Source organism: Williamsia muralis (genome assembly GCF_051487485.1).
GTDB classification, from domain to species: Bacteria; Actinomycetota; Actinomycetes; order Mycobacteriales; family Mycobacteriaceae; genus Williamsia; species Williamsia muralis_B.
Window position 1 is genome coordinate 345,139 of record NZ_JAHVCV010000005.1, and the last position, 115,343, is coordinate 460,481.

The following is a 115,343-nucleotide window of genomic DNA, read 5'->3' on the forward strand; positions in this document are numbered from 1 at the left end:
GTCGAACGAGGCATCGATCCAGGCATGTACTGCGGACTCGAACTGTTCGTTCACGTCGGTCCACGTGGTGCCCACCCCGCCTTCGCGGATCGCCTTTGTGGCGTAGTCGTGGAAGCGGGTACGCAGGGCCCCGGTGATCACGCCGTCGACCGGCCAGATCCCGAACAGGTTCTGCCGCAAGAAGAGTCCGGTGACCCCGGCGGGTGCCGGGTTGCGGGACTCCGAGCGGTCGACGAAGTCGGTCCACTTCTGCGGGATCTGGGACAAGATGCCGATGCGTGCCCTGACGTCCTCACTCCGCTTGGTGTCGTGAGTCGACAGTGAGGTCAAGGCCCGCGGCCAGATCTTCGCCCGGGTCACGTTGGCGGCGTGGAAGTCCTCGATCGATTCACCGAAGGCAGCGGGGTCGCCGCCGACCTCCTGCAGGCTGACCAGCCGTGCGGTCCGGTAGAACAGGCAGTCCTCGACGCTCTTCGCGGTGACGGCGCCGCACACCTGGGCAAGCCGGCTGCGCGATTCGTCCTCGGTGGCCACTGCCGATGCGAGCAGTTCGAAGGCAGTTGCCAGGGCCGGCAACCGTTCTCGCTCACTTGCGATGACCGAATCCAGAGTTCCGGCGAGTATCGGGTAGTCGGCGCGATAGACGCCCAGACCCGCGATCACCGCGCCGATCGCCGAATCGAGGTCGTCGTTCGAGAACACTTCGCCATCACGGGCCGTTGCGGTGATCGCCCGTCGCAGGCGGGCCCGTTCGGCAGGGAAGGTCTCGTCGAGGATCGACAGTTTGAGCTGTCGTTCCGCGGCGTGCAGCCACAGCTCGTCGCCGCGATCACCGGTGTATTTCTGATGCAGCTGTCCGAGAGCCGATTCGCCGGTCGGGTCGATGAGCACCGCGCCCACCGATCGCATCGTTTCGTAGCCGGTGGTGCCGTCGACCGGGAGGCTCGGATCCAGGGGCTCGTCATGGGCAAGGATCTTCTCGATCAACAGGATCCGGTCCGGTCCGATGTCCGCACGCAGCCGCTGCAGGTAGTCCTGGGGGTCAGCCAGACCGTCCGGATGGTCGACGCGAAGACCGTCCACGAGGTCTTCTGCGACGAGCTGACGGATCAGGTCGTGGGTGGCCGCGTAGACGGCAGGGTCCTCTTGTCGCAGTCCCGCCAGACCATTGACGGAGAAGAAGCGGCGGTAACCGATGACGCCGATGTTCCACGGCACCAGCCTGTAGTGCTGCCGGTCATGGACCTCTTGGGCGGACTGGCCGCCGTCGGTGCCGGGGGCGAGTGGGAACCGGTGTTCGTAGAACGAGAGTTCTGGTTCGTCCCCGCTTGTATCCACCTCGAGTGATGCCACGTCGTCGGCGGACCCGAGAACCGGCAAAGCGATCTTGCCGTCGGCCCCGTTGTCCGACGACCAGTCGATGTCGAAGTAGTCGGCGTACTCGGACGTCTTGCCGTTGCGTAATACGTCCCACCACCACGGGTTCTGCCGAGGGTCCTCGACACCGGTGTGATTGGGAACGATGTCGACGATCACGCCGATACCGCGGTCGGCCGCAGCCGATCGCAGTTCCCGCAAACCCTCGATTCCACCGAGCGACTCGGCAACCGCGGGCGGCGGAACCCAGTCGTACCCGTGCGTCGACCCCTGTTGGGCGGTCTGGATCGGCGACAGGTACAGATGGCTGACGCCCAGCCCTTCGATGTGGTCGAGCTGTTCAATTGCGTCGGCGAAGGTGAACTCGCCGTGCAGCTGAAGCCGGTAGGTGGCCGTCAGCGGCAGGATCATGGGTACTCCAGCGGTTGTCGAGCCAGGCCGGTATCGGTGTCCGGCCAAGGCGTTGGCACAAGATCGGAGATCAATTCACTTTGCGGAGTACCAACAACGACCGTTCCCTAACCAATAGGGCGCTGCCGGCTTTCGCGTTGACCGTGCTCGAGCCGGTCGGGTGGGCGGTGTCGAGTTCGCCGGTCCACTCGTTGGCATAGAAATCGGTCGGCACCCGGAAGACGATCGGCTCGTAATGCGCGTTGAAGCACATCAAGAAATCGTCGTCGACAACCAGCCGTCCGCGAACGTCCTTCTCGTTGATGCCGGATCCGTTGAGGAAGACGGCCAGGGATTTACCGAAACCGCTGTCCCAGTCCTCCTCGGTCATCTCCTCACCGCTGGGTGTGAGCCAGGCGATGTCACGCGCCTGGTTGCCGGACCGGATGGGGCGCCCGGCGAAGAATCGGCGCCTGCGGAACACCGGATGCGTCGACCGCAGGGCGATGACCCTGCGGGTGAACTCGAGAAGATCCGAGTTCTTCTCCGCCAGTTCCCAATCCATCCATGCGATTGGGCCGTCCTGGCAGTAGACGTTGTTGTTGCCGTTCTGGGTGCGGCCGATCTCGTCGCCGTGGGCGATCATCGGGGTGCCCTGGCTCAGCATCAGCGTCGCCAAGATGTTGCGTTGCTGACGTGCGCGAAGACGTTCGATGTCGGGGTCGTCGGTCGGACCTTCCACACCGCAGTTCCACGACCGGTTGTGGCTTTCCCCGTCCCGGTTGTCCTCGCCGTTCGCCTCGTTGTGTTTCTCGTTGTACGACACCAGATCTCGCAGGGTGAAGCCGTCGTGCGCCGTCACGAAGTTGATGCTGGCGCTGGGACGGCGCCCGGTTGCCTCGTAGAGATCTGACGAGCCGGTCAGCCGCGATGCGAACTCTCCGAGCGTCGCGGGCTCACCGCGCCAGTAGTCGCGCACGGTGTCGCGGTACTGCCCGTTCCATTCGGTCCACAGTCCTGGGAAGTTACCCACCTGGTAACCGCCCTCGCCCACGTCCCACGGCTCGGCGATCAACTTCACCTGGCTGACCACCGGATCCTGTTGCACCAGATCGAAGAAGGCCGACAACTTGTCCACGTCATGCAGCTCGCGGGCGAGTGTCGAGGCGAGGTCGAAACGGAAACCGTCGACGTGCATCTCGAGCACCCAGTACCGGAGCGAGTCCATGATCAGCTGCAGCGTGTGCGGATGGCGCACGTTCAGACTGTTTCCGGTGCCCGTGTAGTCCATGTAATGCCAGGGCTCGCCGTCGACGAGTCGGTAATACGCGGCGTTGTCGATGCCGCGGAAGGCGATGCTCGGACCGCGATGGTTGCCCTCGGCGGTGTGGTTGTAGACAACATCGAGGATCACCTCGATCCCGGCCTCGTGGAATGCCCGCACCATTGCCTTGAACTCCGGGACCGCTCCGCCGGCCCGCTGGTTGGCGGCGTAGTCGGCGTGGGGTGCCATGAAGCCGAAGCTGTTATAGCCCCAGTAGTTTCGCAGGCCTTGATCGAGAAGGGTCTGGTCCTGGAGGAACTGGTGCACGGGCATCAGTTCGATGGCCGTGACACCCAGTGCCGTGAGGTGGTCGATGATCGCGGGGTGGGCGAGGCCGGCGTAGGTTCCGCGGAGCTGTTCGGGCACTTCGGGATGGGTTGCCGTCATGCCCTTGACGTGGGCTTCGTAGATGATGGTCTCGTAGTAGGGCCGATTCGGAGAGCGATCGTGCTGCCAGTCGAAGAACGGGTTGATCACCACGGACGTCATCGTGTGTCCCAGCGAGTCGAGCCTGGGAGGTTCGCCGAACAGGGGGTCGGGCGTCGGTTCTGATCGCGGTTTGGGCGTGGGCTCCGGGGCGGGTACTGCCGAGTCATCGTCGTTGGCATTGTCAACGGGGGACTCGAGAGTGGTTGCGGTCGCGACGTTTTCGACATCGTCGGACGGGTCTGCGAACTGGTCTGACGCTGCGGCGTCGCCTGTCGAAGCAGCGACATCGAGCGAACCCAGCGTGTCGGTACCGGTGTCGCTGGCGGTCTGAGGGCCCGGGTCGTCGCCGCGGTCCGTGTCGGCCGTGGGCTCGGTCGATGCCTGTTCCTGCGGATGTTCGTCGAGCACGATCGGGTACGAGTACAGCGACGCGTCTCCGTCGAACTCACCGTGGAACGCCTTGCCGTACGGATCGACCAACAGCTTGGAAGGGTCGCAGCGATGGCCCTGACGAGGGTCATAGGGGCCGTGGACCCGATAGCCGTAGAGCTGACCCGGCGATATCGACGGCAGGTAGGCATGCCACACATAGCCATCGACCTCCTCGAGGGGCACGCGTGTCTCAGACCCGTCAGGACCGATCAGGCACAGGTCCACGGCAGTGGCCACTTCCGAGAAGAGCGAGAAGTTGGTACCCGCTCCGTCGAACGTCGCGCCGAGAGGATATGCGGTACCCGGCCACACCATCAGCTCCTCGACCATGCCGCCTGTGGCGTCGGCGGTGGTGCCGTGTACGGCCACCGCGACGTCGTCAGAGCCGGTCGAATCGTCCACGGTTCTGGCAGACGACACGTCGCTTCCGGGGGTTGATGTCATGGGCACCCTCGCATTTTCATGTTGATGACCCTACTGTTCGCGGAGGCCCGCGGCACTGTCAGTGCGGAGCCATCGCACCAGATCACCGGAAGAGTAGAGGGTGGTTCAGGTCCAGGGCAGCGCGGCTTGCATCTGACGTTGCAGTTCCGCTGTGAGACTGCGCACATAGGTCGCGCTCAGGTGATGCCAGTCGTGGTAGACGGTGATGTTCCCGACCACGGCGGGGCAGGTCGTGTCGTTGCACATGCCGTCCGTCAGATCGAGCGGCAAGACGTTCGGGTGGTCCTGCACGATGTCGAGCGTGGGGTTCGTCGGCGCGAACGAGGCGGCACGCGCGGTGTCGCAGTTGTCGCTGTCGCGGGTGTTGGCCAGGCAGTCCGGGGTGTTGATCGGTCCATCGGCGTTGTGTGGCCACGAGCTGTCGCGCATCCCGAGGATGGGGATGTTCGCCTGGGCGAATTGGTCGAAAATCGGCAGGTAGTCGCCGGGTACCCAGTCACCGGGCCCGTCGTCGCGCGGCCGGGTTGTGTTGGTGAACAGTGCATCCGGCTTGTCGGCGATGATCTGCGGCACGACTTTCTGCACCCAGTCATGACACTGCGGATAGGGAACCCCGCGTTGCTTCGGCACCAGCTCGGTGGACAGCGGACAGCCCATCTTCAGATACGTCTTCACCTTGAAGTGATTCTGTTTGCCGATGATGTCGAGCGCCGTGATCCAGTATTCCGCGTGCGAGCCACCTGCCAGAGCAATTGTCTTGGTAGCCAACGGGTCGCCGTACACCCCGACGTGCACCCCGGTGTCGTCGAAGTCGCTGATGTGTCCGTTGAACGAGGTCACCGGCAGGTCGTTGACGACCTGCAGCGCAGAGGGCTGGGGGTCGACGTGGGGGACTGGGGCGTTGTCGAGGAGCGCACGGGCACCGGGATAGACACGGGGATCGAGCTTGGTGGTGTCCACCGTCATGTGGGTGACGTGGTAGTCCCAGGCCTTGAAACCGACCGTCATCACCACCGCGCTCACGATCAGCACGCTGGTCACCACGGTGGTGTAGTCCAGGAGTCTGGCTCGCCACGGGTTCACCGTGGCTGCGTGCGTCGGGTGGTGGTGACGCGTCGGGGTGCCCTTGTGCGGCGGATCCTCCTTGTGGATCGACACCGACCGCGGCGCTCGCAGCGGCTCTTCGATGTACCGCTTGGTCAGCCATGCCATCGCGATGGACACCGCGATGAGAACGGTTCCCTCGACGATCGACGCATGGTTCTTGTCACGCCACGTCAGGTAGAAGATCAGCAGCGGCCAGTGCCACAGGTAGAGGGAATAGGAGATCGATCCCAGCCACACCATCTGCCGGGCGGACAGTGCGTGATTGACGACCGGTTGCCCGGACTTCGGGCCGTGCTGAAGCGCGGTCGCACCCGACCAGATGATGGCGAGCGTCGACAGCACGGGAACCAGCGCCCACGGTCCGGGATACTGCTCGACACCCACGATCCACCAGCCACAGGTGATGATCAGCCCCAGGGCGGCGACGGCGACGATGTTGCGAATGACATTGGGAACCCGCCACTTCGGCATCCAGACGGCGAGCAGACCGCCGGCGAGGGGCTCCCACACGCGGGAGATGGTGTCGTAGTAGTTGAACTGCTGGTTGACGTCCATCCGCATGTGCGCCCAGTAGAACGACACGGCGGCCACGCCGAGGAGCGATGCGCCGATGAGGATGCGGATGACCGTGGGGTCGGCCAGCTTGCGTACTCCGGCACGCACCAGCACCGTGATGATCCCGGCGGCCGCCAGGGCGGTGAGCATCGTCAGCACGAAGAACTGGCCCTGCACCGACATCGACCACAGGTGCTGCAGAGGGCTGTTCGCCGAACTGGCCGCTGTGTAGTCCTGTGAATTGAACGCCAGATGCCAATTCTGGTAGTAGAACAGGCTCGCGATGACCTCTTGGCCCGTCGCCCGCCAGCGGGTCTCGGGGAAGATGAGCAACGTACCGAGGCTGATGACGACCAGGATCGCGACCAGCGCGGGCAGCAGTCGCCTGCCGAGCCGGGTCAGTCGCTTGATCGGGTTGATCGCGGGCCAGAGTCCGGCCTGCTCGTTCTGTGCGCTGACGATGACGTGCCGCAGCAGCGAGCCGACGAAGAAGTACCCCGACAGGGTGAGGAACACGTCGACACCGCCGGACACCCGCCCGAACCAGATGTGAAAGCACGCCACCAGGACGATGGCCAGGCCCCGCAGACCGTCGAGGTCGGTGCGGTAGCTGGGGACCGTGTCGGCGGGTACCGCCGGTGGCCTTTTCTCAACGCTGGGTGCGGCTGTCAACTGCTCTCTAGTCTCACTTGTCCGGTGGCGCTGAAATCGGTGTCGTCACAGCTTCGGGGTGGGCGGTTCCGGCACGTAATCTACCTGTTGCACCTTAGAATCCCCGGCCTGGAACGCCGCGGCGCGCTCATTAGGGTGGGTAGGTGCCCACATTGCCCGAATCTCAGATCAATCGGCCTCCCATGGCGGAAGAACAAATCAACCGGATCGACTCGGAGATGATCTGGCATCCGTACGGGACCATGCCGCATCCGGAGCCCGTTCCCCGCGTTGTCAGGTCGGCGTCGGGTGTCCGCCTGACCTTCGCGGACGGGAGCACGGTCGTCGACGGCATGAGTTCGTGGTGGGCCGCGATCCACGGCTATCGGAACCCGGTGCTCGACGCTGCGGCACGCACCCAGCTCGACTCGATGGCGCATGTGATGTTCGGTGGCCTCACCCACGAACCTGCAGCCAGGCTCGCCGAGCTGCTCGTGGAGATAACCCCCGATCCGTTGCAGACCGTGTTCTTCTGCGACTCCGGCTCGGTGTCGGTGGAGGTCGCGGTCAAGATGGCCGTGCAGTTCTGGCGGGCCCGGGGCGAAGCCGGCCGTACCCGCCTGCTGACGTGGCGCGGCGGCTACCACGGCGACACCTTCACCCCCATGAGCGTCTGTGACCCCGAAGGCGGGATGCACTCGCTGTGGACCGACGTGCTCACCAGTCAGGTGTTCGCGTCGGCGCCGCCGTCCGAGTTCAACGTGGAGTACGTCACAGAGCTCGAAGACCTCGTGTCCGAGCATCGCGATGAACTCGCCGCCGTGATCGTCGAACCGGTGGTCCAGGGTGCCGGCGGGATGCGATTCCACGATCCCCGTTACCTCGGCGAGCTGCGCCGGATCTGCGATGAGCAGGGTGTACTGCTCATCTTCGACGAGATCGCCACGGGGTTCGGCCGGACCGGGGAGTTGTTCGCCGCCGACCACGCCGGCGTGTCCCCGGACATCATGTGCATCGGCAAAGCGCTCACCGGTGGCTATCTGTCCATGGCGGCAGCGTTGTGTACCCGCGACATCGCGGACACGATCTCGCGGTCCGACGTGGGGGTACTGGCACACGGCCCCACATTCATGGCGAACCCGCTCACGTGTGCGGTGGCCGTGGCGTCCACCGAGCTGCTACTCGCGTCCGGGTGGCGCGATCGGGTCGCCCACATCGCCGATCGACTACGGGAAGGGTTGAGCCCACTCGCCGATCTCCCTGGCGTCCGTGATGTCCGGGTGCAGGGCGCCATCGGGGTGGTGCAACTCGACCACCCCGTCGACATGGCTGCGGCGACGGACGCCGCGGTGGCGGCGGGGGTGTGGTTACGGCCGTTCCGCGACAACATCTACACAATGCCTCCGTATGTGTGTACCGACGACGACCTCGACGTTCTGATCGGCGGGGTGTCGGCTGCGGTTCGTGCCTGCACAGCTCAACCCTCGCCCGTCGCAGCCGAAGCGCTGTGAGACTCTGTTCGTCAGTGAAACCACTTGCCCCGACCGACAGAAACACCGATTCGGACAGCGCCCTGGACTGGCTGGCCGAGGCTGCCGACGTCCGTGAGGCCGCCGGGCTGCACCGCACGTTGGTGCCCCGGGTGGCCGACAACGCGCTGATCAATCTGGCGTCCAACGACTATCTCGGTCTGTCCTGCGACCCGCGGGTGCTGGCCGGCGCGCATGCCGCGCTCGACACCTGGGGTGCCGGCTCCACGTCGTCGCGCCTGGTCACCGGCACCACCTCGCTGCACGAGTCGCTCGAGAAGGATCTGGCTGAGTTCCTCGGCTACCCGACCGCTCTGGTCTTCTCGTCCGGATATCTCGGCAATGTCGGGGCGGTGGCTGCTCTGATGGGCCGTGGAGACGTGATCATCAGCGACGGTGGCGCCCACGCATCGCTGATCGATGGCTGCCGGCTCTCACGCGCACGAGTGGTGGTGGTGGACCGTGGCGACCACGAGGCCGTCAGGCGGGAGCTCGCCGAACGCAGTGAACAGCGGGCCATGATCGTCACCGATTCGGTCTACTCGATCGACGGTCAGATCGCGCCGGTTGCCGAGTTGTACGCCGCGGCACGCGAGCACGGAGCAATCCTGCTGGTGGACGAGGCGCACGCGTTGGGCGTTCGTGGTTCCGGCGGGCGCGGCGTGCTGGACGAGGTGGGTCTGGCCGGCGCCCCTGATCTGGTGGCCACCACCGTGCTCTCGAAATCACTTGGCGCACAAGGGGGAGTGGTGCTCGGTACGGAGGCGGTCCGCGACCACCTCATCGACCGGGCCCGTAGCTTCATCTTCGACACCGGGCTGGCGCCGGCCGCGGCGGGAGCGGCCCAGGCCGCCCTCGCCGTGCTCCGCGAAGAACCGGGTCTGGCCGAACGGGTACGGGCGAACGCGGCACTGCTGGCGCACCTGTGCGGCGGCGAACCGCCAGAGGCCGCCGTCGTCTCGATCATCGTGGGCGATCCGGCACAGGCTCTGCTGGCGGCGCGACGTTGTCGCGAACAGGGTGTGCTGGTCGGGTGTTTCCGGCCGCCATCCGTACCGCCTGGAACCTCTCGCCTGCGTCTCACCGTGCGCGCCGACCTCACCGACGACGACATCCGCACGGTTGCCGGCGTGGTGACCTCTGTGCTGAACGGGCTCTGATCCGTGAATCTGGTCATCACCGGTACGTCCACCGAAGTGGGCAAGACCATCACCACTGCGGCCCTGGCTGCGGCGGCGATGGCTCGTGGCCTCGACGTCGCCGTGTGCAAACCCGCCCAGACCGGGGTCGGTCCGGACGATCCCGGCGACATCGATGAAGTGGTGCGTCTCGCCGGGGTCAGGACAACGGCGGAAGGTGCCCGTTTCCGGGATCCGCTGGCCCCCGAGCGTGCGGCCCGCAACGAAGGCGCCCAGCCGGTGCAGCTGTCCGACATCGTCGCGATAGTAGATGGTCTGGCCGGGTCCGATCTTGTTCTCGTCGAGGGCGCCGGCGGTGTGCTGGTCCGGTTGGCTCCCGATCTGACCATGCTCGATGTCGCCGCGGCCATCGGTGCGCGTGTACTCGTGGTCGCTGCACCGGGACTGGGCAGTCTGAACCACACCGAGCTCACCGTCCGCGCGATCACCGGGGCGGGACTCGAGTGTGCCGGGGTGGTGATCGGGTCCTGGCCCACCCAGCCGGATCTTGCCGAGCGGTCGAATCTCGAGGACTTGCCGCAGGTCACCGGCGTGCCCATCGTCGGGAAAGTGTCCGCCGGGGCGGGTACTTTAGACCGGCAGGCCTTCGTGGCGCAGGCAGTTGGATGGTTCGATCGCGATTGGCTGACTGCCATGTGTCCCACCCCAAACTGACCGCCCACGGTGATAGGGCACACTGAGACCGCAATACTCATGACAAGAGGGAGGCCCCACGTGACCCAGGCACCAGTACGCACAGACATTCTGGACGTCGCGCGCGAGCAGGTGTTGGAACGCGGTGAAGGGCTCGACAAAGAGCAGACACTGCAGATCCTGCAGCTGCCCGACGACAAACTGACTGATCTTCTGCAGCTCGCGCACGACGTGCGAATGAAGCACTGCGGGCCGGAGGTCGAGGTCGAGGGCATCATCTCGCTCAAGACCGGCGGTTGCCCCGAGGACTGCCACTTCTGCTCGCAGTCCGGCTTGTTCGCATCACCGGTGCGCAGCGCGTGGATCGACATCCCGGCTCTCGTGGAGGCCGCCAAGCAGACCGCCAAGTCCGGCGCCACCGAGTTCTGCATCGTGGCAGCGGTCCGTGGCCCGGACAAGCGTCTGATGGCTCAGGTCGCGGCGGGTATCGAGGCCATTCGCGCTGAGGTCGACATCCAGATCGCCTGCAGCCTGGGCATGTTGACCCAGGAGCAGGTCGACGAGCTCAAGGCGATGGGTGTACACCGCTACAACCACAACCTCGAGACCGCGCGGTCGCATTTCCCGAATGTGGTCACCACCCACAGCTGGGAAGAGCGGTTCGGAACGCTGAAGATGATTCGCGAGGCCGGTATGGAGGTCTGCTGCGGCGGCATCCTGGGCATGGGCGAGTCGCTCGAGCAGCGCGCCGAGTTCGCAGCGGATCTGGCGGCACTCGATCCCGACGAGGTTCCCTTGAACTTCCTGAACCCGCGTCCTGGCACCCCGTTCGGTGACCTCGACGTCCTGCCGGCCGCAGAGGCGCTCAAAGCTGTGGCCGCCTTCCGCCTGGCGCTGCCGCGCACCATCTTGCGGTTCGCCGGCGGCCGGGAGATCACGCTCGGTGACCTCGGCGCCAAGCAGGGCATCCTCGGCGGGATCAACGCGGTCATCGTCGGTAACTACCTGACCACCCTCGGCCGTCCGGCCGAGACCGATCTGGATCTGCTCGAAGAGCTGCAGATGCCGATCAAGGCCCTCAACGACTCGATCTGACAGTTCGCATCTCAAGGACGCTCCGACGATGACCGACATCCCCGCGCCGCTGGCCGCGCCTCTCACCTTCGGGGTGTATACGGGCGTGCGGTTGGAGCTCGAGCACCCGGACTCGGTGCCCAAGGCCGCGCAGTTGGGCCTGGAGCCGCCGCGATATTGCGGCCAGTGTGGGCGACGGATGGTCGTTCAGGTCCGTCCTGACGGATGGTCGGCGCGCTGTTCACGACACGGCACGGTCGACTCGGTGGAGCTGGCACAGCGTTGACCGGTTCGCGCCGGGCGTTGTCGCCTTCTGCATCGGCGGCCGCGCTGGTCGTGGCGGGGATTGTGTTGGTCGCGATCGCATGGGGCGTGATCTGGGGCCTGCTCACCCCGGGCATCGACGGCCGGGTGATCGAATCGGGCCGGGCGGTGGCCATCGGCGACGCCGGCACCGAGTTCTCCGCCCTGGCGATCTTCTTCTGTGTGGCACTGGCCGCCGGTGTGGTGCTTGCCGTGGTGCTCTGGGTATCTCCGTCACTCCGTGGTCCCTTGGGTGTGGTGGTGCTGACCCTGTCGACGATCACCGCCGGTATCGGGGCGGTATGGGTGGGCGATGCCATTGCGCGACTTCGTTTTTCGGGACGAGATGGAGTGGCGGTAGGGCAGGAGTTCACTCAGGCGCCCAGTCTGCGCATCGTCGGCGCCCAGCTCGACATCTCCGGCGGAGTCGGATTCTCGTGGGCACTACTGGTGATCGCGCCTCTGACCGCGCTGGTCACCATCATCTTGCTGGTCGCCCTCGAACGCGGCGAACCCCGCGAGTCGACGACCGACGAGGATGCACCCGTCGAAGCGAGTACGTCGCACCGAGGGTGACGTGCTGCACAGGCACTTGCGCAGAAACAGTTGTAGTTTCACAATAGTTTCGTGACCAAACCAGTCGAGGATCTCAGCCGCAATCGCAAGGTGGCGATTCTCGCGACCTGCTGTCTCAGCCTGCTGATCGTTTCTATGGACGCGACCATCGTCAACGTCGCGATCCCGTCGATCAGGAGTGACTTCGGAGCCACGCCCACCGAGTTGCAGTGGGTGATCGATGTCTACACGCTGGTGTTGGCCAGTTTGCTGATGCTCGCCGGAACCACTGCGGACCGATTCGGGCGGCGGCGGGTGTTCCAGATCGGCCTGACGTTGTTCGCTCTCGGCTCGCTTCTGTGCAGCCTGGCACCCAATGTCGAGGTCCTCATCGCTGCCAGATTCCTCCAGGCGGTGGGCGGTTCGATGCTCAACCCGGTGGCCATGTCGATCATCACCCAGACGTTCTCCGGCCGGGTCGAACGTGCTCGGGCGGTCGGCGTCTGGGGTGCGGTGGTCGGGGTCTCTATGGCGCTCGGCCCGATCGTGGGCGGCGTGCTCATCGATCTGTTCAGTTGGCAGTCGGTGTTCTTGATCAACCTCCCGATCTGCCTGATCGCGGTGATCGCCACCATCGTTGTTGTGCCCGAATCGAAGTCGCAACGCGTTCGCGGACTCGACCCCATCGGACAAGGCCTGGCGATCACGTTCATGGCCGGTGTTGTCATCGGGTTGATCGAAGGACCGGGCATGGGCTGGACCGATTGGCGGACGATCGGGATCTTTGTGGTGGCGATCGTCGCGTTCGGCGGTTTCTGCGTCTACGAACTGCGCCGGACCGACCCGTTCATCGAACTGCGGTTCTTCCGCAGCATCCCGTTCTCGGCGGCCACCGTCACCGGCATCTGCGCCTTCGCCGCCTATGGCGCGTTCCTGTTCATGATGTCGATCTACCTGCAGGGCATCCGCGGCTACTCCCCGGTGGAGACAGGTCTGATGTTCCTGCCGATCGCGATCGGCACGATCATCTGCTCGCCGTTGTCCGGCCGCCTGGTCGGCCGCTATGGAACGCGCCCATCCCTGGTGTTCGCGGGTGTGATGCTCGCATTGGCATCGAGCCTGCTCACGCAATTGGGACCGAACACTCCCAACTGGCAGATGCTGATCGTCTTCGGCATGTTCGGGGTCGGTTTCGGAACCGTGAACGCGCCGATCACCACGGCTGCCGTCAGCGGGATGCCGCGCGAACGCGCAGGTGCTGCGTCGGCGATCGCATCGACGAGCCGCCAACTCGGGATCAGCGTGGGGGTGGCGCTGTCGGGGACCATCGCCGGATCGATGATCGCGGCCGGGCCGGAGTCACCGGTGTCCGTCTCCGCGATGGCTCCGCTGTGGTGGGTGACGGCGGCACTCGCCCTCACCATCGCAGGACTGGGGATCTTCTCCACCACTGAGGCGTCGGCCCGCACCACGTCGCGGGTTGCCGACCTGTTCGCCGAGTCGGACGAGAAGCCGATTGTCCAGCCGACGCATCACACCCACGCCGGTGGAAGGAGCCGGTGATGGGGGATCAGCGTGACGAGGTGTGGCGCACGATGACGTCGTTGGTGCACAGCAACCGCGAGACGTGGCGCCGCGCGGTGATCGACCAAACGGGGTTGCCGTTCAGTCGATTCCGGATGCTGAGCCGGCTCGACGGGGGTCCGCTCACCATGAAACAGCTGGCGTCGGCGGCCACGGTGGATGCACCTGCCGCCACGGTGGCCGTGACAGAGCTGGAGCAGCGGGGACTGGTGGACCGTCGAACGGACCCGGCCAACCGGCGCAGCAAGGTGGTGTCGCTGACCGAGGCGGGGCGGGAGATGCTCGATGCGGCACGAGCGGTCGAGGATCCGGCGCCCTTGCCTTTCGACGCGCTCAGCGACGACGAGGTCGCTTCCCTCGCGGTTCTCCTGGCCAAACTGGCCGAACACACGCGCACCGGGTGAACGCCGCCGCGTCGGGTCAGGGCGGCGGGCGGAGCGTCGCGAACTCGTCGGTGATGCGCAGTTGCTTGTCGGCAAAACGGTAGAGCGCCGGTGGGCGCCCGCCTGATGGGCCGGTCCGCCCGACTGTTCCGGTTGCGGTGATCACGCCGCGGCGGGACAAGATGCGCAGCAGATTGGTGGAGTCCACCGGGTAGCCGAGGGCGGCGCAGTAGATGTCGCTCAGTGCCGACATCGAGAACTCGGCGGGCGCGAGTGCAAACGCGATGTTGGTGTACGACAACTTCGCAGCCAGTCTCGACCGTGCCCGTTCGACGATCTGGCTGTGGTCGAAACTGAGCGCCGGTAGTTGCGAGACCGGGTGCCACCGGGTGTCCGGTGGCAGATTCGGCTGTGAGTCGGACGGCACCATGCCGAGATATGAGGACGCGATGACGCGCGGTCCGGGCATCCTTGTGGGGTCGGAGAACACCGACAGTTGCTCGAGGTGGGCGACCTCGCGCACGTCGACCTTCTCGGCCAACTGCCGAAGCGCCGAGGTCCTGAGGTCTTCGTCGGCACGAAGGCCGCCGCCGGGCAGCGACCACGACCCGGCCTGCGGGTCGAACGCCCGCTGCCACAGCAGAACCGAGAGCTGGGGGGCGGCGGAGTCACCCGATTCGCGCACCTGGAACACGGCGCAGAGCACTTCATGGAAGACGCTCGGCGCAGGCATGGCTGCGAGTGTAGTGGGTGTCCGGTGCCCTGTTTGACCATGTCGACGGGGTCGCGGACGCGGCCTTTCGGCGGTCCGCGGCGGGCAAGTGCTACGATCGGGTCGAGGTTTTCGATCTACAGTCGAAAACCCCAGCCCAGAATCCCAGGCCGGCCACCGTAGGTCGGCGCCACGAACAGGAGGTGGTTGGACATGACCACCACGGAACTCCCGATCGGCTCTACCGCACCTCTCTACACCGGAGTCGACCCCACGCCCGAATGGTTCGCCGAGATCAAGCGCCTGGCCAAGGCACGCAACGCGACCTTGCTGGCCCACAACTATCAGTTGCCTGCCATCCAGGACGTCGCCGACCACGTGGGCGACTCCCTTGCGCTGTCGCGCATCGCGGCCGAGGCCGAGACCGATGAGATCATCTTCTGCGGCGTGCACTTCATGGCGGAGACGGCCAAGATCCTCAGCCCTGACAAGCGGGTGCTCATCCCGGACGAGCGGGCCGGATGTTCGCTCGCGGACTCCATCACCGCCGAGGACCTGCGGGCCTGGAAGGCCGACTACCCGGATGCGGTGGTCGTCTCGTACGTCAACACGACAGCAGAGGTGAAGGGTCTCACCGACATCTGCTGCACGTCGTCGAACGCCGTCGACGTGGTCAACTCCATCGACCCCGACCGTGAGGTGCTGTTCCTCCCTGACCAGTTCCTGGGAGCCCACGTCAAGCGGGTGACCGGCCGCACGAACATGCAGATCTGGGCCGGCGAGTGCCACGTGCATGCCGGAATCAACGGTGACGAGCTGACGGAAAAGTCCCGGACCCACCCGGACGCCGAGTTGTACGTGCACCCCGAATGTGGTTGCGCCACTTCGGCTCTCTACCTCGCGGGCGAGGGCTTCGTACCGGCGGACAAGGTCAAGATCCTCTCCACCGGTGGGATGCTCGACGCCGCCCGCGCCACCGGCGCAACCCAGGTGCTGGTGGCCACCGAGGTCGGCATGCTGCACCAGCTGCGCAAGGCCGCTCCGGACGTCGACTTCCAGGCAGTCAACGACCGCGCGTCCTGCCCGTACATGAAGATGATCACCCCGGCCGCTCTGCTGCGTTGCCTCACCGAGGGCAAGGACGAGGTGCACGTCGACGCCGCCACGGCCGAGCGCGCCCGGCTGAGCGTGCAGCGGATGATCGAGATCGGCAACCCGGGGTCGGGGGAGTGACGGCGGACAACCCTGCCGGCACCGCCGAGGTCGCCGCGCTGATCGCGACCGCACTGGACGAGGATCTGCGCTACGGACCCGACGTCACCACGGCCGCAACGGTTCCCGAGGGAGCCGTTGCGACCGTGGCACTCGGCAGCCGGCAATCCGGTGTACTCGCCGGCCTCGACGTCGCACTGCAGGTGTTCGATGCGGTGATCGGCAGCGGCGCGTACGAGGTGCTCGACCGCCTCGAGGACGGCGCGGTGGTCGAACCCGGCACAGTCGTCGCGACATTGCGTGGCCCGGTCGGCGGACTGCTTGTCGCCGAACGCACCGCATTGAACCTCCTGTGTCACCTGTCGGGGATCGCCACCGCCACCGCACAGTGGGTCGCCGAGCTCGACGGCACCGGCGCCAAAGTCCGTGATTCTCGAAAGACGTTGCCCGGCATGCGATCGCTCCAGAAATACGCGGTGCGGTGTGGCGGGGGAGAGAACCACCGCATGGGCCTGGGCGACGCTGCGCTGATCAAGGACAACCACGTGGCCGCGGCGGGTTCTGTCACGGCCGCCCTGCAGGCGGTGCGTGCCGCGGCGCCGGACCTGCCGTGTGAGGTCGAGGTGGACTCGCTCGAACAGCTCGACGAGGCCCTGGGACTGGAGGCGGAGCTGGTGCTGCTGGACAACTTCCCGTTGTGGCAGACCCAGATGGCCGTGCAGCGCAGGAACTCGCGGTCGCCGAAGACCAAACTCGAGTCCTCGGGTGGTCTGAGTCTTGATGTCGCCGAGGACTACGCCCGAACCGGTGTCGACTACCTCGCTGTCGGAGCGTTGACCCACTCGGTCATCGCACTCGACCTCGGGTTCGATTGGGTCAGCGACTAGTTCTACGCAGAGGCCGGATTTGTGTCCGTCCGCAGGTTCTGCAACTCCTACACATGAACGCAAGGCCTGCGTTCGCGCGAACTCGGCGAACGGGACCGGGGACATATGCGTCTGTACGATTGAATACGGCGCTCGACTGAATACGGCGCTCGACGCCATTCATTCGCATCACCCACGCCAATCCCCTGGAGGTAGAACACGTGCCGACCGTCAATGCCTACGCCGCGATGTCCGCGACGGAAGAGCTGGTCCCCACCACCATCAACACTCGTGAGGTGGGTCCGCACGATGTTCGCATCGCGGTTGCGTACGCCGGGATCTGCCACTCGGACATCCGCACCGCTCGCAACGAATGGGGTAACACCGCCTACCCCGTCGTGCCCGGCCACGAGATCGCGGGAACCGTCTCGGAGATCGGTTCCGAGGTGACCAAGTACCAGGTCGGCGACCGGGTGGGCGTCGGGTGTTTTGTCGATTCATGCCGTGAGTGCGAGGCCTGTGTCCTCGGCCAGGAGCAGTACTGCAGGCGCGGGATGGTCGGCACCTACAACTCGACCGGTCGCAACGGCGAACCGACCACCGGTGGATACGCCCAAGAAGTGGTGGTCGATGCGAATTACGTGCTCCGCATCCCCGATTCTCTGGGGCTCGATGTGGCAGCTCCGCTGTTGTGCGCCGGGATCACCACCTACTCGCCTTTGCGGCACTGGGGTGCGGGGCCGGGCAAGCGGGTCGCGATCATCGGTCTCGGCGGACTGGGCCACATGGGCGTCAAGATCGCTGCGGCCATGGGCGCCGAGGTGAGTGTGATCTCGCAATCTCTCAAGAAGATGGAAGACGGACTGCGGCTCGGCGCGCAGCACTATTACGCCACCGACGACCCGGCGACGTTCAAGCAACTGCGTGGAAAGTTCGATCTCATCATCAACACGGTGTCGGTCAACTTCGACATCAACAAGTACATGGGCATGCTCGCGCTGAACGGCACGCTGGTGGAACTCGGGCTGCCGGAGAAGCCGATCTCCGTCCGGGCGATGTCCCTGACCGCGAACCGGCGTTCGCTGGCCGGCTCGATGATCGGTGGCATTGCCGAAACCCAGGCGATGCTGGATTTCTGCGCCGAGCACGATCTGGGTTCGGAGATCGAGGTCATCCCCGCACAGCAGATCAACGAGGCCTACGAGCGGGTGATCGCTTCCGACGTCCGCTACCGGTTTGTCATCGACAACTCGACGCTGTGAACCCGGCGGTCGTCATCTGAACGTCTGACGCGCCTGTCTGCGATCTCTCGATCTGCGATCGGGAACAAGCGCGCCGAGCAGGAAGTTGACGATCGAGATGATCACCGACCCCCACACTGCGGTCCAGAACCCGTCGATGCTGAGCCCGAACTCGGTGGAGTCGGTGATCCACGCAGTCAACAGCAACATCAAAGCGTTGATGACCAGCGTGAACAAGCCCAGCGTAAGGATCAGCAGGGGGATCGACAGCAGTTTCACCACCGGCTTGATCGCGGTGTTCACCACGGTGAACACCAGGGCGATGAACAGGACGATCAGGACCTGTGCGGACGTGTCGCGGCCGTCGGTGGCGATGGAGATGCCGGTGACGAGCGCCGCGGCCATCCAGATCGCGATGGCGTTGATCAGCAGGCGGACGACGAAGACCATGTGCTGATCCTAGGGCCGCCGGTGAAAACGGCTGGCCGCACCGCATATCCTTGAACTCAGATCCGTAGCACTATGGATCGCCGACCCACCCGTCAGGAGTATTCGCCGATGCTTGCCCGCACCGACCTACGCGGTGCCCGTGCCACCACTGCTCAACTGCGCCGGGCGATGCCGCGCGGCGCGACCGACGTCGACGCAGTCCTCGGACAGGTCAAGCCGGTGATCGACGCGATCCGCGACCGCGGGGCCGAGGCCGCCCTGGAGTACGGGAAGAAGTTCGACGGCGTCGCACCCGACACCGTGCGGGTCCCGACCGAGCTGATCGACCAGGCCCTGGCCGACATCGACCCGGACGTCCGCGCCGCGCTCACCGAATCCATCGACCGGGCTCGCAAGGTGCACGCCGACCAGCGTCGGACCGATGTGACAACTGAGGTCAGTCCGGGCGGAACGGTGACCGAGCGCTGGATCCCGGTGAGCCGCGTGGGTCTGTACGTGCCCGGCGGCAACGCCGTGTATCCGTCCAGCGTCGTGATGAATGTGGTGCCTGCCCAGGAAGCCGGCGTCGACACCCTGGTGGTCAGTTCCCCGCCCCAGGGACAGTTCGGCGGCAGGCCACACCCGACCATCTTGGCGGCGTGCGCGCTCCTCGGGGTCACCGAGGTGTGGGCGGTGGGCGGCGCGCAGGCGGTGGCATTGCTCACCTACGGCGGCACCGACACCGATGGCACCGACCTGGATCCGGTCGACCTCATCACCGGCCCCGGCAACATCTACGTCACCGCCGCAAAACGGTTGTGCCGCAGCGTTGTCGGTATCGACTCGGAGGCGGGGCCCACCGAGATCGCGATCCTCGCGGACGATTCGGCGAACCCGGTCAATGTGGCCGCCGATCTCATCAGTCAGTCCGAGCACGATGTGATGGCTGCGTCCGTCCTGGTCACCGACAGCACGGCCTTGGCCGATGCCGTGGAGGCCGAACTCGAAGTACAGATCGAGCGCACCACACACAGCGAACGGGTACGCACCGCACTGGGCGGATCGCAGTCAGGTGTGATCCTCGTCGACGACATCGAACAGGGGTTGCGGGTGGTCAATGCCTATGCGGCCGAGCACCTGGAGATCCAGACTCGCGACGCCAAGAGTGTTGCGGCGCAGGTGCACAGCGCCGGCGCCATCTTCGTCGGTGACTTCTCGCCGGTCAGTCTGGGTGACTACTGTGCGGGTTCCAATCACGTGCTGCCCACATCGGGGTCGGCTCGGTACAGTTCGGGTCTGTCGGTACAGACGTTCTTGCGTGGGGTCCACGTCATCGACTACGACGAGGCCGCTCTCAAAGAGGTCTCCGGACATGTCCAGACACTTGCGCGTGCCGAGGATCTGCCCGCCCACGGCGAAGCTGTCCGACTCCGGTTCGCCGGCGCGGTGGACAGTACCGGCGGCGAGCAGTGGTGAGCGCTCCCAGCAGCCGCATCGGGTTGGACGACCTTCCGCTCCGCGAGTCGCTGAGGGGCCAATCACCCTATGGCGCACCGCAACTGGAAGTCCCCTATCGGCTCAACACCAACGAGAACCCGCACCCACCGTCGCAGGCACTGGTCGACGACCTGGCAGAATCGGTGCGTGCTGCGGCAAGTCAGTTGCACCGCTATCCCGATCGCGACGCAGTTGCCCTGCGCGCGGATCTCGCCGCATACCTCACCACCCGGACCGGCGTCCGGCTCGGTGTCGAGAACCTGTGGGCAGCAAACGGATCCAATGAAGTGCTGCAGCAGTTGTTGCAGGCCTTCGGAGGGCCCGGACGTACGGCACTCGGATTCGTACCCTCGTACTCGATGCATCCGATCATCTCCACGGGCATCGACACCACCTGGATCGAAGCCAAGCGCAGCGCCGACTTCTCGTTCGACCTCGACGTGGCACTGGCCGCGATCGAGGAACTGCGGCCCGACGTGGTGTTCCTGACGTCGCCCAACAATCCGACGGGTGGCTCGATACCGCTGGACGAGATGCGGGCAGTCGCGGCGGCCGCGCCCGGCATCGTCATCGTCGACGAGGCCTATACGGAGTTCTCCGCGGCACCGAGCGCTGTGGCGCTGATCGAGGAGTTCCCGGCCACGGTTGTTGTCAGCCGGACCATGAGCAAGGCGTTCGCCTTCGCCGGAGGACGGCTCGGTTACCTGGCCGCCGACCCGGCGATGATCGACGCCCTGCTGCTGGTCCGTCTGCCGTATCACCTCTCGGTGATCACGCAGGCTGCCGCGCGCGCGGCACTGCGGCACGCCGACGACACCCTCGCGGGAGTCGCGGCCATCGTCGCCGAGCGCGAACGGGTCACCGCCGGACTGACCGACCTCGGCTTCCACGTGATCGACTCCGACGCCAACTTCATCCTGTTCGGCGACTTCGCCGACGCCACCGCCAGCTGGCAGCACTATCTCGACGGCGGCGTACTGATCCGGGACATGCACATCGCCGGGCATCTGCGTGCGACCATCGGCCTGCCCGCCGAGAACGACGCGCTGCTGGCACGCAGTGCCGAACTGGCCGGCTCCGACCTCGTAGGAGGACAACAACAATGACAACTCAGGCTCGCGTCGCTCGGATTGAGCGCACCACCCGCGAATCATCCATCACCGTCGAGATCAACCTCGACGGCACCGGCGTCACCGAGATCTCCACCGGAGTGGCCTTCTACGACCACATGCTCACCGCGTTCGGGGCACACGGCAGTTTCGACCTGACCGTCGCGGCGAAGGGCGACGTGGAGATCGAGGCGCATCACACCGTCGAGGACACCGCGATCGTGCTCGGTCAGGCGATTCGGCAGGCGCTGGGTGACAAGTCGGGTATCCGCCGCTTCGGCGACGCATGGATTCCCATGGACGAGACGCTCGCGCAGGCGATCGTCGACGTCTCGGGCCGGCCCTACTGCGTGTTCACCGGAGAACCCGACCACCTCCTCACCAGCACGATCGGTGGCAATCCCGGTGTGCCGTACCACACGGTCATCAACAAGCACGTCTTCGAATCCCTTGCGATGAACGCACAGATCGCATTGCATGTCCGCACGCTGTACGGACGCGACCCCCACCACATCACCGAGGCGCAGTTCAAGGCAGTGGCACGCGCTCTACGGGCTGCGGTGGAACCAGACCCACGGGTGAGCGGGGTTCCCTCGACGAAAGGTGCGCTGTGAGCAACACCGAGAGCGGCACCGAAGGCCGCACAGTCGCAATTCTCGACTACGGATCAGGCAATCTGCGCTCGGCGCAGCGAGCGCTCGAGCGCACCGGTGCCGACGTCACGGTCACCTCGGACGCCCACACGGCACTGGAGGCCGACGGACTCGTCGTGCCCGGCGTCGGAGCTTTCGCCACATGTATGGAAGGGCTGCGCGAGATCAAAGGCGACCGCATCATCGATGATCGGCTCGCCGGCGGTCGCCCGGTATTGGGTATCTGCGTCGGGATGCAGATCCTGTTCGAACGGGGCGTCGAGTTCGGTGTCGAGGCCGACGGGTGTGGACAGTGGCCGGGAACGGTCAGTGCGCTGCAGGCCCCGGTGCTCCCGCACATGGGATGGAACACCGTTGAGACCGAACCGGATTCGGTCCTGTTCGAGGGTATGGCCCCGGAGGAGCGGTTCTATTTTGTGCACTCGTATGCGGCGCAGTCGTGGGAACTGCACTCCGAGGGACATTTCAAACCCGCGAAGCTCACGTGGTCCGAACACGGTGGTCGATTCCTTGCCGCCGTCGAGAACGGGCCACTGAGTGCGACCCAGTTCCACCCGGAGAAGTCCGGTGACGCCGGAGCCCGGCTCCTGCGCAACTGGGTGCGGTCGTTGAAGTGAGCCCGACCTGCCCGACCGCGATCACACGCGGACGGCGATGAGCCCGGCGCGCCAGTTCTCGTTTGCCCGGCTCGCCGTGTTCGCACTCGGCGCCGGCACGGCGGTTCTGGTGCTCTCGGTGCCGGTGGTGATCTGGTTGGCGCAGGTCGCGCCGCTGGCCGCCCTGGTCGTCGCGCTGCTGGCGCTGGTGGTCGCGGTGGCGGCGATGGGTATTGTGGCCAACCGGATGGTCGACCGGGCAGCCCATGCCGACGATGCCGAGATCGACCCGAAGAACACCGAAAGGGATTGACACACAGCATGAGCTCACGACTTGAACTGCTTCCGGCGGTCGACGTGGCCGATGGCCAGGCGGTGCGGCTGGTGCAGGGTGCCGCAGGCAGCGAGACGTCCTACGGTTCTCCGCGGGAGGCCGCACTGACGTGGCAGCGCGACGGTGCCGAGTGGGTGCATCTGGTGGACCTCGACGCGGCGTTCGGCCGGGGCAGCAACCGCGAGTTGCTGGCCGAGGTGATCGGTGAGCTGGACGTGAAGGTCGAACTGTCGGGCGGTATCCGCGACGACGATTCCCTGAAGGCGGCGCTCGCCACCGGTTGTGCGCGGGTGAACCTCGGCACCGCTGCGCTGGAGAACCCAGAGTGGTGCTCGCGCGCGATCGCCGAACACGGCGACCGGATCGCGGTGGGCCTGGACGTCCAGTTCGTCGACGGCTCGTACCGGCTCCGCGGGCGGGGTTGGGTGTCCGACGGCGGCGACCTGTGGGAAGTTCTGACCCGGCTCGAGCGCGACGGCTGTAGCCGCTACGTCGTCACCGACGTGACGAAGGACGGCACCCTCACCGGGCCCAATCTCGAACTGCTGCGCGAGGTCACCTCGAAGACCGATGCCCCCGTCGTCGCCTCAGGTGGGGTGTCGACTCTCGACGACCTCGTCGCGATCGCCGGACTGGTCGACGCTGGCGTCGAAGGCGCCATCGTGGGCAAGGCGCTTTATGCCGGGCGGTTCACTCTGGTGGAGGCGCTTGCGGCGGTGTCGTCATGAACGTCGAACCCGCATGACCGCCACCGACGTCCCCGATTTTCCGGCCGACCTCGATCCGAATCGTCTGCTCGCCACCGCGGCCGACGTGCTCGACTCGGTCACCGGCCGTTTTCGCGATGGCCTGGGTGCACCCAGCGCGATCACCAAGGGGCACACCGACTTTGCCACCGAGTTCGATCTGGAACTGGAACGGATCATCTCGGCCGAACTGCAGGAGCGCACCGGTATCGGTGTGCACGGCGAGGAGTACGGCGGACCCGACCTCACCGAAGGCACCGTCTGGGTGGTCGATCCGATCGACGGCACGTTCAACTACTCGGCCGGGGTGCCGGTGGCCGGGATCCTGCTGGCGCTGCTGCACAACGGACTGCCGGTGCTGGGACTCACATGGCTCCCGCTCTCGGATCTGAAGTACGCCGGGTTCGTGGGTGGCGGACTCACCTGCAACGGCAAGCTGCTCGATCCGCTGCCGACCCTTCGGCTCGACGAGGCGATGCTGGCGTTCGGTGCATTCAACCTCGACAGCCGCGGGCGCTATCCCGGGTCCTTCCGGGTGGAGTTGCTCGGCGAACTCAGCAGACGCACCGCTCGACTGCGTCTGTTCGGCAGCACCGGCTTCGACCTGGCTCTGACCGCCGGCGGCCAGATCAACGGCGCGATCAGCTTCGGCCACCACGCCTGGGACAACGCGGCGGGGGCCGCGCTGGTGCTGGCTGCTGGTGGCCAGATCAGTGACCTCGCGGGCGACCCGTGGACGGTCAACTCGCCGTCCATCCTGGCCGCTGGGCCGGGCGTGCACGGCGAACTGGTCGAGCTCATCTCGCAGCTCGGCGATCCACGTGCGTTCGAGGTTCCGAAGGAGAAGTACCGATGACGGTCGCCGTACGGGTCATCCCGTGTCTGGACGTTGATGCCGGCCGTGTGGTCAAAGGGGTCAATTTCCAGAACCTGCGCGACGCCGGTGACCCTGTGGAACTGGCCGCCGCGTACGACGCGGACGGGGCCGACGAGCTCACGTTCCTCGATGTCACCGCCTCCAGTGGAAACCGCGGCACCATGCTCGATGTGGTCAAGCGCACCGCCGATCAGGTGTTCATCCCGCTCACCGTGGGCGGCGGTGTCCGCACGGTCGCCGACGTGGATCGACTGTTGCGCGCCGGTGCGGACAAGGTGGGTGTGAACACCGCCGCCATCGCCAATCCCGATGTGCTCGGCGAGATGAGCCGGCACTTCGGATCGCAGTGCATCGTGCTCTCCGTCGACGCCCGCACTGTGCCCGACGGTGAGTCACCGACCCCGTCGGGTTGGGAGGTCACCACCCACGGAGGCCGTAAGGGCACCGGCATCGACGCGGTCGAATGGGCCAGGCGCGGCCAGGACCTCGGGGTCGGAGAGATCCTGTTGAACTCGATGGACGCGGACGGCACCAAGAACGGTTTCGATCTCGACATGATCACCGCCGTCCGGGCAGCGGTGCAGGTCCCGGTGATCGCCAGTGGCGGAGCGGGCGCGCTGGAACATTTTGTCCCTGCGGTGCGTTGCGGGGCAGACGCGGTGCTGGCCGCCTCGGTGTTCCATTTCGGTCAGCTCACCATCGGCCAGGTCAAGGATGCGATGCGGGCCGAGTCCATCCCGGTTCGCTAGCGCGCGGCCCGTTTCAACCCCAGGAGTTCCCATGTCGCTCGACCCGGAATTGGCCGGCAAGCTCAAGCGCAATGCCGACGGTCTGATCTGCGCGGTGGTGCAAGAAGCCGGGACCGGCGATGTGCTGATGGTCGCGTGGATGGATGACGACGCCCTCGAACGAACCCTGACCACCCGTGAGGCCACGTACTTCTCCAGATCACGCGGCACCCAGTGGATCAAGGGCGCCACCAGTGGTCACACCCAGAAGGTTCTCGAGGTGCGCCTGGACTGTGACGCCGACACCGTGCTGCTCACGGTCGAGCAGACCGGCGGGGCTTGCCACACCGGCGACCACAGTTGTTTTGACGCGGACGTTCTCTTCGCCTCCATTACGTGAGCCCTCCTTTCAGAACCCACAGCGACCGCAGAATCCAGCGACGCAGAACGAGCGAACAGTGAGGCCGACATGCCGTTGATCCAGATCTCTCAGACCCCGGGACTCAGCGACCGGGTCAAGCGCGAGACCATCGCCGCGGTCACCGAGGCCTACGCCCGCGCGACGGGAAAGAACCCGGATTCCGTGTGGGTCACGATCACCGAGGTACCGCGCACGCAGTGGGGTGTCGGTGGGGAACCGCTCGGTCAATAGCGGCGGCCGACCGGGACGAAGTCGGTTGATGAAATGATGGTCGGGATGCCGAACAAGACCACAGCCGCCGCACCCGCCGGCGGTTTCTCAGACACCACCACGCTGGCCGAGTTCCTCGACCTCGCCGCCGACCATCGGGTGGTCCCGGTGACCCGCAAGGTTCTCGCCGACGCGGAAACACCGCTGTCGACGTACCACAAACTGGCCGGCGACCGGCCCGGTACCTTCTTGCTGGAGTCGGCGGAGAACGGGCGTTCGTGGTCTCGATGGTCGTTCATCGGGGCGGGTTCACCGTCTGCGTTGACCTCCGTCGACGGTGAGGCGACGTGGTGGGGGACCAGGCCGGCCGGGGCGCCTTCGGGCGGCGACCCACTTGCCGCACTCGCCGAGGCGTTGAAGATCCTGGCGACGGACCGGCTGCCCGGCTTGCCTCCGTTGACCGGCGGGTTCGTCGGGTTCCTGGCATACGACGCCGTTCGGCGGCTCGAGCGTCTGCCCGACACCACCGAGAACGATCTGCACCTGCCCGAGATGCTGATGATGCTCGCCACCGACATCGCAGCGGTCGACCACCACGAGGGCACCATCACGCTGATCGCCAACGCGGTCAACTGGGATGGCACCGCCGAACGCGCCGAGCTCGCCTATGCCGATGCGCTCGCCCGGCTCGACACGATGACAGAGGCGCTCGCCGCTCCCGCTCCCTCGACGGTGTCCACCTATCGGCCGGTCGAGCCCGAGTTCACTGCTCAGCGCACCCGCGAGGAGTACGGCACCATCGTCACCAGCCTCGTGTCGGAGATCGAGGCAGGCGAGGCATTCCAGGTTGTACCGTCCATGCGTTTCGAGATGCAGACCGATGCCGATCCGATCGACGTGTACCGGGTGCTGCGCACCACGAACCCCAGCCCGTACATGTACCTCCTGCGCATCCCCGGCATCGGACGCCCGGACTTCACCATCGTCGGATCCAGTCCGGAAGCCCTTGTGACCGTGAAAGATTCGGTGGCAACCACTCATCCGATCGCGGGTACCCGCTGGCGTGGGGACACCGAGGCCGACGACCTGCTGCTCGAGAAGGATCTGCTGGCGGACGAGAAGGAGAACTCCGAGCACCTGATGCTCGTGGATCTGGGACGCAACGATCTCGGCCGCGTCTGCGAACCGGGCACCGTGCAGGTCAGCGACTACCGGCACATCGAGCGGTACAGCCATGTCATGCACCTGGTGTCCACGGTGTCGGGCCATCTGCGTGATGACAGCACCGCTCTCGACGCGGTGAACGCGTGCTTCCCGGCGGGCACCCTGACCGGAGCCCCCAAGGTGCGCGCGATGGAGCTGATCGACGAGCACGAGAAGACGCGACGTGGTCTGTACGGGGGTGTGGTCGGTTACCTCGACTTCGCCGGCGACGCGGACACCGCCATCGCGATCCGTACCGCGGTGATGACCGAGGGGCGGGCCTACGTGCAGGCCGGAGGAGGCGTGGTGGCCGACAGTCAGGCTGACTACGAGTACAACGAGGCGAGCAACAAGGCGCGAGGTGTCCTCAAGGCCATTGCCGCCGCCGAGACGATGTCACGAGTGGGTGGCGACCGATGACCGAATCCGGCGATACGGCAAACCCCGGCGAACCGTCCTCCAGTGAGGCGGTTGCCGGCAGTCGCGGCGGCGGACGTGGCCGGCGACTCGGCGTGATCGCCGTTCTGCTGGGAGTGGCGGCGGTCGCGTTCTGGGCCGCCTCTCGCATGACGTGGGCCGAACTGATCGCCGCAGACGGAATGGCGCCGCCTCGCACGTTCACGGTCAAGGGGTCCGACTGGACGTTGCTGTTGACCCCGCTCGCGATAGTCCTGCTGGCCGGGATCGCTGCGGCCGCCTCGCTGCGTGGCTGGGCGTTGCGAATCGCCGCCGTCATCGTCGCGGCAATCGCCGTCCTCGGGATCCTGCCCGCGATCACCCTACTCACCGGTGATGACCACACGACCTACGCCGCGAAGGTGATCGACATGCCGGCGCGGTATCAGCCGCTCGAGGTCGACACCTCGGTGCTACCAGGCATCGTCGTGCTTCTCGGTGCGCTGGCAGCGGTGCTCGGCGCCGTGGTCATGCTGCAGACAGCCGCCCTGGACGCCCCCATGTCGTCGAAGTACAAATCGCCTGCGGCACGCCGGGCCGAGCTCGAGGAACAGGTGTTCGCCAAGCGGGAGGCCGACAAGAAGTCGGGGCGGATCTCCGGCTCGACCGACCCCCAGCAGAGCGGACGCACCTCGTCGACCGAGGCGGCCGCGGACGGTGCACCGAACAACGAACGCATGCTCTGGGACGCCCTCGACACAGGCGATGATCCGACCGTCGGTCCGTCGGATCGGCAACCGTGACGCGTCTCACGTACCGGCCCGGTACCCCGAATCCGAACGGTATGGCAGCGCAGCTACCCTTTGTGTACGGAAATCACGAGCAGCTGTGGCCGTTAGCGTGTTGCGCGCAACCTCGCCAGTAGCGTGAGAAAGGGGTTGATCATGAGCACGCAAACCGTCCTTGACTCGATACTTGCCGGAGTGAAGGCAGACGTCGCCGCACGTGAGTCCGTGATCGACTTCGCGTCCATCAAGGCCGCCTCGGCCAAAGCGCCGGAACCCAAGGACGCCCAGGCCGCATTGCGGGAACCCGGTATCGGTGTCATCGCCGAGGTGAAGCGGGCCAGCCCGTCCAAAGGCGACCTGGCCGACATCATCGATCCGGCCGCACTGGCCACCGCATACGAGTCCGGCGGAGCCCGGATCATCAGCGTGCTCACCGAGGAACGAAAGTTCCGCGGTTCGCTCGCTGACCTCGACGCGGTTCGCGCCGCGGTACAGGTGCCTGTCCTCCGCAAAGACTTCATCGTGGGGCCCTACCAGATCCACGAGGCGCGGGCCCATGGCGCCGACGTCATCCTGCTCATCGTCGCCGCGCTCGAACAGAACGTCCTGGCGTCGCTGCTCGACCGCACCGAGTCGCTCGGGATGACCGCGCTGGTGGAGGTCCACACCGAAGAAGAAGCCGACCGGGCCCTGCAGGCCGGTGCGTCGGTGGTGGGCGTCAACGCCCGCAATCTCAAGACCCTCGAAGTCGACCGGGACAGCTTTGCGCGTATCGCTCCCGGTTTGCCCACCGAGGTCATCCGGATCGCCGAGTCCGGAGTACGCGGCACCGCCGACCTGCTGGCCTACGCCGGCGCCGGCGCGGATGCCGTGCTGGTCGGGGAGGGGCTGGTCACCTCAGGTGACCCGCGCGCCGCGGTATCCGAACTGGTGACCGCCGGAACCCACCCGTCCTGTCCCAAACCAGTCCGTTAGGCCTTCGCCGCAACATGACGTCTTCGTCCTCATCTGCTTCACCGTCCCAGTCGTTCTCGGATCTGCCCCCGGCCAGTGCCGGGCTGGCCGGCCGGACGTCGTTCGAACCGGATCGCGGCGGGCACTTCGGTGTCTACGGCGGACGGCACGTCCCCGAGGCCTTGATGGCCGTCATCGAAGAAGTGACCGCGGCCTACGAGAAGGTGCGTTCGGACGACGAGTTCCTCGGGGAGCTCGACCGGCTCCAGCGCGACTACACCGGTCGCCCGTCACCGATGTACGAAGCGCGGCGACTATCCGAACTCGCGGGCGGTGCACGTATCTTCCTCAAACGAGAAGATCTGAACCACACGGGTTCTCACAAGATCAACAACGTGCTCGGCCAGGCGTTGCTCGCGAAGAAAATGGGCAAGAACCGCATCATCGCCGAAACCGGGGCCGGCCAACACGGTGTGGCCACCGCGACCGCCTGCGCGATGCTGGGCCAGGAATGCATCATCTACATGGGTCGCGTCGACACCGAACGGCAGGCGCTCAACGTCGCCCGGATGCGACTGCTCGGTGCGTCGGTCGTGGCGGTCGAAACCGGCTCTGCCACTTTGAAAGACGCTATCAACGAGGCGATGCGTGACTGGGTGACCAACGCCCACGACACGTACTACTGCTTCGGTACCGCGGCCGGTCCGCACCCGTTCCCGATGATGGTCCGAGACCTGCAACGAGTGGTCGGGCTCGAGGCGCGCCAGCAGATCCAGCAAGCGGCGGGTCGACTGCCCGACGCGGTCGTCGCCTGCGTCGGCGGCGGTTCGAATGCGATCGGAATCTTCCACCCGTTCCTCGAGGACACCGACGTTCGGCTGATCGGCTACGAGGCTGCCGGCGACGGCGTCGACACCGGCCGGCACGCGGCCACGTTCACCGGCGGTACCCCGGGTGCCTTCCAGGGTGCGTACTCCTACCTCTTGCAAGACAGTGATGGTCAGACCACCGAGTCGCACTCCATCTCGGCCGGACTGGACTACCCGGGCGTCGGACCCGAGCACGCACACCTCAAGGACATCGGGCGAGCCGAATACCGGCCGATCACCGATACCGAGGCGATGGACGCACTGGCGCTTCTGAGTCGCAAGGAGGGCATCATCCCGGCGATCGAATCGGCACACGCCGTCGCCGGTGCCCTCAAACTCGGCCAGGAACTCGGTCCTGACTCGATCATCGTGGTCAACCTGTCCGGACGTGGTGACAAAGACGTCGACACCGCCGCCAAGTGGTTCGGACTCTTCGAAGTGGATGGTCATGTCTGAATCCCCAACGGCCGACTCCCGGCTCGGCCCCCTGTTCGCCCGTTGCCGCGAGGAGAAGCGCAGCGCGCTGATCGGATACCTGCCGGTGGGCTACCCGGATCTTCCGGGCTCGCTGGACGCGATGCGCACCATGGTCGACGCCGGCTGCGACATCATCGAGGTCGGGGTCCCGTACTCCGATCCGGTCATGGACGGACCGACGATCCAGGACGCGGCCGACCAGGCATTGCGGTCGGGTGTGCGGGTCCGGGACGTGTTCACCGCGGTCGAGGCGATCTCCGACGCGGGTGGCAGCGCAGTGGTGATGACCTACTGGAACCCCGTTCTCCAATACGGGGTCGACGCGTTTGCGCGTGACCTCGCCGGCGCCGGCGGCCTGGGCTTGATCACCCCCAACCTGATCCCCGAGGAAGCAGACAACTGGATCGCTGCGTCCCACGAGCACCATCTCGACCGCATCTTCTTGGTGGCACCGTCGTCCACCGAGGAGCGGTTGGCCATGACACTCGAGGCCAGCAGCGGCTTCGTCTACGCGGCCTCCACGATGGGCGTCACCGGCGCCCGCGACAGCGTCTCCACCATGGCTCCGGAACTCTGCGCCCGCATCCGTCTGCACTCGGACATCCCGATCGGGGTCGGACTGGGTGTACGCAGCAAGGCGCAGGCCGCCGAGATCGCCGGGTACGCCGACGGCGTGATCGTCGGATCCGCTCTGGTGAGTGCGGTGGCCGAAGGCGGTGACGCGCTTCGTGCCCTGACTGCCGAACTCGCCGAAGGCGTCCGGGCGACATACGCCGGACAAGACCCGGTGTCCACCGAGGTCCCTTCGTGACCACCGAGCTGCTGGCGTACATCCCCAGCCCCTCGCAGGGTGTCTGGCATCTCGGTCCTTTCCCGCTGAGGGCCTACGCGCTCTGCATCATCGTCGGCATCGTCGTCGCGATCTGGTGGGGCAACCGACGCTGGATCGCCCGGGGCGGCCGTGATGGCGAAGTGCTGGACGTGGCCATCTGGGCGGTTCCGTTCGGTCTGATCGGTGGCCGCATCTACCACGTGATCACCGACTGGAACACGTACTTCGGCGACGGTGCGAAAGAACCGGTCGACGCCTTCAAGATCTGGGACGGCGGACTGGGTATCTGGGGCGCCGTGGCCTTCGGTGCCCTCGGCGCATGGATCGGGGCCCGCCGCGCCGGGATCAAGCTTCCGCCCTTCGGCGATGCCATCGCTCCACCGATTTTGCTCGCCCAGGCCATCGGCCGACTGGGCAACTGGTTCAACCAGGAACTCTATGGAGACCGGACCGATCTGCCCTGGGGCCTGAAGATCTACGAGAGGTCGGATTCCTCGGGCTTCACCAGCCCCAACCTCATCGACGGCAAGTCCACCGGCGAGGTCTACGCGATCGTGCAGCCCACGTTCCTCTACGAGCTGCTGTGGAACCTGCTGATCGTGGCCGCACTGATCATCATCGACCGTCGGTTCCGCATCGGCCACGGGCGGCTGTTCGCGCTCTACGTGGCCGGCTACTGCGTCGGGCGCTTTGTCATCGAAACCCTCCGGACCGACCCGGCCACCATGCTGTGGGACATCAGGATCAACCTGTTCACCTCTGCGCTGGTGTTCGTCTGCGCTGCCCTGTATGTGGTCATCGCGCCCAAGGGCCGGGAGACGCCGCACGACATCTATCACCCAGGTGCGGCCCCCGAGGACGGACCCACCGAGCACCCCGTCGACGGGTACGTCGAAGACGAACGCGAACCGGCGACGGTTGCTGCGGCGGGCACCGCGAAGAACTCCGACGACGGTGCGAGCCAGACACGGCGCGTCGATCTCGACAAGCCGGCCGACTCGACCGGGCCGGCCGCCGAGCTCGAGTCCGAGGCGCCGTCGACGACGACCGCCAAGGCAACACCAGCCGAGGCCACGCCGGGCGAGACCGCACCCGACGCGAATGCACCGGCGGAGACCGGCGCGGCCGAGCCTGCGGACACCGCGGATAGCGAGACGGTGGACAAGCCTGCGTCTGCAGGAGCCACCGCAGTAACGACCGGGACGGCAGGGGAGGACACCTCCGCGACGGACAAGGCCGAGCCTGAGACGGTGGAGTCTGAGACGGCCGAGCCTGAGACAGGAGAGCCCGAGACGCCCGACCCCGAGACGCCCGCGCCTGAGACGTCGGAGCTGCCTCCGCCGCCCCCTGACGATCTGCCCCCGGATCCCGACATCGAGACCCCCGGGGACCCGAAGCTCGACAAGGCCGCGAAGCCGTATCGGAAGCCCAAGCCCGACACCGCAACCGGGGCCGACGAGAGCTCGAACTGACCCGGTCTTCCCTCCACATTTGCTGCTAACATCGGAACTTACGCCACTGTGAAGTTCGCAGCGGCGTGTTCACCCCACGGGCCAGAGACGTCCTGAGGATTGCTGGCTGGTTCCCTCGCGAGGCGGGGGCAAGGCGTGGAGGTCGGATTTGCTGTTCTCTCAGCTCCCCGAAGCCCAGGGTCTGTACGACCCGGACAACGAAGTCGATTCCTGTGGTGTGGCGATGGTTGCCGACATCCACGGACGACGTTCCCATTCGATCGTCGCCGACGGCCTTTTGGCCCTCGAGAACCTCGATCACCGCGGTGCGGCCGGAGCTCAGACCAACAGCGGGGACGGCGCCGGCATCCTGATGCAGGTTCCTCACGCCTTCTTGCGTGAGGTGGTCGAGTTCGACCTGCCTCCAGCAAACCTCAATGGCGAGAACACTTTTGCCGCGGGAATCTGCTTTCTTCCTGCCGACCCGGACGCCCGACGACGTGCGATCACCCGGGTGGAGGACATCGCCGCCGAGGAGAACCTCCGGATCTTGGGCTGGCGTGACCTGCCCGTCGAGGTGGATGAAGCGGACATCGGTGAGACGGCGCGGGGCTGCATGCCGTTCATGAGCCAGTTGTTCGTCAGCGGACCACTCGACGACGACGGCATCGCACCGTCGGGGCTCGATCTCGACCGGCTCGTGTACCCGCTGCGTAAACGCGCGGAGCGGGTGACACCGGACCTCGAGGCCGACGGCAGCGGATTGTATTTCGCCTCGTTGTCCAGTCGCACCATCGTCTACAAGGGCATGCTCACCACCAAACAGTTGCCGCTCTACTACCCGGATCTGCGCGATGAGCGGGCCGAGAGTGCCATAGCGATCGTGCACTCGCGGTTCTCCACCAACACCTTCCCGTCCTGGCCCCTGGCGCACCCGTTCCGGTTCGTCGCCCACAACGGGGAGATCAACACCGTTCGGGGCAACCGAAATCGCATGCGGGCCCGCGAAGCGCTTCTGGACACCGACCTGATCCCCGGCGACCTCAAGCGGCTGTTCCCGATCTGCACCCCCGATGCTTCCGACTCCGCGTCGCTCGATGAGGTGTTGGAGCTGCTGCACCTCGGTGGCCGCAGCGTGCCGCACTGCGTGATGATGATGGTGCCCGAGGCCTGGGAGAACGTGCCCGACATGGATCCTCGGCGCCGCGCGTTCTGTCAGTTCCACGCCTCGATGATGGAGGCCTGGGACGGCCCCGCTTGCGTCACCTTCACCGACGGCACGATGGTCGGTGCAGTGCTCGACCGCAATGGACTGCGGCCCGGGCGCTGGTGGCAGACCCGCGACGGACGAGTGGTCCTCGCCTCCGAAGCGGGCGTACTCGACATCCCCACCGACGACATCGTCGCCAAGGGCCGTCTTGAGCCGGGCAAGATGTTCCTGATCGACACCGCGGAGGGCCGGCGGATCACCGATGAGGAGATCAAGGGTCAGCTGATCGGTGAACAACCGTACGAGGAGTGGCTGCACGCCGGACTGCTCGAACTGGCCAGGCTCCCGGAGCGTCCCCGGTTCCTTCCGACCCACGAAAGTGTGGTCCGCAGGCAGGTGTCGTTCGGGTACACCGAAGAGGACCTGCGCGTACTGATCACCCCGATGGCTGCCTCGGGGTACGAGGCGCTGGGCTCGATGGGCACCGACACCCCGATCGCCGTGCTGTCACAGCGTTCGCGTCTGCTCTACGACTACTTTGTGGAACTGTTCGCGCAGGTCACCAATCCGCCGCTGGACGCGATCCGCGAGGAGATCGTGACCTCCATGGCTCGTGTGATGGGTCCCGAGCAGAATCTGTTGCACCCGAGTGCGGCGTCGTGCCGGCAGATCTTGCTGCCCTGGCCGGTGTTGAACAACGATGAACTGGCCAAGATCGTCCACATCAACGACGACGGCAATCATCGGGGCCTGGCTGCCAAGGTGTTGCGCGCGCACTACCCGGTCGCTGAGGGGGGACCAGGTCTGGAACGCGCGCTCGAAGAACTGCGCAGGCGGGCCAGTGAGGCGATCGCGAACGGCTATTCGACGCTGGTGATCAGTGACCGCGAGGCCGACCGGGACAATGCTCCGATCCCGTCGTTGCTCGCGACGTCTGCCGTGCACCACCATCTGATCCGCACGAAGGAACGCACCCGGGTCGGTCTTGTCGTCGAGACCGGTGATGCGCGAGAGGTGCACCACGTGGCGCTGCTCATCGGCTTCGGGGCTGCGGCGGTGAACCCGTATCTGGCATTCGAGACCATCGAAGACCTCGTCCGCGAAGGCGAACTCACCGGCGTCACCCCGTCGAAGGCGGTCCGCAACTACTTGCAGGGACTGGGCAAGGGTGTGCTCAAGGTGATGAGCAAGATGGGCATCTCGACCGTTGGAAGCTACACGGCTGCACAGTGTTTCGAAGCCGTTGGCCTCTCCGGTGACCTCGTGAGGGAGTACTTCACCCGTACGGTGTCGCGCATCGGCGGGGTCGGACTGGACGAACTGGCCGAGGAGGTCCGGATTCGTCATCACCGGGCCTACCCGCCCAACCCGACCGAGCAGGTCTACCGCCGGCTCGAGGTCGGTGGCGAATACCAGTACCGCCGTGAAGGTGAGCTGCACCTGTTCAGCCCGGAGACGGTGTTCTTGTTGCAGCACGCCAGCAAGTCCGGCCGAACCGACGTCTATCGCAAATACACCGACGAGGTGAACCGGCTCTCGCGTGAGGGCGGAACACTGCGTGGGTTGTTCGAGTTCGACACCGAGGGTCGCGAACCGATCCCACTCGACGAGGTCGAATCGATCGAGTCGATCATGACGCGGTTCAACACCGGCGCGATGAGCTACGGGTCGATCTCGGCCGAGGCGCACGAGACGATCGCCATCGCCATGAACAGCATCGGTGGACGGTCCAACTCGGGCGAGGGCGGCGAGGACACCGATCGGCTCTACGACCCGACTCGCCGTAGCGCGGTGAAGCAGGTGGCCTCGGGGCGCTTCGGTGTCACCAGCGACTACCTCGTCAACGCGACCGACATCCAGATCAAGATGGCGCAGGGTGCCAAGCCGGGTGAGGGTGGGCAGCTGCCCGCCTACAAGGTGTACCCGTGGATCGCCAAGACCAGGCACTCCACGCCGGGTGTTGCGCTCATCTCGCCGCCCCCGCACCACGACATCTATTCGATCGAAGACCTGGCCCAGCTGATCCACGACCTCAAGAACGCCAACCCGCAGGCGCGCATCCACGTCAAGCTGGTCAGCGCGATGGGTGTGGGTACGGTCGCGACCGGTGTGTCCAAGGCCCATGCCGACGTGGTGCTCATCTCCGGCCACGACGGCGGGACGGGTGCGTCTCCGCTGACCTCGCTCAAACACGCGGGTACACCGTGGGAGATCGGCCTTGCCGATGCCCAACAGACGTTGATGCTCAACGGTTTACGCGATCGGATCACCGTCCAGTGTGATGGGGCGCTACGCACCGGCCGAGACGTCATGGTCGCTGCGTTGCTCGGCGCCGAGGAGTTCGGATTCTCCACCGCCCCGCTGATCGTGGCCGGCTGCATCATGATGCGGGTCTGCCATCTCGACACCTGCCCGGTGGGTGTGGCGACGCAGAATCCCAAGTTGCGAGCCCGGTTCACGGGCAAGGCCGAGCACATCGTGAACTTCTTCAAGTTCGTCGCCGAGGATGTGCGTGAACATCTCGCGATGCTCGGATTCAGGACCCTCGATGAAGCGATCGGACGTTCCGATGCGCTTCACACCGCCCCGGGGGTGGCGCACTGGAAGTCGAAGGGGGTCGACCTGTCGCCGATCTTCCACAGGGCCGACACCGACTCGCCGCGGCGACGGACCCGCGAGCAGTACCACGCCCTCGACAAGGCGCTGGACCAGACTTTGATCCAGCTAGCGGAGGGAGCGCTCGAAGATGCGCACCCGGTGACCCTCGACCTCCCCGTTCGTAACGTCAACCGCACGGTCGGGACGCTGCTGGGGTCGGAGGTGACGCGACGGTACGGCGCAGATGGTCTGGCCGCAGACACCATCACCGTGTCGTTGACGGGGTCTGCCGGCCAATCGCTCGGAGCGTTCCTGCCCCCGGGTGTCACGCTGAAACTCACCGGCGACGCCAACGACTACGTCGGAAAGGGGTTGTGCGGCGGGAAGATCATCGTCCGGCCGCATCCCGACGCCCTGTTCATCGCCGAAGACCAGGTCATCGCCGGCAACACCATCCTGTACGGGGCCACCAGCGGCGAGGTCTATCTGCGCGGCCGAGTCGGTGAACGGTTCTCGGTGCGCAACTCCGGCGCCACCGCGGTGGTCGAAGGAGTCGGCGACCACGCCTGTGAGTACATGACGGGCGGGCGGGTGCTGATCCTCGGGCCGACCGGCCGCAACCTCGCGGCGGGGATGTCCGGTGGCATCGCCTACGTCTACCGGCTCGATCCGGGCATGGTGAACCAGGCGATGGTGGCGCTGCAGAATCCGGACCCCGACGACCTGCTGTTCCTGCACGAACACATCAGCAGACACGTCGAGCTCACGGGATCGGCGGTGGGCGCCTCGATGCTCGCCGACTGGCCGCGGCGAAGCCGCAAGTTCACCAAGGTGATGCCCACCGACTACCAGCGGGTGCTCGATGCCGCCCGGATGGCCGAAGCGGAAGGACGCGACGTGGAAGCTGCGATCATGGAGGCGGCTCGTGGCTGATCCGCGCGGATTCCTGGAAGTCGGCAAGACCGAGGCCCCGACCCGGCCGGTGTACGAACGGGTCAACGACTGGCGTGAGGTCTACGTCGACAAAGACCCCGACAAGGAGAATCAGCACGTCTCCGAGCAGGCCCGCAGGTGCATGGACTGCGGAATCCCGTTCTGCCACTCCGGATCTGCGGGCTGTCCGCTGGGCAACCTGATCCCCGAATGGAACGACCTGGTGCGCCGTGGCCGGTGGGATGCGGCCAGTGACCGCCTGCACGCCACCAACAACTTCCCCGAGTTCACCGGCAAGCTCTGCCCGGCGCCCTGCGAGGCGGCCTGCGTGCTGTCGATCTCACACGCCACCACCGGCGGCAGCGTCGCCATCAAGCGCATCGAGAAGACGATCGCCGAAGAGGCCTGGCGAGAGGGCCTCGTCGTCCCGCAGACCTCGGCGACATTGTCGGGCAAATCGGTTGCGGTGGTCGGTTCGGGGCCCGCTGGTCTGGCGGCCGCCCAACAGCTCACCCGAGCGGGTCATGCGGTGACCGTCTACGAGCGCGACGACCGCATCGGCGGTCTGCTCCGCTACGGCATCCCCGAGTACAAGATGCAGAAGTCGGACATCGATCGGCGAATCGCCCAGATGAAGGGGGAGGGCACCGAGTTCGTCACCGAGTGCAACGTCGGAGAAGACCTGACCGTCGCCGAGCTCCGCGACCGTCACGACGCCGTCGTGCTCGCTGTCGGCGCGCTGAAGGCCCGCGACAACCCCGAGGTGCCCGGACGTGAGCTGGGCGGCGTCCACCTCGCCATGGAGCATCTGGTGCCCGCCAATCGCGAGTGTGAGGGCGACGGCGCGTCACCGATCTCCGCACACGGCAAACATGTGGTGATCATCGGCGGCGGCGACACCGGAGCCGACTGCCTGGGTACCGCCCACCGGCAGGGCGCCGCGTCGGTCACCCAGCTCGACTACAACCCCGAGTTGCCACCGGAACGCGATGAGAACCTCTCACCCTGGCCGACGTGGCCGCTGATCCTGCGCGACTCCGCCGCGCACGTCGAGGGTGGCGAGCGCAGATATCAGGTTGCGGTGCAACGCTTCCTCGGTGATGACAACGGCAACGTCACCGCGATGGTGCTGGCCGAGGTCACCGTCGAACGCGACGACAACGGCAGACGAAACGTCGTGCCGGTGGGGGATGAGTTCGAAATGCCTTGCGAGATGGCCCTTTTCGCGATCGGATTCGAGGGCGTCGAACGCACGACGTTGTTGACCGACCTCGAGTTGAAGCCGAATGGCCGCGGCGCACTGTCCTGCGGCAGTGACTGGCAGACCGACACGCCCGGGGTCTTCGTCTGTGGCGATGCCCACCGTGGGGCCTCGCTGGTGGTGTGGGCGATCGCCGAGGGGCGGGCCGCGGCGCGTGGTGTCGATGAGTTCCTGATGGGCGAATCGGATTTGCCCTCACCGGTTCATCCCGCGGCGCTTCCGCTCTCGGTTCGCTGACTATGGAGTGCCGCGAAGCCACCCATGTCGGGACCAAAGGCGGAGTTCGACGTAATTTCACGTGACGTCTTGGGTGCTTACGTGGAGGAGATCGCCGACGCGGACTAGGCTCGGCGGAGTGAATCGACGTACCAAAATCGTGTGCACCCTGGGTCCTGCAACTGCAACCGACGAGCGCGTGCGTGAGTTGGTAGAGAGTGGCATGGATGTGGCCCGGCTGAACTTCAGCCACGGCAAACACGAAGACCACCGAGAAATGTACAACCGCGTGCGCAAGGCCTCCGACACCACCGGACATGCGGTGGGCATTCTCGCCGACCTGCAAGGTCCGAAGATCCGGTTGGGAACGTTCGCCGACGGGCCGGTGCAGTGGCCCGCGGGCAAGCAGGTACGGATCACGGTCGACGACTGCGAAGGCACCGCCGAACGCGTGTCCACCACCTACAAGCAGCTGGCCGTCGATGCCCGCCCAGGCGACCGACTGCTCGTCGACGACGGCAAGGTGGGGCTGACGGTCACCGACATCGACCAGAACGACGTCATCTGCACGGTCACCGAAGGCGGACCCGTCAGCAACAACAAGGGCGTCTCCCTCCCGGGGATGAACGTCTCGGTGCCGGCGATGTCCGACAAGGACGAAGCCGACCTCGAGTTCGCCCTGAAGCTCGGCGTCGACCTGATCGCGCTGTCCTTCGTGCGGTCGCCCGCCGACATCGAACTGGTCCACACCATCATGGACCGCGTGGGCCGCCGGGTCCCCGTCATCGCCAAGCTGGAGAAGCCCGAGGCCATCGACAACCTCGAAGCCGTGATCCTGGCGTTCGACGCAGTGATGGTCGCCCGCGGTGACCTCGGCGTCGAACTGCCCCTCGAAGAAGTCCCCCTGGTGCAGAAACGGGCCATCCAGATGGCCCGCGAGAACGCCAAACCGGTGATCGTCGCGACCCAGATGCTCGAGTCGATGATCGAGAACTCGCGACCCACCCGCGCCGAGGCGTCAGACGTGGCCAACGCGGTGCTCGACGGCGCCGACGCCGTCATGCTCTCCGGTGAGACCTCGGTCGGCAAGTACGTCATGGAAACCGTCCAAACCATGGCCCGCATCGTGAAAGCAGTGGAAAGCGGACCCCGCGACGTCCCACCGCTCTCACACGTCCCGCGCACCAAACGCGGCATCATCTCCTACGCCGCCCGCGACATCGGCGAACGCCTCGACGCCAAAGCCCTCGTCGCTTTCACCCAGTCCGGTGACACGGTCCGCAGGCTCGCTCGACTGCACACCCGACTGCCGCTGCTCGCGTTCACCCCGCTGCCCGAAGTACGCAGCCAACTCGCAATGAGCTGGGGCACAGAGACATTCATCGTCCCGCGCGTCGACTCCACCGACGCCATGATCCGCCAGGTAGACCAAGCCCTCCTCGAAATCGGACGCCTCAAAGTCGGCGACCAGGTGGTCATCGTCGCCGGAGCCCCTCCCGGCACCGTCGGCACCACCAACCTGATCCATGTGCACAGGATCGGTGAAGACGACCACTAGTTTGGGTCGCTCCGCCGGTGTTTGATGGCTCGCTCCGCTCGCTTTGTCGGTGTGGCCGTCATCGCGCGTTCTTCCCTCCTCTTCACATCGCTGGCGCTCGTTCATCGTCAGTCCAGAACGCGCGTGGCCACACCTCCGGGGCTCGCATCGGTCGCTTGCGCTCCCTCGCTCGGCCACACCGCCTGGGTTCGCTTTGGTCGCTGGAAGCTCACTCGCGAGTTCTGAGTGAGCGAGCGAAGCGAGTGATTGTCGCGGGTGGCCCCGCGTGCTCTGGACAGAGGAGCGAGGGAGCGCAGCGACTGAGTCGACGAAGGAAGAGCGCGTGACCCGGGCCACCAGCCCGCGAGCGGAGCGAGCCATTAGACACAGCTCAGCTAGCATTCGTCCTGTGACTGATGCCCCCGGCTCGACGTCCGACCTGAACAAACTGCTGGCGCTCTTTGATCTGGAGGAACGCGAGACCGACGTCTTCATCGGCGTCCACCCCGCGCAGGTGGGGCCGCGCACGTTCGGCGGTCAGCTGCTCGGGCAGGGTGTGGTCGCTGCGGGGCGCAGTGTTCCGCGGCCCACGCCCGTGCATGCGCTGCACGCGCATTTCATCCGCGGCGGTGACGTGACCAAACCGCTGGAATACCACGTCACCCGACTGCGAGACGGGAAACCCTTCGCCAATCGATTGGTCACCGCACTGCAGGGCGGCGAAGAGATCCTGTCCATGCTGGTCGCCTTCCAGGACAACAAGGCCGGCCTGGAGCATTCGGTTCAGATCCCCGAGGTGCCTTATCCCGAGGATCTGCCCACACTCGGTGAGCACTTCAAGGGGTTCGAAGAGCGCATCGCCATGTTCGTGAATGCGTTGCACCCCATTGACATTCGCTTCGCCAACGACCCCACGTGGAAAGTGCGCGAGTCAGGCGACACCCTGGAACACAACCGGGTGTGGATGCGCACCGACGGCCAGATGCCCGACGACCCGCTTCTGCACATCGCTGCGCTCTGCTACGCCTCGGACACCACAGTGCTCGATTCGATCCTGACAACACACGGGTTGTCCTGGGGGATCGACCGGTTGTTCGCCGCCACCGTCAATCATTCGATGTGGTTCCACCGCGAGTTCCGGTTTGATGACTGGTTGCTGTACGCAAGTGAATCGCCGGTCGCGGCCGGCTCGCGAGGGCTGGCTTCGGGACGGTTCTTCACCCGCGAGGGCTTGCTGGCGACAACCGTGGTCCAAGAAGCGCTCATCAAGTACTTCCCGCCACGCGGCTGACCAACCGCGCCGATGAGGCAGACTTGAATCATGTATCCCGCGCAGCAGACGCCGCAGTACTGGCTGGCGCCCGGACCTGATCTGCCGCCCCGCACATGGCAACGACGCACTCGGACACCGATCATCATCGTGAGTGCAGTTGTCGGTGTTGTGCTCGCCGTCATCGCGCTCGGTGCCATGGCCTGGGGTGTGCAGGGCCGCGACTTCACCGCCGAAGGCGACGTTGTCCTCACCGGCGGCCAATATGCAGTGTCATCCGCTGACATCTGCGGTGGCACAGGCGAATTCGAAGACCTCAAGGTCGGTGCGCGAGTCCGCATCCTCGATGAGGAACTCACCATCCTGGAAGAAGGCGCACTCGGCGCACCCGAACTCTCCGACAACCGATGCCGCCTCGGATTCGCCATCTCCGGCGTACCGGAGGGTCGCGGCCGCTACGTCGTCGAGATCGGGACAACCGTCCGCCACGAGGCGAGTGAGGGTGTACTCGAACGCGGCATCACGTTCGAGTTCTGAGCAAAAGACTCAGAGCTCGCGGTCCACGAACTCCGGGGTTGTGCGCTTCATGCCGGCTTTGCGGGCAATGGCGTGGTTCTTGCCGCGCAGCAACCGCAGTTGCAGCACCTGCTCCACCGGGAACGAGAACCGGGGAGAGCGCGACCAGGTCTTCTCGAGCAACGACTTTGTGGACGCCACCGAATCGGGGGACCGGGACGCGATCTTCTCGGTCAAGGCCATTGCCTCGGCCATCGGATCCTCGGCGACACCGGTGACGAGCCCGATTTCCTTGGCGTGGTCGGCAGAGAACATCTCGCCGGTCATCGTCAGTCGCTTGGCGATGTCGATGGTGGTGAGCTGAGCCAACGCGGCCGATGCCGACATGTCGGGGATCAATCCCCACTTGGCTTCCAAGACGGAGAAGTCGGCGTCAGGCGTGGCAAACCGGAAGTCGGCGCCCATCGCAATCTGCAGGCCGCCGCCGTAGCAGTGGCCATGCACCACCGCGATGACGGGGACAGGAACCCGTCGCCACTCCCAGGCCGGGTCCTGAAAACCGTTGGAGCCCTTCAAGAGGTTCGGGACGAAAGTCCGGTAGATGCTCTTCTCTTTGCCCTGGAGGCTGGCGAAATCGAGTCCGGCGCTGAAGGATTTGCCCGCGCCGCTGATGATGACGGCGCGCAGGGTGCGGTCCTTGGCCGCCTGCCGGGCTGCTTTCGTCAGTCCGGCGAGTAACGGCAACGTGAGCCCGTTGTGCTTGTCGGGCCGGTTGAGCTGCACATGCGCGATGGGACCGAAAGGTGTCTTCTCCACCCGGTAGGTCACCGAATCGTCAGCCGCGGGGCGTGTCTCAGGGTCCGCGGCAACTGTCAGAGATGCGGGTCGCGAGGTGGCGTCGGTCGAGGACATTCGGATCTCCTTCGGTGCGTATTCGGTTCGAGGGTACGCCCGGGGCCGTGACCCGATGGACCGGCACCAACCCCTCCGGAGCTGTCGGTGGTGGGCGGGCTCACACTGCCGAGGCGCCGTGACCTGCGTCCGCGTCGGGTCCTGGACGAGCATCGCGCTCGTCGAGAATGAAGAAGACAAGCGTGATGGCAAGAAACCCGGCAGGCAACCAGGCGGCGTGCACACCCATCCACTCCGTCGCGAACGCGCCGACCGCAGCGCCCAGGAAGAACGAGCCGATGACCTTCGTATAGACGGCAAGCGCGCGCTTGGACGTCTCGGATCCGGTGGTCAGGACGCCATACGCCGACTCCACGGTGCGCATCAAGTTCCCGGTGGTCGCGACCACCATGTAGTTGAGATCGCCGATCGAGCGGAACAGCTCGATCTGCATCGCGGCCATGAAAGAGATCGGCACCGTGACGTACATGTGGGGGACCGTCTCGGGAACGAAGCCGATGGCAGCCAACGACAGGGCCTGGATGCCCATCGTCCACCGGATCGGATGGGTCACCACCGAGTCGACGCGTCCGGTCTTGATGTGGGTGGACAGCGTGACACCCAGCAAAAACGCGACGATCGGCCAGATCCGCGCCACAGCGTCGGCGTAGTGCTGTTCGGACAGGTTGATGAAGAAGAAGATGACGTTCCCCGTTTGCACATTGGCGAACACGCCGCCGCGAACAAGGAATGTGTAGGAATCCAGGAAGCCACTGGCGCAAGTAACCAGCAAAGCGAATCGCAGCGTTGTCGTCGTGGTTGTCGGCATGGTTCTCCCGCCCGGAATCATCTGTCCGAGGCGATGTTACGGCCGAGGTGCGCCCTCCGGGTGTCAAGCGGCGCGGGCAGTCTGTCGGGGGTGTCGCGTCGTGGTCGTCACATGGCAAGTGGATATCGGCTGTCCGATTTGTCGGGTCATCGGCGAATCGCCTTCGGGAGCGGCGCGTCAGCGCTAGATTCTGATCACAGCCGTGTTCATGATGCGTCGCGACCAACCGCCGGGAGAACTGATGAGCGAGAACACCACCGACGTCGTCTTTCACCACGCTTCGGGAGTCGCCGTGCACACCACGGCCGAAGCGTTTCAGCAGACCGCCAAGATGCACCCCGATCGTGTCGCGCTGCGCACTCCGGGCGGGATCCAGGAGATCACGTGGCGTGAGTACGCTCGCCGTGTCGAGGCGATCGCACGAGGCCTCGTGCGTCTCGGTGTCAGCCGTGGCGACACCGTCGGCCTGATGTTGACCAATCGCCCCGAATTCCACCTCGTCGACACCGCCATCGTTCACCTGGGAGCGATCCCGTTCTCGGTGTACAACACCAGCGCACCCGAGCAGCTCGAGTACCTGTTCACCGACGCCGCCAACAAGATCGTGATCACCGAGCAGGTGTTCATGCCCGCCATCAAACAATCCGGGGTGGCGCTCGAGCACATCATCACCGTCGACGGTCCGGCTGACGGTGCCATCGAACTCAAAGACGTGGAAGCCCAGGGCGACGAGGAGTTCGATTTCGAAGCCTCTTGGCGCGCAGTGGAATCCGACGACCTGGTCACATTGATCTACACCTCGGGAACCACGGGACCTCCGAAGGGCGTGGAGATCACGCACAGCAACGTGATCTCCGCGGCGGAATCGGTGGCTGACGAACTGCAGTTCGGATTCGACGACCGGATCATCTCCTACCTGCCGGCCGCACACATCGCCGATCGGGTCTCATCTCACGGTGCCAGCCAGATGCGTGGAATCCAGATCACCTCGGTGGCCGATCCGCGAGAGTTCGCTTCAGCGCTGCCCGATGTACGGCCGACCGTCTTCTTCGGGGTCCCCCGGGTGTGGCAGAAGGTGAAGGCCGGCATCGAAGGCAAGCTGGCCGAAGAGACGAGCCCGGTGAAGAAGAAGCTCGCGGGATGGGCGCTCGACGTGGGCCGGCGTGCTGCCAAGGCCGACTTGGCGGGCACGCCGAGGGGCAGGGCCCTCGCTGCTCAGCACCGGGTGGCAGACACCCTCGTGCTGTCGAAAGTCCGTGCGGCGCTGGGACTGGACGAACTGAAGGTGGCCATCTCGGGTGCGGCGTCCATTCCGGCCGAGGTGATCGAGTTCTTCGTCGGAATCGGCATTCCCGTCATCGAGGTGTGGGGTCTGTCCGAGACGACCGGAGCTGCGACGAAGACGACCACCGACAATCTGAAGGTCGGGACGGTCGGCAAACCCGTGGACGGTGTGGAGATCAAACTGGCCGACGACGGCGAAGTGCTGGTGCGAGCTCCGATGGTCATGCGCGGGTACCGCAACAAGCCGGAGAAGACGGCAGAGGCGATTGATGCCGATGGGTGGTTCGCCACCGGTGATGTGGGCAAGATCGACGACGAGGGAAACCTGACGATCGTCGACCGCAAGAAGGAACTCATCATCAATGAGTCCGGCAAGAACATGGCACCGAGCACGATCGAGAACGCGGTGAAGGCGTCCTCGTCGCTGATCAGCCAGGTGGTCGCGATCGGCGACAACAAGCCGTACATCAGTGCCTTGGTGGTACTCGACCCCGACGTCGCGACGTTGCGGGCCAAAGCTTTGGGTGTCCCCGAGGCGCAGATCGCGGATCTTGCCAAGAACCCCGAGATCATCGAAGAGGTCACGCTGGCAGTGAAGGCCGGCAACGCGAAGTTGTCGCGGGTGGAGCAGGTCAAACGGTTCGCGATCGTGCCATCTGCCTGGGATCCGGGCGGCGACGAACTGACTCCGACGATGAAATTGCGGCGCAAACCGATCGCCGGAAAGTATGCCGACACGATCGTCGATCTCTTCTCGAACCCGCCGGGTGCCGGAGTCATCGACCTCGGGTGACCGCGCGCGGTCTCATCGCGCACGCGATGATGGTGCAGTGACTGCAGCGGTGATCTTCGACATGGACGGTGTGCTCATCGATTCCGAGCCCATCTGGGAACAGGTACGCCGAGATGTGGTGGCCGAACACGGTGGTAGGTGGCTCGACGAGGCACAGACCGCACTCATGGGCATGAGCACTCCGGAGTGGGCGAAGTACATGAGTGAGGACCTCGGTGTGGGCAAGCCGCCGAATGAGGTGGCGCAGATCGTGATCGACAAGATGGTCGAGCGGTATGAAGACCATCTGCCGGTGCTACCGGGCGCCGATGACGCCGTGCGACGGTGTGCCGGGCGGTGGCCATTGGGGCTGGCCAGCTCGTCGCCCCGACAGCTCATCGATGCTGTCCTGCGGGCGGCGGGATGGACCGACCTTTTTGCGGTGACCGTGTCGACCGAGGAGCTCAGCCGGGGTAAACCCTCGCCCGACGTCTATCTGTCGGCGGCGCGGGCGTTGGGGTTCGAGCCCGCCGAGTGTGTTGCGGTGGAGGATTCGTCGAACGGTATGCGGTCGGCGACCGCTGCCGGACTGGTGCTCGTCGCTGCGCCCCGGCCCGAGTATCCGCCGGCCCAGGACGCCATCGCGGAGGCAGCGCTTGTGCTCGACCACCTCGACGCGCTCACCGAGGACAGCGTCGCCGCACTCGTTTGAACAGGTCACCGGCGCCTCGATTGCACTGGCCACTCTGTGATGTGGTTGATACGCACGATTGGGTACCCGTCTGAGGTCCGACTTCTCCACTCGACAGTCGAGTCCATACCGAATGGAAGGCAGTATGAGCGATTCACCTCCGAACGAGCAGCCTGGCAGCACCGACGAGCCGGCTAAAACCGTCGACGATCTGGAAGAGAAGATCAGTCAGGAACACGCAGACTCGGGCAAGGCTGGGCCACCCATCACCGAGAGCGACCCCGGCGACAGCGGCGATTCGGATTCAAGTGGCTCGGATCCGAGTGGTGAGACCAGCACCGCGCAGGGGTCGGCAACCGGCGAACCACCCGACTGACAGTCCGGGAAACCCGCCCGATCACACATGATTCGGCTTCGCGTCGACGATCGGACGGGTTTGCTCACGGAGTCACAACAAGGCCGGAGCCAGACGGCGCCACTGCTCCCTCGGGTACACCTTGGGGTCGGTGTCGAGCACCTGCACACAGACGTGGTCGGCACCGGCCGCAAGGTGCTCCTGCACCCGGCCGGCGATGGCGGCTTCGTCGCCCCACGCGATGATCGCGTCGAACAACCGGTCGCTCACCGATGTCAAATCCTCTTCGGTGAAACCCGAGCGCAGCAGGTTGTTCGCGTAGTTCGGCAGCCCGAGGTAGTTGCGCAGCCACTCGGTCCCGATGGAGCGGGCCTGGTCGGCGTCCGTGGTCAGGATGACGGTCTGCTCCGGGAGCAGAAGCGGGCCGGTGCCCAAGGACTCGCGTGCCCGGGCGGTGAAGTCAGGTGTGACCAGGTACGGGTGTGATCCGTTCGCTCGAGTTGCGGACAAGTGCAACATCTTTGGTCCCAACGCGGCGAGGACGCGGGCGTTGACGGGGACAGGCTGTTCGGTCGCGTCCAAAGCTTCGAGGTACGCCTTGGTCGCAGCCAGCGGCTTCTTGTATCGGCCGGGGTCGCCCGCGTCGACGAGCGGAGCGTGACTCACGCCGATTCCGAGCAACAAGCGCTCTCCGTGCGCAGAGACCAGGGACTGGTATTTCGCGGCGACGTCCACCGGTTCGTGCATCCACAAGTTGAGGATGCCCGTTGCGACGACGGCTTTGCTCGTGGCTCCGAGAAGGTTCTCCACCGCGTCGAACAGCGGACCCCCGACGTCAGGGATCCACAGTGCGGTGTATCCCAGGTCCTCCAGTTCGGCGGCAGCTTCTGCGGATTCGGCGGCATCGCCATAGCGCAACTGCGAACTCCAAACGCCTACACCTGCAAGTTGCATGGTCATCTCCTCGGTGACGCACCAGGGCGTCGTCGGCGCTCATGAGCGCGTGATGTGATTCGAGATCTGCTGTCCACGATGCTAGTCGATCCTTTGATCGGCGCGGCCGGCCGCGGTGGGGTATCGTTCGAGCGCCCGCGAGTAGATGGCGTCATGCATCGACGAAATGCTCTGTCGCTCAACATCTCTGGCTACTCTTCTGGCTGCCGGTGTGCTGTCTCGTTCGGCGTGTGTGATTGTCAATGCCTCGGTCAGACTGATGGGATCGAATCGGTCCACACCGAAACCGTATGTTCGACATGGCTTTTGATCGGCGAAGTAGCCGCAGTCCGGAGCGATCACCGCGGTCCCCAGGTCGTAGCACGCTTCCAGCCATCCAGAATGGGTTCCGAATCGATACGAGAGCACACTGACGTCGATCTCGGTCAGGTATCGCCAGAGTTCGTTGTCGTCGAACCGGTCGTGGATCCTGAGGTCCACGCCGTGCCCGGTCGCATATTCGGTGATGATCGCGGCGAGGTCGGCCGTCCGTTGATCGGCACCGGGATCGAAGACGTTGGAGTCCAGGTCCACCCGCACACGCGTGTCGGGGAGGGCCGCCGCCGCTGTCACGATGGTGTCGAGTACAGCGAGAGGATCGAGATTGGCCCGGAGACTCTTTGCGTGGACGCCGACGACGAACTCGCGTCTGCGATCACGATGCCGACCGATCAGCCCGAGAGGTGCAACATGCGGGTGTGGGATGACAGTGGCCTCCACGCCCCAGCGTTCGGCGATTTCGGTGGCCGCGCCGGAGGTCAGGGTGATGACCTCGTCAGCGCTGCGCACCAGGACATTCAGCTGTTCGAGGTGGAACGTGTTATCCCGAAAGTGTGGGTTGTGCAGGTCGTGGGCGGTGAACACCAGCGGTTTGTTGTGCCGGTGAAGAATGTCGACGACCTGGTTGAGCCGGTCGGTGGGGATGGTATCGAATCCAAAATGCAGGTGGAGCACGTCGAAGTCATCGATATGGTCGCCCAGCCAGGCGGGTTCGAGCCACCGCGGCGGCCACCACCGATCGTTGGAGTCGGCGCCTTCGGGTATCGGGTCGGGTATCCGTCTCACCCGAGAATCGCTGGTGGCGAGGTGCGCGACGTAGCGGTGGCCGGTGGGCACCGAGGCGACGGTGATCAAGTCGATGATTCCTTCGTGCGCAATTCGGATACCCGGTGGTGTGGCGACCCCGCCCGGCTGTTCGAGAGGAGATGCGTCCTGACATCAAAGTACTATCGCGGCGCCCAGCCGATGTGCAGGGTCCGGCGACGGTGAGCAGAAGGGCAGATGTGGACGGACGTACCCGGCACTATGGAGAGTTCTACGGTGTTGCCGACACCGCGACGACGGACGATCGGCAAATACTGGTCGTGTGGGGCAACTGTCAGGCCGAGGCACTGCGGATCGTCTTGTCGGGTTCGCGCGATCTTCCTTACCGCACGGTCCGGGTTCCCCCTGTCCACGAATTGGAGGCATCCGACATTCCGCAGGTAGAAGATCTGATCCGTCAGGCCGCTGTCGTCGTGTCGCAGCCGGTGCGTGGGGGATACCGGGGCTTGCCGATCGGCGGTCCTGATCTGGCGGAGATGGCACCCTCGGCGCAGCGGATCGTGTGGCCGGTGATCCGCTACGGAGGGCTGTACCCGTTCCAGGTCATCGTGAGGCACCCGGCAAGCCCGGCTGCGGTGCCGGCGGCCGTTCCCTACCACGATCTCAGGACTGTTTTCGCCGCCCGCGACGGACGAGAGTCCTTCGGCGACTGGGACGTCGAGGTCACGCCGGAACGAATTCGTGAAGCAGCGCAGTGGAGCATCGCTCAGCTGGCGGCACGTGAGAGCCGACATTGCGACGTCTCGATTTCCGATGCCCTGCTCGACCTCGGGGCGGACGCCGCGCACACGATCAATCACCCCGGCAACAAAACGCTGATGGTCCTCGGCGAGCGGATACTCGAAAGACTCGGTGCACCTGCGCCGTCCGCGCCGGATCGCGAGTTGCTCGGAAACACCCGGGCTCCACTGGAACAACGTGTGATCGAGGCCTTGGGTGTAAACGCGGCCGCTCGGTCCTCGTGGTCTGTGGACGGGGCGCCGGTGAGTGAAGAAGATGTGCACAAGCGTCAAATGCGCTGGTACGCCGAACATCCGGAGTACATCGATGCGGCCTTGGATCGGTACACAGAGCTGGTCTCGATATTGGGTCTGTCATGACAAGACCGATCGGTCACCTCGCTGTCGGGCCTCGATCGCATGGTGTTGTCCGCTACGCGCATTCGGTCTTCGATGCTGCGATCGCCGAGGGTGCCGACCACCGGTTTCACCACCTGGATGGCCCACTTGTCGACGACCCGACCACTGATGTCGGAGGCGTGTTGGACGACTGCGCGCTTGTGCATCTGCACGTGACCGACCGTCTGTTCGGACGTACGCCGGCCAAAGCCCGTGGCACCGTCTTGTCGATGATCGAGAACTTGAGTCGGCCCGTGTCGGTGACCCTGCACGACCTTCCTCAGCCATCGGACGGACAGTCCATGCCTGCCCGGGTGGAGTTCTACCGGTCGGTGGCGCGAGCTGCCTCAGGGGTGATCGTGTCGAGCAGCCATGAGGCGAAACTGTTCGCCGACTTTGTCGACCGAGACATTATTGTCGAGGTGGTGCCGCTCATGTTCGACGACGTTCGTATCGAAAAGCCGGTTCCGACTGCACGATTGACCGTCGGAGTCCTGGGTTTTCTCTACCCAGGTAAGGGGCATGGCGAGACCCTGCAAGCGATGTCGGGGCTCGATCCGTCAATTGGCTTCGTCGCCCTCGGTCGTCCTTCACCGGGTCATCAACACATCGCCGATGAACTCGAGGCAATGGCGGCGGAGATGGGTCGGACGTGCGAGATCACCGGCTTCCTGTCCGATGACGAACTTCGCAGACGAGCAGCCGAGATTACCGTGCCGGTGGCCTATCACAGGCACATGTCCGCATCCGGCTCCATCAACTCATGGATTTCGGCGGGCCGCCGGCCGCTGGTACCGCGGACTGCGTACACCCAGGAGATCGCGACACGGTCGCCCGGTGTGGTCGCCTTGCACCCCGACGACAACAACTCGCTGCGCGCCGCGATCCAATGTGCCCTCGCCGATCCTGGGAGCACCTGGATCGATTCGTCGACAAAGCCGATGCCGACTCCCGCAGACGTGGCAACGACGTACGAGCGGCTACTGCGGCGGTGGAGCGCGTGAGCGCGATCCCTCTCGCCGACGGACGCATGATCCTGCCCGACAATCGGTGGGACCTCGTCGAGCACTCGCCGGACACACCGTTGGTGAGCGTTGTGATCCCGTACTACAACCAGCAACGTCAGCTGGACCTCGTGCTGAAAGCGTTGACGGCGCAGACGTATCCAATGGATCGGCTGGAGGTGGTGATCGCCGATGACGGGTCCGCGCAGGCACCCGTTGTCGGCGAGTGGGCCTCGACGCTGTCGGTGACAGTGGTCAGCCAGGAGGACAGAGGGTTCCGTGCGGCGGCGGCTCGTAATCTCGGCGCGTCGACGTCCAAGGGGTCGATCTTGTGTTTTCTTGATGCCGATACCGTTCCCACACCCGACTACATCCGCCGGGCCGTCCGATTGCCCGCGGTGGCGCCGGACACCATCGTCGTCGGAAGGCGTAAGCACGCGGACCTCGCGCAGGTCACCGCGGACTCGGTTGCCAACTGGTTGTCGGACAACGCGCACACAGAACAAACGCACCACGACGAACCGCAATGGTTGGTGGATGGATACGACCGCACCCTCGACCTTCTCAGGCCCGGCTGGGATGGCTACAAATACGTGCTCAGTGCTGTGATGACATGCAGCCGTAGACTTTTCGAAGCCATCGGAGGTTTTGACGAGTCGTTTGTGCAGTACGGGGGAGAGGACTGGGAACTGGCGAACCGGGCCTTCATGATGGGCGCCGTACTCGCGCATGAACCTGCAGCGGTGGCCTGGCACGACGGGCCTGACTGGGCGGAGCGCCCGGTGACGGACCGAGCGGCGGAGAAGAACGCCGAAGCACTGGCTCTGGCGCCGTTGCTCACCGATCCTGCCGCGAGAGCCTCCGGTCTGCAGTACCTGATTCCCGACGTGGCCGTCGTGGTCTCGACTGATGGTCATACTGCGCCGTCGTTGTTGCACACGGTGTCCAGCGTGCTCAGGGGTGTCGACGCTGCGGTCTGGTTGACCGGTCTCGACGCCGGCACCCTGTTGCGCGAATTGGGTATTCATGACTCCCGTGTCCGTCTCGGTGAGCCGGACCCGAAGGTGTTGTCGCGGTGCCGGTTTGTCGTCGAGGTGTCCGGCCGCGTCGTCTTCTCCGCCGGCAGCATCGCTCGCCTCACTGCCGAGGTGGCGCCCGGTGCGGCCGGGCAGGTGGATGTCGAATTCGGGTCGGGGTCCTCGGCGTCGGTGACGACGTGGTCATCGCGTGCGCTACACAGGTCACGACGATGGTCGGAGGAGGCAGGGCTGACGACCGAGGAGGTGATCGAGATGTTGTTCGGCGTCCGACGCGTCGAGTCCGGAAGTGTCGGAATCGTTGTCGCCGAGGAAGACCCGTTGTTGAGTTGGTGATGCTTCGGCGCGCCTGCGGCCACGGGTAGAACTCTCGTGGTTTCTGGTGGACGCAGAACGTGTGTGTGCCCCGGTGGCGAGTTCGACGCTCGCCACCGGGGCGACACGGTCAAATCACCTGTGCTGTCGGCAGAATGGTGACCTCGGTGAGGTTGACGTGCGCCGGTAGGGCCGCGATGAACGACACCGTTTCGGCCACATCTGCCGATTGCAAGACATCGATCTGATTGATCAGGTCGGCCATCAACTTGCTCGCGTCCGGATCGGTCACGTGGTCGGGCAGCTCGGTGTCCACCATCCCTGGCTCGATGGTGGCCACTCGGACGTTCTTTCGTCCGAGTTCGGTGCGCAGCAGCCGCGTGATGTGACTGATGAACGCTTTGGTTCCCGAGTAGACCTGAAACTTCTCGAGCACTCTGGTCGCCGCGATCGACGAGGTGGTGATGAAGTCGGCCGGCCGTCCTGCGGCGGCAGCGGTCTCGAGGGCTCCGACGAATGCCTCGATGGTGTTCATCACGCCCTTGATGTTCAGATCGATCTGAGTGTTCCAATCGTCCACTGCGAGATCGCCGATCTCGGAGATCAGCTGGACCCCGGCGTTGGCGAAGACCAGGTCGACCGGACCCAATTCGATGGCGATACGGTCGGCCGCGGCACGGAGAGCCTCGCGGTCGGTCACATCGGTCGGCACGACGAGCGCCGTTCCGCCGTTCTTCGCAATGCGCTCCGCGAGTTCATCGAGACGGTCTTTGCGGCGGGCAAGCAGCGCGACCTTGGCGCCGAGCTCGGCGAATCGTTCAGCGGTCGCCTCGCCGATGCCGCTGGAGGCTCCCGTGACCACTGCAACCCGGCCGGTGAGCGGAGTGCCTTCGATGAGGGTGTTCATGATTTTCTCCTTTGTGTGTCGAAACCGTGTAGATGGTTCAGATCTGACGGAAGTTCGGATCTACAACCACTATTGGTCGGATCCGTGGCCGGAAACAGGTAGGGATGCACCCACCTTCGTGCCCCGCGCGGCGAGAATTCGGTCTCGGGAAGTGGTGACTTCCTTGCTGAGCGCGGTGGCGTCGACACCGACGAGCGAACGGTCCCACTTCACGGCCTGACCTGCCACGAACACCGCCTCGACGTTGTGTGTGTGTCGGCCCCCAGAACGATGGTGCCGATCGCATCGTTCAACGGCATGTTGTTCACGTCGTTCGCGGCGATGATGAGCAGATCGGCCTGCTTGCCGGGCGTCAGTGAGCCGGTGACGGAATCGAGTCCGTTGCTCCTCGCGCCCTGCAACGTCGCGAAGTCCAGGACGTCGCGGGTGGTGATGCGATTGGGTGTGGCCGTGGTTCCGTACACCGAGTTGACCGCGAGCATCCGCTGGATCGAGAGCAGTGTGCGCATCTGGGTGAACATGTCGCTGGCCAGAGCCACCTCGACGTCGACACTGAGGCCGGGGCGAATGCCTGCACGCAGAGATTCATCCACCGCCGGGATTGCTGACTCCAGGCCGATCTGCGCATCCGAAGACGGTGCCAGCGAGATGGTCACACCCGCCGCGCCCAAGGCGGTCCAGGCGTCTTCGCTGAGGCCAGTGCAGTGAATGAGGGTCATGCGGTCGTCGAGGATGGCAGTGCGTTGCCAGTCCATGATCGCTTGCGACGACGCCGCCCCGAAGACGGCGTCGATGCTGACACCCAAGTTCAACTCGTGTGCGACCCGGGCGAGTTCGGGACCATAGGCAAGGTCGGGTCCGGCGACCTCGTCAGTCGCCAGTGCCGCCATGCGCAGGGTCAACAGTTGATCGTCCGATGAAAAGTACTGCTCGCGCAAGCGTTTGAGGTCGGCCGGCCACTGACGTTCCCAGGGGCCGAAGTGGGGCCTCATGGAAGCGTGCACACCACGGATCCGGGTGGCGGCCAGCGCTTCGATGGCCGCGTCCGAATGCTCGCCGGTGCGAGAGTTGTGCGAGAAGTCGAGCATGCAGGTGACTCCGCTGTCGAGAGCGGTGAGAGCGGCAAGCTTTGTGCCGGTGTAGATGTCGTCGGGTTCGTACAAGGGTGCGATGCCACTGAGTGTGCTCATCACGTACTCGCCGAGATCGTTCACATCGGGCATCATTCGGCGCAGTTGCGTTTCCCAGGCGTGACGGTGGGTGTCGACGAAGCCGGGGCACACCACGGCTGACGAGGTGTCGATGACGATCGCCCCGTCGGCGGCGCCTTGTGCGCGCAGGTCTTTTCCCACGGCGATGATCTTCGAACCCTCGATCAGGACGTCGCCGGTCTCGAGATCCCCGACCTCGGGATCCATGCTGACAACACCTCCTCCGGTGAGGAGGATTCGCCGGAGGTGATCTCCGGCCGTGGCGGCCAGGGTGTCTCCGATTGCTGCGTGGGTGGTCATGATGCGTGTCCTTTCGGCCTCAGAGTGCTTCTTCTCAGGTGGAGTCGTTGAGCGTGAATATCGCTGTCTTTCAGGGAATTCCGCGATGAAGGTGCGTCATGCACCTTGCTCCTGGCGATACAACACCAGATGCTCGTGATAGAGGACACCGTCACGAATGTCGCCGGTTGCGGTGAAGCCGGTGTCGTCGCGGTAGTCCAGGTGCGAGCCGGTGACGGTATAGGTTCCGGTGTAGGCGCTTGCTTTGTCGCCGCGTGCTTCGTCGTAGCGACCGTTCGGGAGCAGTTTCTGACGGATGTATCCGTCTGCGGTCACCCACATCCCGACGACATCGGGAACGGTGGTCGGTGAGTTTTTCATGATTGGTTCCTTGTCATGAGGGCCCCGCCTCGGATCGGCTCTGCTGGGCGGATGATTCGACCGTACGAACAATCGGCCGCGGGAACGTGGGTGTAAGGCACCCACGCTGAGGGCCCGGCACGGCGTGCGGGGGCGCGCAGGCCTCAGTATTCTTGGGGGATGGCTGACGACAATCTCGGCGCCTACCTGCGGGCTCGGCGCAATGCGGCTGCGGCGGAGAGTTATCCCTTCGCCACACACACGGCTCGACGAGTCCCCGGTCTGCGTCGGGAGGAGGTTGCGGAGTTGGCCGGCCTCAGCACCGACTACTACGTGCGGCTCGAGCAGGGCCGCGAGAAGCACCCCTCCGAACAGGTTGTCGCGGCACTGTCTGCTGCCCTGAAGTTGACCAAACATCAGGATGACCATCTGCGGCTACTCGCCGGACTGGCGCCTCAGGCCGTCCCTGCGGCAACGGGTGTCGACCCGGCACTCGCCCACATGCTTGATTCCTGGACGGATGCGGCGGCGTTTGTCCTCGATCCTCTTCTCAACTTCACTCAGATGAATCCGCTTGCCGCAGAGCTGTTCAGTGGCTTTTCCGATCAACGGAACCTCGTTCGCAACGTGTTCCTGGACCCGGAGGGCAAGCGCTTCTTCGTCGACTGGCAACGCGCCGCGGAATCGTCGGTCGGCTCTCTGAGGGCAACAATGCACCTGCACCCCAGTGCTGGGGAGCGCGAGGCGTTGATCGCGGAACTGCGCGCCGACAGAGACTTTGAACGCCTGTGGCAAAAGTTCGACATCAGCCCCAAGACACAGGAACGGAAGTTGCTTCGCCACGCAGGCGTCGGAGACATCACCATCGACTTCCACGCATTCGGTGTGATGAGCGCGCCCGGGCAACAACTTGTTGTCTACCAACCCGATCCGGGAAGCACCAGTGAGGCGAGGTTGTTGTCGCTCCGAACGCAGCGACGTGGCGATTCAGCTGCCGCTGCAGAAACTGTGAACGCTGAGTCGGGAGTCGCCTCCTGACCTGCTGTCCGCCAGGCGCGTGCTAGATGCGGGCTCGCAAGGTGCCGAGTATCCGGAGGGCGTCGTCGCTGGCCGATCCTGGTACGGGGACGTAGACCAGCACCGTCTTTCCCTGTTCCGCGGCGCTGGCCAGGGCCACTTCGTCGACCATGAGTGTGCCCATCTCTGGATGCCTGAACACACGGTGCGCGTGGGTGTGGTCGCCGCCATCCGCCGGGCTGTCGAGTCGGCGTGTCCAGGCGCGGCGGATCCACATGGTTCGGAAACTCTCGCTCGATCGGAGTAGCTCGCTGACGAGTCTGCCCGTGGCCACGTCGTCGGGGGTGCGCTGGTACGCGCGGCGGAGAGTTGTGATCGAATCCCGTGCCTGAGACCGCCATGAGTCCTCATCGTGGTGCGCGGCGGGGTCGAGGAATGCCATCTTGACGATGTTGTCGCGAATGACGAACTCGGAGAACAATTCCCCTGCCAGCGCGTTCTCGGTCAGGATGTTCCCGATGCGATCGACCACGACGGCGGGCGTGTTCGGTAGGTGGTTCACCACATGCTCGACAGGGTGGGTGAGGTCTTCCCGGTTGCCTGTCGAGTCGGGGAGTGGGGACACGTCAGCGTGCATCAATCGACTCGAGGCGGGCGTTGTGCCGCCGTGTGTCGTAGCCGACCAGTGACGTCACGTCGTGTGCGTCCAGTGCGTTGATCAGGGAATCGGTATCCCTTGGCCCGTCGTAGAGCACGTCCTGGATGAAGATTGCCGGGGTGCCGGCCAAACCCATGGCGGCGGCATCGTTTTCGTCGAGTTCAAGTCGGTCCAACTGACCTCGGCCGGCGTAGCTCTCCCGGAACAAGCGTAGGTTCAGTCCCGCCCGCGACGCCGCCTGCATGATCTGGGCCTGGTTGCCGATGGGCTGGTCGGCGAACACCGCGTCGGAGAATTCCCAGAATCGGCCTTGCTGGGCGGCGACCTCGGAGGCAAGCGACAGGTCGCGAGCGAATGCCTTCCCTGCAGGGAAGTGACGGAAGACGACACGAAGCCGATCGCCGAAGTGATTTCGGAGTTCCTCAACTGTCGCGTTGGTGGAGGCACAGAAACCACACGCGAAGCTGCCGTAGACCACCAGTGTCAGTGGAGCATTCACGTTGCCCCGGATATGGTCTCGACTTTGGTCGACCGGCTCGGCTAGGTGTGTGCCGAGGTGGGGTCGTGCACGTTCGAGCCGATCGAGTACGCGGAAGAACACTGTCCCGATCACGGCTGCGATGAGCGACGCTGACAGGATGCCGATCTGGGCTTGACCTAGCGTCGTGCTGTCGGCAAAGGCGAGGTCGGCGACGAACAGAGCGAGCGTGAAGCCGATGCCGGAAAGGGTGGCGATCGCTCCGATGTGGCTCAGGTGCAGGCCAGGGCCGAGCGAGCCGGGACGGAGGCGTCTGGCAACTGCTGCGGTGAGCACGATTGCCGCTGTCTTGCCGACCACCAGACCGATGATGATTCCCCAGGTGAGGCGCGAGGTGAACGCGTCGCGTAGCACCGGACCACTGATGTGGACACCGGCATTGGCAAGTGCGAACAACGGCAAGATGACAAAACTGACGTATGGAAGCAGACGGCGGTGAGCCCGCTCGTTCACAGACACGGCTCGCTGTAATCCGTCTTCTGCCTGGCGGGCAAAATCGGGCGACGGTGATTGTGCGAAGGCGGACATCAGCCGACGTGCTCGGTCGACGTGGTCGGCGCTGGTCGGGAAGATGGGCAGCAGCAACGCAATTGCCACACCGGCGAGCGTGGCATGGATGCCGGACTCATAAAGCGCGACCCATACGACAACAGCGGCGGCCAGGTACACGGCGCCCCGCCAGACCCCGAGCCGCCGAAGCAGTGCGATGAACATCAGTGCGGCGACGGCCACCAGGATGGGAACGACCTCGAGATCGTCGGTGTAGAACAGCGCGATGATGGCCAACGCGCCGATGTCGTCGGCCACCGCGAGGGTGACCAGGAAGACCCGGAGCTGCGGTGGCATCCGTCGGCCGACCAGCGCAAGGATGCCGAGGACAAACGCGGTGTCCGTCGAAACGACGACTCCCCATCCGGAGGCGGCCTCAGTACCCATGTTGACGAGTAGGAACAGCGCCGCGGGAAGGGCCAGGCCTACCGCGGCTGCCGCGACAGGCACGGCTGCACGACGTCTGTCGCGGAGTTCACCCATCTCGATCTCTCGGCGAACCTCGAGGGTGAGGAACGCGAAGAACAACGCCATGAGGGCATCATTGATCCAATGATGTAGGTCCATCCCGAAAGACACTGAGCCGAAGTTCAATTCGAACTGTGTTGTCCACACTTCGTGGTAGTTCGACTCCGGGAGGTTGGCCCACACAAGCGCCACCACGGTGGCAGCCATGAGTACAACGGCAGCCGCGACTTCGTTCGACGGCCCGCGGTTGGTGTTCGCACTGGGCAGGACCGAGCCGAGACGGAAGGTGATTCGACGATGTTCGAGTGGCGACAATGTTCGGGTCATCGGGGGTCACTCCTGCTCGGTCGGGATGACGACCATCTCCGCGATGTTGAGCCCGGCCGGCATGGCCGCGGTGAGCGCTACGATGCGCCCCAGGTCGTCGGGATCCAGCGGATTGATGGTCTCTTCGAGATTGCGCCAATGCTGTAGTGCTGCCTCGTGTCTGAGGTTTCGTCCGAATGTTGTCCTGGTGAAACCCGGTTCGATGTTGTGCACGCGCAACCCCCTGCGTCCGTATTCGGATCGTAGGGTGCGGGACAGTTGCGCGATGGCCGCCGATACCGCATTGAACACCGAGAAGTTCGGGTACTGGATGTGTGAACCGATGGAGCCGATCAGGATGAGGTCACTCGGGCCACCGGCACTGGCAGCGTCGATCAGATCGCTCGAAAACGTCTGTGCTGCATACAGAAGTCCGTGGAGGTTCACATCGATCAACGACACCCAGTCTGCCGGGATCGCCTCCTCGAACGGGGATCCGACCATGATGCCGGTGCTGATCACCACGAGATCGATGGATCCGAAACGGTCGAGGATGGCGTCCCTGGCCTGGGCCAGTTGATAGGTGTCGGTGACATCCGCGCCGACGCTGAATGTGCGCTGAGGTGCATCGAGGGATTGTTCGAGTTGCCTGAGTGAACCCATGTCGCGTGCGACGAGGGCCACCGACGCTCCTCCTGCGAGGAGCGCTCGGCAGACACCGGAACCGATACCCCCGGTTGCTCCCACAACGACGGCGTGCCGGGCGTTGAGGTGAAACGGAAAGGTTGTGGTCATGCCTCAATGGTGATGCGAGAGCGCCCTATCAACGTGGCTGTGTGGCACCCACCCAGCCCAGCGCTCCAACTGAGGCGGCGGTCAGGGCAGCAAGATCACCTTCCCTGCGGCGTGACCGTCTTGCAGGTACCGGTGGGCGTCCGCTGCGTGGTCGAGCGGGTACGTTCGGTCGATCTCGACCCGCAGGCTGCCGTCGCCGGCCAACCGCGCGAGGTCGGCGCGTGCGGCATCACGAATGGCGGTGCCGGGGTCGGCCCCTGGCCCATTGCCGAGAAGTCTGATCCCGGTCCCGTCGGTCTTGCCGAAGCCGGCGATGGTTGCGATCCGGCTTTGATCCGACACCAACTCGAGGGATACCGAAATTGCTTCGTCGGTGCCCACGGTGTCGATGGCAGCGTCGACGCCCTCCGGCGCGAGGGAACGGACGCGGTCGGCCAGGCCTGAACCGTAAAGGACAGGCACAGCACCCAATTCGGTCAGAACACCGTGCCTGCGATGGCTCGCGGTGGCGATCACCCTGGACCCACGCAGCACTGCCAGTTGCACGGCGCTGAGCCCAACCCCACCTGCACCACCGTGGATCAACAACGTCTCGCCGGCCACAGGGTGGACCGTCTCGAGCAGATGAACTGCGGTCGCGCCCACGAGCATCAGACCCGCCGCTTGTTCGAAAGAGATCGTGTCGGGCTTGGTCACCACGTTGGACGCCGACGTCAGCACCTGCTCTGCATAGCCACCTTTGACCCGGAAGGCGATCACCTCGTCGCCGACGGACAGCGGACCTGAGATGCCCGCGGCATCGGGTCCGATGGCCGCGACCACACCCGACACCTCTATGCCCAGATGCAAAGGGAGCTTGCTCGGGTCAGTACCGAAGGCGCCGCTGTAGAGCTTGAGGTCAACGGGGTTGACGCCCGCCGCTTTGACGTCGATCAGCACTTCTCCCGGCCCCGGGGACCCGAGGTCGAGATCTTTGATCTGGAGGACTTCCGGACCGCCATACGAGCTCGCGACTACTGCCTTTGTCATGAGCGCAATCGTAGATCCAGGATCGACTTCCGCAAGCGGCGGCAACCGTCGCGCCACCGAAAGAGCTCGGCCACGGAGCCGGCGTTTCAACGCCCGTCGGGCTCAGGGGCGTCGGGTACGGCCACTAACCCTCGGTGGTGGCGATATGTTCAGCGACACGAGCCAGCGTGGAACGAAGGCAGTCCGCGGCGGCGGTTGCGGCGAGCGCAGTGCGTTGTGACGGGTGGGGTGTCGACACCAGGCGATAGAGACCTGGCAACTCACCCGCCCACAACGCGCGGGTTAGTCCGTGCAATGCGGGCCTACCTACGGCCACAACGACCTCAAGCGCGGGGAGCTGGTCTAGCACAGCGATCAACTTGGGTCGTGCGGCATCGATGTCGGCGAAAGTAGGTGCCCGAGTGGGCAATACCGATGGAACGACGTTCCATTTCACACATGCAGATCGGGCCAAGCCGACCTCAGCCATCATCGAACGCATCGTGCGGTTCGAGCAATCGGCATTGTCCAAAGAGCAAAATGCTGCCGCGCCCATTTCAGCAGTGGAAGGGGCAGGTGATTCCATCAAGATCAGGACTCTCGCTGCTGCTCCCGCGTCATCGGGATCGAACCACGGGATCACTGGACTACCGGGGCCTTCTCGCCATTGCTTCACCAATGCGTTCAACGTCGCAACATGTGGTTGGTCGAGCCGGGCGCTCTTCGACTCGAACTGGGGCGAAGAGTGTGTAGCAGCCATGCCACCATCATGGCCTGCGGTAAATCGGACTGGCCGTGCCGGAGACTTGGCCCATCCGAGCTGTTTGCCCGGATGGGACATCCTGCGCTAAATCCAATTAGCGCAGATAGTGGTCAAACTGCCTGCATGAACGGCGGAGGCTGGCGCAGTGAGGCGCAAGAGCAGCCCCGCGAGGGTGGTGACAGTGGCGTTGGCTGAAGCCGGGAGCGTGGATATGCGTGACCGAAAGGGTGTGGGCCTGGCCGTCCTTAGTAGCCTCGGCGCGTTCGTTGCCGAGTGAAACTGTCGCTCCAGCCTCTCGAGGGACGCACAACAGGCGGAGCTCGTTCGTGCGATCTGGAATAATCGGCCCATGACGACGATGACGCCTGGCCATCCGCATTGCTGGGCGAGCGAATTTACGGGCGTGGTGGTTGTTACGTCGGCTTCCGGCGTGGAACCAATAGCTAAGCACCTATGCGTGCCATCCCCAGTAGGAGACCGTAGAGCCGTGCGACGGAGACCGCCCGTTCGTCGATCGCCTTCCATTCGGCGCGCACCCTAAGTGGCGACGGCATCGGCAGGACATGCGAAACGAAAAGGGCCCGAGCCTCTTACGTCCCAGCCAGGTTACACGTGGAGGTACCTATACGAGCGGTTGGGCGAGAAGCGTTTCCAGCAACTATGTGGTGCGCTGCTACTTCAGCAAGATCCGACAGTCCGCCTTTATCCCGTAGGGATGGGCGACGGCGGCCGCGATGTCACAGCCAAAGGCTTGGACGACACGCCCGGTGCCACGATCTACCAGGTCAAATGGTCTAAGGATCGTGTCAAGAGTCCTGTTGCGTGGTTGCGAGCAGCGGTAGAGGGCGAAGCGCAGAACATCGAGCGGCTCGTGGCCAAGGGAGCAACCCGTTACGTGCTGATGACGTGTGTGGCGGGCACCGCGACGCGCGACACGGGGACTATAGACAAACTGGACGAGGAGTTCGCCGCTCTCTCCTCTCGGTTCGGCATCACAATGGAACCCCTGTGGCAGGCCGATGTCGACGGGTTGGTGGACGGGGCCCCCGACGCCATCAAGTGGTCGTACCAGGAGATGTTGGCCGGGCCGGACCTGATCCGATTTTTGATACACGGATCAGCTGTCGAAGGTCGCGCCGCTGAGATGCGCACCACGCTACTACGCGCGATGAAAAACCAAGGGGCGGAGGATGCCAAGGTCAAGTTCAGTCAGGCTGAGCTTGATCAGACTCCGTTAGCCGCGGTGTACGTCGATGTAAAGGCCGAACTTGTGTCGGGCCCGATAGCAGCGCCGGATTTGGTGGGGCTTTCGACCTATCAGGACCGGACGATGGGCGCCCTTCGATACCTTCTGTGTACCGCGATGCCATACACCGTCGTGCGCGGAGAACCGGGACAAGGTAAATCGACTCTTGGGCAATACCTTTGCCAGGTTCACCGCGCCCACGTTCTGCCCGAGGATGAGATCAGCGAGATCAGCGCAGGGGAGTACGAGGCAACAGAGCCTCGCTTACCGTTCAGGGTGGATCTTCGCCACTACGCCTCGTGGTTGGAGGGCACCGACCCTTACGATGACAATCCGCATGCAGTACCTGGCAAACGTCGTCGCGGAGCTGAGCGCAGCGTGGAGCACTTCCTCGTTGATTACTGTAGCTACTACAGCGGCGGACGGGTCGTCAGCATCGAACAAGTCCAAGACCTCCTCGACCGCTACCCAACGCTCATCGTCCTCGACGGCATCGATGAGGTGGGCGATCAACGCTTGCGGTCCCAGGTCGTCGACGAAATCGACCGGCTGATTCAGAGGCTCGGCGCCGTGCAAAGACGCAGAACGCAAATAGTGGTGACCACGAGACCGAACTCCTCGTCGCAACCTGAGCCAAACAAGGATTTGTTCGAATATGTCCGCTTGCGGGCAATGAGCCCCGATATGCAGAAGGAATACTTGCGAAAGTGGGCAGCGGTCAATGGACTCCCGGGCCCGCGACGCCGCAAACTCATACGCGTCTTCCTTGGCCGGACGGCCGAGGAGCACATCGCGCAACTCAGTGCCAACCCAATGCATCTCACGATCTTGCTGTACCTCATCAACAAGCGCGGGGACGCCGTGCCCTCGGCCAGGACTGCAATCTACAGCGCATACATGGACGCGCTGATGGACCGGGAGATCGAACGCGATCAGATCGACAAAGATGATGTAGACCGCGTTCACGAGACAACATCGTGGCTGGGCTGGCGAATGCACTCGGGGGTGGAAACCGATCCCTCCCTAGGAAAGCTGCCGCTCAAGCGCATCCGCAAGGAGCTCTTCAGCTACCTGCAAGAGGTCGAAGGCCCAGAAGAACTGCTAGACAAATTGTTTCAAGCGTCCGCCGACAGATTCTGGGCCTTGACTAGCAAGGAGGGCGAAACATACGAGTTTGCCGTCCAGCCAGTAAGGGAGTACTTCGCGGCGCGCTACCTCGCCAAGTATGCAGGCATGCTCTCGGCCCCAGTGCTGAAGGGAACTCTGCTAGCCCACCTCGTCCAACGCCCATACTGGCTAAACACCACACTGTTTTACGCCGGGTTCGCCGATCCAAACGAAATCGGCGGCCTTGTCATGGGTCTAGAAGACACACTCGAACAAGGCCGGCACCCACTGCAGGTCCGCGTAGGTCTCTGGGCGCTCCTCCGCGACGGTGTATTCGCGCCCGTCAGCACGGTCCAGCGCAAGGCCGCCCGACTCCTGACCGACGACCTGAGCTTATGTCTACTCAGTCCCGAACGCACACCCGAGCAATTCCCGGCTCTGCCCGCCGGACTTGCCAACACCGAGCTGGTGACGGCCCTGCACAAATTGTTGGCCGACAGCGCCGCGTCATCGCCCCTGCGAGCTGAAGCGACCGCACGACTACTCGGGGAAATGGCCCCTAACGACACCGCACTCCGTGACTGGCTCGACGACGGCCTCAGCAAGGCCATGGACGAGGAAGAACAGGCGCTGCTCACTATCGGCGCAGCCCATCGCCATGTCCGGCTGCCAGCCAGCAGAACCGACAGTCTGGTCTTGTCGTCGGCGAAGTCCCGCAGTGCGGCCCTTGTCCTGGGTGTTTTGCCGCAATCTGGTTCGCCTCAGGACGAGGCGCTGTTGAAAGCGGTCCTCGACGGCGAGGCCAGCGACACCGCCACGACGAGCGCCTCGCACGGCGGGGCGCTCTTGCGCGCTGTCAGGCCACACCGTTTCATCGACCTCGCCAAGGCCGACGGCGGACCACGCTTCGCAGTGTCAACTGCCCACCATCACGACGAAGAGGGCGATAAGAAGGCGCGACAGCCCGCGTTCGCGCGGCTTATAGCGATGGACAGTCGGTACAAAAAAGTGCAACGCTCCAGCCTATTCAGACGAGGACAGCAGGACTCTACTGCTCCGTGGCAGGACACTGCACGCGAAATCAGTTTCATACATGGGCCATGTTGGCTCGCAACCGAAATCGCCCTTATTGGCGTGGTCAACAGATTAGTGAGGACAGGAGGCACTTTCGATCCGAAGCGGCCGGCGTTGGGCCAAAACATGGACTACGGCGTATTCGTTCAGACGCTGCGTCAAGGCCAAGATGAGCAATGGTGGCGTGAAGCAAGCGATGTCTGCTCCGACCCTCATGACAAAATGGCCTGGATCGGTGGAGTCCTGCTGACGACCGGTCCTTCAACGATCGAGTCGCTCCTTCCAAAGATGGAAGCCTTCATCGAATCGCTCAGCGATGACGAGTACCTAAACTTCCTGCACGGGCTTAGCCGGATCAGCGCCAGCGGATTGACCAGGCCGCAACCCGCATACAGTCGGACCACTTCCGGGCCGCCGAACAACCTGTCAATCACGACTCAGAGCATTCGTGTTCAAGCCGCTCTCATTTTGTTCACAGTGGATCTGGATTCCGGCACGCAGAATCAACTCGAAGAACTCAGTACACAGGCGTTGGTCGACCTAGCCCCATTCGGAGCCGCATCATGGCCAGCGCATCGAATCCTCAGCGCAAGGCTCCTTGCGGGGCACACACGTGACTGTCTTGACGCCATCAAAGCGTGCGGTCCTCGCGCAGTGGTCGATGTACCAGACGAGAAACCAGACGGCTTCCCACCTGAACACATTGACGCCATTCTTCAGGAACCGCTCGCCTACCCGAACGCCTGGGTCGTTGCAGCCGAGCGTTGGCACTCGCGCGCGAACGCAGAAAAGCCGCTTGGAGAAGTTGGAGTCGCCGACGGCTGGCTCCCCGATCCATAGGTGGGTCGTGAGGTGCAAACGCCCGCTCGGTAGAGCCGATAGAGGCGCGAGGCCAGACGGCGCAGACTCGTGAGACCGCCAACTGCCAGTATTGGACGGGTGACAACCGAAGATAACGACGAACAAGAGAAGCTCGGCGATAGCGACCCAGCAGCTGACCACTCGACGGGCGATGTTGAAACAGGGCCTGGCGAGGATGCGTCTGCTGACGGCGCATCCGTTGAAAGCGAGATCTCGACCCCGTATCGATTCGAACCAGGAGACGTTGAACTGGTTGCTTCGATCCTCGATCGCGCGTTAGGCGATCACCTCCTGCATGGATGGGAGGGCTGGACGGCGACCGAAGACGCGATCGAGGCCGAGGCGGCTGCTCCGAGCGAATCCCTGAAACGGGCAATGATATCAATCACCTGCTGACCCATCGAACTCGACCGCGATGGGTCTGCCGACTTCGTGCGTGACGGTTACAACCTCCCTGACCTAGCTGACACACCTAGTGATGAGCTGCGCTTATGGCACGAAGTCGTCAACAAGGTCACCGAGCCGGCCGCCGAGGCGCGGCTAGGGGAGTTGCTGATCGCTACTGAGCGAAGCAGTATCGGCACGCACCTCCCCAGGACAGTCAGTGCGTACTTGTCAGCTGTCGTCGGCAAAACAGATTCCGGGACCACAACGTACCTGGTTCGCGCACATACACTCTGCCGCACATTAACGCGATCGAGCTCAGGGATCGGGTGCTCGACGAAATCGAAGGCAGGATCGACAAGGCCACCGTAAAGCAGATCCTAAAGCTACCTGGTGTCTATTTTCCACTACTAGCAATTCTCGCCGAACCAGCGGCCCGTAAGGGCCGTACGCCCACGGTTGATGTCGCCGCGGTGCTGGAAAAGCTGGCGGTGGCAGTAGCGGTGGACCATCTCGCATCGTCGATCGCCACAATGCGACGCAATGTGTCCGACATGACGTTACCCGAGGTCGTAAGAGCGATCGCCGAGCAGGAAGTCAGTGGACACCTGAGAAACGCCGACGCGGCCGTCCACCCCGCAACCGAGCTACTCCATCTTGAAAGCGCAGCGAAACTCGCCGCGCAACGAGGATTGCCACACCTAGGTACCGAAATAGCCGCACGCATGCAAGCCCTCGCCAGCCATGACCTGGGTATGGAATTAACCCAGACAACTAGCACAATGCCCGCTCATGCCCCTGAACGCTATCTACGCCAGTTCACCCAATCTCGCACCTGGCGGGGTGGCCTTCGCCTTTTCATGACGCAGCCTGACGCGCCCTCCGGACAGGTGAAACGGCACCAGGAGTTCGCCGAATCCCAGCGGGGTTCGCTAGCACGTCTTCTGCCGCCAAAGATCCTCGGCCGCGACAACCTCCCACGCGTGACCCTGTCTGCGAGCGATGCCGACCTCGCTCGACATGACATGGCACTGTCAGGACGCTTCAGCGCTGAGACCTTCGGGCGGTTTGGTGTGGAGGCCCTCGACCGCATGCGCAAGGCTTACGGAATACCACAGCTCGACGATCTGACCATCGCCATCTGCGAGATTGGCGCAAGGGACATCGAACTCGCCCGATCCTTAGCTCGGGGGTTTATCCACTTCTGGGAAGGCGACTTCGAGTCCTCTCTTGCCGTAGTCACCCCACGCATCGAAGCTGCTGCACGAGCTCTGCTGCACGAGCTCTGCTGCGCGAACTCGACGAAGGCATCTACCAAGTCCAGAAAGCAAAGAGCCAGGGCGGGTACGTGGGGCTGCACTCTCTGCTCGAGCGACTCGAGGACCTCGCGTTAGACCCTGACTGGGCATGGTTCCTTCGCTGGCTTCTACTCGGCGACGTCGGAGCAAATGTCCGCAATGACCAAGCGCACGGCTTCTTTGGCAGCGTTCCCCCCGAGTACGCCGTCCTTGCCCTTCGTGCCGCCTCCATCCTGATTACGGCGGCACCCAGACTGGAAGGAACGACTAAACGCCTGGCGCTCAAAACGGAGCTCGCGGGGGTTTCCGCTCGGTGGAAGCCAATCGACCGGCTACTGAGTCAAGCACAGATGGCTGCGATGACGGCCTACGTCCATGTCGGCAAACTTCGAAGACTGTTGCGCGACAGTGATTAGAACTCGAGTCGTCTAGTCACTGCCCCGCTACGACGTTCGACATCAACCAGGAGCGCTCAATCCTCGCACCGGTGGACCTGACATAAGGGCGGCTTATCGGGTGTTCGGTGCTGTATTTTCGCGGAGCGCGTGCAAGCACCCCTACGGTCTCGGCGCAGTGGTTTACGCTGTGGCGCATGACAATTGCAGCGTGGACGATACCCGAGGTGCTCGATGGACAGCACAGCGATCAGGCGGTCGCCCTGCTGCGCCGCTACTTCGACATCGGCACCGCGGGGCAGCCGAACTTCACTGGTTCGATGTTCGAACGATTTGACGGTGGGGGAGACGCACCGCATGTCGTCGACCGCTTCACCGCCGCCGACATGGTCGCCGTCAGCATGCTCAGCGTCGACGTCCCCGCCCCGGCCGCATTGCGCATCCTCGATCCCGGCCAGCACCACCTCAACGACGTACTAGCTGCTCTGCCACACGACCTGGACCTGGTCAACGCCGACGACGAGCACCTCCGGCACGGTGAACAACTGTGGAAAATGACCCGGACCGCCGGCGTGGGGCCAGTAACCACCAGCAAGCTCCTCGCCCGTAAACGTCCCCGATTACTGCCGGTCATAGACACCGTGGTCAAAGGCGTCCTCACCCATCCTCGCCGCGGTGACTTCTACCGGACCCTGCGCCATCACCTCGCCGCCGACGGCCACGCTTTGCACCGCCACCTCGAGGCCGTTCGTGAGCGTGCGGACATCGGATCGGATATCAGCGTCATCCGTTGTTTCGACGTTATCGTCTGGCTGGCCGGCCGAGACAATCGTGTCGCGATGACCGGTCGCGGACGGTTTTGAGGTAGTTCCCCCACGGGCAGGTAGGCGGTGACTATTTCGGCCCAAAGGGGGGTGGACAACCCGATGCGATGAGCAACTACTGCTAAACCAGTTAGCGCGGATCGATCCACAGGTGGCGTTCGGTGGACCGGATCCTTTTGCGCGGAGTAACGCACCGTCGTGGATGGGTGCTGATGGGGGCCTCCAGATCAAGGGCCAGGTTCGAATCCCCTCGACCGCAACATAATACGGTCTAAACCGCAATGATGTGCGGGCTGGTCCGTACATCATTGCGGTCATCATCCCTGACTCAACTCAGCACTCTGCCTCCAAGTCGCCATCGAGTGTGAACGGCTGCCTTTAAATGTGTGGTCTGCGGCGGGCACCTGGTGAGCTCGAAGCCGGTCTCCGAGGCGCCCGGGCTAGCAGGCCTTCAGGCTAGGGCGAGGAAAAGCTTCTCCAGTTCGGCTTCGGTTAAGGGCGCCTGGTCGCCGTCGGCGCCGTTGATGCATTGGCGCATTCCTGACGCAACGATTTTGAAGCCGGCACGATCGAGAGCGCGGGACACTGCGGCGAGTTGGGTGACGACGTCTTTGCAGTCGCGGCCTGCTTCGATCATCGCTATCACCCCGGAGAGTTGTCCCTGCGCCCGGCGGAGTCGGTTCAGCACGGCCGCCATTGATTCTTCGTCACCGGTCACGAGTCATGCCTCTCTGTTTGTCTGACGAGTGCCAGGGTACCCCAGGGGGTATTGGTACGCGGTCTAATCGGGGTTGACCCGATGATACCCCCGGGGGTACCTTCGGATTGACGTACATACCCCAGGGGGTATCTAGTCGATTTCTGGAGAGAAGGTTCGTTGCCATGCCTGACATCTCGACCACCGATCAGCCGTCCAGTTCGCCACCGAGGTCAGCGCCTGGGGTGCTGGGCCGGTGGGGTGCGGCGATGGCAGGTCGATCGCGCTGGGTCTTCGGCGTCTGGTTGCTGGTCCTAGCTGGTTTGGGAGCGGCCGCGCCGTCGGTGTTTTCCTCCTTGGCCGGTGCCGGATGGCAGGCCAACGGGTCTGAGTCGGTGCAGGTGCGTGAGCTGGCGCAGCAGCATTTCGGCGGGAACTCGTCGGCTGCGGTGCAGGTCGTCATCCACTCGGACCGTGACACCGTCGACAATCCGGTGATGCAAGAAACGATCGCGAATGCCACCGCGGTGTTTGCTGGTGACTCCCGATTCGGCGAGGTGGTGCCCCCACAACCGGGGATGACGATCAGCCCGGATCAGCACACCGGCATCCTGATCGCCGGCGCAAACGCAAACACCGACGACATGGTTCGGGCCGTAGACGAGGTCAAGGGGCAGCTCACAGGACTGTCCGGCGATGGTGTCGAGGTGTATCCCACGGGGGCCTCGGCCCTGTGGAGCGATTTCAACAAGGCCAACCACGACGCGATGATCAAGGCCGAATTGTTCTCGTGGCCGGTGACCCTGGCCATCATGGTCCTTGCCTTCGGTTCGCTTGTGGCCGCTGGACTGCCGTTGCTGCTCACCATCGCGGGCCTGGTCGCGTCGGCCGGCGGCCTGGTTCTGCTCAATCAGGTCACGCCAATCTCGGTGTGGGCCATGAACTTTGCGATGATGTTCGCGCTCGCCCTGGGGATCGATTACGCACTGTTCATCGTCTCCCGATTCCGAGATGCCTTGAGAAACGACACCGACAAGGCCCACGCGGTCGCCGAAACGATGGATACCGCAGGCAAAGCAGTGGTGCTGTCGGGCTTGACCGTGTTGGTGAGTTTGTCGGCGGTGTTGTTGGTGCCGGCTCCGGCGGTGCGGACGATGGCTGTGGGCATCATGCTCGCGGTGACGTTTGTTCTCGCCGCTACGTTGACGTTGCTCCCGGCCACGCTAGGCGCACTGGGTCCGAAGGTGAACGCTGCTTCGCTCCCGTACGCCAAACGCCAACACCATCGTTCGCCGTTGTTTGAACGGTGGGGCAAGATCCTGCACAACCACCCGTGGCCGTTCGCGCTCGGCTCGCTGGCCGTGTTGATCGCGCTGGCCATCCCGGTCATCGGTCTCAAAGTGGCTATGCCGTCGATCTCGGTGGTCCCCGAGGATGCGCCCGTGCGTCAGGGTTATGAGCTGGTTCAGCAGCAGATGGGCGAGGGCGCCCCCGGCATGCTCCAGATCGTTGCACCCTCGGCCCAGGCGCAGCAGGCTGCCACGGCGGCGGCACAGACACCCGGCATCAGCATGGTCACCCCTCCGCTACCGGCGCTCGACGGCACCGACTACGTGTTGTTGCAAGCACTGCCTGCGGTTGATCCTTCCGATGCCCAACTCGGCACCATCGTCGATGACCTTCGCCACGGACTCCCCGCTGATGCGCTGGTCGGCGGCGCCCCGGCCGAGAACCTCGATCTGCAACAGGCCCTCAACGACTACTTCCCGCTGATCGTCGGCATCATCTTGGTCCTCGGGTTCGTCCTACTGTTGGTCTCGCTACAAGCCCCGCTGATCGCATTGATCGGCACAGTCGTCAGCCTCCTGTCGACGGCGGCTGCGTTCGGTGTCGCGAAGCTGATCTTTCAGGACGGCCACCTGTCCGGTCTGCTGGGATTCACCCCGCAAGGGTTCCTCGACGGCTGGGGGCCGGTGTTCTTCTTCGCGATGATCTTCGCCATCGCCATGGACTACACCGTCTTCCTGCTCGCGACCGCCAAGGAACACTATGAACGCACCGGTGACGCTGACGTCGCGCAGATTGACGGCATGGCGCACTCGGGACGGATCATCTTCGCCGCGGCAGCGGTGATGGTCGCAGTGTTCTTCACCTTCGCACTGGCGGACCCGTTGCCGCCCAAAGAGATGGGCATCATCCTCGGTGTTGCCGTTCTGCTCGACGCAGTCCTGATCAGGCTGATGCTCCTACCGGCTCTGCTACGCCTGACCGGGCGGGCAGCATGGTGGTCACCGACCTGGCTCCGAAAAGTCCTGCCCGCGATCTCGTTTTCCCACTAAGCACCCACCAGAAAGGCCTCTACCCGATGAACACTCGAACAACTTCCGCTAGGTGGACGGTCGACCGAGCAGTGCCACTTCTGGCAGGATTCATGATTCTCGTGAGCCTGGCCCTGGCTACTGGATTGTCGACCTGGTGGCTGCTGCTGACCGCCTTCGTAGCGGTGAACCTGCTGCTCTTCGCCGCCGTAGGCTGGTGCCCGGCCAGCCTGCTGATGCACCGCCTGGGACTGCCACGCTGCACCGAACTCCGCTGAATCCGATCAAGTACACCCCGCCCGGAAGGAAAACTATTATGGCACTGTCCATCTCCACCGTTCTCAGCCTCCCGTTCGACGAGACAGTCGCACGAACCCGCGCCGCACTGGCCGACCAGGGCTTTGGGATCCTCACCGAGATCAACGTCAAAGACACCCTGAAAACAAAGCTCGATGTGGACATGGAAAACTACCTGATCCTCGGTGCCTGTAATCCACCTTTGGCCCATCGCGCACTGGGAGTCAATCGCCAGATCGGTCTGCTGTTGCCCTGCAACGTCGTGGTCCGCACCGACCCCACCAATCCATCGAACTCGATCGTCGAAGCGATGAATCCCGACCTGATGGTCGAGGTCTCCGGGGAAGCCGAACTTGCGTCGGTGGCCACCGACGCGTCCGCCAAACTCTCGGCCGCCATCGCCGCATTGGAAGCCATAGCCTCCAACTGAGCCAACACGTCCAACAGCCCGCGACCGCAAGGAGTACCTATGAGCGCAGTAACGTTCTACTTTGACCCGGCATGCCCGTTCGCCTGGGCCGCCTCCCGGTGGCTGCTCAACACCGCGCAGCGCCGCGACCTCCAGATTGATTGGCGGCAAATGAGTTTGGCAGTGCTCAACGAGGGCGCAGATGTTCCCGAGCAGCAACGGCACCACATGGAGGTCTCTCGCAGGCTGGGTCGTGTCCTGGCCGCTGCGCATGACAGGGCCGGCGACAGCGCACTCGGACCGCTCTACACCGCCCTGGGCCAGCGTGTGCACCACCAAGGCGCCGACGTCACCACAGCAATGGTGGCCGACGCACTCTCCGAGAGCGGTCTCGATCCCCAGCTTGCTGACAGTCTCGACGACTCCACCTACGACGGTGCAGCGCGCGTGGCACACCAACAGAGCCAAGACAGTCTCGGTGACTCTGGTGGTAGCCCCATCATGTGCATCAACGGACAGTGCTTCTTCGGGCCTGTGCTCACAGCCATCCCCGATGACCGCGAGGGTGTCGAGCTGTTCGACGCCCTACAGACACTGGCGGCAACGAGTGCCTTCGCGCAATTGCAACGACCACACAGCGGACCGCCGACGTTTCGTTCCTGAAAGAGGAGCTTGCCGAGCCTCGCGTCAGCGCCCCAAAGATGAACTGCCTGCCTGGACGCAGAATCAGCCAGTCGTTGCGGTGAGGGCGCGAGGGGGAACTCCGACGGCAGGAATGCCCAGTTGCGGAGGCGTAGTGGAGTTTAGACGCTCAAGGTCGGCGCGCTTCTTGGCCAGGAATGACAAGGGTAAGGGTAGAGAGTGCTTCATCCGGTGCAAAGGCCATCTCCGTCGGAGACGCCCGTTGATTACTCAACTACTCAAGCGTGTCACTGCGGGCGAAGTGTCATCCTGTCGCGATCAGAAGCAGGCCCACGATACCGAAAACCACTTGTAGGGGGTTGAACTCGCGGATCACGGCGATCTGGACGGCGATCCAGGCGACAAGCATGACTCCCGCGATCAGGGTGGTCACTGCGGCTTGGGGCATCAACCGCCAGAGGGTGAAGGCGGCCAGGGTGGTGGGCACACCGACCACAAGTGCCAGGGCGATGCCGGCCAGCACGGGGCTTTCCCATGGCAGGCGTTGCTCGACGTCTTTGCCGAAGTCGGCTCCGCCGCCGGCGACTCCGATGGCCCCGGCGAACGCCAGTAACCCGGTCAGAGCGGCGGCGATGGTAGCGACGGTCTTCAACCTCCGATTTGTTGCGGTGCCGGTGGCAATGGCCTGGGTGCGCGCAGTGAGCATTTCGACTTCTCCTCGTCATCTGGCGGGCGTCAACGATTGATGCTCATTGAACGCGGTCGAGGCGGATCTCGAGAGGGTCGTTCGACGTCAGTTCGGGTGACCAATTGCCATGTGCGGCTAGCCCATGCCAGCGGACACTTGACACGTGACCGCGAAATACTCGGCGTTGGTTGTGGGTGTGGAAGAAGTAGGAGCTCGTCGATGGTGGGTCGCCCTGTTGGCGACGTTGGCGTCGCAGTCCGGAAATGCCTACATGCGTTTTGTCGGTGTCGTCGATGGCGAGCCGACTTACCTCAGTGCGACGTTTCCGGTGCCCCGGATCTGGGGCACGGTTCCCCCGCGAGAGGCGTGGGCTCCCGGAATGAACCAGGCTTTGAAGGATCTCCAGAAGCAGATCGAGGGAGATGGTTGGCACCTACGGGAAACCGGTGATGACCCGTGGAGACTTGTTTACACCCGAGCTTGACCACTCGCGATGTGCCAACCGGTTGCCATCACGAACAAGCCGACCAGGCCGAATAGGATCTGCAGCGGGTGGAAGGCACCCGCCACAATCTGCACGGCAATCCACGTGATGAGCAAGCCTCCCGCGATCACTGCGGTCACGGCCGCGAAAGGTGTTGCCCGCCAAAGAGTGTATGCGCTGAGCATCATCGGTACGCCCACGACGAGCGCCAGTGCAAGCGCGGCCACGAGCGGCCTGTCCCAGGGCACATGCGCGGCAGCCTGTCTCCCGAAGTCATCCTCTCCATCCGCTATTGCGATGGCAACGGCGAAAGCAAGGCATCCGGTGACTGCGCACGTGGGTGCGGCGATGGCCGACCAACGTCGGTCAGTGAACGCACGCATCGTCGGTATCCGCTTGCTGCGCATGTTAGCCCACCCTTCTCAGCCGATGTCGCGATGTTTGAGCACATAGGATCCGGTCAGCGCAAGGGCAGCGGCGAGGGCGATCATCCCTATTGCGGGTGTGAGTGTTTGGGAGCCGGTGACGGTGGGGGTGTGGCTGAAGGGGGAGAGTTCGGCGAGGTTCACGTCCACGTCGATCAAAGGCCCGAAGACACTCGTGACCATGACTGCGACGAGCAGCGCCCACGCCCACGGGCCTGCATGGCGGGTGATCCCGACCAGCACGGTCGCCACCGCACAGATCGCCCAGATGGCGGGAACCTGCCCCATGGCAGCTGCGAATATTCTCCCAGCGTGTGCGTTGTCCCCAGTAGCGATGACCTCCCCGACAGCGAGGATGCCCCCGGAGATGCCCATCAGCGTGGCGGTTCCAACGAAAGCGACGACCAGGTGTGCTCCGAGCCAACGTGACCGAGACGGAGCCGCGGTCAGGAGAAGGTCTGCGCGACCGGCCGCTTCATCTCGGACGAGATCGACCATGGCATGGATGCCGAATGCTGTAGCCAACAACCCGATGTAGGTGAGCTCGGCCGAGTACAGGGTGTCGATGGCCGCGCCGGAGTCGTCGAGGCGCTCGAGATAGTCGTTCATACCGCTATCGGAGAGCATCGTGTCTGCGTTGGCGGCGACGTTGCCGACCACCAGACTGAGTGCGGTAATGCCCGCGGCCCATATGTACCAGCCTGACCGCAGTGACCTCCACGCCAATCCGAGGTGGCTGTGCAGGTCGGTGGCACTGGAGACGGATGAACGTGACCACGGGGCTTCGCCGACGTCTCGGGATTCGTCGATTCTCCACGCCCACAGTGTGATCAGACCGGCACATGCCAGATGAAGCAGCATCGGCCACCATCTCTCACCTGCATAGGGTTGGGTCTGTTGGGACCAACCCAGGGGCGAGAGCCACCGAACCCAGCTCAGGGAGCTGATGCTGTCGGCCACGGCTCGAATGAGAAAGCACAGTCCGATCAGCGTGTACGAAGCGCTGCGCGCCGTGCGACCGGTGCCGAAAGCCTGTGCACAACAGGCACCTACGACACCGAACAGTATTCCGAGGGTGGCCAAGTTGGCACCGACCATCATCGATCCGTGCGTCGGGAGCCCGAGGCCTAGCAGCACGGCGGCAACGCCCAGGCCGGCGATCACGCTGAACACCGCTGCACTGAGGCAGCCGGCGATCAGCGGTGACTTCCGTCCGGCACCCGTAGCGATGAGAAGATCTGTCCGGCCGGTCTCTTCATCGGCGCGGGTATGACGGATGGCGACGGATGCCGCGACAGCGCACACAGCGATCGCGCCGAGCATGAACGGTTTGAGGATCGCCAGTTCCCCGAGTGATCCCACGGAGGTGACCCGGCCATACAAGGCGGTCACCGCAGGTGTGGAGTTGATGGCGGATGCGGCGCCGGCCAGCGATTGCGGCGTCGAGTACAGGTCTTTGGTCGCGTCCACCGAAACCCAGGTTGTCACGGCAAGAACTGCCAGCCATGACGCGCTCAGTGTGCGATCTGATTTCGCGTCGACGCGCAGCAGCGTGCGGAACCCCTGTGTCGTCGTCATGTCGGCGCCGGATGTTGGGAGGTGTCCGGGTAGTCGCGCAAGAACAGGTCTTCCAGGGCGAGTGGGGTGACGCTGAGATCTCCCACCCCGATGTCGGCGAGCCTGCCCAGAAGGTTGGTCAGGCGGTCGCGGTCGACGGTACAGCTGAAGGTACTGCCGGCGATCTCGATGTCGTGGACGCCGGAAACCCTTCGCAGTGCTGCCCCGGATCCGATCAGCTCGGCGCGCACGACCAGGCGCGTCAGTCGGCGAAACTGTTGAAGGGTGCCCGATTCGACGGTCCGTCCGGCACGAATGATCGTCACACTGTCGCATAGGGCCTCCACCTCGGCGAGCATGTGGCTCGAGAGCAGGACCGTTGTCCCCGCGTCGCGCCGCTCTTCGATGCACTGGCGAAAGACCGCTTCCATCACCGGGTCGAGCCCGGTGGTCGGTTCATCGAGAATCAGCAATTCGGCGTCGAAGGACAGTGCAGAAATCAGGGCAACCTTTTGTCTATTGCCTTTGGAGTAGGACCTCGTCTTCTTGGTGGGGTCGAGATCGAACCGATCCACCAGTTGAGCACGGCGAGTGAGGTTTACGTTCCCGTGCACTTCGCCCAGCAGATTGAGTACCTCTCCTCCTGTGAGCGAAGGCCACAGGCTTACGTCGCCGGGTACATACGCCAGCCTCGTGTTCACGAGGCCGGCATGACGCCACGGGTGGTAACCGAAGACGCGCACGGAGCCGGCGTCTTCGCGCGCCAGGCCGAGAAGGATCCGCAATGTGGTGGATTTGCCCGACCCGTTTGGTCCCAAAAATCCGTGGACCGATCCTGCCGCGACAGCCATCGTCAGACCATCCAGGGCGCGTGTGGTGCCGTACCTCTTCTCGAGGTCGATGATAGTGATGGGATCGTCCATTGAAGCGCCTATCTCGGTTCGGTCAAACTGCTGATGATGCGGCCGGCCCACTCGTCGACGTCATCCCAGTCGCGAGCATCTCCGTATCGGCCTCCCATGAGACGGAACAGGATCCGTCCGGTCCTGGGCCAATCGCCGGGTGCGATTTCGCCGGCGAAGAAGCGATGCGATCTGACGTCTGCCTGGGTCCTCAGCTCGGTGACTGCACGCGGCTCGGAAGTGACGTGACGAAGGGCGCGTGCTACCGGCCGGACCAGAAAAGAGCTGGTTGCTCCCACCGAGGAGACCGAGTATGCCCATACCACAAGGGGATCGTGGGGCTGCTGAAAAGCGCGAACCGCGGCCTCTGCGGCGGGAAGCCATTGCCCGTTTGTGAATGGCACTTCCGATGATGAGGTAGTCGACCTCGGCGAGATCGCCAAGTCCGCTGCGCTCGTCGAGTGCACGGAGTTCGACGTCATCTCCTTTGCCACCAACGATCTCGGCGATCCGTTGCGCGATGCTCTGGGTGGTTCCGTGAGCAGTCGCATAGGCGACGACTGTGTTTGTCACGCGTTGAACCAATCGCGGTGTTCGGGCGGTTGGCTGGGGTGTTCGCCCAGACGGGCAGGCGCACCGACAGGTGATGGTTCGGGGCGTGGGGGAGTGGAATGTGCTGAGCCGGGCGACTGATGGCCACTCGTCGGTTCGTACGGGCCTTGATCCATGCGGAACGGCGGGTACTCGTCGCGCATCAAAGCTGCGTAGGCCGCGACTCGGAAGGCCCACCGGTTGATTCCCATGATGAAGTCGAACAGCGCTCCGGGGTAGCGGCCGGTGAACAACAAGCCGATGCCGACGATCAGGATGAGCAGACCGAGCAAAGAACTGAACAGGTAGGGCTGTCCAGCGGAGCCGACGCCGTCATCGCCGGCGATGCGGAAGCCCGCGTACCAACCACCCGCAAGGATTGCCAGAACGATGTAGTGCGGGATGGCCAGCAGCCACCACTTCACCAGCACCAATCCGCGGGACAGCTTCTCGGGGTAGTCGACGCTGAAGTCGGCGGGATAGTCGGTGCGCTGCAGGGTGAATGGTGGGTAGCGGTCCGTGCCCAGTGCCGAGTAGGCGTAGAACTGCACGCGCCATGCCCATCGAAGTACACCTACGTTGAAGTCGAACAGGCCTCGTGGGTATCGGCCGGTGAACAGGATGGACAGCCCGGCGGCGATGGTCGTGAAGAGGAATGCAATGCCGAGGAACAGCAGAACGATGTAGTGCGGTATGACCAGCAGCCATTTGACGAGCCACAGCCATCGCGACAGTGATGGGTCGCGTTCTCCGGTCAGAGTGGCTGGGTAGGCGTCAGACGGTGCCGTGGACGTTGCAGTGTCTTTGGCGGCCGCCGCGGGTGCGGTGGGAAGTGCCTGAGGATGCCTCCCGAGTCCGATTGCTCCGACCACGATCAGCGGTATGCCGATGAGGAGGAAGACTGCGGCGATTGCCAATACGGTGACGGCCAGAGGGCCGAGGAAGTCGAAATGCACTCCAGGTTGGAGTTCGACGGCGACCCCCGGACTGGCGTCGGCGTTCATCACCACCGCTGTCCAGGAACCGTCTTGCAAGTCCCACGACAGTTCCTGCGTCCCAGATCCGGCGATGCTTCCCGACCACAGCTGTTCCTGTGCGGGAGGTGTTGCGGTGCGGTCTCCGGGGACCTCGTCGTACTTCACCCGAAAGGGGTCGTAGGTTACCTCGTCGATGCGCGTGTGGGCCACATTGCGCAAATACTGGTTGACCTCGTCGGTGGGTCCGATGCCGATGAAGACGGGACTGCCGGGATTGCTGGCAGTGGCTTTCAGGGTGATACGACCCAGGCTGTCAAAGCCCAGGGCGTCGGGCCGATTCGCGGAATCGAAAATGTCGATGTCATTGGAGACCAAAGCGCTGGAGGCGGTTTCGAACCTCTCCTGGGGCAGGGTGATCTCTCCGCCATCCCGTTGAATGAAGTACCCCCATGACAGAAAGGCGCCAGCGCAGAGAAGCGCGACTCCGAGCAGCGCCGAGAAGCACCCGAGAATGAGCATGACCACTCTGCTGGTTCGCATGAAGGTCTCTTGTCGAATGGTGTGACGTGATTGGGTTGGGTGTGGCGGGATTAGCGGGCGACGCTGCGGGCAAGACGATGGAAGATCCGCCCACTGCTGAGGTGTGGGCTTCGGACGACAATCAATGGACAGGGCGGCTTGGGCAGGAGCCTTTGGCTGGTGGAGCCCAACAACATGCCGGAAAATCCGCCGAGGCCACGGCTTCCGACAATCAGGAGTTCTGCCTGTGTCCCCAGTCGGGTGAGTAGGTCGACGGGGTCTGCGTGCATGGTGTGCAGGGTGGTCGACACATCAGGGTAGTCCCGACACCAGCCAGCCAGTTGCTCTGCGAGGAGGGTGCTTTCGGCATCACGGGCGTCGATGACGTTGGGGCTGGCAGCCACGTAGGCGGAACGGCCACCAGTGTCGAGCCACGAATGCGCGGCCACCAGCGGTACGTGGCGAAGGTCGGCTTCATCGAACGCCAGGGCCGCCGCCTCGGCACTGGGCGCTGATCCGTCGAGCCCGACAACGATGTGTCGCCCTGCGGCCGGCTTCCAGCCTGACGGGACCAGTGCGACAGGACAGTGGGCATGGGTCGCCAGGGCGGAGGCGACGACATCGGCCCCGCGGCCGGTAGCGGGGTCGATCCCAACAACGATCATGTCGGCGTCGATGGATTGTCTTATCAGCTGGTCGCGGACAGACCCTTTGAGCAAGCGGGTACCGATCGCCAGGTCTGGAACACCGACGCGATGGGCGGCCTGCCGCGCGACGACCCTCGCCTCGGTGAGGACAGTCTGTGCCGCGCGCTCGATGTCGTGGCAGTAGTCGGCTGCTTGCGGTGAGGCACCGGCAATGGAGTCGAGGTCGTCGGCCACAGCAACGATGTGCAGGGCTCGAGAACGCAGAGCTGCTTCGCTCGCCGCCCATTCAGTGGCGGCGGGATCGCTGGATGCGGTGGAGACACCAACAATGATCGGGCGGCGTGTGGGCATTTGTTCTCCTAACTCCGGTACACATCTTGCGATGGCGTTCCCGTTTACCTTTAGAGTCGGTGGTCACCTCCTCGCCGGGAATAGGTCCCATGTCCGCCGAATGCGTGTCCGGCTTGTCCCGTGGGACCAAGGTCCCTCGCGAAGCATCGAAGTGCCATTGATGAAGCAACATTGGGCACTGGAAGCGCCTTCATAAACGGACAAGGGTGGGGCCATGACGTTTGTGAAGTCTTTCGCCGATCTGTTGTTGATCAACGCCGACGAGGCCGGCGGTAAGGGCGCCAACCTCGGTGAGCTCACCCGTGCCGGCCTGCCGGTTCCAGACGGCTTCGTGCTGCTGGCATCGGCTTTCACTCACACCATGCGGGAGGCGGGGATACTGAGTGAGATGACGGCGACCCACAATGCGGCGCTCGCCGCGGTGAACGATGATGGCGAGCTGACCCGATTGTGTCGCAGGCTGACCGAACTCGTGGCCAAGGCCGGGATTGACCGAGAGGTCTGTCTCGCGCTCAGTGTTGCCTACCAACGCCTAGGTAACGGTGATGATCTCAACGTCGCCGTCCGGTCGTCGGCAGTCGGCGAAGACGGCAACGACGCTTCGTTTGCAGGGATGAATGCATCCTTCACCAACATCGGCTCTGAAACCGAGTTGCTCGAGGCCGTAAGGGATTGCTGGGCGTCGTTGTTTACTCCTCGGGTGCTTACTTATCGTGCGAATCAGGGACTTTCGGATGCACCCGTGATGGCAGTCGTGGTTCAGAAGATGATCGTGCCGGCCAGGGCGGGGATCGTTTTCACCGCCGATCCGACCACCGGGGACCGGGACCGCCTGGTGATTGAGGCGGCTCGAGGTCAGGGCGAGGTGGTTGTGTCCGGTGCAGTGGAACCTGATACCTACCTGGTGTCGAAAAACGACCTCACCGTCATCAACGCCAGAATCGGCCAACAGGATTTCCAGATCACCCAGGGGTTCGACGGACACGATCAGCGGGTGCCGCTCAGCGCGGGCGTCCGACATCAGAAGGTGCTCGACGATCCGACGATTGCGCGGATTGCTGAACTGGCGCTTCGAGCCGAGAAGCACTATGGCCGGCCACAGGACATGGAATGGGCCATCGATCACCACGGATCCATCTGGATTGTGCAGTCGCGGCCGATCACCACCCTCGGGAACGAGCGATCCGCCGTCGCGACGAGCGGTCGCGCTGAAAGCGGGACTCAGTCTGTGTTGGTGCGGGGTCTACCGGCCGCACCTGGCATTGTCAGCGGGGCAGTTCGGATCTTGACCGATCCGCATGATGGGCGGCTACTCCGCGACGGAGAGGTCCTGGTGGCACCTATGACCAACCCGGATTGGCTGCCCACCATTCGGCGGGGCCGCGGCATTGGTCACCGACAGCGGCGGCGTCACCTGCCACGCGGCGATCGTTGCCCGTGAGGTCGGGGTTCCGTGTGTGGTGGGCGCGCACTCGGCGACCACGGACCTGACCGACGGTGTGATCGTCACCGTGAACGGGCAGACCGGGGAAGTGTCTGCCGGGCAACCGCGGACAGCAGTCGCATCAGTTGCGACGAATCCTCAAGGGCCCGCACGCGGGGCAGCGGTCATGTCGGAAGTGACCGCGACTAAGATCTACGTCAACCTCACCTCGCCCGAGGCCGCTGAAGCTGTTGCAGCGCAGAACGTGGACGGTGTCGGGCTGCTTCGAGCAGAGTTCATGCTGACGAACGCACTCGGCGGAAAGCACCCCCGTGCCGTGATCGCCGATGGTGATCAGGACGTGTTCGTCGACGCAATGGCGGACGCCCTCAGCCGAATCGCCGCACCGTTCGGATCGCGGCCGGTCATCTATCGGGCCACTGATTTTCGTACCAATGAGTTCCGCGGTTTGGCCGGCGGCGATGAGTACGAGCCGATCGAGCACAATCCGATGATCGGCTACCGCGGGTGTTACCGATATACGCAGAACCCGGACGTGTTCCGGTTAGAGCTGGCAGCACTCGCGAAAACTCGAGAAACTCATCCCAACGTGCATTTGATGACCCCGTTCGTCCGAACCAAGTGGGAACTGGAACGCTGTCTGCAGCTTGTCGATTCGAGCGAATTAGGTGATCACCGGGGTATGCATCGGTGGGTGATGGCCGAGGTGCCGTCGGTGGTCTACTGGCTCCCTGAGTACGTGGGTGCAGGAATCGACGGGGTGTCCATCGGCAGCAATGATCTGACTCAGCTCATGCTGGGAGTCGATCGCGATTCCGAGACCTGCGCTGAACTCTTCGATGAGAGCGACCCCGCCGTTCTCGACGCGATCGAACACATTGTCGCTACAGCGCGCAAGCACGGGATCACCTCGTCGCTGTGCGGTCAAGCGCCGTCAACACACCCCGAGTTCGCAGAACGACTGGTACGCATGGGAATCACGTCCATCTCGGTCAACCCCGACGCTGTCGACGCCACCCACCGGCACGTTGCACGAGCCGAACGTCGTTTGATGCTCGACGCTGCACGCCGGCAATGACACTGCTCGAGCAGCACACCACGGGCGTCTCACATCGCGCACCGGCTTCGCCCTTGGGCGAGCAGTGCTGAGGGCCAGAGCTTTACGGCCTGCTCTGCCGACAATATCGGCTATTGGTGCCTACCTCGGCGACTGCTGATACAACCGGTCGACGTCCACTCGCCGGCACGGCTGCGTTCCTGGCGTCAGGAGTGTGGCTGCGCCGGCGGCTGTCCCGAATCGAACCGCATCAATGAGCGACCACCCCTGGTCCAACGCGTATGTGATGGCCGCGACCATGTTGTCACCTGCTCCGACCCCACTTCCCTCAGGCACATGAATGCTGGCTACGTCCGTCGCCTCCTCGACGGTGACCACCATGGCTCCATTGCTGCCATACGAGATCACGACGATCTCGCTGACTCCGGCGTCAATGAGATCCCGTGCTGCAGCGACCTGGGAAGCTCTGTCGATCAGACTGTTCCCGACGCATTCTCGTAACTCGCGGAGGCTGGGCTTGATCAAGTAGGCGCCGCTGACCAGCTTGAGGGTAGGACCAGCGGTATCGACGATGAGTCGGCAGTCGTGTTTCTCCGCGATCCGTGCCAAACCTGCGAAGATGCTGTCCGAGCACCCTGGAGGGACACTGCCGCTGACTACGAGGTAGTCGGCGCCGGAAGCGCATCGGGCAACCGCCTGCAGACAACGCTTTTCCTCGCCACTCGTGAGGTGGGGCCCAGGCAGGACGAATCTGTACTGCTGGCCTGTCCATTCCTCGGTGACGGTAAAGCTTTCGCGTGTGGGGTTGGCGATGGTGACAGCGTGGACGGCGATTCCGTCTTTGCCGAGCATTGTTCGGATGTGAGCGCCAGAATAGCTGCCTGAAGTGATGACGGCCTCTGCGGTTCCACCCAACGCGACGACGGCCCGCGCCACGTTGACCCCGCCGCCGCCGGGGTCGTAGCGCGCTGTACTGCAACGCATTTTGTCGGTTGGTATCAGTTCGGGAACTGACGTGTGAATGTCCAGAGCGGGGTTGAGGGTCAGGGTGAGGATCGGCGCCATCGGTGCGGTCGCTTGCGTCAGCGGGCCGACTGCGCGGCATCGAGCCCGACCAACACCGACGACAATGGCTTTCTCGGCGTCGGCGGGAGCGGATCGGCATTTGCAGGCGCCCACCCGACCCGCAGGATGAGCTGGGGGTAGCAGTCGTTGGTGGCGACATGCTCTTGGATGACGGTACGGGTTTCAGCGATCTCGAGTGGCTCTGAGAAGGGGCACGTCGACAGACCCAGCGCGGTGGCCTCGAGGAGGACCCCGCTTGCTGCTTCGCCGGCGCGAAGCTGCGAGGCGCGATCATCTCCGGGTGTACCGACGATAAGGAGGATGCCGGCGTCTTCCTCAGAGTCAGCTCGTGCTGATTGAGACAGAGCGGGCGAAGTGAACTCGCGCAATGCCGGTGACGGGGGAGTCGTCTGGGCGGGTGCGTTACTGGATGGGACGCCGTCGTGGACGCGATACCCGCCGCTCCAGATCGCCAGCTCGGCTTGGTAGGCCGGGTCGGCGGCGTGGTGGTCGGCGGCCATCGCCGCAGCGCGTCGAAAGTAGCTGGACATGTGGGCCCGATCAAGCACTACACCTTCGACCGCGGCGCGCTTGTTGAGCATCGACAAGTAGCGGTCCGGTACCGGCCAGGAGCTGTACCAACGCCGGTCAGACCGGCGTCGGGGAATTGCGGCCGCGAGGGCGATGTCGTCTTCGGCGACGAACTGAGGATGCATCTCCACGGCAGCGATGTGGTACGGGTCCTCGACGGTGGGGAAGCGTCGCACCACCGCTCGCCAGCCGAGCGCTGCAAGAGCTACGCGCATGTGGTGCAGGGCGATTCCGCAACTCAAGTAGAGGTCACGGGCGTCCGGATCGGTGTGGACCAGGTGAAGCTGCGGGTCGGCATAAAGATGGATGCCCTGCGAACTCACCCGCCACCGCCAGGGCTGGGAATTGTGTACCGACGGTGCCCGCAGGGCCAACGCCGCAGCGGATTCCAGCGTTGTTCTATCCGGCATCGTGTGGTTCATAGGTCGACTCCCATCGCTCGATAGTCTCCAGACTGTGCCACTTGAACCGGCGGGTCGTTAGGGGAGAAAGTCCCCGGTTGGGGGCACTTGGCATCGCCCGCCCGCTTGAAAGTGCCGAACGGCCGTGCAGAGGTGACCATTGCCCGTCGCGATTGTTCCCATTCCCGTCCGATGCTGATCTAAGCGGTCAACCACAGCTGATTGAGGGGAAGCGATGAGTGTGTACAGCGGTAGAACAGTCCTGGTCACGGGCGGAGCGCGAGGCATCGGTGAAGCCACTGTGCGCGAACTCAGTGCTGCGGGTATGAACGTTGTGGTGGCCGACATTCTCGATGATGAAGGTGCTGCTGTGGCAGCCTCGCTGGGGGACTCTGCTGTCTATGAGCACCTCGACGTGACCGATGAAGCCAACTGGAACTCAGTGCTGACCCGAAGCCAGCGCAGGTTCGGTCCGCTCAGTGCCCTGGTGAACAACGCCGGGATCCTGGCGTTCGGAGGGGTGGAAGACATTGAGCCAGAGGCGTTTCGGCACCTCATCGAAGTAAACCTCATCGGCCCGTTTCTGGGTATCCATTGTGCGGCCGGCCAGTTGCGCGACTCCGGCGCGGGCGTGGTCGTCAACGTGTCCTCGACGGCGGGATTGATGGGTTATCAAGGCATCGCGGGCTATGTTGCCAGTAAATGGGGCCTTCGCGGCCTGACGAAGTCCGCTGCACTCGATCTGAGTGACGGCGGGGTCCGAGTCATGTCTGTTCATCCTGGTCCGATCACCACTCCCATGACCGTTGGACTCGACGAGGCGACCGCTGCCGGGCAGCCCATACCTCGATTCGGCGAGCCGTCAGAGGTGGCGGTCATGATTCGTTTTGTGATCACCGAGGCCACCTACTCCACCGGGTCTGAATTTGTTGTCGACGGCGGGGCCGTGACAGGAACTGGCCCTGTGGTCACCGACCACATCCGTGACCGCGAAATCGCCGCCCGATGAACGTGCCGTTCGCCGAAGTGCGCGAAACCCACTCAGGAGTGGTGTTCTTGTACGGCGATCGTGCCTACAAGACCAAAAAGCCGGTCAAAACACCGTTTCTCGACTTCAGCTCGACTGCACAGCGCGATGCTGCGTGCATCCGCGAAATAGCCCTCAACAGGCGTCTCGCTCCCGACGCGTACCTCGGTCTGGGACACCTGACGTCGCCCGAACGCGATCCTGAACCCGTCGTCATAATGCGCCGGATGCCAGAAGACACCAAGCTTACGCGGCGACTCGACGACACCACCGCAGTAAAAGTGATCAATCAACTCGCGCGCATGATCGCTCGATTTCACCAGACAGCGCAGCGGAGTGATGTCATCGACCAGGACGCGACACCATCGGCTGTGCTCAACCGATGGCAACAGAACATCGCCGAACTCGGCGACCTGTGCTCGAATCCTGACGACGCCGCGCTGGCACATCAGATCGGACTGCTGTGCGACCACTACCTGCGCGGCCGCGGGGTGCTCCTGGCGGACCGCATCAGAACTGGCCGCATTGTCGACGGCCACGGTGACTTGCTGACCGACGACATCTTCTGTCTTCCCGACGGGCCGCGAATACTCGACTGCCTGGACTTCGACGACCACCTCCGGTACGTCGACGGCATCGATGACGCTGCCTTCCTGTCCATGGACATCGAATTCCATGGCCACCGCGCCTTGGCCGATAAGTTTCTGACGACCTATCTCGAAGCCGGCAACGACGACGCGCCGGCATCGTTGATCGATCACTACATCGCCTACCGCGCCGTTGTTCGTGCGAAAGTCGAGATGATTCGCGCGAATCAGGGCGTTCTCACCGCTCACGACGACGCCCATCGCCATCTCAAGCTTGCGCGCGAGCACCTGCTCTCTGGACAAGTGCGTCTGGCGATTGTCGGCGGGCTTCCAGGAACGGGAAAGACCACTGTCGCAACCGCATTGGCGAGATCAGTGGACGCGGTCATATTGTCGAGTGACATTGTGCGCAGAGAGCTGGTGGGGGCCGGAGTCATCGCGGGAGCGCCGGGAAAGTACAGAGAGGGTCTCTACTCACCGGCCAACAAAGCCATTGTGTACGGATCGATGTTCGAACGAGCCCAAACTCATCTGCTCATGGGTCGTTCGGTGGTGTTGGACGGGTCATGGACCGACCCCGAAGAACGCCGGTTCGCCGCAACCGTGGCGGACGAGACCAGTTCAGTGCTGGTCATGATGCGGTGTGTGGTGGACGAGGAGACCGCGAGCCAGCGAATTGCCGGTCGGCTCGACAGCCCGTCGGATGCTACGCCCGCGATCGCTCACAAGATGGCAGACATCGTCGATGACGAATCATGGCAGGGAATAGCACAAATCGATACGTCGCAAGCGTTGCGCGACAGCGTAAACGAGGCTGCCAGGGTCTGGACTGCTGCCACGATCCCCGCGCTCGCACCGTAGCTGTTGGCGACACGTGCCGTCAGGCGCCGGCCGTTCACAAACCCCTCCAAACGCTCAGGCCCGCGATGACTGATCGTCATCGCGGGCCTGACTCGTCTGTTGGTCTACTTCGGAACGATCATCACCGGACACAGTGCCGAGTGGAGCACTTTGCGGCTTGTCGACCCCAGGAGCATTCCGGTGAAACCACCTCGCCCATGCGAGCCGACGACGACCATCTGCGCCGCCTGAGCGTGATCGAGGAGTGCTTGCACCGGCCGATCCCGGACCGCGACGGCCCGAACCTGCACGTGCGGGTACTTCTGGCGAAGGGCGCCGATACTGCGCTCCAACACTCCCTCGGCCTCCTCACGAACAGTCGGCCAAGCCCAGGGCTCGAGCCCCTGATTGGCGTGCACAAGCGCGAAGTCACCGTCAGACCATGCGTGCACCGCGGTCAGGCCCACCCCACGCGCGGCCGCCTGCTCAAACGCCATCTCCAGCGCTGCCTGACTGGCCGAGGACCCGTCGGTGCCGACCACAATCGTCTTTCGACTGGCCTGATCGCTGGCGGCCCATCCGCGCACGACTGTCAGCGGTGAATGGGTATGGGCGGCCACCGCCGAACTGACCGACCCGAGAAGTGCCCTGTTGATCCTGCCCATCCCGCGACTGCCGACCACCACCATCCGTGCCGTTTTCGACAACTCCAACAAAGCAGGAATCGGCGGCTCAGACACCACTCTGGTGGACACATGCAACTCAGCACCGTCGTCAACGGCTTGCATGGCCAGCGCGTTGGCTTCGGTCAACGCATTGTCGGCATCAGACTGCAATGCCTCGTAGTAGCTGGTGGGCAGCATGGCATTAGCCGGCGGGCAGATCGACGAGACCAGCACCAGCTCGGAATGGTGCAGTACTGCGTCGTGAGTGGCCCACCGCACAGCGTCCAGTGCTGTCGACGAACCATCCACACCGACGACCGTGGGGGCAGAAGTGGACATCGGATTCTCCTTGATTGATTGGCTTGCGAGTTCATTCAACGCCGTCACCGCCGGCTGCGAACCTGCCGAAAACCACCGGGTGAGGGGACGAAAGTACTTTGGCTCAGGAATGCCACCACGGACAGAGTGCGGCGTTGGTCGACCGGCGGTCGGCAGGTGCCGGCCGCGACTGCAACCCGATACGTTCGTGTTGTCAGCGGAGTAGGATCTTGCTGAGTTCTCTTCGGAGACGAGTACCCTCGCTGAGAAGTAGCGAATCGGCGATGGCGCGACATCGATTCCGCCATCAGCTTGAAGGATTTGCTGGTGCAGACTGCTACTGAGTGTGAAGTCGAGATCGGGCCGGGGTTCATGGATTCGTCAGCGGACATACGCGCAACGATGTCTCAGTTGCGCCTGGGTGAGCCTTTGCAAGAGGTCCAGGACCGGATCGGTCAGATCGCGATAGCACGCGAGCAGACCGACGGACTCATCGAGGCGATGCTCGTCGTCACGGCCGACCTCGATCTGGAAGCCACATTGCGTTCCATTGTGACCTCGGCGGTGAAGCTGGTCGACGCCAGATACGGTGCTCTGGGAGTGCGGGGCAGAGGTCACGATCTGGCAGCGTTCATTCACCACGGGATCGACGCAGAGACTCGTGCCAAGATTGGGCCTCTACCTACAGGCCAAGGTGTCTTGGGATTGCTGATCGATCAGCCGAAGCTGGTTCGTCTCGATGATCTGTCCGAGCATCCCGACTCAGTGGGGTTCCCGTCCCACCACCCGCCCATGACCACGTTCCTGGGCGCACCCATCAGGGTGCGCAACGAGATCTTCGGGAACATCTACCTCACCGAAAAAAACGGCGGGGGTCGCTTCACCGAAGACGACGAGGTAATCATTCAGGCTCTCGCGTCGGCAGCGGCCATCGCCATCGACAATGCTCGTCTGTATGAGGAATCACAGTCCCGGCTTGCGTGGATCGAGGCCACCCGCGACATCCGGACTGAGTTACTGGCAGGCGCGGATATCGACGCCGTCCTCGAGATGATTGCGCGCAAAGCGCTCAACCTCACCGACGGCGACGTTGCTTTCATCGCTCGGCCCGACGATCCCGAGCAACCGCATGACTCGGTGGACGAGCTGGTTGTCACTATTGCAGAGGGTGAGTTTGCCACTGAGTTGCTGGGATGCACCATACCTGTGGAGGGGTCCACTTCCGGTGCAGCATTCTCGAGGCTTACGCCCTTTCTTCGCGAAAAGCTCGAGTACGACCTGGCTCCGGATGATGTCGGTACGCGCGGACCCGCGATGGTCGCCCCGATGAGCACGGGTGATTCGTTCAACGGCGTGCTGGTGGTCCTTCGAAGGACTGACCAACGACCGTTCAGCGAAGAAATGCTCGCGTTGGTCGCGAACTTCGCTGATCAGGCGGCGCTGGCGCTGTCAATGGCGGCGGCGATTCATCGCACACGTGAGCTCGAAGTGCTCGCCGACCGTGACCGCATTGCCAGAGACCTGCACGACCACGTCATCCAGCGGATTTTCGCGGCCGGAATGAACCTGCAGGGGACGCTGCAGCGCACTCAATCCCCCGACGTGCGCAGGCGCCTCACCGAGACGATCAACAATCTGCAGGACATCGTGCAGGAAATCCGTACCACCATCTTCGACCTGCAAAGCGACGGGCAGGAGACGACGCGGCTGCGGCAACGGGTTCATGAGGTGGTCGATCAGCAGGTCGGCGATGCGGCACTCAAGACCTATATGCGGATGTCCGGACCGTTGTCGGTGGTCGAACCCGGACTGGCAGATCACGTCGTGGCCGTCGTTCGGGAGGGGGTGAGCAACGCTGTCCGATACGCCGCCGCCGAGACGATCACGGTGACGATCTCAGTGGACAACAACCTCACGGTCGAAGTGACCGACGACGGTACAGGGATGGCCGACGACATCACGCCCAGCGGACTGGCGAACCTGCGGGTTCGTGCTGAGCGGCTCGGTGGCGACATGGTGTTGTCGACACCCGACAGCGGTTCGGGTCTCACGCTCAGGTGGCGCGTGCCTCTGCCGTAGGGAGGAGATTCCGCACACTATGTCCTGGGGTGACGAAAGTCCTTAGAAGTCATGCTCAAAGCCAGCTGTGGAACCAGATCGATTTCGCGTTGACTGCGAACAGCCACCTTGGAGAGGAAGACTTCGATGACGACTGAGAGCACAACGGCGCCGGTGATCGTAGGGATCGACGGATCGCAATCGGCGCTCGGCGCCGCGCGCTGGGCCGCAGAATATGCCGAAAAGGTCAATGCGCCCGTAGAACTGGTGTTCGCCCTGCCGGGTAACGACTGGTACATGGCGTTGGGGGAAGCTGCGCTGATCAGTGAACGCGCACTGCTTGATCAGCTGCGCGAAGTCGGGGCCCGGTATCTGAAAGAGGCCCAGGAGGCCACGGGCAAGGCAGCATCCACTGTACGAACCACCGCCACCATCAGCGAAGACGAGATCGTCGACTTCATCCGGAAACGATCGCCCGATGCGCAGCTCGTTGTGATCGGCTCGCGACGTTCGGGGCCGGTCCGAGATCTGCTGCTGGGTAGCCAGGTCATCCCCATCACCAATGCCGCACAGTGCCCCGTGCTCGCATGGCGTCCATCCGCGGACGCCGCAGTGGACATGCACACTGACGTCGTGGTGGGAATCGATGGGTCGGAGCATGCCGACAAGGCCCTCCTCGCGGCGTTCGAACATGCCCACCTCACCGGTACCCGATTGGTGATCGCACACTTCTGGCAGGTCTCGGCACTGGTCGGTGTCGGGTACGCCGGCGCCTTGATCGACTGGGAGCAACTTCGCGACAACGGAAACGCCTGGCTGCGTGATCACGTCGCCGGCATGCGCGACAAGTTCCCCGATGTCGAGGTCCGCCTGATCTACGGGGATGCCTCCCCGGCGCACGGACTGGCCGATCTGTCGGCATCGGCCGGTGTAGTGGTCGTCGGTTCACGCGGCCGCGGTGCTGTCAGTGGAACTCTCCTTGGCTCGGTCAGTCAGAATCTTCTCCACCATTCTCGTTGCTCGGTGCTGGTGGTCCATTGACCCGCAGTTTGAATATCGAACGACGAAGGTGGTCCGCGAAAATGAGCGCGGACCACCTTCGTTGTCGACGGAGACGTGAGAGAGCATTCAGAGCGAACAGTGGGAGCTAGACGATGTCGAAAACGTCCTCGACCGGCCGCCTGGGCGTCAACTTCGGCGTCGGCCCTTCTCGTATGCCTATGCGGACGAGTACCTGAGGCTGTCCGACCCCGTCGATCAACCGGCTGATCGTGGCTGTGCCGGCGGGCGACTCTGTCATATGGGAGACGATGCAGGTGCTCAGACCGGCCACCGTCGCTTCGAGAAGCAACACGGACAACGCCTCTCCGCATCGGAGCAGGTCGTGTCGACCACCGGTGGGACTGGATAACACAACTATTGCCGCCTCGTCAGCCGAGATGTCCGCTCGCCGGGGCTGACCTGTGGCAGCGGGTGAGAAGTCCCGGGCCACTGGCACACGTTCCGCCTCGGACGCCGTGAGCAGGGTAGGTGTGGGCACGCCTTCGTTGCTGTCTCGACCGTCGCGGTCTGACGTCCACCAATCCAATTCGGTGTGGTAGGCGTAGTCATAGCGCCGTTCGGCCGCAATGGCTTTGGACGTTCTCGCCACTTCCTGACGACTGGTCTCCGGAAGAAGCGACAGCCGAGCGTCGATCGTGGGTGTGACACCGTCGAGAACGGACTGCAAGGTGGGTTCGGCGGGTGCCCGCATAGGCAATCTGTCGGTGAATCTTCGTTTGATGGCAGCTCCGCGCTCGCCGAAGGCGGGAAGCGGCGGCCGGCGACCACCGAACTCGATGGTCGCCACGTGGTCTGGGCGGTTGGGATTGGGCAGCCGGCTTATCGAGGTACGGAAACCAGAAGCGGCACTTGCGGCCTCGAGATGGTGCAGGACTGCGCCGAGGCTGAGGACCATCTGTCGACCGTGGGGGTCCGCGACGAGAACTGCGTGGCGGGCATCGGCATTCAGTCGGAGTTCGGTTCCGTTCAGAGTCCAGAGCCACGGCTGGCTGTTGTGGACAGAGGGGGCGCGGCAGGCCAGTTCGATGATCGTGCGGAGTGTGTCGGCATCGGGCTGCTGAGTCACGTTGTGGTCCTTGGTTGCCGTCCGGGGTCTTAGGTCACCGGAAGAGGGGGAGAGGGCCGCCGCCGATCACCTCTTGGGCTGGTCGCCGGGCTTGTCGAGCTTGGTAGCGTACACAGCTGCCTGTGTGCGGCGTTCCATACCCAATTTCGCCAGCAATCTCGAGACGTAGTTCTTGACCGTTTTTTCGGCCAGGTGCATGCGCGCGGCAATCTGCCGGTTGGTCAGGCCCTCCCCGAGAAGTGCTAGCAGAGTCTGTTCCTGCTCGGTCAATCCGTCGAGCGGCCCCGGCGCGTTCTGCCGGGTCCGTAGTCGGTCCATGAGCGCCGCCGCGGCGCGATTGTCGAGCAGCGACTTACCTGCGCCGACTTCTTTGATCGCCCTCGTCAACTCCATACCGGTGATGTCCTTGACGACGTATCCGCTTGCGCCGGCAAGGATCGCGTCGAGCATGGCCTGGTCCTCGGTGAACGAGGTGAGCATCAGACACCGCAGGCCGTCGAGTTTGGTGAGCACCTCCCGGCACAGCTCGATGCCATTGCCGTCAGGCAAACGGACATCGAGGACGGCCACATCGGGTCGCAGGGCCGGTATTCGGGCCAGAGCTTGCGCACAGGTGCCGGCCTCACCGATGACAGTCAGTTCAGGGTCGGAGTCGATGAGTTCGATCAGCCCCCGGCGAACGATTTCGTGGTCGTCGACCAGGAACACTGAAATCACGTTGACCTCCTCAGATAATGCACCGTAGCGCGGCCCGGCCAGTCTAGGGACTGGCAACCTCTGGCAGCACTACGGCATGCATATCATGGCCGGGCGATGAGTACAGGACTCGTCGCCGAGTGCAGCACAGCCCGACTGGTCGAGCCGAGCAACCTGGCAGTGAAGTCGCTGCGACCTCGCGAGCCCACCACGAGCAGGCAGGCATTGGATGCGGCATCACGAAGCGCTCCGACAGGATCACTGTTGAACACCTGCAGCGACACCTCGAGGTCCGGATACTGCTCGCGATAGCCGGCCAGGCTTTCGGCCAGCACGGCTTCCTCTGCAGTTCGCGCTTCGGTCCACGACAGTTTGGCATGGTCCGTGGCGAACACCGAGTGCACCTTGCTGAAGTTCCAGGCGTGAATCGCCACCAGTTTAGCGCCTCGCAGGTCTGCCTCTTCGAACGCCATCTGCACAGCTCTCCGGCTGGCCGCCGACCCGTCCACCCCAACCACCACAGTGTTGGGCAACGTTTCCGGCATGGCGCCGGACCGCGCAGGTATAATCGCTACCGGGCACTCGGCGTGCGCCGACATCGCGGATGCGACCGACCCGAGTAGGCCTGGGACGCTGTGTGTTTCACCATGGGCGCCGAGGACGAGCAGCTGCGCGTTCTCAGAAACCCTGCGCAATCCGACACGTGGTTCGCACAGAAGCATCTTCGTGTCGATCGCGATGTCAGCGCCGGCCTTGAGAACCTCCGCCAATGCCAGCGAACTTGCCTCGGCGAGGTCCTTGTGAGCGCGCTCGCGAAGAAGGTTGAAGTACCGATCTGGAATCGGGTAGTCGCTGAGGGTGATCAGGTCATCATCGACGCAGCACAACATCTTCAGCGAGCTCGAGCGCAGAATGGCTTCGCGTGCCGCCCATCGCACCGCGTCGAGCGCCTCCTTCGATCCATCGACCCCTACCACCACCGGTTGCTTGTCCATCATGAGTCCTTTGCGCTCGAGTTGTCCGTGTTGATCACGACTCTCTCCTCCGCGGGCGAATGTTCATAGGGCCCCTGGGCATCTGCCTGGGTGCCCAAAGGCACTTGGGACTGCGGACGCACCCGGCAAGACTGGGAAGAGTTCATTGGTGCGGTTGCCACAGGCCGCTGTCGAAAGGTGCTGCCATGTCGAGTGTTCTGCCGGTGATCGTGGGGATCGACGGATCGTCGAAGGCGCTCGACGCCGTGAGGTGGGCTGCGAAGGACGCGGCGCTGCGCTCTTTGCCGCTGACCATCGTCACCGCGCTTCATGCACGGACCCCATCGTTCTCCGATGCCGTCAACCTGCGGAGCGACAGTTCGGCAATCGAGAGGCATCACGCGGAGGGGATCCTCACCGAGGCGGAGAAGGTGGCCCGAGAATGGGCGGCGGAGACACAGCTTCAAGTCTCCACGCTTATCGAACGGGGCCCGGTGGCCGACGTCCTGGTACGTCTTGGCCAGACCGCAGCGATGCTGGTGGTCGGATCCCGCGGCCTGGGCGAATTCACCGGCGGGCTGATCGGATCAGTGAGCACGGCGGTCGCAACACACGCCCGATGCCCGGTGACGGTTGTCAAACCGCCGGCGCACATTTCGCTCGGGCGAACGGCTCCGGTGGTTGTCGGTGTCGATGGCACCACAAACAGTGAGCCGGCGTTGGAGCAAGCGCTGTGTGAGGCAGCCCTGCGGGGCGTCGAGTTGGTGGCGGTGCACGCGCTGGTCGACGTGGACGCCGACCGGGCGTTCCCCGAAGGATTGGCAAAGAGCCTGTTCCCACCGGAAATCCTCGATGAGATGGCGTTGGCGCAGATGCTGTCGAGCTGGCAGGAGCGATTCCCGAACGTTCAGATCCGGCCTCGGGTGGTACGCGACCGACCTGTTCGGCAACTGGTCCACGAAGCCGACACCTCCCAGCTGGTGGTCATGGGTAGCCGCGGGCGAGGCGGCTTTCCGTCCATTCTGATCGGCTCGACCAGCCAGGCAGTCCTGCACACCGTGCAGGTACCGGTGATGATCGTTCCCACAGCACGTTGATCGGAACGAGGCCCCCACCGATCGACGTTCAGGGCGGGCAAGGTCGTCACGGAGGGGGAGCAGCGAGGTCGCCGGCCTTCAGGTCGATGTCCAGAGACATGGTAGAGCCGTCTAGATGTAGCCGGTGACCAAGACCCAGCTCGCGGATGACCTGAAGCATGAGACTGTTCTCTGCCAGGACTTCAGCGGTCATCCATTGAATCCCCGCAGCGCGGGCGTGTGCTGCCAGACGCGTGAGCAGTGCGGATCCGATGCCGTGTGATTGTGCGTTGTGGTCGACGATGATCGCGATCTCGACGTCGGAGTGTGGACGGTTCTGGGGCAGCGGTCCGCGCACGTAGTTTGCGACACCGAGAAGGTGGTCGTCACGAAACGCGCCGAGCGCACAGTCCCCGTCATCTTGCCGGCACGTGTATTCGGCCAGCGCCCGTAGGTGTTTGGGGCGGGCTCCGAAGAAGCGCATATATGCGTCGTGCTCGTTCAGCCGGGCATACAGCTGTTCGACAGCGGGCACGTCGTCCTGGTTCAGGGACCTGATCGACACATCAGACGGGAGAGCATGGACAACGGGTCCTGGCACGACGCGAATACTACTCACTGTGCTGACTTTTCACTGCTGTCTTCGCTGTGGCGGCACCTACGGCAGCCCGTCGTCGGCCGCGCGCCTTGAAGATCTCATCGGCGCCCAGGACGATGAACGGCATGGGTAGCAGCCACATGGCGAGATGCAGAGGTGGGTTGACTGTCCCAAAAATGTTCTGCAAGAACGGGACTGTGACAATGAGTGCAACGAAAGCGATCTCGAACGCGATTCCCCACAGCAACAGCCGATTGGTGCCGATACCGACGTCGCGTAACGACGCACGTTGGGTCCGGGACGCCAGGGCCGTACCGATTTGGCAGGACACGATCCCCAGAAAACTCATGGTTGTGGCGAGTTGCCAGGTGTCGTGGGCCGCTCCGTGCGACACCGAGGCGCCCCAGCTCCAACCACCGTCGAGCAATGTTCCCAGAAAGAGCCCGAGTACCAGCAACGCTGAGACACCGCCAAGTATTCCCCAGGACCGTAGTAGAACCTCACGGCTGACGACGTTCTGAGTTCGCTTGTGTGGTGGGCGGTCCATCAACCCGGGTTCGGCGCGTTCGCGCCCCAGCGCCAGCGCCGGCAACGTTTCGGTGCCGAGATCGATGGCGAGAATTTGCATGACCGTCAGCGGCAGAGGTATCTGCCCACCCGAAAGGGCGTACAGCAGAAACGGAACCACTTCAGGAGTGGCGTGGGCGAAGATGTACACGATGAACTTGCGGACATTGTCATAGACCCGTCGACCGGCCTGCACGGCCGTGACAATGGTGGCGAAGTTGTCGTCGGTGAGCACCATGGTTGCGGCTTCTCGCGCGACGTCGGTGCCCGATCTACCCATCGCGACACCGATGTCCGAACGGCGCAGGGCCGGTGCGTCGTTCACACCGTCCCCGGTCATCGCCACCACGTGGCCCTGGCTGCGCAATGCATCGGTTATCCGGAGCTTGGCTTCCGGGGAGCTGCGAGCGAACACGATCTCACCTGGTGAGGCGAGCAACGTGTCGAGGTCCGCCTCCGGCATGGCCTCGAGCTCGGCGCCGCTGACCACACGAAGGCCCGTGGTGGAACCAATACCCACGCTCTCCGCTATTCCCTTGGCGGTGAGCCCGTGATCGCCGGTCACCACGAGAATGCGTATACCGGCCGAGTGGCAGTTGGCCACCGCATCAGCCACCTCTGGCCGAGGCGGGTCGATGAGCGCCACGATGGCGACCAGAGTCAGATCGGTCTCGGCGTCGTTGCGATCAAGGGTGGCCACGGCGGTGGCGTCAATGCCTCGGTCGGCGACAGCCAGGAGCCGAAGTCCTTCACTGGCCCACTGATTCACCAGCGAGGAGATCTGTGAGCGGTCATCAGCGGTGAGCAATCGATCGGTGTCATCGACAATTCGAGAGCACCGCTGCAGCAACTCTTCCGGAGCACCTTTGACATTGATGGTGGTGCCGCCGGCTGAGCGCGTCACCGTGGACATCCGGCGTAGGGCGGATTCGAAATGGTATCCACGTAATAGCTCGTCGCCGTGTGCGGACGATGGGAGAAGCATTTCTCTCGCGGCGCGCAGCACGGCCACCTCGGTGGGGTCCCCGTGCTCGAGGGTGTTGCCCGCGTCGTCGGTGGTGATTGTGGCCGTGCAGCAGTTGATCATCACCCGGGCTGCACGCTGCGCTGCCGTATCGGGGTGGTCAGTGGGAAGTGCGATGTCACCCTGAGGTGTCCACATCTTTGTTGCTTGCATTTTGTTCTGTGTGAGGGTGCCGGTCTTGTCGGTGCAGATCACCGTCGTGGAGCCGAGCGTTTCAACTGCTGAAATCCTTTTCACCAGCGCCCCACTGCGGGCAAGCACACGGACACCCAGTGCGAGGGCGAGGGTGATGGTGGGTAACAGACCTTCGGGAACATTTGCGACAAGCAGACCGATCGCGAAGTTCACCGAATCCTGCAGTGAGAGGCCGGCAAGGAGAGTTCCCAGAGGAATGAAGGCGAGACCCATCACCACCGCCACTCCCGCGATCAGCCAGGCTACCCGCTTCACTTGCGCTTCCAGCGGGCTTTCCTCGTGGGTGACTCGCTGAGACAGGGCTGCGATACGGCCCAACTCTGTCCGCATGCCGGTGGCGAAGACGACGGCGCGCGCCTCGCCTCCGACGATGTTGGTTCCACTGAAAACGATGTCGGTCGCTTCTATGAGCGGACCGGCGGCCCCTGTCCTGCGTGTGGCGACGTGGACTGTTGCGGACTCTCCGGTGAGTGCGGAAAGGTCGACGTCGACCGAGCCGTCGATGAGTCGTGCGTCTGCTGACACTCGGTCACCTTCGGACAGGTGGATGACGTCACCCGGCACCAGCGACGCTGCCGCCACATCTTGTTCGGGGCCTTGGCGCATTACGCGCGCGGTCTCGGGGATGATCGCCGACAGTGCCTCCACTGCCTGCTCGGCGTGGCGTTCCTGAACGAAGGCAAAGCCGGCGTTGATGATGACCACCGCGACAATGGCAACGGACAATGGCTGCGAATCACTGATCCACGCCAGTGCAGCGGCCAGCCACAACAACAAAGCGAGAGGGTGGGTCAGTTGACGCAACACCTGCCGGGACCAATGGCTGCGGCGTTGCCGGACAAGTTGATTGAGACCGTAGACGACAGCACGTCGAGAGACTTCACGATCGGAGAGCCCGGTGGTGCTGGTCTCCAGGTCACGGAGTAGACCGTCGATCGACTCCTGCGGATCGAGTCGCTGTGATTGCTGCCTACCGGTAGCCAAATTCCCAACCCGTACCTTCGTTGTCGCCGCTCGGCTCGACACTGCTGCGGACCCTGTGGAAGCCGCCGCCCAGTACGGAGTGGTCGTGGGGCACGGTCTCCATGTCCAGGGGTGCCGCGGGCAGGGCGTCACCGAACACCTCGTGGCTGAGTTTGCTCAACGCCCTGAGGTCGCGAGCCAATTCCATCCTCCCTGAAGGGGTTCCGCGATAGATCCACTGCTGGTGGCCGTCGATCAACCGGTGATCGGCGTTCAGGAGCCCTTCCTTGACGAGTTCATCGAGCGCGGTGTGCAGATCGGTCGCGCTGAGCCGGTATTGATGTCGGGCGAGCTCTTCGGTCATCTGCTGCTCCGAGATGGCTTCCTTCGTAGCTCTACCCAGAATGTGCAGTCGGACGGCCGAGCGGTCAATGAGTCGCATCGTCGTCACCTTTCTTGTGGGGGCACAGCACCGCGGCGCCCGAGAATCGGCCGGCCTTGAGGTCGCGCAAGGCTGTCAAGGCCCCCTCGAGCGGATACGTTGTGGTCGTGACGTGCAGCCGGTGTTTCTGAGCGATGTCGAGGAATTCTCGCGCGTCGTCGCGCGTATTGGCTTCGACGCTGTGGATCTGCTTCTCGTGGAACAGATGACGCTGGTAGTTCAGAGGCGGCGTGTCGCTCATATGGATACCGGCCAGCGAAACAGTCCCACCATGGTCGAGCGCTTGCAGAGCGACAGGGACAACATCGCCGACCGGCGCGAAGATGATTGCCGAGTCGAGCGGTTCGGGCGGGGTGTCATAAGTGTCGCCTACTGATGCCGCGCCGAGTTCGAGCGCCAAATCCCTGGCGGTCTGATCGCGGGTCATGACGTGCACCGTGGCGCCCTGCTCGATGGCGACTTGTGCGGTCAGGTGCGCGCTGCCGCCGAAGCCGTAAATCCCGAGCCGCCCGCCCGGCGGCAGGTCAGCACGCTTGAGCGCGCGGTAGCCGATGATGCCGGCGCACAGGAGCGGCGCAAGATGTTCGATGTCATATCCGGCGGGGAGTGCGAGTGCGTAGTCGGCGGGCACCGCGACATACTCGGCGTAACCGCCGTCGTGGTCCCACCCGGTGTATTCCGAACTCGGACAGAGGTTTTCCTTCCCTGCACGACAATACTTGCAGGTGCCACACGTATGGCGTAGCCAAGGAACACCGACAAGGTCGCCCACTCGGAAGGTTGTCGACGTCCCATCGGCGATGTGCACAATCCGGCCGACGATCTCGTGTCCTGGGATCACGCCGGATCGGTGTGTCGGAAGGTCTCCCTCGGCGATGTGCAGATCGGTTCGGCATATCCCGCACGCCTCGACCGAAAGTAGGAGCTCACCGGTTCTCGGCACTGGCCTCGGGGTGGTCACCAGCTTGATCAGGTTTGCTGTGACAGGCCCGGGCTCGGTCACCCGCCATGCGCGCATCTGGTGCTTCCACTTCCTCTGTGTGACGTGACGTGGCCCGGTCAGCGAGCTGAGGTCCCGGCCAGGGACTCGCTGATCGTCTGTGCCCACTCGGCGATTTCTTCGGTTGAACGGTTGTCGCCGTCGGTCGCGTGTACCGCGGAGGCTACAAATCGCTCGCCGCGGCTGAGTGTCGACCGGTCGAGTTTCCCCCCGAACGTGTGGTGATCGCGGGCCCATGGTGCGGTCGCCCACTTGGTGCCAGGTGCGGGTGTGTCGTCGGCGGCAACCGGTCCGCTCGAGAAGAGCCACACCGGAATCGATTCGAACTGTTCGAGCTCCCGATCGACGAGTTTGCGAGCACTCTTGAGCCAGCGTCCCATGTACACGGCACTGCCCAAGATCACGGCGTCGTACTCGGAGACATCGTCGACCTGTTCGGCATCGCGGGTGTCTACTCGGGCGTCGACTCCGTGATCGCGGAGACCTGTGGAGATTTCGGCGCCGAGTTGTTCCCCGATCTCACGAGTCGCCCCGTGCCGGCTCGCGGTTGCTACCAGAATCTTCATCTTTGCCCCATTCGGTCGTGACACTGTTCAGCTCGCTAAACAAGTCAACCGCTGCAGCACCTTCCGTCATCAGAGGCGTTGGACGGCGTTCGATGAGGCAGATGGACAGGCGTGTCGGGGTCGAAAGTCACTATCCGGCCGCGGGGTTTCCCGGCAGGGTGGAACCACCCAACAGCTGCCCGGCTTCGGACGGGCTGTACGAGCCGAGACGGTGGTGGAGGAAGACATGGATTTTGAGCTGCGCTTCTCCCGGTGGTTCGTGCCCCTCGCGACGCCGCTCGGGATGGGCCCACGGAGGTCAGTTGTGCGAATTGACACCGCTTCGCACTCGATGGTCGTCGAGATGGGTTGGGCCTTCAAAGCCCGGATCCCGTTGTCGTCCCTGGTGTCAGTTGGTCGTGGCCGACCCGCCTGGTCGGGGTGGGGTGTCCACGGCTGGGGTGGGTCGTGGTTGGTCAACGGTGCCTCCCACGGGATCGTGGCTTTGACCATCGACCCGCCGGCGCAGGCCAGGGCAGTTGGTTTCCCGGTCAGGCTCCGCCATCTTCGAGTCAGTGTCACCGAACCCGTCGCTCTCATTTCCGTGCTCAACCACGTGCAGGCCGCATGACGCGGAAGGGCGCAGCGCAAGCGCAAGAAGGTCGCCACCTCTGGTCGATCGAATGGTGGCTGTTGGCGGCTACGGTGGCGGCCTTGGCAACAGGCGGCATCGGATGGCTTTCTGGGGCGTCATGGTTCGCGGATGTGTGCTGGTCTCTCGGAACCGTTGCGGCACTCATACCTGCGCTGTGGTGGGTGATTGCGGGTCTGCGTAAAGGGCGGCTCGGGGTCGACATCATCGCCGTGCTGTCGCTGGCCGGAACGGTGATCGTCGGCGAATACCTGGCAGGTGTGTTGATCGGGGTCATGCTCGCGACCGGACGGGTGCTTGACGCAGCTGCCTCGCAACGTGCCTCTAGAGATCTACACGCATTGCTGGACCGTGCTCCACGAACCGCTCGTCGTCGAACGCAGACGGCGATCGAGGTGGTTCCCGTCGAGGACATCGCTGTCGGTGATGTCCTCTCGGTCGGTCCCGGTGAGATGGTCCCGGTGGACGGCCGGGTGGCGTCGGGCGGGGTAATCCTGGATGAATCCGCCCTGACGGGGGAATCCGTACCGGTGACCGTAGTAAACGGACAGGCCGTGCGGTCGGGAGTGGTCAACGCCGGGGATGCGTTCGAGTTGCTGGCCGGCGCCACCGCAGCCGAGAGTACCTACGCAGGAATCGTGCGTCTGGCAGGCGAGGCCGCCGCCGAACGAGCCCCAGTGGTACGACTCGCCGACCGTCTGGCTGCGGTCTTCCTGCCCATCACGATTCTGGTTGCGGGTGTGGCCGGGATTGCCGCCGGTTCGCTGACGCGAGCGGTCGCTGTTCTGGTCGTTGCGACGCCGTGTCCCCTTTTGCTCGCCGCTCCCATCGCCATCGTGTCGGGACTGTCGCGCTCGTCCCGCTACGGAGTGGTGATCCGTGACGGTGCTGCGTTGGAGAACCTGGGCCATGCGACGACGTTGATCCTGGACAAGACCGGAACTCTCACCACTGGTCGACCTGGTGGAATAGATGTCACTGCGGCTCCTGGTGGGAACGCGGACGAGGTGCTCAGGCTCGCCGCATCGGCTGATCAGATCTCGCCGCACGTGATTGCCGAGGCCATCGTTCGCGAAGCGGTTGCGCGCTCTCTGGAGTTGGCCGTGCCACAGGCGGTGGCCGAAGAAGCGGGAAGCGGTGTCACTGCAGTTGTCGAGAGCCGTCGCGTGTCGGTGGGGATGCTGGACGTGACGTCAGGTGGGCCACCATGGGCAGACGCAGTGGTACAGCGCGCAGAATTCGATGGGTCCGTCATCGCGTGGGTGACCGTCGACGGCGTGCTCACCGGGGCGATCACCCTGGTCGACGAGGTGCGCCGCGACGCCCCCCGAACGCTGCGGCGACTTCGCTCGGCCGGACTGAACCGCGTGCTCATGGTGACCGGCGACCGTTCGCGACCAGCTCGGGAGATCGGGGCCATCCTGGGCCTTGACGAGGTGTACGCGGAGCAGTCACCAGCGGACAAAGTGGCCCGGGTGAGGACCGAGCGGGACCGTGCGGTCACGGTCATGGTGGGAGACGGCGTCAACGATGCTCCGGCACTCGCGGCCGCGACGATTGGAGTCGCGATGGGTGCGCGGGGGTCGACCGCGAGCTCAGAAGCCGCCGACATCGTGTTGACCACCGATCGCCTCGACAGGCTGGCCGATGCGATGGACATCGCACGGCGATCTCGACAGATCGCCATCCAGAGCGCCGCTGTCGGCATGGGGTTGTCGTTGGTGGCGATGGTTGTCGCTGCATTCGGTTGGCTGGCACCGGCCCCCGGTGCCCTCTTGCAGGAGGCGATAGATGTGGCGGTGATCGTCAACGCGTTACGTGCCCTCGGTGGCCATCGGAACCGTTCACGGCAGATATCCGCATCCACAAACACTATGCTGCAACACTTTTCAAGTGAGCACGATGACATGCGTGATCGTCTATCCGCCCTTGCCGTCACGGCGCAACTGGTAACGGCGGGGGACTCGGATGCAGCGTTGCCGGCCCTGCGTGAGGTCGACCATTTTTTGTCGACTCGCGTTCTGCCACACGAACGTGAAGAGGAACGGCAGCTGTATCCGGCGTTGGCCGAACCGCTGGGAAGTGAGGAGGCGACCGCGACGATGAGCCGTATGCACGCCGAGATCGATCGTCTGAGCCGTCGGATTCACGCTCATCTGGAACGGGCAGAAATCGGCGGCGCAATCGCTGCCGAGCAGCGTGATGACCTGGTGGCAACCCTCTACGGCCTCCATGAACTGCTGAGGCTGCACTTCGTCCAAGAGGAGCAGAACTACTTCACGTTGGCGACTACGACGGACGACCCGTCGACAACGGCCGCGTCGCCGGTCCGGGACCGCGGATGAACCGCGAACAACTCTGCGACTGGCTGCTGCTGGACAGTGATCCGGCCATCCGGTGGCAGGCGCTCAGAGACCTGACCTCTGCTGACCCCGCTCGAGTCGATCTCGAACGCAGCCACGTGGCGACCAGGGGATGGGGGAAGCAACTGCTGGCTGCCCAAGACACAACCGGCCGGTGGGCCGACGCCCTGTACAGCCCGAAGTGGACCTCGACCACGTATACGTTACTGCTGCTTCGATGGCTTGGCTTGCCTGAAGGCAACGAACAGGCCCTCGCGGGTTGTGGTCAATTATGGTCCGGCGCAGGAGTTCATGCTGGGGGCGGCCTCAACTTCTCGAAGAGCGTGACCACACCAGAGACCTGTGAGACCGGAATGGTGGTGCAGCTGACCGCCTACTTCGGATATCGAGACGAACGGCAGGACGCGACGGTGCGGTGGCTACTCACGCAGCAGCTGGATGACGGTGGTTGGAACTGTGAGACGCTGCGGACCGGCTCCCGGCATGGGTCTTTTCACACGTCCATCATCGTGCTCGAGTCGCTGCTCGACTACCGCCATGGTGGGGGGCCAGTGGTTGTCGACGAAGCTCTTGATCGTGGCCGTGAGTTCTTCCTCGCCCATCGGTTGTTCAAGTCCTATCGAACGAACTCGGCCGTCGATCCCGCATTCACCCGCTTTCCCTTCCCTCCGCAGTGGCACTTCGACGTCTTACGCGGGCTGGATTTCTTCCGACTCAGCGGTGCTGAGCCGGACGAACGGCTCGGCGACGCAGTCGAGGCACTACTCGCCGCCCAGAATCGAGACGGTAGGTGGCCGTACTACCGGTCGTACCCCGGGCGGCAGTGGTTCGCCATGGAATCGAGGGGACCGAGCCGATGGAACACGTTGCGGGCCAGCAGGGTGCTCGATTGGTGGAACTCCAGCGAGGACACGCGCCTCTCGTCGGGCACCTGGTGACCTTTGGCCCTTAACTACGATGAACGTGCGAGCGATGCTGTTGAGGTATCGCCGCGTGACGGACTCGTGGCACTGTTTTGATCAGGAACCAATGATGACCTATTTCGGTATACGCACTGCTGATGCTGGGTGTTCGGTCGCTTCACTGAAGACCGCGACCGGAGGGCAGTCTCTTGCTGGGGAGTGAACGGGGCAATTGGTTCGGACTTGCGCTCGTGGGATTGGTCTTCGCATCCTGTGCGGTGTTGTCGTTCTCGGTGTGGCTGACCGTCTTCTTCGGCCTGCTGGCCGCCTTGCAGGCCGTGGGCATGGTGGGTGAGAAGACAACCGCCTGGCCGGTGTGACAACCGCTCTGGGGCCCGCACCTGTCGACGGGAGTATGTGTCAGTGGTCGACGGTGACGGGTGGGTGGTCTGCGTGTCGCGAGAATCGCGAACGTCCGACCGTTTAGCAAGCCGGTATTGCGTTCGCAGAACGGCGCGCAGCGGCCGGCGAGCGATCATCTGATTCCTCGAGCGAGTGACAGTTGCCCCGCTTTCGGGGACTTTCGGCCCGGTTATCGCCGCAAGCTGCGTGATGGACTCAGATCATGGCGGCGGCAAACGGTCGCCCGATGCACGCACCGACAGACCCACAGAAGGAACGCCGAAGCGATGAACACAATGAAGGCCGCGCGGGTGCATGATTTCACCGAACCGCTTGTAGTCGAGGAGATCTCGATCCCTACCCCTGGACCGTACGAGGCAGTTGTCAAAGTTCAGTACTCGGGTGTGTGCCACACCGATCTCCATGCCGCCCGCGGTGATTGGCCGGTCAAGCCCGCCTTACCTTTTGTACCCGGCCACGAAGGTGTGGGAACGGTGATCGCAGTCGGAGACCATGTGACGCGATTGGCCATAGGGGACACGGTGGGGAACGCCTGGCTCTGGAGTGCATGTGGCGAGTGCGAATACTGCCAGACCGGCTGGGAGACTCTCTGTCCCCAGCAGACAAACGGTGGTTATTCGGTCGACGGATCGTTCGGCACGCACATGCTCGTGGACTCGCGGTACGCGCCGATCATTCCCGCCGGGGTCGACCTGGCAGCTGCGGGGCCGATCCTGTGCGCCGGTGTCACCGTCTACAAGGGGCTCAAGGTGACCGACACCCAACCCGGTGAATGGGTATTGATCTCGGGCATAGGCGGACTGGGACACATCGCTGTTCAGTATGCGACCGCGATGGGCCGCCGTGTGGTCGCCGTCGATGTCGATGACTCCAAGTTGGAACTCGCCAGACAACATGGGGCAGAGGTGACGGTGAACGCTGCCACCGTCGATGACCCCGCGGCGGAGATCACCGAGCGCACCAACGGTGGCGTACACGGCGCGTTGGTCACCGCAGTCAATGCACACGCTTTCCCGCAGGCTGTGGCGAGCCTGCGACGAGGTGGCACCGTAGCGCTTGTCGGATTACCACCTGAGGCCTTCCCCCTCGACATCTTCACCACCGTGCTGTTCGGTCTCACTGTTCGAGGGTCGATCGTAGGTACGCGCAGGGATATGACCGAAGCACTCGACTTCTTCGCGCGGGGTCTGATCAAGCCCACCTACGCAATTCGCACCCTGCCGGAAATCAACGACGTCTTCGCCGACATGAGCGCGGGCGACATCAGCGGGCGGATAGTACTCGACCTCACCTAGATGTCGAGACGCCCGACCCCAGCCGGGTGGATCGCCGAGCGAAAGGACTACACAATGGCCACATACGACACGTCTTCATCGGCGGACGTAGTGCAGCAACTGACCGTCGATGACTGCTGGGAGCTGTTGCGACAACAGCAACTGGGGCGTCTGGTTGTTTCGGTCAGCGGTCGTATCGACATATTCCCCATCAACTACCTCGTGGACGGGCAGCGCATCTTGTTCCGCACTGCCGAGGGCACAAAACTGGTGGAGCTCACGATCGATCACCGAGTGGTTTTCGAGGTTGATCACGTCGATGACACGTCCGGATGGAGCGTGGTTGTTCACGGAAATGCCAGGACTCTGAGCAGTTTCGCTGAGATGGCGGCGGCCGACGCGCTTGGCCTGCAGTCGTGGGTACCCACGACGAAGTACAACACCGTGGAGATCGTGCCCGAGGAGCTGACGGGCCGATACGTCCGATTCGGCCAAGAACCTGAGCGGTGACTCGCACATCGATGACAGAAGGGATCGACCGATGACTGACGCCTGGATGAACCATGGCTCGTTCGACGACCTGTTCGCCCGCTTCTTCGGTACAGAACGTCCCCGTCCGCAGGTTCAACGGGTCGATTTGGGTCGGTTGCTGAACGACGACGCCAAGGAGCTGGTGGCATCGGCGCGGGAGGCAGCGAAACAATGGGGCAGTAGTGAATTGACAACTGAGCATCTGCTGTGCGGGCACTCTCCATCACGGTAGGCCACGACCGCGCCGAGGCCATGAATGGTGTTTCGGCCCGGGCAACGGAACCGGCATAGGCGGTTAGGCGAGTGGTCTTGACTGCTCGTGCAAGCCCTCATCTTTTTTGGCTATCGAAAATGGGAGTGCCGTATGTGTTTTTCGCCCGAGGCCGATTTGGCAGCTGGAGTCGTCCTCGGTGCGCTGGCGATTGACGCGTTGCGTCGGCACCCCTGCCGGTCTGATCTGCCGCTTGCGGCTCTTCCGGCCGTACTGGCTGCGCACAGTCTCATCGAGGCTCTCGTCTGGTATGCAGGTCGGGGAAACATCGATGAGGCAATTGGCACTGCAGCGACGTACGCGTATCTTCTGATCGCTTTTGTCGTGTTGCCCACCCTGGTGCCGTTGGCGATTCGCTTACGGGAGCCGAAGAACAGTCATCATCGCGCACTCACGGGGCTGGTTGTGCTGGGTGCTGTGGTTTCTTCAGTCTTGTTTGCGGTGCTTATCACAAATCCCGTGACGGCCACGTTGGAGACCCACTTTGTTCGGTACCACACCCAGATACCGTTCGCTGCAGTGATTGTCACCGGATACGTGATTGCGACCTGTGGGCCCGGTCTGTTGTCATCGGCACGGACGATTCAGGTATTCGCGGGACTCAACCTGGTCGCAGTCGGGGTCTTGGCTCTGGTCAACACCGCTGGACTGACCTCTTTGTGGTGTGGTTGGGCAGTGGTGACGAGCGTGGCGGTTGTGATCCAGATTCGTCGCGACGAATCTCTTCGTGAGGCTTTGCCGGAGAAGGCAATCAGCGACCAGACGTGATCAGTTTCTACCTGCGAACAACAAGTTTCTCTATTGACATCACGCTTCTGCAAGCGCGGCGAGAGATTCCGCTTCAGTGCTGCATCACTTTGATTGACCATGAACGGAATCTGCCTGCATCGTGACTCGCCACCAGTCGTCCAGCGGACTGGGATCGGGCCAGTGGACCACCACGGCTGACTCTGGAATCCCGTCTTGTCCGGCCGTGTGGGGTAGTACGTTTCTTTCTGGCATTTAATCGTTCTCCTTGTCCCCGGATCATGTCGATGATGTTCCGGGACCACCAACGATCTATAGAGCCCAAGGTCCCTTACGGTCATGAAAAGCGACGAGGGGCCGGGTTGTGGTGCATCTCCCGTGGGGCGGTACAGGTCCGAGTCCACGGCTCATGACATTCGACCCCCTACCGTCCGAAAATCCTTGTAAGGCAGCCTGGGACAGGAGCCGTTCCTCCGCAACGGAGACTGCGTAGACACCGTACGGACACGTCCAAGTCTCTGTTCCATCGCATATTCAGAAAGGTCGGAAACTATGTTCGGTGTTGTATTGATCATGGTGATGGTTGCGTATGGCATATGGACGCTGCTGCGAATGGCGGAATCGGCCGCGAACAAGGCGGACAACTGGCCTGGCTGCGCGCCGCGAGCGACAGAGCCGAAGAACGTCAGTTCGGGCCGGCACTTGCCGACAGTCGAGTGGAGCGAGCTCGATGAGGTCCAGCTCACCCGCCTGCTGAGGGAGAACAGTGACTGACCGGTTGAGGCGCTCTATTCCTGCAGCATCGTGGTCATCTGAGAGATCTCGACTCGCTGCGTGGTGATGATGGTGGACGCCATTGCTGTGGTTGCGGGGTGCAGGCCGTTCTTGACCTCGTTCGCAGCCATCGTGATCCCACCTTTGTGGTGTTCGATCATCAGTGTCAACCACAAACGATCGAAGTCGGTGCCGGCTTTGTTGGCGAGATCGTCCATCTCCTCCTGCGACATCATCCCGTTCATCGCTCCGTGGCCTCTCCCCATGACCCCCATGCCGTCGGAGTCGACATGAGGTGGCGGCGCGCCCCAGCTCATGAGCCACAGGTACATCTGGTCCATTTCTGCAGTCTGTGTGGATCGAATGGTCGTAGCCAGAGCGATAAGTGTCGCGTTGTCTGTCCGGCCTTTGACCATGTCAGACATCTCGACGGCTTGGCCGTGATGCGGGTACATCATCTCCGCGAACATGACATCCGCGTGATTGAAGTCCGTAGCATTCTGGACAGTTGTGGATGATGCGGTGGGTTCAGAAGTTTCGCTCATACGCGACTGCATTCGACCCATGTCGCTGTCGGCGTCGATGACACCGCACCCGGTGACTCCGAGTAGGCCTGCAGTGGCCACAGTGATGGCGAGTGTCTTCATATGTGTCGTTGGTGGTTCTCTCACGACTATTCACCTCGAATGGTGTTGTGCCCGTCGGTGTTTGTGCAGGTCGTTCAACATCTGTGGACCTCGAACAGCAGGCTGGGTCACGATGGGTCTGGCATGACGTACGCCGTCAAGTGATTCAGGTCAGTCGGACGTCATTGTGGCGGGTTGATTCCCATCGCCAGGTTGCCCAACTTGTTGCTCTTACTGGGTCAGCTTGGTCATCGGGAGATCGTCTCTCTGGTTGGTTGATTCGACTTCTATTGCAGTCGTTGGCCACCGCGCCCGGCAAGAGTAGAAGGACCTTGAGATGTGGCTGAACGTAGTTCAATTGCTGATGAAAGAGGGGGCAGATGGCAGGCTGCGGACTCAGATCCGGTGCGCGTGCGAGTTCGGACTGAAAGGACCGCGCGCCGGCAGACAGGTCCGACGTCAGGCCGCAGCGCAGACCTTCGCCTCGCCGCTGGTGACGTTCGACCCTGATGGCCGGCCAATAGTCAGCGGAGGCTTGGGGCGCCGAACAGCAAAGGGGTCACTCAAATTGACTGGTGCTCAACGACGCCACCGCCGAGATCATCGCGCGCTCAACGCCACGGTGATCGTCACCGGCGGTGAGTCCAGGACTGTTCGAGCGTGACGAGGAGATTTCAATGGTCAACCCTACTAAGGGCAACCGCCGAGAGGCGACGACAAGTGATGTGGACAGAACAACCTGGTCGCCGGAATGACGCCGCCGACTGAGTCGAGTACCCAGGCTCTGACGCCATTGCGAGGCACGGGCGTAGCTGCTTGTGCAGCGGTAGCTTTCGGTGCAGGGCTCCTGGTCTCAGCTGACGAATCCATGGGAAGGAGGGTCCTCCACCTCATCCTCGTGGCCGGGCTGTGCCTTCTTGTGGCGTTGTCGCTGGCGCCTCGGATTCCACGCGCGCTGACCGGCGTTGCGTTCTTGGGCCTGGCGGTGGTATCCATCCCTTGCGCCGCCGCAACGTGGTACGCGTACCGTGGTGCGACCGAAGCACCGGTGTACCTACTTGGCAGCGTGATCCTACTTCTCGGTGGTGCCCTTGCAATTGGGGTTGGAGTCGCGGCGTTATGGGCTACAAAGAAGACGGTCATTCGGGTGCTGATCGTCCCCCTGGTAGTGCTTAGCGCGTACGGGCTCGCTGTGCCCGTTGCGATGGCGACATATGCAACGACGAGCGCAGGCGATCCCGGGGCAGCAGGGCCTCCAATACGCGAAGGTGATCCCGATTTCGACGCTGTGACCTTGCGAACGGCCGATGGGGTGGAGCTGGCAGGCTGGTACACGGCCTCGTCGAACAGAGCCGGGATTTTGCTTGCCCACGGCGCCTCGTCCGACAGTGACTCCTTGCTCGACCATGCCAAGGTCCTCAGCGATGCTGGTTTCGGTGTTCTGCTGGTCGACGCGCGAGGGCACGGTCGCAGCAGGGGAGAGGCCATGAAGTTCGGTTGGTTTGGCGACGCTGACCTCAGAGCTGGACTTGACTACCTCGTGGCCCGGCAGGACCTCGATCCGAATCGGATTGGTGCACTAGGGGTGTCGATGGGCGGGGAGGAGGTCATTGGGACGTTCGCGGTCGACAGCCGGATGGCTGCGGCGGTAGCTGAAGGTGCCACAGGCCGAACATACGCAGACAGAGGATGGCTCGACGAGGTGTACGGCCTGCGAGGACGCTTCCAACAAGTTGTGGACAGCGTGATGTACTCGCTCACCGACCTCTTGACGCCCGCTTCACCGCCGACCAGTCTGCGCGACGCGGTTGCTTGGGGCGCACCCCGGCCCGTGCTGTTGATCGCAGCAGGCAACGAACGAGACGAGGTACACGCAGCCGACGAGATAAGGTCGGCATCGCCGACTAATGTTGACGTTTGGGTGGTTCCAGGCGGGAACCATACGTCGGGTCTCACCACTCGGCCGACCGAGTGGTCGACCCGTGTCACCGGGTTCTTCGTCGAGACACTGTTGGCATCTGCATGACCAGCGTCTCGGATATCGTCACCGCCAACCGGACAGTTCATTCGACGTGCGGACTACCAACGTGAACATGCTGACTCGTCCGAGAACGCCAACCTCAAGACGTCCCGCGAGGCCGAGATGACTATCCCCCTCCCGACGCCGCCGGGGGATGCCGCAGCGGCACTTGGCCATTGTATGGCGGAGACCGGCCAGCTTATTCACCAGCATCGAATGCATCTACCTCATGACAACATCAACTGCCAGATTCCCTTCGCTGACGGGTCAGTGGCTCGGGTCTATCGCGAAACGGTGGTGGACGTCCAAGCCTTCGTCGAGCCGGTTACCCTAATCGTCGGCTTCCGGCTGCGCGGGGTCGCGGGCAACGGTCTCGCGCATGCTGCTTTCCGCCGCGAGAGTCTGCTCAACACAACGCTGTTCGTAGGATTTCCAGGATTCGTATCCAAACTGTGGCTAGCGCACGACAATCACAACCTCTATCGGGGAGTGTATGACTGGGACGGGTACGACAATGCGGAATCGTATGTACGTACCTTGTGGTGGCCGCTGTTGGTGGTGAGTCAGCGAGACTCGATCCGCTACCAGATCATCGCCGGCGCGGACCGGGATGCCACCCTTCTGACCCGTCGGCAATCGAGGACGATAGGCAGTGGTGGCGCCCCTATAACCCGTGATGAAGGTCTCTGGCCAAGGGACATGTGCAGCCGACAATGAGTTGGCTGCCGACCCCAGTTGCTGCGTTGGCTACGGGAATTGCGGCTCATTTGATGGGACCGTGCTCGATGAGCCGTTGCGCAACAACGAAGGACGGGGTTCCGGATTCCTTGGCGAGCTGCCGCAACAGGTGATCTGCCTGAACGGCATCGAGTGACAGCCGCTCCATCACCATTCCTTTCGCGCCCTCGATGACGTCGTGGGCACACCCAACGAGACCTCAAGTGCGTGATAGTCAACGGCGGCCTTCAGTGCCAGGGTCGCGCACCAAGCGAGGGCCCTTCCCACTCGCTCATCGCACGGGGTGAACGCTCCAGGGCTGCGCCCCAGGAAAATCAGCGTCCCTAGGAGGGCTCCGCCCGCTTGCAGCTCGAACAGCATTATGCTTCGAACGCCGTTCGACCGGATCACCGAGGGGACTCCACTCCACCGGCCATCATGCTCGAAGTCGTTGCAGCAAAACACAGTCTGGTCTGCCGGCGTCATTGGCGAAGATCCTCGACAACGTTGTCCTCAAGCGTAGGAGGTGGACGCCCAGTTGCCACAACGGCCGGATGGTGTTGCTCGTGTCCGTGCATGGTCAGGATGTCAGCCGAATCAGCGCCATCAACCAGACCGAGTGCGGTGGCGGTCACTGCGTACAGTGCTTCGTCCCTGCCGAAGTTCTCCGCAATGTGCTGGACGAGCCGGTCGAGTGCCACTCTGTGGTCCGGCAGTATCTCGAGAAGCGCATCATCGTTCATCGCTACTGCAGCCGTCCCGCGGTGCGTCGCTCGGCCTGATCGACTCGTAGCGTTTTGCACAAATCTGTCCTCCACACTCGTACTAGTGCTAAATGGCATCCGCGTATGTGCTGATAGTGGCCATCGGCCAATCCCTCCCTTTCGGTCGGCACGGTCGCCGTGGCCCTGCAGTAGGGGTCGGCCGGCACGTGAGCGTCTACTAGCGCCCTTCATCGGCCTAGGACAATCGGAAAGCGTGGTACGTACATCGTCGGCCACGGCCTCCACGTTCAGGGCCTCGTGGCGGGCACGGCCTGTGTAAAACGATGAAAGAGTGTTTGACCGTCGCGCTCTCGATGCCGGGCGATGAGTGTTGGACATGGCGGGTCGTGCATCAATTGTTGACTGGTCGAACCCAGCAGCATGCCCGTGAAACCGCCGAGGCCGCGACTACCGACGACCAGCAGCTCGGCTTCGCGGCTGACCTGGGCCAGAACGTCAGCGGGGTCACCGTGCATGCTTCGGTAAGTAACGTCAACGTCGGGATAATCTTGGCGCCACCCCGCCAATTGCTCTGCGATCACCGCATTTTCGGCTTCCTGCAGGTCGATCAATCGAGAATCTTCTGGGTCGGCGAAGGCCGAGTGCACTTTGTTCTCTTTCCATGAGTGCACCGCAAGCAGGGGAGCGTCCCGGCGATCGGCTTCGTCGAAAGCAGCTGCGACCGCTTCGGCACTGGCTGGTGATCCATCAACACCGACCACTATGCGATGTGCGGGGGTTTCTGTTGAACGGGTCGTGGGGACCAAGACAACGGGGCAGCGCGCATGCATTGCGAGCGCTGACGCAATGGGGTCGGGGCGGAGGCCGTGTTTACTGCGAGCACCGAAGACCATCATCGCGGCGTCGCTCGACTGCGCGATGAGTTTGTCGCGTGTTGCTCCCCTGATCACCTTGCCTCCGATCTCGAGGTCGCGAACACCAGCTTGGTTCGCGATGACACGAGCGACGACGCTCGCTTCGGTTACCACGCCCTGAGCTGTACGGGCGACGTCGTGGACGTACTCAGCTGGCAGGCGCCACGCGCGCATGGTGGGCTCAAGGTCTTCGATGACAGTGACGATGAGCAGCGGCGCTCCGCGCACCGCGGCCTCATAAGTTGCCCACTCGACGGCGGCGTAATCGGCTTCGCCGGCCACGACACCCACTGTGATGGGGGGATTGTCAGACATTGCGGCTCCTCTGCTCAAGTTTGACTATTCGGGCTTCGGTGCGCAGGCCCAAGTGCCGGTGGTCATCGTTATGCCGGAACAAAGTCCTTGTCTCTGGCGTGTCGAACACTGGCGTCGTGCTGAGGTTGCCGACCCCGCAGTGTAGAAGGAAGATTGACGAATAGTAATTCGTGCTTTAAACTTCCGCTGAACCGGCGATCGATGGACGTCGCGGAAGGAGCGGAAGATGTCAATTCCATGGTGGATGTGGCCGGCGGTGCTCGGTGTGATCCTGCTGATGCTCGCGATCGACCTGTTCGCTCACCGAAAGGCCCACGTCGTTGCTGTCCGCGAGGCTGCCGCATGGTCGCTGGTCTGGGTGGCGCTCGCACTGGGGTTCGGCGCCGTTGTCTGGTGGATGTGGGGTGGGGAGTTCGCTGCGCAGTACTACGCGGGGTACGTCATCGAGAAGTCGCTCGCGGTCGACAACGTGTTTGTGTTCGCCATCATCTTCAGCTATTTCGCGGTGCCGCGTGAGTATCAGCACCGGGTGTTGTTCTACGGCGTTCTGGGCGCGCTCGTGTTCCGCGGCGCCTTTATTGCCGCGGGTTCTTTGCTCATCGCCAGCTTTGCTTGGATTCTGTACCTCTTCGGGGCGTTTCTCGTCGCCACTGGAATTCGGATGGCGATGCATCGGGAGGAGCACATCGACCCAGGGAAGTCGCTTGTATTGCGCGGATTCCGGCGGGCCACGCCCATGACGGACGGCTATCGGGGGCAGGCGTTTTGGGTGAAGGAAGGGGGTCGCTGGCTGGCTACGCCGCTTCTTGCTGTGCTGGTGCTGGTGGAGGTCACGGATATTGTTTTTGCGGTCGACTCCATTCCGGCGATCTTCGCCGTCACGAGCGAACCATTCCTGGTGTTCACCTCGAACGCTTTCGCCATTCTCGGGTTGCGCGCCATGTACTTCATGCTCGCCGACCTGATGCACCGCTTCATCTACCTCAAGCTCGGGCTGGCCGTGGTGTTGGTTTGGGTCGGATTCAAAATGCTCTTGTTGGAGGTGTACCAGATTCCCACCATCACATCTCTGGCCGTGGTCGTGGTGGTACTGGCAACTGCGGTCCTCGTCAGCTGGGCTCGCACCCGCAACGACCCCGGCGGATCTGCACGCCGCGTCGGCGAAGTATCTGTCGAGCACGGAAGCGACAGAGACGTAGCGGACGAGGCGATGGACGCGCCTCGTGCGGATTGAACAGTGGAAGCCTGAAACCGGAAATCGTGATGGTCTATTGTGCGGATATGGCCAAAGCCGATCTCACAGAGTTTGCCGGTCGTGCCGGTGGCAACGACGCGAAACCGGTTCGTAGCTGGACGTTCTTGACGAACCACGCGCATGTCTTGGTGTGTTTGGCGCGCGATGGTGAGTTGACGATGCGCCAACTTGCCCAGTCAGTCGGCATCACCGAACGCGCAGTCCAAGCGATCATCTCCGATCTGATCGAGGACGGCTACCTCACGCGGGTCAAAGACGGTCGACGCAACTCCTACACCGTCCGCGAGGAAGGCCGCATGCGCCACCGACTCGAGTCTGCCCACAATGTGGGTGAGCTGCTCGCCGCTTTGCGTTGACCTCGTCTGCTTGCAGTGACGTCTGGCTAGGTTTTTGCAGCCTGAGATGGGCCGGTTGAAGGGCGACATTTGGCTTGATTGCCGCGGTCGCGTGCTCATCCGTCTCTCGTCATGGTTTTAGACAAAGCTTGGATCGCAGTGGTCGATCCGTGACGTCGACC

106 protein-coding genes and 1 pseudogene (1 of these 107 running past the window's edge) are annotated in these 115,343 nt (G+C 63.8%); 67 read left to right on the forward strand and 40 right to left on the reverse strand.

Going from position 1 to position 115,343, the window contains the following annotated elements; genetic code table 11:
• The 3 genes from treY to KXR83_RS15890 all read right to left on the reverse strand — a co-directional run.
• On the reverse strand, positions 1-1,788 hold the 5' portion of the coding sequence (treY, locus tag KXR83_RS15880) for a malto-oligosyltrehalose synthase (RefSeq protein ID WP_437425628.1). 531 nt of this gene lie to the left of the window's left edge; 1,788 of the gene's 2,319 nt are visible here — the first part of the coding sequence; its start codon is at positions 1,786-1,788; the stop codon falls past the left edge of the window.
• Between the two features lie 70 nt (positions 1,789-1,858).
• A complete protein-coding gene (gene glgX / locus KXR83_RS15885) occupies positions 1,859-4,396 on the reverse strand; it encodes a glycogen debranching protein GlgX (protein WP_437425629.1) in 2,538 nt (845 codons plus the stop codon).
• Positions 4,397-4,501: 105 nt separating this feature from the next.
• The gene (locus tag KXR83_RS15890) at positions 4,502-6,730 is read right to left on the reverse strand and encodes an acyltransferase family protein (protein ID WP_437425630.1); all 2,229 of its coding nucleotides are present in this window, start codon (positions 6,728-6,730) and stop codon (positions 4,502-4,504) included.
• Between the two features lie 182 nt (positions 6,731-6,912).
• Between KXR83_RS15890 and KXR83_RS15895 the strand changes: the two genes are divergently transcribed.
• From KXR83_RS15895 to KXR83_RS15930, 8 genes are read left to right on the forward strand one after another with little or no spacing between them, the layout of a single operon-like run.
• Positions 6,913-8,220, forward strand: a complete 1,308-nt coding sequence (locus KXR83_RS15895; protein WP_437425631.1) for an adenosylmethionine--8-amino-7-oxononanoate transaminase — start codon at positions 6,913-6,915, stop codon at positions 8,218-8,220.
• A gap of 14 nt (positions 8,221-8,234) precedes the next feature.
• The gene (locus tag KXR83_RS15900) at positions 8,235-9,398 is read left to right on the forward strand and encodes an 8-amino-7-oxononanoate synthase (RefSeq protein WP_437425632.1); all 1,164 of its coding nucleotides are present in this window, start codon (positions 8,235-8,237) and stop codon (positions 9,396-9,398) included.
• Positions 9,399-9,401: 3 nt separating this feature from the next.
• Positions 9,402-10,091 carry a dethiobiotin synthase gene (gene bioD / locus KXR83_RS15905; protein WP_437425633.1) on the forward strand — a complete coding sequence of 230 codons (690 nt, stop codon included), beginning with the start codon at positions 9,402-9,404 and terminating at the stop codon, positions 10,089-10,091.
• 39 nt (positions 10,092-10,130) lie between these two features.
• On the forward strand, positions 10,131-11,165 hold the full coding sequence (gene bioB, locus KXR83_RS15910) for a biotin synthase BioB (protein ID WP_437425634.1): 1,035 nt from the start codon (positions 10,131-10,133) through the stop codon (positions 11,163-11,165).
• Between the two features lie 28 nt (positions 11,166-11,193).
• The gene (locus KXR83_RS15915) at positions 11,194-11,430 is read left to right on the forward strand and encodes a hypothetical protein (RefSeq protein ID WP_030172909.1); all 237 of its coding nucleotides are present in this window, start codon (positions 11,194-11,196) and stop codon (positions 11,428-11,430) included.
• Complete coding sequence (locus KXR83_RS15920) at positions 11,427-12,023, forward strand: hypothetical protein (protein ID WP_437425635.1); 597 nt, start codon at positions 11,427-11,429, stop codon at positions 12,021-12,023. The genes KXR83_RS15915 and KXR83_RS15920 overlap by 4 nt, the downstream gene beginning before the upstream one ends.
• Before the next feature lie 51 nt (positions 12,024-12,074).
• Entirely contained in the window at positions 12,075-13,565 is a 1,491-nt protein-coding gene (locus KXR83_RS15925) for an MFS transporter (protein WP_437425636.1), read from the forward strand.
• Entirely contained in the window at positions 13,565-13,990 is a 426-nt protein-coding gene (locus KXR83_RS15930) for a MarR family winged helix-turn-helix transcriptional regulator (protein ID WP_437425637.1), read from the forward strand. Before KXR83_RS15925 ends, KXR83_RS15930 begins: the two co-directional genes overlap by 1 nt.
• Before the next feature lie 16 nt (positions 13,991-14,006).
• On the opposite strand, the gene KXR83_RS15935 is transcribed toward KXR83_RS15930, so the two are convergent.
• Positions 14,007-14,702, reverse strand: coding sequence for an NUDIX hydrolase (locus KXR83_RS15935; protein ID WP_437425638.1), 696 nt, complete (start codon positions 14,700-14,702; stop codon positions 14,007-14,009).
• A 192-nt stretch (positions 14,703-14,894) separates the two neighbouring features.
• Here KXR83_RS15935 and nadA point away from each other — a divergent pair, with 192 nt between their 5' ends.
• The 3 genes from nadA (at position 14,895) to KXR83_RS15950 (ending at position 18,021) form a co-directional block, all read left to right on the forward strand.
• A complete protein-coding gene (gene nadA, locus KXR83_RS15940; protein WP_023960993.1) occupies positions 14,895-15,914 on the forward strand; it encodes a quinolinate synthase NadA in 1,020 nt (339 codons plus the stop codon).
• Positions 15,911-16,780 (forward strand): carboxylating nicotinate-nucleotide diphosphorylase, encoded by an 870-nt coding sequence (gene nadC / locus KXR83_RS15945; protein ID WP_437425639.1) that lies wholly within the window; start codon positions 15,911-15,913, stop codon positions 16,778-16,780. The genes nadA and nadC overlap by 4 nt, the downstream gene beginning before the upstream one ends.
• 227 nt (positions 16,781-17,007) lie before the next feature.
• Positions 17,008-18,021: an NAD(P)-dependent alcohol dehydrogenase gene (locus tag KXR83_RS15950; protein ID WP_437425856.1), complete on the forward strand. Its 1,014-nt coding sequence runs from the start codon at positions 17,008-17,010 to the stop codon at positions 18,019-18,021.
• A 12-nt stretch (positions 18,022-18,033) separates the two neighbouring features.
• Here the strand turns inward: KXR83_RS15950 and KXR83_RS15955 are convergent, their stop codons facing one another.
• Entirely contained in the window at positions 18,034-18,450 is a 417-nt protein-coding gene (locus KXR83_RS15955) for a phage holin family protein (RefSeq protein WP_023960987.1), read from the reverse strand.
• Positions 18,451-18,558: 108 nt separating this feature from the next.
• Between KXR83_RS15955 and hisD the strand changes: the two genes are divergently transcribed.
• The 21 genes from hisD to KXR83_RS16060 all read left to right on the forward strand — a co-directional run bounded on the left by hisD (position 18,559) and on the right by KXR83_RS16060 (position 42,132).
• A complete protein-coding gene (hisD, locus tag KXR83_RS15960; RefSeq protein WP_437425857.1) occupies positions 18,559-19,905 on the forward strand; it encodes a histidinol dehydrogenase in 1,347 nt (448 codons plus the stop codon).
• Positions 19,902-21,032, forward strand: a complete 1,131-nt coding sequence (locus tag KXR83_RS15965; RefSeq protein ID WP_437425640.1) for a histidinol-phosphate transaminase — start codon at positions 19,902-19,904, stop codon at positions 21,030-21,032. Before hisD ends, KXR83_RS15965 begins: the two co-directional genes overlap by 4 nt.
• Complete coding sequence (gene hisB / locus KXR83_RS15970; RefSeq protein WP_116914736.1) at positions 21,029-21,649, forward strand: imidazoleglycerol-phosphate dehydratase HisB; 621 nt, start codon at positions 21,029-21,031, stop codon at positions 21,647-21,649. The genes KXR83_RS15965 and hisB overlap by 4 nt, the downstream gene beginning before the upstream one ends.
• Positions 21,646-22,305: an imidazole glycerol phosphate synthase subunit HisH gene (gene hisH / locus KXR83_RS15975; RefSeq protein ID WP_437425641.1), complete on the forward strand. Its 660-nt coding sequence runs from the start codon at positions 21,646-21,648 to the stop codon at positions 22,303-22,305. The genes hisB and hisH overlap by 4 nt, the downstream gene beginning before the upstream one ends.
• 37 nt (positions 22,306-22,342) lie before the next feature.
• The gene (locus KXR83_RS15980; protein WP_023960977.1) at positions 22,343-22,597 is read left to right on the forward strand and encodes a hypothetical protein; all 255 of its coding nucleotides are present in this window, start codon (positions 22,343-22,345) and stop codon (positions 22,595-22,597) included.
• A gap of 8 nt (positions 22,598-22,605) precedes the next feature.
• Entirely contained in the window at positions 22,606-23,346 is a 741-nt protein-coding gene (gene priA / locus KXR83_RS15985; protein WP_437425642.1) for a bifunctional 1-(5-phosphoribosyl)-5-((5-phosphoribosylamino)methylideneamino)imidazole-4-carboxamide isomerase/phosphoribosylanthranilate isomerase PriA, read from the forward strand.
• Positions 23,347-23,359: 13 nt separating this feature from the next.
• Positions 23,360-24,220: an inositol monophosphatase family protein gene (locus KXR83_RS15990; RefSeq protein WP_437425643.1), complete on the forward strand. Its 861-nt coding sequence runs from the start codon at positions 23,360-23,362 to the stop codon at positions 24,218-24,220.
• On the forward strand, positions 24,217-24,990 hold the full coding sequence (gene hisF, locus KXR83_RS15995) for an imidazole glycerol phosphate synthase subunit HisF (protein ID WP_023960971.1): 774 nt from the start codon (positions 24,217-24,219) through the stop codon (positions 24,988-24,990). The genes KXR83_RS15990 and hisF overlap by 4 nt, the downstream gene beginning before the upstream one ends.
• A 31-nt stretch (positions 24,991-25,021) precedes the next feature.
• Positions 25,022-25,369, forward strand: coding sequence for a phosphoribosyl-AMP cyclohydrolase (gene hisI / locus KXR83_RS16000; protein WP_437425644.1), 348 nt, complete (start codon positions 25,022-25,024; stop codon positions 25,367-25,369).
• 69 nt (positions 25,370-25,438) lie between these two features.
• Positions 25,439-25,621, forward strand: coding sequence for a tautomerase family protein (locus KXR83_RS16005; protein ID WP_062799426.1), 183 nt, complete (start codon positions 25,439-25,441; stop codon positions 25,619-25,621).
• Between the two features lie 33 nt (positions 25,622-25,654).
• Entirely contained in the window at positions 25,655-27,223 is a 1,569-nt protein-coding gene (locus KXR83_RS16010; RefSeq protein ID WP_437425645.1) for an anthranilate synthase component I, read from the forward strand.
• Positions 27,220-28,002 (forward strand): Trp biosynthesis-associated membrane protein, encoded by a 783-nt coding sequence (locus KXR83_RS16015; protein WP_437425646.1) that lies wholly within the window; start codon positions 27,220-27,222, stop codon positions 28,000-28,002. Before KXR83_RS16010 ends, KXR83_RS16015 begins: the two co-directional genes overlap by 4 nt.
• 141 nt (positions 28,003-28,143) lie before the next feature.
• The gene (trpC, locus tag KXR83_RS16020; protein ID WP_030172965.1) at positions 28,144-28,962 is read left to right on the forward strand and encodes an indole-3-glycerol phosphate synthase TrpC; all 819 of its coding nucleotides are present in this window, start codon (positions 28,144-28,146) and stop codon (positions 28,960-28,962) included.
• Positions 28,963-28,976: 14 nt separating this feature from the next.
• Complete coding sequence (trpB, locus tag KXR83_RS16025) at positions 28,977-30,266, forward strand: tryptophan synthase subunit beta (RefSeq protein ID WP_437425647.1); 1,290 nt, start codon at positions 28,977-28,979, stop codon at positions 30,264-30,266.
• Positions 30,259-31,098, forward strand: coding sequence for a tryptophan synthase subunit alpha (trpA, locus tag KXR83_RS16030; protein ID WP_437425648.1), 840 nt, complete (start codon positions 30,259-30,261; stop codon positions 31,096-31,098). The genes trpB and trpA overlap by 8 nt, the downstream gene beginning before the upstream one ends.
• Positions 31,095-32,591, forward strand: coding sequence for a prolipoprotein diacylglyceryl transferase (gene lgt / locus KXR83_RS16035; RefSeq protein WP_437425649.1), 1,497 nt, complete (start codon positions 31,095-31,097; stop codon positions 32,589-32,591). Before trpA ends, lgt begins: the two co-directional genes overlap by 4 nt.
• A 148-nt stretch (positions 32,592-32,739) precedes the next feature.
• Entirely contained in the window at positions 32,740-37,311 is a 4,572-nt protein-coding gene (gltB, locus tag KXR83_RS16040; RefSeq protein WP_437425650.1) for a glutamate synthase large subunit, read from the forward strand.
• Entirely contained in the window at positions 37,304-38,809 is a 1,506-nt protein-coding gene (locus KXR83_RS16045; protein WP_437425651.1) for a glutamate synthase subunit beta, read from the forward strand. Before gltB ends, KXR83_RS16045 begins: the two co-directional genes overlap by 8 nt.
• 118 nt (positions 38,810-38,927) lie before the next feature.
• The gene (gene pyk, locus KXR83_RS16050) at positions 38,928-40,346 is read left to right on the forward strand and encodes a pyruvate kinase (RefSeq protein ID WP_030172983.1); all 1,419 of its coding nucleotides are present in this window, start codon (positions 38,928-38,930) and stop codon (positions 40,344-40,346) included.
• Between the two features lie 388 nt (positions 40,347-40,734).
• Positions 40,735-41,616 (forward strand): acyl-CoA thioesterase, encoded by an 882-nt coding sequence (locus tag KXR83_RS16055; protein WP_116914730.1) that lies wholly within the window; start codon positions 40,735-40,737, stop codon positions 41,614-41,616.
• 30 nt (positions 41,617-41,646) lie between these two features.
• A complete protein-coding gene (locus KXR83_RS16060; RefSeq protein WP_437425652.1) occupies positions 41,647-42,132 on the forward strand; it encodes a hypothetical protein in 486 nt (161 codons plus the stop codon).
• A gap of 9 nt (positions 42,133-42,141) precedes the next feature.
• Here the strand turns inward: KXR83_RS16060 and KXR83_RS16065 are convergent, their stop codons facing one another.
• Positions 42,142-42,939: a crotonase/enoyl-CoA hydratase family protein gene (locus KXR83_RS16065; RefSeq protein ID WP_437425858.1), complete on the reverse strand. Its 798-nt coding sequence runs from the start codon at positions 42,937-42,939 to the stop codon at positions 42,142-42,144.
• Positions 42,940-43,123: 184 nt separating this feature from the next.
• On the reverse strand, positions 43,124-43,831 hold the full coding sequence (locus KXR83_RS16070; RefSeq protein WP_437425653.1) for a YoaK family protein: 708 nt from the start codon (positions 43,829-43,831) through the stop codon (positions 43,124-43,126).
• A gap of 241 nt (positions 43,832-44,072) precedes the next feature.
• On the opposite strand from KXR83_RS16070, the gene KXR83_RS16075 reads away from it, so the two are divergent.
• The 3 genes from KXR83_RS16075 to KXR83_RS16085 all read left to right on the forward strand — a co-directional run bounded on the left by KXR83_RS16075 (position 44,073) and on the right by KXR83_RS16085 (position 46,954).
• The gene (locus KXR83_RS16075; protein ID WP_437425654.1) at positions 44,073-45,908 is read left to right on the forward strand and encodes an AMP-dependent synthetase/ligase; all 1,836 of its coding nucleotides are present in this window, start codon (positions 44,073-44,075) and stop codon (positions 45,906-45,908) included.
• Between the two features lie 37 nt (positions 45,909-45,945).
• Positions 45,946-46,599 (forward strand): HAD family hydrolase, encoded by a 654-nt coding sequence (locus KXR83_RS16080; protein WP_437425655.1) that lies wholly within the window; start codon positions 45,946-45,948, stop codon positions 46,597-46,599.
• Between the two features lie 124 nt (positions 46,600-46,723).
• Positions 46,724-46,954 carry a hypothetical protein gene (locus KXR83_RS16085; RefSeq protein ID WP_437425656.1) on the forward strand — a complete coding sequence of 77 codons (231 nt, stop codon included), beginning with the start codon at positions 46,724-46,726 and terminating at the stop codon, positions 46,952-46,954.
• A gap of 72 nt (positions 46,955-47,026) precedes the next feature.
• Here KXR83_RS16085 and KXR83_RS16090 read toward each other — a convergent pair whose 3' ends face one another.
• Positions 47,027-47,887 carry an LLM class F420-dependent oxidoreductase gene (locus KXR83_RS16090; protein ID WP_437425657.1) on the reverse strand — a complete coding sequence of 287 codons (861 nt, stop codon included), beginning with the start codon at positions 47,885-47,887 and terminating at the stop codon, positions 47,027-47,029.
• 81 nt (positions 47,888-47,968) lie between these two features.
• A complete protein-coding gene (locus KXR83_RS16095; protein WP_437425658.1) occupies positions 47,969-49,060 on the reverse strand; it encodes a glycosyltransferase in 1,092 nt (363 codons plus the stop codon).
• Positions 49,061-49,191: 131 nt separating this feature from the next.
• Between KXR83_RS16095 and KXR83_RS16100 the strand changes: the two genes are divergently transcribed.
• From KXR83_RS16100 to KXR83_RS16110, 3 genes are read left to right on the forward strand one after another with little or no spacing between them, the layout of a single operon-like run.
• Positions 49,192-50,130, forward strand: coding sequence for a WcbI family polysaccharide biosynthesis putative acetyltransferase (locus KXR83_RS16100; protein WP_437425659.1), 939 nt, complete (start codon positions 49,192-49,194; stop codon positions 50,128-50,130).
• Entirely contained in the window at positions 50,127-51,152 is a 1,026-nt protein-coding gene (locus tag KXR83_RS16105) for a hypothetical protein (RefSeq protein ID WP_437425660.1), read from the forward strand. Before KXR83_RS16100 ends, KXR83_RS16105 begins: the two co-directional genes overlap by 4 nt.
• On the forward strand, positions 51,149-52,525 hold the full coding sequence (locus tag KXR83_RS16110) for a glycosyltransferase (protein WP_437425661.1): 1,377 nt from the start codon (positions 51,149-51,151) through the stop codon (positions 52,523-52,525). The genes KXR83_RS16105 and KXR83_RS16110 overlap by 4 nt, the downstream gene beginning before the upstream one ends.
• 109 nt (positions 52,526-52,634) lie before the next feature.
• Here the strand turns inward: KXR83_RS16110 and KXR83_RS16115 are convergent, their stop codons facing one another.
• The 3 genes from KXR83_RS16115 to KXR83_RS16125 form a co-directional block, all read right to left on the reverse strand.
• Positions 52,635-53,411, reverse strand: coding sequence for an SDR family oxidoreductase (locus tag KXR83_RS16115; protein WP_437425662.1), 777 nt, complete (start codon positions 53,409-53,411; stop codon positions 52,635-52,637).
• Between the two features lie 209 nt (positions 53,412-53,620).
• Entirely contained in the window at positions 53,621-54,922 is a 1,302-nt protein-coding gene (locus KXR83_RS16120; protein ID WP_437425663.1) for an amidohydrolase family protein, read from the reverse strand.
• Positions 54,923-55,018: 96 nt separating this feature from the next.
• A complete protein-coding gene (locus KXR83_RS16125) occupies positions 55,019-55,282 on the reverse strand; it encodes an Atu4866 domain-containing protein (protein ID WP_437425664.1) in 264 nt (87 codons plus the stop codon).
• Between the two features lie 159 nt (positions 55,283-55,441).
• Between KXR83_RS16125 and KXR83_RS16130 the strand changes: the two genes are divergently transcribed.
• Positions 55,442-56,299 (forward strand): helix-turn-helix domain-containing protein, encoded by an 858-nt coding sequence (locus KXR83_RS16130; RefSeq protein ID WP_437425665.1) that lies wholly within the window; start codon positions 55,442-55,444, stop codon positions 56,297-56,299.
• A 22-nt stretch (positions 56,300-56,321) separates the two neighbouring features.
• Here KXR83_RS16130 and KXR83_RS16135 read toward each other — a convergent pair whose 3' ends face one another.
• From KXR83_RS16135 to KXR83_RS16155, 5 genes are all read right to left on the reverse strand, one after another.
• On the reverse strand, positions 56,322-56,915 hold the full coding sequence (locus KXR83_RS16135; RefSeq protein ID WP_437425666.1) for an MmyB family transcriptional regulator: 594 nt from the start codon (positions 56,913-56,915) through the stop codon (positions 56,322-56,324).
• Positions 56,905-58,818, reverse strand: a complete 1,914-nt coding sequence (gene nhaA / locus KXR83_RS16140) for a Na+/H+ antiporter NhaA (protein WP_437425667.1) — start codon at positions 58,816-58,818, stop codon at positions 56,905-56,907. The genes KXR83_RS16135 and nhaA overlap by 11 nt, the downstream gene beginning before the upstream one ends.
• Before the next feature lie 6 nt (positions 58,819-58,824).
• Positions 58,825-59,592 carry an SDR family oxidoreductase gene (locus KXR83_RS16145; protein ID WP_437425668.1) on the reverse strand — a complete coding sequence of 256 codons (768 nt, stop codon included), beginning with the start codon at positions 59,590-59,592 and terminating at the stop codon, positions 58,825-58,827.
• 81 nt (positions 59,593-59,673) lie between these two features.
• On the reverse strand, positions 59,674-60,621 hold the full coding sequence (locus KXR83_RS16150; protein ID WP_437425669.1) for a quinone oxidoreductase family protein: 948 nt from the start codon (positions 60,619-60,621) through the stop codon (positions 59,674-59,676).
• 124 nt (positions 60,622-60,745) lie between these two features.
• Positions 60,746-61,441, reverse strand: coding sequence for a uracil-DNA glycosylase (locus tag KXR83_RS16155; RefSeq protein WP_437425670.1), 696 nt, complete (start codon positions 61,439-61,441; stop codon positions 60,746-60,748).
• 637 nt (positions 61,442-62,078) lie between these two features.
• Here KXR83_RS16155 and KXR83_RS16160 point away from each other — a divergent pair.
• The 4 genes from KXR83_RS16160 (at position 62,079) to KXR83_RS16175 (ending at position 68,591) form a co-directional block, all read left to right on the forward strand.
• Positions 62,079-65,630, forward strand: a complete 3,552-nt coding sequence (locus KXR83_RS16160) for an NACHT domain-containing protein (RefSeq protein ID WP_437425671.1) — start codon at positions 62,079-62,081, stop codon at positions 65,628-65,630.
• Positions 65,631-65,729: 99 nt separating this feature from the next.
• Positions 65,730-66,047 carry a hypothetical protein gene (locus tag KXR83_RS16165; protein WP_437425672.1) on the forward strand — a complete coding sequence of 106 codons (318 nt, stop codon included), beginning with the start codon at positions 65,730-65,732 and terminating at the stop codon, positions 66,045-66,047.
• A gap of 317 nt (positions 66,048-66,364) precedes the next feature.
• Positions 66,365-67,429, forward strand: coding sequence for a hypothetical protein (locus KXR83_RS16170; protein ID WP_437425673.1), 1,065 nt, complete (start codon positions 66,365-66,367; stop codon positions 67,427-67,429).
• Between the two features lie 496 nt (positions 67,430-67,925).
• On the forward strand, positions 67,926-68,591 hold the full coding sequence (locus KXR83_RS16175; protein WP_437425674.1) for a DUF6308 family protein: 666 nt from the start codon (positions 67,926-67,928) through the stop codon (positions 68,589-68,591).
• Positions 68,592-69,003: 412 nt separating this feature from the next.
• Here the strand turns inward: KXR83_RS16175 and KXR83_RS16180 are convergent, their stop codons facing one another.
• Positions 69,004-69,270: a metal-sensitive transcriptional regulator gene (locus tag KXR83_RS16180; protein WP_023959022.1), complete on the reverse strand. Its 267-nt coding sequence runs from the start codon at positions 69,268-69,270 to the stop codon at positions 69,004-69,006.
• A 164-nt stretch (positions 69,271-69,434) separates the two neighbouring features.
• Between KXR83_RS16180 and KXR83_RS16185 the strand changes: the two genes are divergently transcribed.
• The 4 genes from KXR83_RS16185 to KXR83_RS16200 are packed head-to-tail and all read left to right on the forward strand — an operon-like array spanning position 69,435 to position 72,936.
• The gene (locus KXR83_RS16185) at positions 69,435-71,588 is read left to right on the forward strand and encodes an MMPL family transporter (protein WP_437425675.1); all 2,154 of its coding nucleotides are present in this window, start codon (positions 69,435-69,437) and stop codon (positions 71,586-71,588) included.
• A gap of 26 nt (positions 71,589-71,614) precedes the next feature.
• On the forward strand, positions 71,615-71,845 hold the full coding sequence (locus KXR83_RS16190; RefSeq protein WP_062801235.1) for a YgaP family membrane protein: 231 nt from the start codon (positions 71,615-71,617) through the stop codon (positions 71,843-71,845).
• Positions 71,846-71,883: 38 nt separating this feature from the next.
• Positions 71,884-72,294, forward strand: a complete 411-nt coding sequence (locus tag KXR83_RS16195; RefSeq protein WP_437425676.1) for a DUF302 domain-containing protein — start codon at positions 71,884-71,886, stop codon at positions 72,292-72,294.
• A 39-nt stretch (positions 72,295-72,333) separates the two neighbouring features.
• Positions 72,334-72,936 carry a mycothiol-dependent nitroreductase Rv2466c family protein gene (locus tag KXR83_RS16200; RefSeq protein ID WP_437425677.1) on the forward strand — a complete coding sequence of 201 codons (603 nt, stop codon included), beginning with the start codon at positions 72,334-72,336 and terminating at the stop codon, positions 72,934-72,936.
• Between the two features lie 283 nt (positions 72,937-73,219).
• Here KXR83_RS16200 and KXR83_RS16205 read toward each other — a convergent pair whose 3' ends face one another.
• Complete coding sequence (locus tag KXR83_RS16205) at positions 73,220-73,621, reverse strand: hypothetical protein (protein ID WP_437425678.1); 402 nt, start codon at positions 73,619-73,621, stop codon at positions 73,220-73,222.
• Between the two features lie 145 nt (positions 73,622-73,766).
• Here KXR83_RS16205 and KXR83_RS16210 point away from each other — a divergent pair, with 145 nt between their 5' ends.
• Positions 73,767-74,087, forward strand: coding sequence for a hypothetical protein (locus tag KXR83_RS16210; protein WP_437425679.1), 321 nt, complete (start codon positions 73,767-73,769; stop codon positions 74,085-74,087).
• On the opposite strand, the gene KXR83_RS16215 is transcribed toward KXR83_RS16210, so the two are convergent.
• The 6 genes from KXR83_RS16215 to KXR83_RS16240 are packed head-to-tail and all read right to left on the reverse strand — an operon-like array spanning position 74,072 to position 80,056.
• On the reverse strand, positions 74,072-74,494 hold the full coding sequence (locus KXR83_RS16215; RefSeq protein WP_437425680.1) for a hypothetical protein: 423 nt from the start codon (positions 74,492-74,494) through the stop codon (positions 74,072-74,074). The two genes, KXR83_RS16210 and KXR83_RS16215, sit on opposite strands and share 16 nt — an antisense overlap.
• Before the next feature lie 15 nt (positions 74,495-74,509).
• Complete coding sequence (locus KXR83_RS16220; RefSeq protein ID WP_437425681.1) at positions 74,510-76,090, reverse strand: ABC transporter permease; 1,581 nt, start codon at positions 76,088-76,090, stop codon at positions 74,510-74,512.
• On the reverse strand, positions 76,087-76,992 hold the full coding sequence (locus KXR83_RS16225) for an ABC transporter ATP-binding protein (protein WP_437425682.1): 906 nt from the start codon (positions 76,990-76,992) through the stop codon (positions 76,087-76,089). The genes KXR83_RS16220 and KXR83_RS16225 overlap by 4 nt, the downstream gene beginning before the upstream one ends.
• Before the next feature lie 60 nt (positions 76,993-77,052).
• Positions 77,053-77,544 (reverse strand): flavodoxin domain-containing protein, encoded by a 492-nt coding sequence (locus KXR83_RS16230; protein WP_437425683.1) that lies wholly within the window; start codon positions 77,542-77,544, stop codon positions 77,053-77,055.
• Positions 77,541-79,079, reverse strand: coding sequence for a DUF4389 domain-containing protein (locus KXR83_RS16235; RefSeq protein WP_437425684.1), 1,539 nt, complete (start codon positions 79,077-79,079; stop codon positions 77,541-77,543). Before KXR83_RS16235 ends, KXR83_RS16230 begins: the two co-directional genes overlap by 4 nt.
• 50 nt (positions 79,080-79,129) lie before the next feature.
• Positions 79,130-80,056, reverse strand: a complete 927-nt coding sequence (locus KXR83_RS16240) for a universal stress protein (RefSeq protein ID WP_437425685.1) — start codon at positions 80,054-80,056, stop codon at positions 79,130-79,132.
• A 214-nt stretch (positions 80,057-80,270) separates the two neighbouring features.
• Between KXR83_RS16240 and ppsA the strand changes: the two are divergent.
• Positions 80,271-82,578 (forward strand): annotated as a pseudogene (gene ppsA / locus KXR83_RS16245) (phosphoenolpyruvate synthase).
• Between the two features lie 120 nt (positions 82,579-82,698).
• On the opposite strand, the gene KXR83_RS16250 reads toward ppsA, so the two are convergent.
• Positions 82,699-83,622 (reverse strand): 1-phosphofructokinase family hexose kinase, encoded by a 924-nt coding sequence (locus tag KXR83_RS16250; RefSeq protein WP_437425686.1) that lies wholly within the window; start codon positions 83,620-83,622, stop codon positions 82,699-82,701.
• Between the two features lie 17 nt (positions 83,623-83,639).
• Positions 83,640-84,623 (reverse strand): Acg family FMN-binding oxidoreductase, encoded by a 984-nt coding sequence (locus KXR83_RS16255; RefSeq protein ID WP_437425687.1) that lies wholly within the window; start codon positions 84,621-84,623, stop codon positions 83,640-83,642.
• Positions 84,624-84,849: 226 nt separating this feature from the next.
• Between KXR83_RS16255 and KXR83_RS16260 the strand changes: the two genes are divergently transcribed.
• Together KXR83_RS16260 and KXR83_RS16265 are read left to right on the forward strand one after the other, a co-directional pair.
• Entirely contained in the window at positions 84,850-85,623 is a 774-nt protein-coding gene (locus KXR83_RS16260) for an SDR family NAD(P)-dependent oxidoreductase (protein ID WP_437425688.1), read from the forward strand.
• The gene (locus KXR83_RS16265; RefSeq protein WP_437425689.1) at positions 85,620-87,089 is read left to right on the forward strand and encodes an AAA family ATPase; all 1,470 of its coding nucleotides are present in this window, start codon (positions 85,620-85,622) and stop codon (positions 87,087-87,089) included. Before KXR83_RS16260 ends, KXR83_RS16265 begins: the two co-directional genes overlap by 4 nt.
• 104 nt (positions 87,090-87,193) lie before the next feature.
• Here the strand turns inward: KXR83_RS16265 and KXR83_RS16270 are convergent, their stop codons facing one another.
• Entirely contained in the window at positions 87,194-88,072 is an 879-nt protein-coding gene (locus tag KXR83_RS16270) for a universal stress protein (RefSeq protein ID WP_437425690.1), read from the reverse strand.
• A gap of 351 nt (positions 88,073-88,423) precedes the next feature.
• On the opposite strand from KXR83_RS16270, the gene KXR83_RS16275 reads away from it, so the two are divergent.
• Positions 88,424-90,130 carry a GAF domain-containing sensor histidine kinase gene (locus KXR83_RS16275; protein WP_437425859.1) on the forward strand — a complete coding sequence of 569 codons (1,707 nt, stop codon included), beginning with the start codon at positions 88,424-88,426 and terminating at the stop codon, positions 90,128-90,130.
• A 126-nt stretch (positions 90,131-90,256) separates the two neighbouring features.
• Entirely contained in the window at positions 90,257-91,150 is an 894-nt protein-coding gene (locus KXR83_RS16280; RefSeq protein ID WP_437425691.1) for a universal stress protein, read from the forward strand.
• Positions 91,151-91,256: 106 nt separating this feature from the next.
• Here the strand turns inward: KXR83_RS16280 and KXR83_RS16285 are convergent, their stop codons facing one another.
• The 3 genes from KXR83_RS16285 to KXR83_RS16295 all read right to left on the reverse strand — a co-directional run bounded on the left by KXR83_RS16285 (position 91,257) and on the right by KXR83_RS16295 (position 93,928).
• Entirely contained in the window at positions 91,257-92,237 is a 981-nt protein-coding gene (locus KXR83_RS16285; protein ID WP_437425692.1) for an Acg family FMN-binding oxidoreductase, read from the reverse strand.
• 66 nt (positions 92,238-92,303) lie between these two features.
• On the reverse strand, positions 92,304-92,954 hold the full coding sequence (locus KXR83_RS16290) for a response regulator (RefSeq protein ID WP_437425693.1): 651 nt from the start codon (positions 92,952-92,954) through the stop codon (positions 92,304-92,306).
• A gap of 83 nt (positions 92,955-93,037) precedes the next feature.
• Positions 93,038-93,928 (reverse strand): universal stress protein, encoded by an 891-nt coding sequence (locus KXR83_RS16295; RefSeq protein ID WP_437425694.1) that lies wholly within the window; start codon positions 93,926-93,928, stop codon positions 93,038-93,040.
• A gap of 185 nt (positions 93,929-94,113) precedes the next feature.
• Here KXR83_RS16295 and KXR83_RS16300 point away from each other — a divergent pair, with 185 nt between their 5' ends.
• Positions 94,114-95,004 carry a universal stress protein gene (locus tag KXR83_RS16300; protein ID WP_437425695.1) on the forward strand — a complete coding sequence of 297 codons (891 nt, stop codon included), beginning with the start codon at positions 94,114-94,116 and terminating at the stop codon, positions 95,002-95,004.
• 46 nt (positions 95,005-95,050) lie between these two features.
• On the opposite strand, the gene KXR83_RS16305 is transcribed toward KXR83_RS16300, so the two are convergent.
• The 5 genes from KXR83_RS16305 to KXR83_RS16325 are packed head-to-tail and all read right to left on the reverse strand — an operon-like array spanning position 95,051 to position 100,338.
• Positions 95,051-95,584: an N-acetyltransferase family protein gene (locus KXR83_RS16305; RefSeq protein ID WP_437425696.1), complete on the reverse strand. Its 534-nt coding sequence runs from the start codon at positions 95,582-95,584 to the stop codon at positions 95,051-95,053.
• Positions 95,585-95,594: 10 nt separating this feature from the next.
• A complete protein-coding gene (locus KXR83_RS16310) occupies positions 95,595-98,351 on the reverse strand; it encodes a cation-translocating P-type ATPase (protein WP_437425697.1) in 2,757 nt (918 codons plus the stop codon).
• Positions 98,338-98,772, reverse strand: a complete 435-nt coding sequence (locus KXR83_RS16315; RefSeq protein ID WP_437425698.1) for a PadR family transcriptional regulator — start codon at positions 98,770-98,772, stop codon at positions 98,338-98,340. Before KXR83_RS16315 ends, KXR83_RS16310 begins: the two co-directional genes overlap by 14 nt.
• Positions 98,759-99,790 (reverse strand): zinc-binding alcohol dehydrogenase family protein, encoded by a 1,032-nt coding sequence (locus KXR83_RS16320; protein ID WP_437425699.1) that lies wholly within the window; start codon positions 99,788-99,790, stop codon positions 98,759-98,761. Before KXR83_RS16320 ends, KXR83_RS16315 begins: the two co-directional genes overlap by 14 nt.
• A gap of 41 nt (positions 99,791-99,831) precedes the next feature.
• Entirely contained in the window at positions 99,832-100,338 is a 507-nt protein-coding gene (locus KXR83_RS16325) for a flavodoxin domain-containing protein (RefSeq protein ID WP_437425700.1), read from the reverse strand.
• 226 nt (positions 100,339-100,564) lie between these two features.
• Between KXR83_RS16325 and KXR83_RS16330 the strand changes: the two genes are divergently transcribed.
• The 9 genes from KXR83_RS16330 to KXR83_RS16370 all read left to right on the forward strand — a co-directional run bounded on the left by KXR83_RS16330 (position 100,565) and on the right by KXR83_RS16370 (position 108,254).
• Positions 100,565-100,948 (forward strand): hypothetical protein, encoded by a 384-nt coding sequence (locus KXR83_RS16330; protein ID WP_317714577.1) that lies wholly within the window; start codon positions 100,565-100,567, stop codon positions 100,946-100,948.
• Complete coding sequence (locus tag KXR83_RS16335) at positions 100,945-103,314, forward strand: heavy metal translocating P-type ATPase (RefSeq protein ID WP_317714578.1); 2,370 nt, start codon at positions 100,945-100,947, stop codon at positions 103,312-103,314. Before KXR83_RS16330 ends, KXR83_RS16335 begins: the two co-directional genes overlap by 4 nt.
• The gene (locus KXR83_RS16340) at positions 103,311-104,270 is read left to right on the forward strand and encodes a hypothetical protein (protein WP_317714579.1); all 960 of its coding nucleotides are present in this window, start codon (positions 103,311-103,313) and stop codon (positions 104,268-104,270) included. The genes KXR83_RS16335 and KXR83_RS16340 overlap by 4 nt, the downstream gene beginning before the upstream one ends.
• A gap of 215 nt (positions 104,271-104,485) precedes the next feature.
• A complete protein-coding gene (locus KXR83_RS16345; RefSeq protein ID WP_317714580.1) occupies positions 104,486-104,614 on the forward strand; it encodes a hypothetical protein in 129 nt (42 codons plus the stop codon).
• A 309-nt stretch (positions 104,615-104,923) separates the two neighbouring features.
• Positions 104,924-105,952, forward strand: coding sequence for an alcohol dehydrogenase AdhP (adhP, locus tag KXR83_RS16350; protein WP_317714581.1), 1,029 nt, complete (start codon positions 104,924-104,926; stop codon positions 105,950-105,952).
• Positions 105,953-106,006: 54 nt separating this feature from the next.
• Positions 106,007-106,441, forward strand: a complete 435-nt coding sequence (locus KXR83_RS16355; protein ID WP_317714582.1) for a pyridoxamine 5'-phosphate oxidase family protein — start codon at positions 106,007-106,009, stop codon at positions 106,439-106,441.
• Positions 106,442-106,472: 31 nt separating this feature from the next.
• Positions 106,473-106,694, forward strand: a complete 222-nt coding sequence (locus tag KXR83_RS16360) for a hypothetical protein (RefSeq protein ID WP_317714583.1) — start codon at positions 106,473-106,475, stop codon at positions 106,692-106,694.
• A gap of 132 nt (positions 106,695-106,826) precedes the next feature.
• Positions 106,827-107,501 (forward strand): DUF6629 family protein, encoded by a 675-nt coding sequence (locus tag KXR83_RS16365; RefSeq protein ID WP_317714584.1) that lies wholly within the window; start codon positions 106,827-106,829, stop codon positions 107,499-107,501.
• A 531-nt stretch (positions 107,502-108,032) separates the two neighbouring features.
• Positions 108,033-108,254 (forward strand): hypothetical protein, encoded by a 222-nt coding sequence (locus KXR83_RS16370; RefSeq protein ID WP_317714585.1) that lies wholly within the window; start codon positions 108,033-108,035, stop codon positions 108,252-108,254.
• Positions 108,255-108,268: 14 nt separating this feature from the next.
• Here KXR83_RS16370 and KXR83_RS16375 read toward each other — a convergent pair whose 3' ends face one another.
• Positions 108,269-108,925 carry a DUF305 domain-containing protein gene (locus KXR83_RS16375; RefSeq protein ID WP_317714586.1) on the reverse strand — a complete coding sequence of 219 codons (657 nt, stop codon included), beginning with the start codon at positions 108,923-108,925 and terminating at the stop codon, positions 108,269-108,271.
• A gap of 1,102 nt (positions 108,926-110,027) precedes the next feature.
• Here KXR83_RS16375 and KXR83_RS16380 point away from each other — a divergent pair.
• Both KXR83_RS16380 and KXR83_RS16385 read left to right on the forward strand, forming a co-directional pair.
• Entirely contained in the window at positions 110,028-110,906 is an 879-nt protein-coding gene (locus tag KXR83_RS16380) for an alpha/beta hydrolase (protein ID WP_317714587.1), read from the forward strand.
• 117 nt (positions 110,907-111,023) lie between these two features.
• The gene (locus KXR83_RS16385; RefSeq protein WP_317714588.1) at positions 111,024-111,617 is read left to right on the forward strand and encodes a hypothetical protein; all 594 of its coding nucleotides are present in this window, start codon (positions 111,024-111,026) and stop codon (positions 111,615-111,617) included.
• Positions 111,618-111,663: 46 nt separating this feature from the next.
• On the opposite strand, the gene KXR83_RS16390 is transcribed toward KXR83_RS16385, so the two are convergent.
• The 3 genes from KXR83_RS16390 to KXR83_RS16400 form a co-directional block, all read right to left on the reverse strand.
• The gene (locus tag KXR83_RS16390; protein WP_437425860.1) at positions 111,664-111,810 is read right to left on the reverse strand and encodes an ANTAR domain-containing protein; all 147 of its coding nucleotides are present in this window, start codon (positions 111,808-111,810) and stop codon (positions 111,664-111,666) included.
• 289 nt (positions 111,811-112,099) lie between these two features.
• Complete coding sequence (locus tag KXR83_RS16395) at positions 112,100-112,360, reverse strand: hypothetical protein (protein ID WP_317714590.1); 261 nt, start codon at positions 112,358-112,360, stop codon at positions 112,100-112,102.
• Between the two features lie 269 nt (positions 112,361-112,629).
• Positions 112,630-113,571: a universal stress protein gene (locus KXR83_RS16400; protein ID WP_317714591.1), complete on the reverse strand. Its 942-nt coding sequence runs from the start codon at positions 113,569-113,571 to the stop codon at positions 112,630-112,632.
• A gap of 226 nt (positions 113,572-113,797) precedes the next feature.
• On the opposite strand from KXR83_RS16400, the gene KXR83_RS16405 reads away from it, so the two are divergent.
• Positions 113,798-114,805, forward strand: a complete 1,008-nt coding sequence (locus KXR83_RS16405; protein WP_437425701.1) for a TerC family protein — start codon at positions 113,798-113,800, stop codon at positions 114,803-114,805.
• A 47-nt stretch (positions 114,806-114,852) separates the two neighbouring features.
• The gene (locus tag KXR83_RS16410) at positions 114,853-115,182 is read left to right on the forward strand and encodes a helix-turn-helix transcriptional regulator (protein ID WP_437425702.1); all 330 of its coding nucleotides are present in this window, start codon (positions 114,853-114,855) and stop codon (positions 115,180-115,182) included.
• Positions 115,183-115,343: the final 161 nt, after the last annotated feature.

Bases quoted from the DNA above. Each gene is read 5' to 3' on its own strand.
- trpA (WP_437425648.1), top strand. From the start codon at position 30,259: ATGTCTGAATCCCCAACGGCCGACTCCCGGCTCGGCCCCCTGTTCGCC.
- KXR83_RS16075 (WP_437425654.1), top strand. From the start codon at position 44,073: ATGAGCGAGAACACCACCGACGTCGTCTTTCACCACGCTTCGGGAGTC.
- KXR83_RS15895 (WP_437425631.1), top strand. From the start codon at position 6,913: ATGGCGGAAGAACAAATCAACCGGATCGACTCGGAGATGATCTGGCAT.
- KXR83_RS15980 (WP_023960977.1), top strand. From the start codon at position 22,343: ATGAGCCCGGCGCGCCAGTTCTCGTTTGCCCGGCTCGCCGTGTTCGCA.
- KXR83_RS16130 (WP_437425665.1), top strand. From the start codon at position 55,442: ATGGCTGACGACAATCTCGGCGCCTACCTGCGGGCTCGGCGCAATGCG.
- hisF (WP_023960971.1), top strand. From the start codon at position 24,217: ATGACGGTCGCCGTACGGGTCATCCCGTGTCTGGACGTTGATGCCGGC.
- KXR83_RS16185 (WP_437425675.1), top strand. From the start codon at position 69,435: ATGCCTGACATCTCGACCACCGATCAGCCGTCCAGTTCGCCACCGAGG.
- KXR83_RS16360 (WP_317714583.1), top strand. From the start codon at position 106,473: ATGACTGACGCCTGGATGAACCATGGCTCGTTCGACGACCTGTTCGCC.
- KXR83_RS16300 (WP_437425695.1), top strand. From the start codon at position 94,114: ATGTCGAGTGTTCTGCCGGTGATCGTGGGGATCGACGGATCGTCGAAG.
- KXR83_RS16320 (WP_437425699.1), bottom strand. From the start codon at position 99,790: ATGCGCGCATGGCGGGTGACCGAGCCCGGGCCTGTCACAGCAAACCTG.
- KXR83_RS16340 (WP_317714579.1), top strand. From the start codon at position 103,311: ATGAACCGCGAACAACTCTGCGACTGGCTGCTGCTGGACAGTGATCCG.
- KXR83_RS16070 (WP_437425653.1), bottom strand. From the start codon at position 43,831: ATGCCGACAACCACGACGACAACGCTGCGATTCGCTTTGCTGGTTACT.
- KXR83_RS16265 (WP_437425689.1), top strand. From the start codon at position 85,620: ATGAACGTGCCGTTCGCCGAAGTGCGCGAAACCCACTCAGGAGTGGTG.
- KXR83_RS16175 (WP_437425674.1), top strand. From the start codon at position 67,926: ATGACAATTGCAGCGTGGACGATACCCGAGGTGCTCGATGGACAGCAC.
- KXR83_RS16280 (WP_437425691.1), top strand. From the start codon at position 90,257: ATGACGACTGAGAGCACAACGGCGCCGGTGATCGTAGGGATCGACGGA.
- KXR83_RS15955 (WP_023960987.1), bottom strand. From the start codon at position 18,450: ATGGTCTTCGTCGTCCGCCTGCTGATCAACGCCATCGCGATCTGGATG.
- KXR83_RS15930 (WP_437425637.1), top strand. From the start codon at position 13,565: ATGGGGGATCAGCGTGACGAGGTGTGGCGCACGATGACGTCGTTGGTG.
- KXR83_RS16105 (WP_437425660.1), top strand. From the start codon at position 50,127: ATGACAAGACCGATCGGTCACCTCGCTGTCGGGCCTCGATCGCATGGT.
- KXR83_RS16115 (WP_437425662.1), bottom strand. From the start codon at position 53,411: ATGAACACCCTCATCGAAGGCACTCCGCTCACCGGCCGGGTTGCAGTG.
- KXR83_RS16150 (WP_437425669.1), bottom strand. From the start codon at position 60,621: ATGACAAAGGCAGTAGTCGCGAGCTCGTATGGCGGTCCGGAAGTCCTC.
- KXR83_RS16295 (WP_437425694.1), bottom strand. From the start codon at position 93,928: ATGGACAAGCAACCGGTGGTGGTAGGGGTCGATGGATCGAAGGAGGCG.
- KXR83_RS16370 (WP_317714585.1), top strand. From the start codon at position 108,033: ATGTTCGGTGTTGTATTGATCATGGTGATGGTTGCGTATGGCATATGG.
- KXR83_RS16240 (WP_437425685.1), bottom strand. From the start codon at position 80,056: ATGCCCACACGCCGCCCGATCATTGTTGGTGTCTCCACCGCATCCAGC.
- KXR83_RS16365 (WP_317714584.1), top strand. From the start codon at position 106,827: ATGTGTTTTTCGCCCGAGGCCGATTTGGCAGCTGGAGTCGTCCTCGGT.
- KXR83_RS16405 (WP_437425701.1), top strand. From the start codon at position 113,798: ATGTCAATTCCATGGTGGATGTGGCCGGCGGTGCTCGGTGTGATCCTG.
- KXR83_RS16225 (WP_437425682.1), bottom strand. From the start codon at position 76,992: ATGGACGATCCCATCACTATCATCGACCTCGAGAAGAGGTACGGCACC.
- KXR83_RS16315 (WP_437425698.1), bottom strand. From the start codon at position 98,772: ATGCGACTCATTGACCGCTCGGCCGTCCGACTGCACATTCTGGGTAGA.
- KXR83_RS16325 (WP_437425700.1), bottom strand. From the start codon at position 100,338: ATGAAGATTCTGGTAGCAACCGCGAGCCGGCACGGGGCGACTCGTGAG.
- nhaA (WP_437425667.1), bottom strand. From the start codon at position 58,818: ATGACCCGAACATTGTCGCCACTCGAACATCGTCGAATCACCTTCCGT.
- KXR83_RS16120 (WP_437425663.1), bottom strand. From the start codon at position 54,922: ATGACCACCCACGCAGCAATCGGAGACACCCTGGCCGCCACGGCCGGA.
- hisI (WP_437425644.1), top strand. From the start codon at position 25,022: ATGTCGCTCGACCCGGAATTGGCCGGCAAGCTCAAGCGCAATGCCGAC.
- KXR83_RS16275 (WP_437425859.1), top strand. From the start codon at position 88,424: ATGGATTCGTCAGCGGACATACGCGCAACGATGTCTCAGTTGCGCCTG.
- KXR83_RS16215 (WP_437425680.1), bottom strand. From the start codon at position 74,494: ATGCGCAGCAAGCGGATACCGACGATGCGTGCGTTCACTGACCGACGT.
- KXR83_RS15950 (WP_437425856.1), top strand. From the start codon at position 17,008: ATGTCCGCGACGGAAGAGCTGGTCCCCACCACCATCAACACTCGTGAG.
- KXR83_RS16255 (WP_437425687.1), bottom strand. From the start codon at position 84,623: ATGCCGGATAGAACAACGCTGGAATCCGCTGCGGCGTTGGCCCTGCGG.
- trpB (WP_437425647.1), top strand. From the start codon at position 28,977: ATGACGTCTTCGTCCTCATCTGCTTCACCGTCCCAGTCGTTCTCGGAT.
- glgX (WP_437425629.1), bottom strand. From the start codon at position 4,396: ATGACATCAACCCCCGGAAGCGACGTGTCGTCTGCCAGAACCGTGGAC.
- KXR83_RS16250 (WP_437425686.1), bottom strand. From the start codon at position 83,622: ATGGCGCCGATCCTCACCCTGACCCTCAACCCCGCTCTGGACATTCAC.
- KXR83_RS16085 (WP_437425656.1), top strand. From the start codon at position 46,724: ATGAGCGATTCACCTCCGAACGAGCAGCCTGGCAGCACCGACGAGCCG.
- KXR83_RS16355 (WP_317714582.1), top strand. From the start codon at position 106,007: ATGGCCACATACGACACGTCTTCATCGGCGGACGTAGTGCAGCAACTG.
- KXR83_RS16235 (WP_437425684.1), bottom strand. From the start codon at position 79,079: ATGCGAACCAGCAGAGTGGTCATGCTCATTCTCGGGTGCTTCTCGGCG.
- hisB (WP_116914736.1), top strand. From the start codon at position 21,029: ATGACAACTCAGGCTCGCGTCGCTCGGATTGAGCGCACCACCCGCGAA.
- KXR83_RS16060 (WP_437425652.1), top strand. From the start codon at position 41,647: ATGTATCCCGCGCAGCAGACGCCGCAGTACTGGCTGGCGCCCGGACCT.
- KXR83_RS15935 (WP_437425638.1), bottom strand. From the start codon at position 14,702: ATGCCTGCGCCGAGCGTCTTCCATGAAGTGCTCTGCGCCGTGTTCCAG.
- adhP (WP_317714581.1), top strand. From the start codon at position 104,924: ATGAACACAATGAAGGCCGCGCGGGTGCATGATTTCACCGAACCGCTT.
- KXR83_RS16090 (WP_437425657.1), bottom strand. From the start codon at position 47,887: ATGCAACTTGCAGGTGTAGGCGTTTGGAGTTCGCAGTTGCGCTATGGC.
- KXR83_RS16400 (WP_317714591.1), bottom strand. From the start codon at position 113,571: ATGTCTGACAATCCCCCCATCACAGTGGGTGTCGTGGCCGGCGAAGCC.
- KXR83_RS16155 (WP_437425670.1), bottom strand. From the start codon at position 61,441: ATGTCCCATCCGGGCAAACAGCTCGGATGGGCCAAGTCTCCGGCACGG.
- nadA (WP_023960993.1), top strand. From the start codon at position 14,895: ATGACCACCACGGAACTCCCGATCGGCTCTACCGCACCTCTCTACACC.
- KXR83_RS15915 (WP_030172909.1), top strand. From the start codon at position 11,194: ATGACCGACATCCCCGCGCCGCTGGCCGCGCCTCTCACCTTCGGGGTG.
- KXR83_RS15990 (WP_437425643.1), top strand. From the start codon at position 23,360: ATGACCGCCACCGACGTCCCCGATTTTCCGGCCGACCTCGATCCGAAT.
- KXR83_RS16145 (WP_437425668.1), bottom strand. From the start codon at position 59,592: ATGACCACAACCTTTCCGTTTCACCTCAACGCCCGGCACGCCGTCGTT.
- KXR83_RS16190 (WP_062801235.1), top strand. From the start codon at position 71,615: ATGAACACTCGAACAACTTCCGCTAGGTGGACGGTCGACCGAGCAGTG.
- KXR83_RS16410 (WP_437425702.1), top strand. From the start codon at position 114,853: ATGGCCAAAGCCGATCTCACAGAGTTTGCCGGTCGTGCCGGTGGCAAC.
- KXR83_RS16330 (WP_317714577.1), top strand. From the start codon at position 100,565: ATGGATTTTGAGCTGCGCTTCTCCCGGTGGTTCGTGCCCCTCGCGACG.
- KXR83_RS16270 (WP_437425690.1), bottom strand. From the start codon at position 88,072: ATGTCCACTTCTGCCCCCACGGTCGTCGGTGTGGATGGTTCGTCGACA.
- KXR83_RS16015 (WP_437425646.1), top strand. From the start codon at position 27,220: ATGACCGAATCCGGCGATACGGCAAACCCCGGCGAACCGTCCTCCAGT.
- trpC (WP_030172965.1), top strand. From the start codon at position 28,144: ATGAGCACGCAAACCGTCCTTGACTCGATACTTGCCGGAGTGAAGGCA.
- KXR83_RS16395 (WP_317714590.1), bottom strand. From the start codon at position 112,360: ATGAACGATGATGCGCTTCTCGAGATACTGCCGGACCACAGAGTGGCA.
- KXR83_RS16135 (WP_437425666.1), bottom strand. From the start codon at position 56,915: ATGCACGCTGACGTGTCCCCACTCCCCGACTCGACAGGCAACCGGGAA.
- KXR83_RS16205 (WP_437425678.1), bottom strand. From the start codon at position 73,621: ATGCTCACTGCGCGCACCCAGGCCATTGCCACCGGCACCGCAACAAAT.
- KXR83_RS16385 (WP_317714588.1), top strand. From the start codon at position 111,024: ATGACTATCCCCCTCCCGACGCCGCCGGGGGATGCCGCAGCGGCACTT.
- KXR83_RS16160 (WP_437425671.1), top strand. From the start codon at position 62,079: ATGGGCGACGGCGGCCGCGATGTCACAGCCAAAGGCTTGGACGACACG.
- KXR83_RS16005 (WP_062799426.1), top strand. From the start codon at position 25,439: ATGCCGTTGATCCAGATCTCTCAGACCCCGGGACTCAGCGACCGGGTC.
- KXR83_RS16200 (WP_437425677.1), top strand. From the start codon at position 72,334: ATGAGCGCAGTAACGTTCTACTTTGACCCGGCATGCCCGTTCGCCTGG.
- KXR83_RS16335 (WP_317714578.1), top strand. From the start codon at position 100,945: ATGACGCGGAAGGGCGCAGCGCAAGCGCAAGAAGGTCGCCACCTCTGG.
- KXR83_RS16220 (WP_437425681.1), bottom strand. From the start codon at position 76,090: ATGACGACGACACAGGGGTTCCGCACGCTGCTGCGCGTCGACGCGAAA.
- KXR83_RS16010 (WP_437425645.1), top strand. From the start codon at position 25,655: ATGATGGTCGGGATGCCGAACAAGACCACAGCCGCCGCACCCGCCGGC.
- KXR83_RS16195 (WP_437425676.1), top strand. From the start codon at position 71,884: ATGGCACTGTCCATCTCCACCGTTCTCAGCCTCCCGTTCGACGAGACA.
- bioB (WP_437425634.1), top strand. From the start codon at position 10,131: ATGACAAGAGGGAGGCCCCACGTGACCCAGGCACCAGTACGCACAGAC.
- priA (WP_437425642.1), top strand. From the start codon at position 22,606: ATGAGCTCACGACTTGAACTGCTTCCGGCGGTCGACGTGGCCGATGGC.
- hisD (WP_437425857.1), top strand. From the start codon at position 18,559: ATGCTTGCCCGCACCGACCTACGCGGTGCCCGTGCCACCACTGCTCAA.
- KXR83_RS16125 (WP_437425664.1), bottom strand. From the start codon at position 55,282: ATGAAAAACTCACCGACCACCGTTCCCGATGTCGTCGGGATGTGGGTG.
- KXR83_RS16260 (WP_437425688.1), top strand. From the start codon at position 84,850: ATGAGTGTGTACAGCGGTAGAACAGTCCTGGTCACGGGCGGAGCGCGA.